Annotated in this window: 116 protein-coding genes and 1 pseudogene (1 of these 117 cut by a window edge); 58 read left to right on the top strand and 59 right to left on the bottom strand. The window is 71.2% G+C overall.

Annotated elements, in window-relative coordinates:
• The 3 genes from ACZ4TR_RS19895 to ACZ4TR_RS19885 form a co-directional block, all read right to left on the bottom strand.
• Positions 1-671: the 5' end (the start) of a phosphodiester glycosidase family protein gene (locus ACZ4TR_RS19895; protein ID WP_465288419.1), read on the bottom strand. 829 nt of this gene lie to the left of the window's left edge; 671 of the gene's 1,500 nt are visible here — the first part of the coding sequence; the start codon lies at positions 669-671; the stop codon falls past the left edge of the window.
• 58 nt (positions 672-729) lie between these two features.
• Positions 730-2,712, bottom strand: coding sequence for an APC family permease (locus tag ACZ4TR_RS19890; protein ID WP_465288418.1), 1,983 nt, complete (start codon positions 2,710-2,712; stop codon positions 730-732).
• Positions 2,713-3,027: 315 nt separating this feature from the next.
• Positions 3,028-3,825, bottom strand: a complete 798-nt coding sequence (locus ACZ4TR_RS19885; RefSeq protein WP_465288417.1) for a MerR family transcriptional regulator — start codon at positions 3,823-3,825, stop codon at positions 3,028-3,030.
• 108 nt (positions 3,826-3,933) lie between these two features.
• Here ACZ4TR_RS19885 and ACZ4TR_RS19880 point away from each other — a divergent pair, with 108 nt between their 5' ends.
• Positions 3,934-4,323: an STAS domain-containing protein gene (locus ACZ4TR_RS19880; RefSeq protein WP_364521687.1), complete on the top strand. Its 390-nt coding sequence runs from the start codon at positions 3,934-3,936 to the stop codon at positions 4,321-4,323.
• A gap of 45 nt (positions 4,324-4,368) precedes the next feature.
• On the opposite strand, the gene ACZ4TR_RS19875 is transcribed toward ACZ4TR_RS19880, so the two are convergent.
• The 3 genes from ACZ4TR_RS19875 to ACZ4TR_RS19865 form a co-directional block, all read right to left on the bottom strand.
• Positions 4,369-4,806 (bottom strand): Hsp20/alpha crystallin family protein, encoded by a 438-nt coding sequence (locus tag ACZ4TR_RS19875; protein ID WP_465288416.1) that lies wholly within the window; start codon positions 4,804-4,806, stop codon positions 4,369-4,371.
• 98 nt (positions 4,807-4,904) lie between these two features.
• On the bottom strand, positions 4,905-5,696 hold the full coding sequence (locus ACZ4TR_RS19870; RefSeq protein WP_465288415.1) for a GAF and ANTAR domain-containing protein: 792 nt from the start codon (positions 5,694-5,696) through the stop codon (positions 4,905-4,907).
• Positions 5,686-6,075 carry an STAS domain-containing protein gene (locus ACZ4TR_RS19865; protein ID WP_465288414.1) on the bottom strand — a complete coding sequence of 130 codons (390 nt, stop codon included), beginning with the start codon at positions 6,073-6,075 and terminating at the stop codon, positions 5,686-5,688. Before ACZ4TR_RS19865 ends, ACZ4TR_RS19870 begins: the two co-directional genes overlap by 11 nt.
• A gap of 166 nt (positions 6,076-6,241) precedes the next feature.
• Here ACZ4TR_RS19865 and ACZ4TR_RS19860 point away from each other — a divergent pair, with 166 nt between their 5' ends.
• Positions 6,242-7,012, top strand: a complete 771-nt coding sequence (locus ACZ4TR_RS19860; protein WP_465288413.1) for a methyltransferase — start codon at positions 6,242-6,244, stop codon at positions 7,010-7,012.
• On the opposite strand, the gene ACZ4TR_RS19855 is transcribed toward ACZ4TR_RS19860, so the two are convergent.
• On the bottom strand, positions 6,988-7,575 hold the full coding sequence (locus ACZ4TR_RS19855) for a TetR/AcrR family transcriptional regulator (RefSeq protein WP_465288412.1): 588 nt from the start codon (positions 7,573-7,575) through the stop codon (positions 6,988-6,990). The two genes, ACZ4TR_RS19860 and ACZ4TR_RS19855, sit on opposite strands and share 25 nt — an antisense overlap.
• Before the next feature lie 109 nt (positions 7,576-7,684).
• Between ACZ4TR_RS19855 and ACZ4TR_RS19850 the strand changes: the two genes are divergently transcribed.
• Positions 7,685-8,578 carry an SDR family oxidoreductase gene (locus ACZ4TR_RS19850; RefSeq protein ID WP_465288411.1) on the top strand — a complete coding sequence of 298 codons (894 nt, stop codon included), beginning with the start codon at positions 7,685-7,687 and terminating at the stop codon, positions 8,576-8,578.
• A gap of 183 nt (positions 8,579-8,761) precedes the next feature.
• Here ACZ4TR_RS19850 and ACZ4TR_RS19845 read toward each other — a convergent pair whose 3' ends face one another.
• From ACZ4TR_RS19845 to ACZ4TR_RS19835, 3 genes are all read right to left on the bottom strand, one after another.
• Positions 8,762-10,429, bottom strand: a complete 1,668-nt coding sequence (locus tag ACZ4TR_RS19845; protein WP_465288410.1) for an alpha/beta fold hydrolase — start codon at positions 10,427-10,429, stop codon at positions 8,762-8,764.
• A gap of 111 nt (positions 10,430-10,540) precedes the next feature.
• Positions 10,541-10,699: a hypothetical protein gene (locus ACZ4TR_RS19840; protein ID WP_465288409.1), complete on the bottom strand. Its 159-nt coding sequence runs from the start codon at positions 10,697-10,699 to the stop codon at positions 10,541-10,543.
• 39 nt (positions 10,700-10,738) lie between these two features.
• Positions 10,739-11,863, bottom strand: coding sequence for a serine hydrolase domain-containing protein (locus ACZ4TR_RS19835; protein ID WP_465288408.1), 1,125 nt, complete (start codon positions 11,861-11,863; stop codon positions 10,739-10,741).
• Between the two features lie 172 nt (positions 11,864-12,035).
• On the opposite strand from ACZ4TR_RS19835, the gene ACZ4TR_RS19830 reads away from it, so the two are divergent.
• Entirely contained in the window at positions 12,036-12,995 is a 960-nt protein-coding gene (locus tag ACZ4TR_RS19830; protein ID WP_465288407.1) for a zinc-binding dehydrogenase, read from the top strand.
• Positions 12,996-13,003: 8 nt separating this feature from the next.
• Here ACZ4TR_RS19830 and ACZ4TR_RS19825 read toward each other — a convergent pair whose 3' ends face one another.
• The 6 genes from ACZ4TR_RS19825 to ACZ4TR_RS19800 all read right to left on the bottom strand — a co-directional run bounded on the left by ACZ4TR_RS19825 (position 13,004) and on the right by ACZ4TR_RS19800 (position 17,255).
• A complete protein-coding gene (locus ACZ4TR_RS19825) occupies positions 13,004-13,432 on the bottom strand; it encodes a cupin domain-containing protein (RefSeq protein ID WP_465288406.1) in 429 nt (142 codons plus the stop codon).
• Between the two features lie 69 nt (positions 13,433-13,501).
• Positions 13,502-14,434, bottom strand: a complete 933-nt coding sequence (locus ACZ4TR_RS19820; RefSeq protein ID WP_465288405.1) for a PDR/VanB family oxidoreductase — start codon at positions 14,432-14,434, stop codon at positions 13,502-13,504.
• Positions 14,431-14,595 (bottom strand): hypothetical protein, encoded by a 165-nt coding sequence (locus tag ACZ4TR_RS19815; protein ID WP_465288404.1) that lies wholly within the window; start codon positions 14,593-14,595, stop codon positions 14,431-14,433. The genes ACZ4TR_RS19820 and ACZ4TR_RS19815 overlap by 4 nt, the downstream gene beginning before the upstream one ends.
• Positions 14,592-15,623, bottom strand: coding sequence for a Rieske 2Fe-2S domain-containing protein (locus ACZ4TR_RS19810; protein ID WP_465288403.1), 1,032 nt, complete (start codon positions 15,621-15,623; stop codon positions 14,592-14,594). Before ACZ4TR_RS19810 ends, ACZ4TR_RS19815 begins: the two co-directional genes overlap by 4 nt.
• Positions 15,624-15,706: 83 nt before the next feature.
• Entirely contained in the window at positions 15,707-16,465 is a 759-nt protein-coding gene (locus ACZ4TR_RS19805; protein ID WP_364521671.1) for an IclR family transcriptional regulator, read from the bottom strand.
• A gap of 124 nt (positions 16,466-16,589) precedes the next feature.
• Positions 16,590-17,255: a DUF4097 family beta strand repeat-containing protein gene (locus ACZ4TR_RS19800; RefSeq protein ID WP_465288402.1), complete on the bottom strand. Its 666-nt coding sequence runs from the start codon at positions 17,253-17,255 to the stop codon at positions 16,590-16,592.
• Between the two features lie 461 nt (positions 17,256-17,716).
• On the opposite strand from ACZ4TR_RS19800, the gene ACZ4TR_RS19795 reads away from it, so the two are divergent.
• Positions 17,717-18,271 (top strand): hypothetical protein, encoded by a 555-nt coding sequence (locus ACZ4TR_RS19795; RefSeq protein ID WP_465288401.1) that lies wholly within the window; start codon positions 17,717-17,719, stop codon positions 18,269-18,271.
• Positions 18,272-18,491: 220 nt separating this feature from the next.
• Complete coding sequence (locus ACZ4TR_RS19790) at positions 18,492-19,538, top strand: DUF2235 domain-containing protein (protein ID WP_465288400.1); 1,047 nt, start codon at positions 18,492-18,494, stop codon at positions 19,536-19,538.
• Between the two features lie 10 nt (positions 19,539-19,548).
• Here the strand turns inward: ACZ4TR_RS19790 and ACZ4TR_RS19785 are convergent, their stop codons facing one another.
• Positions 19,549-20,418 carry a LysR family transcriptional regulator gene (locus ACZ4TR_RS19785; RefSeq protein ID WP_465288399.1) on the bottom strand — a complete coding sequence of 290 codons (870 nt, stop codon included), beginning with the start codon at positions 20,416-20,418 and terminating at the stop codon, positions 19,549-19,551.
• Between the two features lie 101 nt (positions 20,419-20,519).
• Here ACZ4TR_RS19785 and ACZ4TR_RS19780 point away from each other — a divergent pair, with 101 nt between their 5' ends.
• On the top strand, positions 20,520-21,152 hold the full coding sequence (locus ACZ4TR_RS19780; RefSeq protein WP_465288398.1) for a dihydrofolate reductase family protein: 633 nt from the start codon (positions 20,520-20,522) through the stop codon (positions 21,150-21,152).
• 33 nt (positions 21,153-21,185) lie between these two features.
• Here ACZ4TR_RS19780 and ACZ4TR_RS19775 read toward each other — a convergent pair whose 3' ends face one another.
• A complete protein-coding gene (locus ACZ4TR_RS19775; protein WP_465288397.1) occupies positions 21,186-22,004 on the bottom strand; it encodes an alpha/beta fold hydrolase in 819 nt (272 codons plus the stop codon).
• Between the two features lie 100 nt (positions 22,005-22,104).
• Here ACZ4TR_RS19775 and ACZ4TR_RS19770 point away from each other — a divergent pair, with 100 nt between their 5' ends.
• Positions 22,105-22,485, top strand: a complete 381-nt coding sequence (locus ACZ4TR_RS19770; protein WP_465288396.1) for a winged helix-turn-helix transcriptional regulator — start codon at positions 22,105-22,107, stop codon at positions 22,483-22,485.
• Positions 22,486-22,521: 36 nt separating this feature from the next.
• Here the strand turns inward: ACZ4TR_RS19770 and ACZ4TR_RS19765 are convergent, their stop codons facing one another.
• Positions 22,522-23,760: a cytochrome P450 family protein gene (locus tag ACZ4TR_RS19765; RefSeq protein ID WP_465288395.1), complete on the bottom strand. Its 1,239-nt coding sequence runs from the start codon at positions 23,758-23,760 to the stop codon at positions 22,522-22,524.
• Positions 23,761-23,897: 137 nt separating this feature from the next.
• Positions 23,898-25,007 (bottom strand): FAD-dependent oxidoreductase, encoded by a 1,110-nt coding sequence (locus ACZ4TR_RS19760; protein WP_465288394.1) that lies wholly within the window; start codon positions 25,005-25,007, stop codon positions 23,898-23,900.
• A gap of 68 nt (positions 25,008-25,075) precedes the next feature.
• Here ACZ4TR_RS19760 and ACZ4TR_RS19755 point away from each other — a divergent pair, with 68 nt between their 5' ends.
• The 10 genes and pseudogenes from ACZ4TR_RS19755 (at position 25,076) to ACZ4TR_RS19710 (ending at position 32,636) form a co-directional block, all read left to right on the top strand.
• On the top strand, positions 25,076-25,756 hold the full coding sequence (locus tag ACZ4TR_RS19755; protein ID WP_465288393.1) for a TetR/AcrR family transcriptional regulator: 681 nt from the start codon (positions 25,076-25,078) through the stop codon (positions 25,754-25,756).
• A 168-nt stretch (positions 25,757-25,924) separates the two neighbouring features.
• The gene (locus ACZ4TR_RS19750; protein ID WP_465288392.1) at positions 25,925-26,575 is read left to right on the top strand and encodes a hypothetical protein; all 651 of its coding nucleotides are present in this window, start codon (positions 25,925-25,927) and stop codon (positions 26,573-26,575) included.
• Positions 26,576-26,727: 152 nt separating this feature from the next.
• A complete protein-coding gene (locus ACZ4TR_RS19745; protein ID WP_465288391.1) occupies positions 26,728-27,147 on the top strand; it encodes a hypothetical protein in 420 nt (139 codons plus the stop codon).
• A 117-nt stretch (positions 27,148-27,264) separates the two neighbouring features.
• The gene (locus ACZ4TR_RS19740; RefSeq protein WP_364521721.1) at positions 27,265-27,594 is read left to right on the top strand and encodes a YciI family protein; all 330 of its coding nucleotides are present in this window, start codon (positions 27,265-27,267) and stop codon (positions 27,592-27,594) included.
• A gap of 2 nt (positions 27,595-27,596) precedes the next feature.
• Positions 27,597-28,832: an RNA polymerase sigma factor gene (locus ACZ4TR_RS19735; RefSeq protein ID WP_465288952.1), complete on the top strand. Its 1,236-nt coding sequence runs from the start codon at positions 27,597-27,599 to the stop codon at positions 28,830-28,832.
• Between the two features lie 64 nt (positions 28,833-28,896).
• A pseudogene (locus ACZ4TR_RS19730) lies at positions 28,897-29,039 on the top strand (RNA polymerase sigma factor); the annotation flags it as partial.
• Positions 29,040-29,425: 386 nt separating this feature from the next.
• Positions 29,426-30,868, top strand: a complete 1,443-nt coding sequence (locus ACZ4TR_RS19725; RefSeq protein ID WP_465288390.1) for an MFS transporter — start codon at positions 29,426-29,428, stop codon at positions 30,866-30,868.
• A gap of 168 nt (positions 30,869-31,036) precedes the next feature.
• Positions 31,037-31,513, top strand: a complete 477-nt coding sequence (locus tag ACZ4TR_RS19720) for a TspO/MBR family protein (protein WP_465288389.1) — start codon at positions 31,037-31,039, stop codon at positions 31,511-31,513.
• Between the two features lie 215 nt (positions 31,514-31,728).
• Entirely contained in the window at positions 31,729-32,232 is a 504-nt protein-coding gene (locus ACZ4TR_RS19715; RefSeq protein WP_465288388.1) for a Rossmann-fold NAD(P)-binding domain-containing protein, read from the top strand.
• Positions 32,229-32,636, top strand: coding sequence for a 2'-5' RNA ligase family protein (locus ACZ4TR_RS19710; protein ID WP_465288387.1), 408 nt, complete (start codon positions 32,229-32,231; stop codon positions 32,634-32,636). Before ACZ4TR_RS19715 ends, ACZ4TR_RS19710 begins: the two co-directional genes overlap by 4 nt.
• A gap of 34 nt (positions 32,637-32,670) precedes the next feature.
• Here the strand turns inward: ACZ4TR_RS19710 and ACZ4TR_RS19705 are convergent, their stop codons facing one another.
• Positions 32,671-33,111 (bottom strand): SRPBCC family protein, encoded by a 441-nt coding sequence (locus tag ACZ4TR_RS19705; RefSeq protein ID WP_364521654.1) that lies wholly within the window; start codon positions 33,109-33,111, stop codon positions 32,671-32,673.
• 194 nt (positions 33,112-33,305) lie between these two features.
• Between ACZ4TR_RS19705 and ACZ4TR_RS19700 the strand changes: the two genes are divergently transcribed.
• A complete protein-coding gene (locus ACZ4TR_RS19700) occupies positions 33,306-33,746 on the top strand; it encodes an SRPBCC family protein (protein ID WP_465288385.1) in 441 nt (146 codons plus the stop codon).
• 201 nt (positions 33,747-33,947) lie between these two features.
• Here the strand turns inward: ACZ4TR_RS19700 and ACZ4TR_RS19695 are convergent, their stop codons facing one another.
• From ACZ4TR_RS19695 to ACZ4TR_RS19685, 3 genes are all read right to left on the bottom strand, one after another.
• Positions 33,948-34,262, bottom strand: coding sequence for a hypothetical protein (locus ACZ4TR_RS19695; RefSeq protein ID WP_465288384.1), 315 nt, complete (start codon positions 34,260-34,262; stop codon positions 33,948-33,950).
• 276 nt (positions 34,263-34,538) lie between these two features.
• Positions 34,539-35,219, bottom strand: a complete 681-nt coding sequence (locus ACZ4TR_RS19690) for a DUF6766 family protein (RefSeq protein WP_465288383.1) — start codon at positions 35,217-35,219, stop codon at positions 34,539-34,541.
• Between the two features lie 82 nt (positions 35,220-35,301).
• Positions 35,302-35,688, bottom strand: a complete 387-nt coding sequence (locus tag ACZ4TR_RS19685; protein ID WP_465288382.1) for a hypothetical protein — start codon at positions 35,686-35,688, stop codon at positions 35,302-35,304.
• 501 nt (positions 35,689-36,189) lie between these two features.
• On the opposite strand from ACZ4TR_RS19685, the gene ACZ4TR_RS19680 reads away from it, so the two are divergent.
• Positions 36,190-36,549, top strand: a complete 360-nt coding sequence (locus tag ACZ4TR_RS19680) for a hypothetical protein (protein WP_465288381.1) — start codon at positions 36,190-36,192, stop codon at positions 36,547-36,549.
• Positions 36,550-36,700: 151 nt separating this feature from the next.
• Here ACZ4TR_RS19680 and ACZ4TR_RS19675 read toward each other — a convergent pair whose 3' ends face one another.
• The gene (locus ACZ4TR_RS19675) at positions 36,701-37,099 is read right to left on the bottom strand and encodes a ChaB family protein (protein WP_465288379.1); all 399 of its coding nucleotides are present in this window, start codon (positions 37,097-37,099) and stop codon (positions 36,701-36,703) included.
• A gap of 116 nt (positions 37,100-37,215) precedes the next feature.
• On the opposite strand from ACZ4TR_RS19675, the gene ACZ4TR_RS19670 reads away from it, so the two are divergent.
• The 4 genes from ACZ4TR_RS19670 (at position 37,216) to ACZ4TR_RS19655 (ending at position 39,625) form a co-directional block, all read left to right on the top strand.
• The gene (locus ACZ4TR_RS19670; RefSeq protein ID WP_364521647.1) at positions 37,216-37,440 is read left to right on the top strand and encodes a hypothetical protein; all 225 of its coding nucleotides are present in this window, start codon (positions 37,216-37,218) and stop codon (positions 37,438-37,440) included.
• A 168-nt stretch (positions 37,441-37,608) separates the two neighbouring features.
• Positions 37,609-38,415: an MBL fold metallo-hydrolase gene (locus ACZ4TR_RS19665; protein WP_465288378.1), complete on the top strand. Its 807-nt coding sequence runs from the start codon at positions 37,609-37,611 to the stop codon at positions 38,413-38,415.
• A gap of 14 nt (positions 38,416-38,429) precedes the next feature.
• On the top strand, positions 38,430-38,876 hold the full coding sequence (locus ACZ4TR_RS19660) for a DUF2243 domain-containing protein (RefSeq protein ID WP_465288377.1): 447 nt from the start codon (positions 38,430-38,432) through the stop codon (positions 38,874-38,876).
• Positions 38,840-39,625 (top strand): cytochrome c oxidase assembly protein, encoded by a 786-nt coding sequence (locus ACZ4TR_RS19655; RefSeq protein ID WP_465288376.1) that lies wholly within the window; start codon positions 38,840-38,842, stop codon positions 39,623-39,625. Before ACZ4TR_RS19660 ends, ACZ4TR_RS19655 begins: the two co-directional genes overlap by 37 nt.
• A 102-nt stretch (positions 39,626-39,727) precedes the next feature.
• Here the strand turns inward: ACZ4TR_RS19655 and ACZ4TR_RS19650 are convergent, their stop codons facing one another.
• Complete coding sequence (locus ACZ4TR_RS19650; RefSeq protein WP_465288375.1) at positions 39,728-40,192, bottom strand: DUF4383 domain-containing protein; 465 nt, start codon at positions 40,190-40,192, stop codon at positions 39,728-39,730.
• Between the two features lie 178 nt (positions 40,193-40,370).
• On the opposite strand from ACZ4TR_RS19650, the gene ACZ4TR_RS19645 reads away from it, so the two are divergent.
• Positions 40,371-40,616 carry a hypothetical protein gene (locus tag ACZ4TR_RS19645; RefSeq protein ID WP_465288374.1) on the top strand — a complete coding sequence of 82 codons (246 nt, stop codon included), beginning with the start codon at positions 40,371-40,373 and terminating at the stop codon, positions 40,614-40,616.
• Between the two features lie 58 nt (positions 40,617-40,674).
• Here the strand turns inward: ACZ4TR_RS19645 and ACZ4TR_RS19640 are convergent, their stop codons facing one another.
• From ACZ4TR_RS19640 to ACZ4TR_RS19630, 3 genes are all read right to left on the bottom strand, one after another.
• Positions 40,675-40,944, bottom strand: a complete 270-nt coding sequence (locus tag ACZ4TR_RS19640; RefSeq protein ID WP_465288373.1) for a hypothetical protein — start codon at positions 40,942-40,944, stop codon at positions 40,675-40,677.
• A 97-nt stretch (positions 40,945-41,041) separates the two neighbouring features.
• Positions 41,042-41,221 carry a CsbD family protein gene (locus ACZ4TR_RS19635; RefSeq protein WP_465288372.1) on the bottom strand — a complete coding sequence of 60 codons (180 nt, stop codon included), beginning with the start codon at positions 41,219-41,221 and terminating at the stop codon, positions 41,042-41,044.
• A gap of 206 nt (positions 41,222-41,427) precedes the next feature.
• Entirely contained in the window at positions 41,428-41,688 is a 261-nt protein-coding gene (locus ACZ4TR_RS19630; protein WP_465288371.1) for a hypothetical protein, read from the bottom strand.
• Positions 41,689-41,853: 165 nt separating this feature from the next.
• Here ACZ4TR_RS19630 and ACZ4TR_RS19625 point away from each other — a divergent pair, with 165 nt between their 5' ends.
• Together ACZ4TR_RS19625 and ACZ4TR_RS19620 are read left to right on the top strand one after the other, a co-directional pair.
• Entirely contained in the window at positions 41,854-42,576 is a 723-nt protein-coding gene (locus ACZ4TR_RS19625; RefSeq protein ID WP_465288370.1) for a GAF and ANTAR domain-containing protein, read from the top strand.
• Positions 42,573-44,027: a PP2C family protein-serine/threonine phosphatase gene (locus tag ACZ4TR_RS19620; protein ID WP_465288368.1), complete on the top strand. Its 1,455-nt coding sequence runs from the start codon at positions 42,573-42,575 to the stop codon at positions 44,025-44,027. Before ACZ4TR_RS19625 ends, ACZ4TR_RS19620 begins: the two co-directional genes overlap by 4 nt.
• Before the next feature lie 95 nt (positions 44,028-44,122).
• On the opposite strand, the gene ACZ4TR_RS19615 is transcribed toward ACZ4TR_RS19620, so the two are convergent.
• The 4 genes from ACZ4TR_RS19615 to ACZ4TR_RS19600 form a co-directional block, all read right to left on the bottom strand.
• Entirely contained in the window at positions 44,123-44,920 is a 798-nt protein-coding gene (locus ACZ4TR_RS19615; RefSeq protein ID WP_465288367.1) for a GAF and ANTAR domain-containing protein, read from the bottom strand.
• A 302-nt stretch (positions 44,921-45,222) separates the two neighbouring features.
• Positions 45,223-46,230, bottom strand: a complete 1,008-nt coding sequence (gene dmpG, locus ACZ4TR_RS19610) for a 4-hydroxy-2-oxovalerate aldolase (protein ID WP_465288366.1) — start codon at positions 46,228-46,230, stop codon at positions 45,223-45,225.
• On the bottom strand, positions 46,227-47,168 hold the full coding sequence (locus ACZ4TR_RS19605) for an acetaldehyde dehydrogenase (acetylating) (RefSeq protein WP_465288365.1): 942 nt from the start codon (positions 47,166-47,168) through the stop codon (positions 46,227-46,229). The genes dmpG and ACZ4TR_RS19605 overlap by 4 nt, the downstream gene beginning before the upstream one ends.
• Positions 47,165-47,962 carry a 2-keto-4-pentenoate hydratase gene (locus ACZ4TR_RS19600; RefSeq protein WP_465288364.1) on the bottom strand — a complete coding sequence of 266 codons (798 nt, stop codon included), beginning with the start codon at positions 47,960-47,962 and terminating at the stop codon, positions 47,165-47,167. The genes ACZ4TR_RS19605 and ACZ4TR_RS19600 overlap by 4 nt, the downstream gene beginning before the upstream one ends.
• Before the next feature lie 74 nt (positions 47,963-48,036).
• Here ACZ4TR_RS19600 and ACZ4TR_RS19595 point away from each other — a divergent pair, with 74 nt between their 5' ends.
• Complete coding sequence (locus ACZ4TR_RS19595) at positions 48,037-48,792, top strand: IclR family transcriptional regulator (protein ID WP_465288363.1); 756 nt, start codon at positions 48,037-48,039, stop codon at positions 48,790-48,792.
• A 3-nt stretch (positions 48,793-48,795) separates the two neighbouring features.
• Here ACZ4TR_RS19595 and ACZ4TR_RS19590 read toward each other — a convergent pair whose 3' ends face one another.
• From ACZ4TR_RS19590 to ACZ4TR_RS19580, 3 genes are all read right to left on the bottom strand, one after another.
• Positions 48,796-49,638 carry an alpha/beta fold hydrolase gene (locus ACZ4TR_RS19590; protein WP_465288362.1) on the bottom strand — a complete coding sequence of 281 codons (843 nt, stop codon included), beginning with the start codon at positions 49,636-49,638 and terminating at the stop codon, positions 48,796-48,798.
• Positions 49,639-49,785: 147 nt separating this feature from the next.
• Positions 49,786-51,558, bottom strand: a complete 1,773-nt coding sequence (gene ctaD, locus ACZ4TR_RS19585) for an aa3-type cytochrome oxidase subunit I (RefSeq protein WP_465288360.1) — start codon at positions 51,556-51,558, stop codon at positions 49,786-49,788.
• Between the two features lie 93 nt (positions 51,559-51,651).
• Positions 51,652-52,077, bottom strand: a complete 426-nt coding sequence (locus ACZ4TR_RS19580; RefSeq protein WP_465288359.1) for an ATP-binding protein — start codon at positions 52,075-52,077, stop codon at positions 51,652-51,654.
• Positions 52,078-52,282: 205 nt separating this feature from the next.
• Here ACZ4TR_RS19580 and ACZ4TR_RS19575 point away from each other — a divergent pair, with 205 nt between their 5' ends.
• Genes ACZ4TR_RS19575 through ACZ4TR_RS19565 form a run of 3 tightly spaced genes read left to right on the top strand, consistent with a single transcriptional unit; the run spans position 52,283 to position 54,104 of the window.
• Positions 52,283-53,071, top strand: coding sequence for a hypothetical protein (locus ACZ4TR_RS19575; RefSeq protein WP_465288358.1), 789 nt, complete (start codon positions 52,283-52,285; stop codon positions 53,069-53,071).
• On the top strand, positions 53,071-53,499 hold the full coding sequence (locus ACZ4TR_RS19570; RefSeq protein WP_364521635.1) for a phage holin family protein: 429 nt from the start codon (positions 53,071-53,073) through the stop codon (positions 53,497-53,499). Before ACZ4TR_RS19575 ends, ACZ4TR_RS19570 begins: the two co-directional genes overlap by 1 nt.
• Entirely contained in the window at positions 53,496-54,104 is a 609-nt protein-coding gene (locus tag ACZ4TR_RS19565; protein WP_465288357.1) for a DUF3618 domain-containing protein, read from the top strand. The genes ACZ4TR_RS19570 and ACZ4TR_RS19565 overlap by 4 nt, the downstream gene beginning before the upstream one ends.
• A gap of 67 nt (positions 54,105-54,171) precedes the next feature.
• Here ACZ4TR_RS19565 and ACZ4TR_RS19560 read toward each other — a convergent pair whose 3' ends face one another.
• From ACZ4TR_RS19560 to ACZ4TR_RS19550, 3 genes are all read right to left on the bottom strand, one after another.
• Positions 54,172-55,347: a zinc-dependent alcohol dehydrogenase gene (locus ACZ4TR_RS19560; protein WP_465288356.1), complete on the bottom strand. Its 1,176-nt coding sequence runs from the start codon at positions 55,345-55,347 to the stop codon at positions 54,172-54,174.
• The gene (locus ACZ4TR_RS19555) at positions 55,344-55,781 is read right to left on the bottom strand and encodes a hypothetical protein (protein WP_465288355.1); all 438 of its coding nucleotides are present in this window, start codon (positions 55,779-55,781) and stop codon (positions 55,344-55,346) included. The genes ACZ4TR_RS19560 and ACZ4TR_RS19555 overlap by 4 nt, the downstream gene beginning before the upstream one ends.
• Positions 55,782-55,960: 179 nt before the next feature.
• Entirely contained in the window at positions 55,961-56,818 is an 858-nt protein-coding gene (locus ACZ4TR_RS19550) for a manganese catalase (protein WP_465288354.1), read from the bottom strand.
• Between the two features lie 215 nt (positions 56,819-57,033).
• Here ACZ4TR_RS19550 and ACZ4TR_RS19545 point away from each other — a divergent pair, with 215 nt between their 5' ends.
• Together ACZ4TR_RS19545 and ACZ4TR_RS19540 are read left to right on the top strand one after the other, a co-directional pair.
• Positions 57,034-57,825: an SDR family oxidoreductase gene (locus tag ACZ4TR_RS19545; RefSeq protein WP_465288951.1), complete on the top strand. Its 792-nt coding sequence runs from the start codon at positions 57,034-57,036 to the stop codon at positions 57,823-57,825.
• An 11-nt stretch (positions 57,826-57,836) separates the two neighbouring features.
• The gene (locus tag ACZ4TR_RS19540; protein ID WP_465288353.1) at positions 57,837-58,286 is read left to right on the top strand and encodes an OsmC family protein; all 450 of its coding nucleotides are present in this window, start codon (positions 57,837-57,839) and stop codon (positions 58,284-58,286) included.
• Between the two features lie 6 nt (positions 58,287-58,292).
• On the opposite strand, the gene ACZ4TR_RS19535 is transcribed toward ACZ4TR_RS19540, so the two are convergent.
• On the bottom strand, positions 58,293-58,610 hold the full coding sequence (locus ACZ4TR_RS19535; RefSeq protein WP_465288352.1) for a hypothetical protein: 318 nt from the start codon (positions 58,608-58,610) through the stop codon (positions 58,293-58,295).
• A 125-nt stretch (positions 58,611-58,735) separates the two neighbouring features.
• The gene (locus ACZ4TR_RS19530; RefSeq protein WP_465288351.1) at positions 58,736-58,978 is read right to left on the bottom strand and encodes an acyl carrier protein; all 243 of its coding nucleotides are present in this window, start codon (positions 58,976-58,978) and stop codon (positions 58,736-58,738) included.
• 283 nt (positions 58,979-59,261) lie between these two features.
• On the opposite strand from ACZ4TR_RS19530, the gene ACZ4TR_RS19525 reads away from it, so the two are divergent.
• Positions 59,262-59,621, top strand: coding sequence for a hypothetical protein (locus ACZ4TR_RS19525; RefSeq protein WP_465288350.1), 360 nt, complete (start codon positions 59,262-59,264; stop codon positions 59,619-59,621).
• Between the two features lie 151 nt (positions 59,622-59,772).
• On the opposite strand, the gene ACZ4TR_RS19520 is transcribed toward ACZ4TR_RS19525, so the two are convergent.
• Positions 59,773-60,153: a hypothetical protein gene (locus tag ACZ4TR_RS19520; RefSeq protein WP_465288349.1), complete on the bottom strand. Its 381-nt coding sequence runs from the start codon at positions 60,151-60,153 to the stop codon at positions 59,773-59,775.
• A gap of 114 nt (positions 60,154-60,267) precedes the next feature.
• Between ACZ4TR_RS19520 and ACZ4TR_RS19515 the strand changes: the two genes are divergently transcribed.
• Positions 60,268-61,917, top strand: a complete 1,650-nt coding sequence (locus tag ACZ4TR_RS19515) for a RecQ family ATP-dependent DNA helicase (RefSeq protein WP_465288348.1) — start codon at positions 60,268-60,270, stop codon at positions 61,915-61,917.
• A gap of 28 nt (positions 61,918-61,945) precedes the next feature.
• On the opposite strand, the gene ACZ4TR_RS19510 is transcribed toward ACZ4TR_RS19515, so the two are convergent.
• The 6 genes from ACZ4TR_RS19510 to ACZ4TR_RS19485 are packed head-to-tail and all read right to left on the bottom strand — an operon-like array spanning position 61,946 to position 70,713.
• Positions 61,946-63,532, bottom strand: coding sequence for a gamma-glutamyltransferase (locus tag ACZ4TR_RS19510; protein WP_465288347.1), 1,587 nt, complete (start codon positions 63,530-63,532; stop codon positions 61,946-61,948).
• On the bottom strand, positions 63,532-64,875 hold the full coding sequence (locus ACZ4TR_RS19505; protein ID WP_465288346.1) for an MFS transporter: 1,344 nt from the start codon (positions 64,873-64,875) through the stop codon (positions 63,532-63,534). The genes ACZ4TR_RS19510 and ACZ4TR_RS19505 overlap by 1 nt, the downstream gene beginning before the upstream one ends.
• A gap of 18 nt (positions 64,876-64,893) precedes the next feature.
• On the bottom strand, positions 64,894-65,991 hold the full coding sequence (locus tag ACZ4TR_RS19500) for an NAD(P)/FAD-dependent oxidoreductase (protein ID WP_465288345.1): 1,098 nt from the start codon (positions 65,989-65,991) through the stop codon (positions 64,894-64,896).
• Positions 65,988-67,019, bottom strand: coding sequence for a Gfo/Idh/MocA family protein (locus ACZ4TR_RS19495; RefSeq protein WP_465288344.1), 1,032 nt, complete (start codon positions 67,017-67,019; stop codon positions 65,988-65,990). The genes ACZ4TR_RS19500 and ACZ4TR_RS19495 overlap by 4 nt, the downstream gene beginning before the upstream one ends.
• Complete coding sequence (locus ACZ4TR_RS19490) at positions 67,016-68,671, bottom strand: hydantoinase B/oxoprolinase family protein (protein ID WP_465288343.1); 1,656 nt, start codon at positions 68,669-68,671, stop codon at positions 67,016-67,018. Before ACZ4TR_RS19490 ends, ACZ4TR_RS19495 begins: the two co-directional genes overlap by 4 nt.
• Positions 68,668-70,713, bottom strand: coding sequence for a hydantoinase/oxoprolinase family protein (locus ACZ4TR_RS19485; protein ID WP_465288342.1), 2,046 nt, complete (start codon positions 70,711-70,713; stop codon positions 68,668-68,670). The genes ACZ4TR_RS19490 and ACZ4TR_RS19485 overlap by 4 nt, the downstream gene beginning before the upstream one ends.
• Positions 70,714-70,837: 124 nt before the next feature.
• Between ACZ4TR_RS19485 and ACZ4TR_RS19480 the strand changes: the two genes are divergently transcribed.
• Complete coding sequence (locus tag ACZ4TR_RS19480; protein ID WP_465288340.1) at positions 70,838-71,899, top strand: LacI family DNA-binding transcriptional regulator; 1,062 nt, start codon at positions 70,838-70,840, stop codon at positions 71,897-71,899.
• A gap of 154 nt (positions 71,900-72,053) precedes the next feature.
• On the top strand, positions 72,054-75,038 hold the full coding sequence (locus ACZ4TR_RS19475) for a 3-keto-alpha-glucoside-1,2-lyase-like domain-containing protein (protein ID WP_465288339.1): 2,985 nt from the start codon (positions 72,054-72,056) through the stop codon (positions 75,036-75,038).
• On the opposite strand, the gene ACZ4TR_RS19470 is transcribed toward ACZ4TR_RS19475, so the two are convergent.
• The 4 genes from ACZ4TR_RS19470 to ACZ4TR_RS19455 are packed head-to-tail and all read right to left on the bottom strand — an operon-like array spanning position 75,031 to position 79,704.
• Positions 75,031-76,752, bottom strand: a complete 1,722-nt coding sequence (locus tag ACZ4TR_RS19470) for an amylo-alpha-1,6-glucosidase (RefSeq protein ID WP_465288338.1) — start codon at positions 76,750-76,752, stop codon at positions 75,031-75,033. The genes ACZ4TR_RS19475 and ACZ4TR_RS19470 overlap by 8 nt on opposite strands.
• 13 nt (positions 76,753-76,765) lie before the next feature.
• Positions 76,766-77,578, bottom strand: coding sequence for a carbohydrate ABC transporter permease (locus ACZ4TR_RS19465; protein WP_465288337.1), 813 nt, complete (start codon positions 77,576-77,578; stop codon positions 76,766-76,768).
• The gene (locus ACZ4TR_RS19460) at positions 77,575-78,468 is read right to left on the bottom strand and encodes a carbohydrate ABC transporter permease (protein WP_465288336.1); all 894 of its coding nucleotides are present in this window, start codon (positions 78,466-78,468) and stop codon (positions 77,575-77,577) included. The genes ACZ4TR_RS19465 and ACZ4TR_RS19460 overlap by 4 nt, the downstream gene beginning before the upstream one ends.
• A gap of 6 nt (positions 78,469-78,474) precedes the next feature.
• The gene (locus tag ACZ4TR_RS19455) at positions 78,475-79,704 is read right to left on the bottom strand and encodes a sugar ABC transporter substrate-binding protein (protein ID WP_465288335.1); all 1,230 of its coding nucleotides are present in this window, start codon (positions 79,702-79,704) and stop codon (positions 78,475-78,477) included.
• 157 nt (positions 79,705-79,861) lie between these two features.
• Between ACZ4TR_RS19455 and ACZ4TR_RS19450 the strand changes: the two genes are divergently transcribed.
• From ACZ4TR_RS19450 to ACZ4TR_RS19425, 6 genes are all read left to right on the top strand, one after another.
• On the top strand, positions 79,862-80,869 hold the full coding sequence (locus tag ACZ4TR_RS19450; RefSeq protein WP_364512294.1) for a LacI family DNA-binding transcriptional regulator: 1,008 nt from the start codon (positions 79,862-79,864) through the stop codon (positions 80,867-80,869).
• Positions 80,870-81,101: 232 nt separating this feature from the next.
• Positions 81,102-82,937 carry an RICIN domain-containing protein gene (locus ACZ4TR_RS19445; RefSeq protein ID WP_465288334.1) on the top strand — a complete coding sequence of 612 codons (1,836 nt, stop codon included), beginning with the start codon at positions 81,102-81,104 and terminating at the stop codon, positions 82,935-82,937.
• Positions 82,938-83,059: 122 nt separating this feature from the next.
• Positions 83,060-83,521, top strand: coding sequence for a hypothetical protein (locus ACZ4TR_RS19440; RefSeq protein ID WP_465288333.1), 462 nt, complete (start codon positions 83,060-83,062; stop codon positions 83,519-83,521).
• A gap of 161 nt (positions 83,522-83,682) precedes the next feature.
• Entirely contained in the window at positions 83,683-84,831 is a 1,149-nt protein-coding gene (locus tag ACZ4TR_RS19435) for a M48 family metalloprotease (RefSeq protein WP_465288332.1), read from the top strand.
• Between the two features lie 122 nt (positions 84,832-84,953).
• Entirely contained in the window at positions 84,954-85,991 is a 1,038-nt protein-coding gene (locus ACZ4TR_RS19430) for an alpha/beta hydrolase (protein ID WP_465288331.1), read from the top strand.
• 128 nt (positions 85,992-86,119) lie between these two features.
• The gene (locus ACZ4TR_RS19425; RefSeq protein WP_465288330.1) at positions 86,120-87,367 is read left to right on the top strand and encodes an MFS transporter; all 1,248 of its coding nucleotides are present in this window, start codon (positions 86,120-86,122) and stop codon (positions 87,365-87,367) included.
• A gap of 140 nt (positions 87,368-87,507) precedes the next feature.
• Here the strand turns inward: ACZ4TR_RS19425 and ACZ4TR_RS19420 are convergent, their stop codons facing one another.
• Positions 87,508-88,407, bottom strand: coding sequence for an NADP-dependent oxidoreductase (locus ACZ4TR_RS19420; RefSeq protein WP_465288329.1), 900 nt, complete (start codon positions 88,405-88,407; stop codon positions 87,508-87,510).
• A 35-nt stretch (positions 88,408-88,442) separates the two neighbouring features.
• Positions 88,443-89,309, bottom strand: a complete 867-nt coding sequence (locus ACZ4TR_RS19415) for an NmrA/HSCARG family protein (protein WP_465288328.1) — start codon at positions 89,307-89,309, stop codon at positions 88,443-88,445.
• Positions 89,310-89,447: 138 nt separating this feature from the next.
• Between ACZ4TR_RS19415 and ACZ4TR_RS19410 the strand changes: the two genes are divergently transcribed.
• The 5 genes from ACZ4TR_RS19410 to ACZ4TR_RS19390 all read left to right on the top strand — a co-directional run bounded on the left by ACZ4TR_RS19410 (position 89,448) and on the right by ACZ4TR_RS19390 (position 94,921).
• Entirely contained in the window at positions 89,448-90,233 is a 786-nt protein-coding gene (locus ACZ4TR_RS19410; RefSeq protein ID WP_465288327.1) for a helix-turn-helix domain-containing protein, read from the top strand.
• A gap of 76 nt (positions 90,234-90,309) precedes the next feature.
• The gene (locus tag ACZ4TR_RS19405) at positions 90,310-91,896 is read left to right on the top strand and encodes an AMP-binding protein (RefSeq protein ID WP_465288326.1); all 1,587 of its coding nucleotides are present in this window, start codon (positions 90,310-90,312) and stop codon (positions 91,894-91,896) included.
• A gap of 196 nt (positions 91,897-92,092) precedes the next feature.
• Complete coding sequence (locus ACZ4TR_RS19400) at positions 92,093-92,851, top strand: amidohydrolase family protein (RefSeq protein WP_465288325.1); 759 nt, start codon at positions 92,093-92,095, stop codon at positions 92,849-92,851.
• Complete coding sequence (locus tag ACZ4TR_RS19395) at positions 92,851-93,669, top strand: SDR family oxidoreductase (RefSeq protein WP_465288324.1); 819 nt, start codon at positions 92,851-92,853, stop codon at positions 93,667-93,669. Before ACZ4TR_RS19400 ends, ACZ4TR_RS19395 begins: the two co-directional genes overlap by 1 nt.
• A gap of 97 nt (positions 93,670-93,766) precedes the next feature.
• On the top strand, positions 93,767-94,921 hold the full coding sequence (locus tag ACZ4TR_RS19390; RefSeq protein WP_465288323.1) for a fumarylacetoacetate hydrolase family protein: 1,155 nt from the start codon (positions 93,767-93,769) through the stop codon (positions 94,919-94,921).
• A gap of 49 nt (positions 94,922-94,970) precedes the next feature.
• On the opposite strand, the gene ACZ4TR_RS19385 is transcribed toward ACZ4TR_RS19390, so the two are convergent.
• Entirely contained in the window at positions 94,971-95,468 is a 498-nt protein-coding gene (locus ACZ4TR_RS19385) for a hypothetical protein (protein WP_465288322.1), read from the bottom strand.
• A 119-nt stretch (positions 95,469-95,587) separates the two neighbouring features.
• On the opposite strand from ACZ4TR_RS19385, the gene ACZ4TR_RS19380 reads away from it, so the two are divergent.
• Positions 95,588-96,046 carry a hypothetical protein gene (locus tag ACZ4TR_RS19380; RefSeq protein ID WP_465288321.1) on the top strand — a complete coding sequence of 153 codons (459 nt, stop codon included), beginning with the start codon at positions 95,588-95,590 and terminating at the stop codon, positions 96,044-96,046.
• A gap of 52 nt (positions 96,047-96,098) precedes the next feature.
• Here ACZ4TR_RS19380 and ACZ4TR_RS19375 read toward each other — a convergent pair whose 3' ends face one another.
• Together ACZ4TR_RS19375 and ACZ4TR_RS19370 are read right to left on the bottom strand one after the other, a co-directional pair.
• Positions 96,099-96,761 (bottom strand): alpha/beta hydrolase, encoded by a 663-nt coding sequence (locus ACZ4TR_RS19375; RefSeq protein ID WP_465288320.1) that lies wholly within the window; start codon positions 96,759-96,761, stop codon positions 96,099-96,101.
• Positions 96,758-97,615, bottom strand: a complete 858-nt coding sequence (locus ACZ4TR_RS19370; RefSeq protein WP_465288319.1) for an NAD-dependent epimerase/dehydratase family protein — start codon at positions 97,613-97,615, stop codon at positions 96,758-96,760. Before ACZ4TR_RS19370 ends, ACZ4TR_RS19375 begins: the two co-directional genes overlap by 4 nt.
• Positions 97,616-97,760: 145 nt before the next feature.
• Between ACZ4TR_RS19370 and ACZ4TR_RS19365 the strand changes: the two genes are divergently transcribed.
• The 9 genes from ACZ4TR_RS19365 to ACZ4TR_RS19325 all read left to right on the top strand — a co-directional run bounded on the left by ACZ4TR_RS19365 (position 97,761) and on the right by ACZ4TR_RS19325 (position 107,075).
• Positions 97,761-98,624 carry a LysR family transcriptional regulator gene (locus ACZ4TR_RS19365; protein ID WP_465288318.1) on the top strand — a complete coding sequence of 288 codons (864 nt, stop codon included), beginning with the start codon at positions 97,761-97,763 and terminating at the stop codon, positions 98,622-98,624.
• An 87-nt stretch (positions 98,625-98,711) separates the two neighbouring features.
• Positions 98,712-99,497 carry a tyrosine-type recombinase/integrase gene (locus ACZ4TR_RS19360; protein ID WP_465288317.1) on the top strand — a complete coding sequence of 262 codons (786 nt, stop codon included), beginning with the start codon at positions 98,712-98,714 and terminating at the stop codon, positions 99,495-99,497.
• A gap of 57 nt (positions 99,498-99,554) precedes the next feature.
• On the top strand, positions 99,555-100,193 hold the full coding sequence (locus tag ACZ4TR_RS19355; RefSeq protein ID WP_465288316.1) for a DUF2637 domain-containing protein: 639 nt from the start codon (positions 99,555-99,557) through the stop codon (positions 100,191-100,193).
• 636 nt (positions 100,194-100,829) lie between these two features.
• On the top strand, positions 100,830-103,037 hold the full coding sequence (locus tag ACZ4TR_RS19350) for a glycoside hydrolase domain-containing protein (RefSeq protein ID WP_465288315.1): 2,208 nt from the start codon (positions 100,830-100,832) through the stop codon (positions 103,035-103,037).
• Positions 103,038-103,065: 28 nt separating this feature from the next.
• Positions 103,066-103,722, top strand: coding sequence for a M15 family peptidase (locus ACZ4TR_RS19345; protein ID WP_465288314.1), 657 nt, complete (start codon positions 103,066-103,068; stop codon positions 103,720-103,722).
• Positions 103,723-103,827: 105 nt separating this feature from the next.
• Positions 103,828-104,115, top strand: a complete 288-nt coding sequence (locus ACZ4TR_RS19340; protein ID WP_465288313.1) for a hypothetical protein — start codon at positions 103,828-103,830, stop codon at positions 104,113-104,115.
• A 792-nt stretch (positions 104,116-104,907) separates the two neighbouring features.
• Positions 104,908-105,204, top strand: a complete 297-nt coding sequence (locus ACZ4TR_RS19335) for a hypothetical protein (protein WP_465288312.1) — start codon at positions 104,908-104,910, stop codon at positions 105,202-105,204.
• 10 nt (positions 105,205-105,214) lie between these two features.
• Positions 105,215-105,688, top strand: coding sequence for a site-specific integrase (locus tag ACZ4TR_RS19330; RefSeq protein ID WP_465288311.1), 474 nt, complete (start codon positions 105,215-105,217; stop codon positions 105,686-105,688).
• A 622-nt stretch (positions 105,689-106,310) separates the two neighbouring features.
• On the top strand, positions 106,311-107,075 hold the full coding sequence (locus ACZ4TR_RS19325; protein ID WP_465288310.1) for a DUF2637 domain-containing protein: 765 nt from the start codon (positions 106,311-106,313) through the stop codon (positions 107,073-107,075).
• Positions 107,076-107,167: 92 nt separating this feature from the next.
• On the opposite strand, the gene ACZ4TR_RS19320 is transcribed toward ACZ4TR_RS19325, so the two are convergent.
• Positions 107,168-108,115: an RNA-binding protein gene (locus ACZ4TR_RS19320; protein ID WP_465288309.1), complete on the bottom strand. Its 948-nt coding sequence runs from the start codon at positions 108,113-108,115 to the stop codon at positions 107,168-107,170.
• A 383-nt stretch (positions 108,116-108,498) separates the two neighbouring features.
• Positions 108,499-109,489 (bottom strand): hypothetical protein (locus ACZ4TR_RS19315; protein WP_465288308.1); only part of this gene is annotated, 991 nt, incomplete at its 5' end.

The following is a 109,489-nucleotide window of genomic DNA, read 5'->3' as shown; positions in this document are numbered from 1 at the left end:
TGCAGCAGCCCTTGGTAGACGCCGATGCCGGCCGGTTCGCCGGGGATGCCGTCGCGCGGGTCGATGACGAAGAAACCGCCGTTGGTCCCGACGAGCGCCCCCGCGGCGGCCGACAGCGCCGACGTCGTGCGCCGCCCCGCCACCGACTCGCCGTGCGACGCGACGACGTCGCCGCGGAACCGCCGCGGATCGACCGTGGCGACGCGGACGCGCTGCGGGCCCTGCGCTTCGGGTCCGTCCTGGCCGGTCCATTCGACGGCGTTGGTGAAGCCGTTCGCCGTCATGGCACTCGCGGTCGCGGCGGCCTGCGCGCGGTCGGTGAAGGAGCCGACCCGCACCCGCCAGCCGAGGGCGCCGCGCGGAGTGCCGGTGAAGGCGGGCCAGTCGACCCGCTCGGCCCGGGCCGCGAAACCCTTGCCCCGCAAGGAGGTCACGAGCGAGCCGGCGTGCTCACGGCTGCCGAGCGCGGTCGGCGGCGCATCCGGATCGGGGCTCGACCCGCCGGGCACGAGCGCGGTGACGGTCCAGGTGTTGTGCCCGGTGCCCTCGCCGGTGACGGTGGTGGAGACGGTCAGGCCGGGCGCGAGAAGCTCACCTGCGGAAGCGGGTGAGCCGAGCGCCAGCGTGAGCGCGGCGGACAGGGCCAGGGCGAGCGGCGCCGGAGTCTTCACGCGAAGCAACGTACCCAGCCGGGGTGGCCGGCGCACGGGTTCGGGATGAACTCCCGGCTCAGCCGCCCACGTGGATGCCCGGCCGGCGGGCCGGGTCCTTCTCCGCGGTGCGGATGATCTCGCGGACCACCGGGGCCGTGTCGCCGCGGCCCAGGATCAGGTAGCGGAACAGGTGCCCGAGCGGATTGCCTTCGGACCACTCGAAGTGGCACTGCGGCCGGACGCCCGTCACGTCGCGCAACGCCAGCAGGATCGCCGCGATCGCGTTCGGCGCCGCGGGGCTGTCCGCGCGGAGGATCCGGTACCCGTCGATGTCCACGCCGCGCACCTCGAGCACGTTGGCGAACTCCGACGGGTCGACCACGTCGATCTCGAGGAAGAGGACGTCGGCCGCGCCGGGGACCGGGTTCATCGAGCGCTGTTCGGCTTCCTTCGCCGAGTACTCGGCTTCGTCGCCGCCCTGGCGCTTGTTCGCGATGATGTGCAGCTTGCCGTCGTGCGCCAGCGAATCGGTGATGAACCGGCGCGCTTCCTCGTCGAACTCGATGCGCTCGGCGCGCAGCTCCGTCGTCCGCGAAACCCGCGAAACCAGGGAGACGACGATGATCCCGAGGATGAACAGGGCCGAGATGGCGATGCCGTCCGGCTTCTCGATGACGTTCTCGATGAGCGCGTACAGCAACACCAGCGTCAGGACGCCGAACCCGATCGCCGCGCCGCGCTGCCGCCGCCGGACCGCCGAGATGCTCACCGCGACGGCGCCCGAGACCATCATCGCGAGGATCCCGGTCGCGTAGGCCCCGGCCTGCGCGTTGACGTCGGCGCCGAACGCGACCGTGATCAGGATGCTGATCACCGTGTAGACGATCACCACCGGCCGCACCGCGCGGCCCCACTCCGGCGCCATGCCGTAGGAGGGCAGGTACCGCGGGACGATGTTGATCAGGCCGGCCATCGCCGACGCACCGGCGAACCACAGGATCAGGACGCTGCTGATGTCGTAGGCGGTGCCGAAGATCTCGCCGAGCTCGTGGTGGGCGAGGTAGGCCATGGCCCGGCCGTTGGCCTCGCCGCCTTCCTTGAACGCGTCCGCCGGGATCAGCACCGTCGTGATGAAGCTCGTCGCGATCAGGAACACGGACATGATCAGCGCGGCGACGGTCAGCAGCTTGCGCGTGTTGCGGACCCGCGACTCCATCCGCTCTTCGGCGGTCTTCCCCTTCGCCGCAACGAGCGGCATCATGCTGACCCCGGTCTCGAAGCCCGAAAGGCCCAGCACCAGCAGCGGGAACGCGACCACGGCCGGCCCGATGACGCCGGTGAACCCGCCGCCGCCCGCGGTCAGCGCGTCGGTCCAGCGGGAGAGGTCCGCGGAGTCGCCGAGGAGGTCCACCACGCCGACGACCGTGACCACGGCGTTGAGCACCAGGAAGACCGCGACGAGCGGGATGGCGACGCCGACCGCTTCGCTGAAGCCCAGCAGGAACACCCCGCCGAGGATCAGCAGCAGCACGACGGTGATGAGCACGGCGTGGCCGTGCAGGAAGCCCGGCAGGTACGGGTTCTCCAGCATGTGGACGGTGGCGTCCGCCGAGGACAGCGTGATCGTGATGATCCACGACGTCGCGACGAACCCCAGCAGGGTGAGGACGAAGAGCTTCCCGCGCCAGAACGGCAGCAGGTCCTCCAGCATCGCCACCGAGCCTTGGCCGTGCGGGCTTTCGCGGGCGACGCGGCGGTACATCGGCAGCATGCCGAGCAGGGTCAGCGCGACGATCAGCAGCGTCGCCAGCGGCGAGAGCGCCCCGGCGGCGAGCGCGGCGATCCCGGGCAGGTAGGAGAGGGTGGAGAAGTAGTCGACGCCGGTCAGGCACATGACCTTCCACCAGGCCTGCGGCGTGCCGTGGTCCTCGCCGCCCTGCCGCCCGACGGGCGCGACCCGGTGCTCCAGCAGCCAGCGCGCCACCCCGGAGGCCGGCGGCTTCGGCGGCACCGGGCTGTCGACGCTCGCCGGCACGGTCACCTCGGGTGAAACACCCATTGTCGTCCCCTCGTCCCTGGACACAGCGGGTCTCAGGATGCCGGACGCCGTCGGGAGGTGGCGGCGCAGGTGGCCGGTCGCGGGCGGGGTCGGCGAGCTGATCGGACAAAAGGGATTCCGTGGCGCTGCCGGGCACGGCTTCGCTTCGGTTGACGGTGTGGCGGCCTTGCTTGCGGGAGTCCGCGAACTCGCCGGACAAAGGGATCCATGGCGCCGCCGGGCACGGTTCCCGCGCCGTTCGGCAGCGCTGCGAGCCTGCTTGCGGAGTCGGCGACCCGCCGGACAAAGGAATCCGGGCCGCCGGCTCGATCCTCCTCAGTCCGCGCCGGTCAGCAGTGCGACCGCCTCGCCGAGCGAGGCCGGGCGGGCGGCGCGCGGCGTCCGGCGGGGCCAGCCGGGGCCGGCGAGGACCAGCCGGGGTACGCGCAGCCGGCGCGGGGGAGCCGCCGGGTGGGTGCTCCACAGGACGACCGCCGCCGGGTGCGTGCGGGCGATGGCGTCGCGCAGCGCCGTGTCCGGAATGGACCCGCCCAGGAACAGGGCCGCGCGGCTGTGTTCGGCCAGCGCCGCGCGCAGCGCCTCCAGCGGCAGGGTGTGCCGGTCCCCGTCGGCGCACGCCAGCAGTACCGGCGGGGCGGCGCTGCCCGGCGCCGGGCAGCGGTGCAGGGCCGCGGCGATCGCCCACGAAAGCCCGTGCACCAGGTCGACGCAGCGGTCGCCGTCCAGGGCGCCCAGCGCGGGCCGGCAGAGGCGCTCCCACGTGCCGACGACGTCGTGGTCGACGAGGTGCGCCTCCAGGAGCGCGGTCGCCGTGTCGATCTTCAGGTCGCGGATCGCCCTCAGCAGTGTCGCGACATCCGTGCCGCCGCCGGGGTGGAACGCGCGCGCCGCCGCGGTTTCCGTGCCGAGCCCCTGCTCGATCAGGTGCTTCATGCGGAGCAGGGCGTCGACGTCGGCCCGTCCGTAGCGGCGGTGGCTGCCGGTCTGCGGCGCCGACAGCGGGAGGCCGTAGCGGCGGTGCCATGCGCGCAGCGTCGACGGCGGCAGCCCGAGCATCCGGGCGACCGCTCCCGCCGTCCAGGTGACGGCGGGAGCGGTGACCGGCTGGTTCATTCCTCCATGATGGACCCGCGCGACACGCGCCGCTTGGCTCTTGAGCCGCAAATCGATGACAAAACGATGCGGGGCATTTAAGGTCGGGCACCGGCGGAAGGAGACACGGTGACCGGCGAGCTGACGGTGCGGGTGCGCGCGGTGCCCGAAGCGGTCGTCGTCGCGGCCGCCGGCGACCTGGACCTGGGGACGGCGCCGGTGCTGCGCGCGCGGGCGCGGGCGGTGCTGGCCGACCGGCCGGAGGCGCTCATCGTCGACCTGGACGACGTCGGTTTCTGCGGCTCCGCAGGCCTGCAGGTGCTGGCGGAGCTCGCCGCGCAGACGGCCGACGGCGGCGTACCACTCGCGGTGGTCGCGGGCCGCTACCCGGTGGTGCGCGTGGTGCGCCTCAGCCGGCTGGACGAAGCCCTCGCCCTGCACGCCTCGATGGACGACGCCCGCGCGTGGATCCGGCGGCAGCCGGACGCTGAGCCGCCGCGACCCGCCACGGCGGACTGAACGACGAAAATGGGCGGGCCGGAGCCGGCCCGCCCACCGAAGGCCTCAGGCCTTGATCTGCTTGCGGTCGGACTCGTCGCCGGCGATCTCGATGCGGCGCGGCTTGGCCTTCTCCGCGACCGGGATGCGCAGGGTGAGCACGCCGGCCTCGTAGTCGGCCACGATGTGGTCGGCGTCGAGGGTGTCGCCGAGGAACAGCTGGCGGGAGAACACGCCGAGCGGGCGTTCGGAGACCTGCATCTGGACGTCGTCACCGCCGGGGAAGGGCCGTCGTTCGGCCTTGACGGTCAGGACGTTGCGCTCGATGTCGAGCTCGATGGCGTCCTTGGGGACGCCGGGCAGGTCGAAGCAGACGACGAACTCGTTGCCGGCGCGGTAGGCGTCCATCGGCATCGCGGCCGGCTTGGACCAGGTGCCGGGGGTGCCGAAGACCTGCTGGGCGACGCGGTCCAGCTCGCGGAACGGGTCGGTGCGCATCAACATCGTTCTCCTCCTGTTCGCGTTCGGGGTCGTCAACACGCACTACGTTTGTAGCATGTCGTCGAAACGATGACAAGAGGTAAGTCGTCGATGTGATGACGTCAGCGGGCGGGCAGGTCGATCTCGGCGTGCCGCTCGGCGAGGGTCCTCGCCAGTTCGGACAGCTTGACGTTCAGGTCCTGGGAGGTGCGCCGGAGAACGTCGAACGCCTCGTCCGCCGAGACGCCGCGGCGGGCCATGATGATGCCCTTGGCCTGCCCGATCACGTCCCGGCCGTCGATCGCCCGGCGCAGGTGCGCCGACTGCAGCTCACCGCGTGTCACGGCGTCGGTCGCGGCGACGGCCAGCGACGCGTGGGTGGCCAGCAGCAGCAACACGTCACGGTCGGCTTCGTCCAGCCCGCCGGCCGCGCGCGAGTAGACGTTGAGCGCGCCGACGGACCGGCCGGTCGGCGCGCCGGGGATGAGCGCGGTGGAGAGGACGGCGCCCACGCCGAGCCCGACGGCGGCCGGCGCCCACTGCGGCCAGCGGGGCTCGTGGGCGAGGTCCGGCGCGATCGCCACGGCCGGCCCGGCCGGCACGGCGGCCTCCACGCACGGCCCCTCCCGGAACCGGTACTGCAGCAGGTCCAGCTCGACGGCAACCTCGTCGGTCTCCGCGGGCGTGTGGAACTGCCCGTCGGTGCCGATCAGCGTGAAGCTGGCCACGTCGGCGGCGGGCACCATGAGCGTGGTGGCCTCGAGCACGCGCTCCAGGACGTCTTCGACGGTGGGGGCGGTGAGCAGCCGGCTCGTCAGCCGGGCGAACTCCCCGGCCAGCGGACCGGCGGCGGGCCGGTCTTCGCCGGCGACGAACGTCTCCTTGGCGCGCTGCCACTCCTGCTCATCGGACATGGTGTTCCTCCACCTCGGCGAGCGTGCGGTACAGCGGCAGCTCGGCTTCGAGCCCCAGTGCCTCGACCGGACGCAGCACCGCACGTCCGCCGGCGACGACGGCCACCGGGATCCCCGCCGCGCGGGCCGCGGCCACCGCGTCCAGCACCACGCCCAGCCCCCGCGCCGAGCAGAACGCGAGGTGCGTCAAGTCGATGACCAGCGCGCGCGGCGCGAGGTCGAGCTCTTCCCCGAGCAAGTCCGCCAGGCGGCCGGTCACCGACAGGTCGAGCTCGCCGGTGACCGCCACGACCGTGCGGTCGGCCGTCGTCGTGATCGCGATCCGAGGCGGCGCTTCCAGCAGGAAGGTGAGGCCCGGACGGGTGATGGTGTCGTGCATGCGTCCTCACCTCGGTGAGGCGGGCGAGCCCGCCGTCCCGGCCGGCGCGCGGCGCGCTCGGCGGATGGGTGCCAGGGGGCGGCTGCTCTGCTCAACCGCAGCGACGCCGACAGTACTCCGCGCGCCACCCCGGAGTCACCAGGGCCGCGGCGGTACCTTGACCCGCGTGGGTGACGACACGTGGTCCGCGCTGGCCGGTCGGTTCGCCGATGACGCCTACGCGTCGGTGAAGGGGCGGGTGCGCACCTCCGTGCTGCACCGGCAGCTGCTGGAGCACCTCCCGCCGCCCCCGGCCACCGTGCTCGACGTCGGCGGTGGCGCGGGCCACCAGTCCTTCCCGCTGGCGCGGGCCGGTTACGACGTCACCTTGCTGGACTCGTCGCCCGCGATGCTCGGCAAGGCGCGCGAACGGCTGTCGCCCGAGATCCAGGAGCGCGTGACGCTCGTCGAAGCCGGCGGCGAGCACGCCGAGGAAGCCGTCGGCGGACAGCGCTTCGACGCCGTTCTCTGCCACGGCGTCCTCGGTTACCTCGAGCGGCCGGAGCCGGTGCTCGACCAGCTGTGCCGGTGCGCCGCCGCCGGGGGCGTGGTGTCGATCATGGCGGGCAACGCCCACGCGATGGCGGTGCGTCCGGCGCTGGAACAGCGCTGGGAGGATGCCCTGGCGGCGTTCGACGCCCGCGCCGAGATCGGCGTGCTGGGCGTGCCGACCCGGGCCGACACGGTGGAGGAGCTCGGCGGCCTGCTCCGGGGACGCGGGGTGGAACCCGTGCGGTGGTACGGGGTCTGGCTGTTCGTCGACTGGCTCGGGTTCGGGGGCACCGAGGTGGATCCGGCCGACGCGGAACGCGTGGCGGCCGTCGAGTTCGAAGCCGGCCGGCGAGATCCCTACCGCCGGCTCAGCCGCGTGTTTCACCTCGTGGGGCGCAAGGCCTGACGCGCCGTCGCGGCCAGCGTCAGCAGTTCGTCCAGCACCTCGGCCGCGAGGTCGGCCAGTGACCGTTCTTCGCGCAGCCACCGGGTGAACGCGATCCCGAACACGGTGGCCCCCGACTCCGCCGCGAGGGTGGCCGCGGGTTCGTCGACGCCGCGGGCGCGCAGGGCTTCGGCGACCGTCGAGGCCAAGGTCGTCAGCTTGTGGCGCTCCCGTTCCTGCAACGCGGGGTTCCGGTCGATGACGGACTGCCGGGTGCGGGAGTGCGCGCGGCGCTCGTCCGGGAAGAAGGTCGCCGCCGACCGCAGCGCCGAAGCGACGACCTCGAGCGGCGACGCGTCCGCCTGCGCGGCCGCGATGCCGTCCAGGAACGCCTGGACCAGCAGTTCCTGGCCCTGGAAGAGCACCTCGCGCTTGTCGCTGAAGTGCCGGAAGAAGGTGCGCTCGGTCAGGCCGACGGACTGCGCGATCTCCGCGGCCGTCGTCTCGTCGTAGCCGCGGGTGGCGAACAGTTCGAGCGCGGCCTTCTGCAGCCGTTCAGCGGTCCCCGGTTCCCAGCGCGCCATGGTCCCGAGTCTAGTGATGGCAGTGGCTGACATAAAGGCGTAGGGTGCGTATGTCAGCGAATGACGTCTGTCACTGACATAGTGCGTTGAAATCGAAGGAGTTCACGTCATGCGCGTTTTCGTCACCGGAGCCTCGGGCTGGATCGGCACCGCCGTCGTCGGCGAGCTGCTCGCCGCGGGCCACGAGGTCACCGGGCTGGCCAGGTCGGCCGCGTCCGCCGCGAAGCTCGAGGCGAAGGGCGTCGAGGTCCGGCGGGGCGACCTCGACGACCTCGACGGCATCCGCGCCGGCGCCGAGGCGGCCGAAGCGGTCATCCACCTGGCGAACAAGCACGACTTCGCCGACCAGGCCGCGTCGAACGCGGCCGAGCGGGCCGCCGTCTCGACGATCGGCGACGCGCTCGCGGGCAGCGGCCGCCCGTTCCTGCTGGCGTCAGGGGTCGCGGGGCTGGTGCAGGGCAGGCCGGCCACCGAAGCCGACGCGTCCCCGTTCCACGGCCCGGACTCACCGCGCGGCGGCGCCGAGAACCTCGCGCTCGAGTACGCCGGCCACGGCGTGCACCCGGTGAGCCTGCGGTTCTCGCCGACCGTGCACGGCACGGGCGACCACGGGTTCATCGCGCACCTCTCGGCGATCGCCCGGGAGAAGGGTGTGGCCGGCTACCCCGGCGACGGCACGAACCGCTGGGCGGCGGTGCACGTGACGGACGCCGCGCGCATGGTCGTCCTCGGCCTGGAGAAGGCGCCGGCGGGCAGCCGCCTGCACGCGGTCGCCGAGGAAGGCGTGCCGACGAAGGAGATCGCGGAGGCGATCGGCCGCGCGTTCGACCTGCCGGTGGCGTCGATCCCGGCGGGCGACGTCGCGGCCCACTTCGGCTGGATCGGCGGCTTCTTCGCGATGGACCTGGCGGCGACGAGCACCGCCACGCAGGAGCTGCTGGGGTGGACGCCGACCGGGCGCACGCTGATCGAGGACCTCGACACGGGCGCGTACTCGGGCTAGCGCCGTCCCCGCGGCGCGGTTCGAGCGCCCCAATGTGGCGTTGGGTGCGTGGGGCGCACCGAACGCCACATTGGGTGCGTGGGGCGCACCGAACGCCACATTGGGTGCGTGGGGCGCACCGAACGCCACATTGGGTGCGTGGGACGCACCGAACGCCACATTGGGACAGTGCGCGGCGGTCGGCTAGTACCCGCGGTTGACCGCGCTGATCTCGTCCTGGAGTCGTTCCCGGGTGGGGGACAGCGCGTCCCGCGGGGCCGGCTCCTCCGCCGGCCGCCCGGCCGGGTCGCCCGCCGGGCCCGGTACCGGGAAGACCTCCTTCTCCCCGGGCAGCGGGACCCCCGGGCAGATGGTGGCGGCGGGCCGGGCGGCGCCGAGGAAGTAGCCGCTCACCAGACCGTCCACACAGGAATTGCCGCTGACCGCGTACTGGCCGTGGAACGGCGAATCCGCCACCGAAACCATCGGGAGCCCGGCCGCCCGCGCCGCCGCCTCGGCCTGTTCGTAGCCGGTCTGCGGGTCGAACTCGCCCTGGACGACCAGCACGTTCTTCGCCGCGTCCGCCGGGAGCCTCGGCAGCGCGTGGCGGGGCGGGTCGGACCAGAAGCCGCACGCCTCGCTGAGCCCGTACGCCCAGCCGAACAGCGGGTACTGCGGGCCCTGGAGGTCGCTGAGCAGCTTGTACCAGGTCGCCGCGCGCGTCGGCTGGTCGCCGCACGCCACGGCCAGGCGGGTGCCGCCCACGTCCGCGTAGTCGGGCTCGGGCGGCGCCACGTCGGCCGCCGTCAGCCGGTCCGCCGGACGGCCGAACACCGAGCGCGCCACGCGGTCGAGGTCCGCCGACGGTGCCGGGGCCTTGCCGTCGAGGGCGGCCAGCCCCTTGGTGAGGATCAGCGCGCCGATCAGCCACTGCTTCTTGCTGCCGTTGCCGACGAAGACGTGGTCGAAGACGTCCGGCGACAAGCCCTGGTCACGGAAGTAGGCGCGGGCCCGCTCCCAGTTCTTCTTGACTTCGGCGGCGGACTTGCCCAGCTGGTCCGGGAACCGCCGGGCCAGCCACGGCGCGTAGACGCGGTCGAACTGCCGCTGGTCGATCTTCGGAAACGCCTCGAACGCGGCCTGGAGCCGGCCTTCGAAGTTGACGCTGGAGTCGAGGACCATCCGCCCGGCGTGCCCGGGGAACAGCGACGCGTACTTCGCGCCGAGCCAGGTGCCGTAGGAGTAGCCGAGGTAGTTCAGCTTTTCGTCGCCCAGCAGCGCGCGGATCAGGTCCATGTCGTGCGCGGTCTGCCAGGTGGTGACGAAGGGCGCGAGCGCGTCGCTCTGGCAGGCCTCGGCCACCGCCCGCGGTATCCGCTGGTGCCGGTCGATGCTGGTGGCCGACCGGTCGCGCGCGTCGAGGTCGTCCTCGGCCGGGAGCCGCCCGATCGGCACCCGGCAGACGAACCCGTCGTCGTCGCCGCCCTCCTGGCCGGTGCCGCGCGGGTCCATGCCGACGAAGTCGAAGTGCTCGTTCACCGCCGGTTCCAGGCCGGCTAGCGCACCGGCGAGCGAGGTGCCCTGGCCACCGGGCCCGCCCGGGTTCACCAGGATCGCGCCCCGCCGCTCGCCGGTCGCGGCGGCGCGGCTGATCGAGACCTTCAGGTCCTTCCCGGCGGCCGGCGCGGACCAGTCCCGCGGGACGGTGATCCGCGCGCACTGGCCCTTTTTCGCCTTGAAAGGGCACGCGCCCCACTCGACCTTCTGGGTCAGGTAGGGCGCGAGCGGATCGGGCGTGGTCGCGGCGGCGGGCGCGACGGCCCCCACCAGGACAGCGACCGCCACCGCCAACCCCGTTCGCGACGTCCGCACCGCAGCTTCCTTCCTCGGTCCCCGGCAATTCGGGAACACCCAAGCACAGCGGGACGGGCGAGGGCAGCCCGGAGACCACCGTTCGCGCCGGGAATTCCCTCGATCCGGTGATCAGCCCGGCGGTTCGGCCTCCCCGGCGTCCTCGTCGACGTCCTGGTGCTCGGGCTCCTCGCGGTCGACCTCGGGGATGTCGACGTCGAGGTCGATCTCCGGGGTCCCGGGCGGGCGGGGTGCGTCGGGGGTGATGGGGCCGTGCTCGGCTTCGGTCATGGGGAGTGGTTACCCGGAGGCCGCCATCTCAAGCGGACGTCACTCGCAGAACGCGGTGTCCACAGTGGAGAGGACGGCGACCGCGGCCTTCTCGCCGTCGCCGAACGTGCCCGGCAGCGCGGTCACCGCCAGGCCGACCGAACGGCCGTCTTCCGTGGCGCCACCGCGGGTTTCGTAGCCGTCGATGTCGCCGCCGTGGCCCCAGTAGGCGCCGCCGCAGCTCAGCGGGACGCGGAAGAGGCCGAGGCCGTACTGCCACCCCGGGAACAGCGGCGCGTCGACGGTCTTGCGCATCTCGGCCAGCTGCGCGGCCGGCAGCAGCTGGCCGCCGAGCAGGGCCCGCGACAGCTTCGCCAGGTCGCTCGGCGTCGAGATCAGCTGGCCGGCCGCCCCGCCCCACGACGGATCCATCTCGGTCGCGTCGACGACCTTCGTGCCCGTGCTGTTCGCGAGCGCGTAGCCGTGCGGGTGCGGCCCCTGGATGGTCTCGTCGCCCGGCTGCGGCCAGTACGTGTCGCGCAAGCCCGCCTTCGCGATCACCCGCTTCGTGATCTGCTCCTGCACCGGACGCCCGGTCACGTGCTCGATCAGCAGGCCGGCCAGCAGGTAGTTGGTGTTGCTGTACTCCCACTTGGTGCCGGGCGCGAACTTCGCCGGGTGGGCCAGCGCCGCGGCGAGCAGGTCGTGCGGCTGGAAGAACTTGTGCCGGACGTCTTCGAAGTTCTCCACGCCGAGGTACTCGGTGTAGTTCGGCAGCCCGCTGGTGTGCTGCAGCAGCTGCCGGACGGTGATGGCGTTCCCGTCGATGCCCTCCCCGCGCACCAGCCCGGGCAGGTACCGCTCGATCGGCGCGTCCAGCTCGACCCGGCCCTCGGCCACGAGCTGGAGGACGACGACCGCGGTGAAGGTCTTCGTGTTGCTGCCCGCCCGGACCCGGCCGTCGCGCGGGACCGGGACGCGGCGGTCGAGCCGCGCGGACCCGGCGACCAGCGACGTGCCGGTGCCGTCCCGGCCCACCCAGGCCAGTGCCGCCGGGAACTTCTCCTGGCTCACCAGCGCGTCGAGGCTCGCCTGCACGGGCGGCTTCGGGCCGGTGGCCGCCGCCGTCGTGGTCAAGCCGCCCAGCAGCCCCGCCACCGTCAAGATCACTGCACCCTTGCGCATCGGTTCTCCTCCATGTCCGGTTCGATACCGGAAATGCTGCTCGAACCCGGCGCGAAGATCAGTAGCGCGGGCTACCGGATCACGGGTAGCGCTGGCGCTACCGTGTGCCCGTTCTCGGGGGTACCGCGGGAAATGCGTTGCCGGAAGGGAGTTCCCGTGCCACGGTGCCGCCGTGACTACGACGATGCGCGCGGCGGTCTGTGCCGGAGCGGGTGGCCCGGAGGTCCTGGAGGTCCGTGACCTGCCGGTCCCGGCGGTGCGGGAAGGCTGGAGCCTGGTCCGGGTGAAGGGCGCCGGCCTGAACCGGTCGGAGCTGCGGACCCGGCAGGGCCATTCTCCGGACGTCCGGTTCCCGCGGGTGCTCGGCATCGAATGCGTGGGCGTGGTGGCCGGGTCCACCGATCCGGCGCTGCCGGAGGGGACGACCGTCGCGGCGGTGATGGGCGAGATGGGGCGCGAGTTCGACGGCGGCTACGCGGAGTACGCGCTGCTGCCGAATGCGCTGCTGATGCCCATCACCACCACGTTGTCCTGGGAGGTCCTGGCGGCGCTGCCCGAGACGTACCTGACGGCCCAGGGCGCGCTGGACGCGCTGGCCATCGCATCGGGAACGCGGCTGCTGATCCGCGGCGGGACGTCGTCGGTCGGGCTGGCGGCGGCGTCGATCGCGGCCGGCCACGGCCTCGAGATCGCGTCGACGACCCGGCGCCCGGACAAGGCCGGTGCGGTGACCGCGGCGGGCGTCTCCCACGTGGTGATCGACGACGGCGGACCGCTGGATCTGCCGTGGGAGCCCGACTTCGTCCTGGACCTCGTCGGCGCGCGCACGGCGGTGGACTCGCTCGGGCTGGTCCGCCGCGGTGGCACGGTGTGCGTGGCGGGCTCGTTGAGCGGGTGGTCGATCGCGGACTTCCAGCCGGTGGCGATGATCCCGTCCGGCACGCGGCTGACGGCCTTCCACAGCAAGGACATGACGGGCCGCGCGGACGTGCTGCAGCGGATCGTCGGCGAGGTCGAGGCGGGGGTGCACCGGCCCCACATCGACCGGGTCTTCGGGCTGGACGAGATCGTGGCCGCGCACCGGTACATGGAGGACGACCTGGCCGGCGGGAAGCTGGTGGTGCTGTGCTAGCAGCGAAGTCAGTCCCGGGGCACCTCGACCGGCGCCCACAGGCTCGGCAGGTTGACGACGATCCCCTCCTGGCTGCTGCGCGCGATGATCACCACGGCCTCTTCGTCCGTCGGGTTCTCCTCGCGGTGCGGGACGTACGGCGGCACGAAGATGTAGTCCCCGGGTCCCGCTTCGATGCGCACCTCCTCGTCGCCGTCGGCGAAGACGAACACCGGGTGGCCCGACTTGACGTAGATCGCGGTCTCCGCCTCGCCGTGGTGGTGGTCGCCCGAGTTCGTCACCGGCGCGACGTGCGTCTCGCCCATCCAGACCTTCGACGAGCCCACCGTCTTCCCGGAGATCGCCTCCAGGCGCTTCATCCCGCTCGTCTGGTTCGTGTCGCCGGTCAGGTCCGCGCCGCGGATGTGCCGCAGCGGCTGGTGCCAGAGGTCGGTCATCGGAGTGGTCCCTTCGTCACCCCGCCATCTTCCCCGCCCCGCGCCCGGTGCGCCCGTCCGGAGCGGTGATCAGAGGTCGAGCACGAGCCGCGGTGAGCACGAACGCGACACGCAGATCATCATCACCTCGTTCTCCCGCCGTTCCGCCGCGGTCAGCACCGAGTCGCGGTGGTCCGGGGTGCCGCCCAGGACGCCGGTTTCGCAGGTGCCGCACGTGCCTTCCTGGCACGAGGACAGCACCGGGACCCCCGACTCCTCCACCACCTCCAGGATCGAGCGGTCCGCCGGGACGGCCAGGACGCGGCCCGAGCCGGCGAGTTCGACCTCGAACGCGGTGCGCGGGCCGTCGTCCTCGACCGGAGCGAACCGCTCGACGCGCAGGGCGCCTTCGGGCCAGCCGGCGCAGTGCTCTTCCACCGCCGCCAGCAGCGGATCCGGGCCGCAGCAGTACACCGCGGTGTCCGGCCGCGGCTCGGCCAGCAGCGCGGGCAGGTCGAGCAGCCCGTGTTCGTCCTGCGGACGGATCGTCACCCGGTCTCCGTGGCGGGCCAGTTCGGCGGTGAAGGCCATCGAGGACCGCGTCCGGCCGCCGTAGAGGAGCTGCCACTCGCGGCCCGTTCCGGCGACCGCGTCGAGCATCGGCAGGATCGGCGTGATGCCGATGCCGCCGGCGACGAACAGGTAGCGTTTCGCGTCGACGAGCGCGAAGTGGTTGCGCGGCCCGTCGACCTGGATCCGTTGCCCGGCACCGAGTTCGTCGTGCACGTACGCCGACCCACCCCGGCCGGCGGGCTCGCGCAGGACCGCGACCTGGTACGCCGAAGTGTCGCCGGGCCGGCCGCACAGCGAGTACTGCCGGACGACGTCGCCGGGCAGCCGCAGATCGACGTGCGCCCCCGGTTCCCAGGACGGCAGCGGCTGCCCGTCCGGTGCCCGGAGTGTCAGCCGCACGACGCCGTCGGCGAGCTTTTCCTTGTCCGCCACCACCAGCTCGAGTGTCATGCTCCGTGCCCTTCGGGATGGGCCAGCAGCCAGTCCCACAGCGCCACCGGGTCGTCGAACTCGCGCTCGGCCCCGCAGTGGCAGACCGCGCGCAGCCGGTCGGTGCCCAGTACCCAGTGGATCCGGTGGACGCGGTCGCCGGTGAGCATCGGCCGCGTCACGACGTGACCAGCCGTTGCAGCAGCCGGCGCGCCGCGAGGCCGCCGGTGTCGATGTTGACCGACAGCTCCTGGTAGCCCTCCGGTTCCGCGGCGATCACCCGCTCCAGGACGTCGAGCGCTTCGACGTCCTGGAGGACGACCGTGCGGTTGTTCTCCGCGAGGAACGCCGAAACGCCGTCGTCGTCGAGGGCGAAGTCCCGGGCCACCGCCCAGAAGTCGTGCGTCGAGTTTTCGGTCTCGGGAGTGATCGCGTAGACGACCTCGACGTGGAAGGCGTCCGGGTCGCTGCCGTCCGGGTTCGGCACCGAGCCGACCGGCGCGATGCGGCTGTGCAGCTTGTAGAGGCACGGCGGCGTGTACTCGATGTCCTGCCAGCGGGTGATCCGGCCCTGCAGCCCGGTGGACTTGGCGTAGAAGGGCGGGCACGCCGCGTCGGCCATGTGCCGGGACACGTAGACGATCCCGGCCTCGTCGTCGACCTCCGTCGTGATCGGCGTTTCGGCGACCTCCGGCGTGCCGATGTAGCCGCCGTGCAGGTAGGTCTCGTGCGAAAGGTCCAGCAGGTTGTCGACCAGCAGCGAGTACCGCGCCTTCAGCGGCTCCATCCCGGCGACCGTCGTGTAGCCGGGGGAGTCGAGGTAGGGCGCGCGCGGGATCTTCGTGACGTCCGCCTTCTCCGGGTCGCCGATGAACACCCAGACGAAGGAGTCCTGTTCCACCAGGGGGTAGCTCCGCAGCCGGGCGGTGCGCGGCACCCGGTTCTGGCCGGGCACGGACACGCACTTGCCGTCGACGCCGTAGGTGAAGCCGTGGTAGCCGCAGACGACCTGGTCGTCGACGAGCCGGGACGGGGCCTGCGACAGCGGGAACCGGCGGTGCACGCAGCGGTCGGCCATCGCGGTGACGCCGCCGTCGCGGGTCCGCCAGAACAGGATCGGCTCCCCGCAGATGGTGCGGCTGAACAGGTCCTGGCCGATCTCGGAGCCGTACGCGGCGACGTACCACTGGTCGCGGGGAATGGCGCTCATCGGTTTCGTCCTCTCGTGGCGGGGCACACAGCGTGCGGGAACGCCCCGGCGCCCGCGAAGGGCGTTTCCATAAGATGGAAAGTTCAGCCGAGCGCGCGCGAGATCGCGCGGGCGCTGGTCATGACCAGCGGGGCCAGCGCGTGCGGCGACGCGCTGCCGTACCGCACGACGAGCGACACGGCGGCGACGACCTGGCCGCGCGCGTCGTGGATCGGCGCCCCGACCGAGAGGCTGTCGAGGGTCACCTGGCGTTCGCTGGTGGAGAAGCCGTGGGTGCGCACGTCGGCGAGCATGTGCCGCAGCCGGTCCGGATCGGTGACGGTCTCCGGGGTGTACCGCTCGATCGGGTTGCGGAGGACGTCCTCCTGCACCTCGGCGGGCGCGTGGGCGAGCAGGACGAGCCCGACTCCGGTCGCGGTGAGCGCGAACCGCCCGCCGACGCGCGTCAGCACGGGCACGGCCCCGGTTCCGGCGATCCGCTCGATGTAGACGACTTCGGTGCCTTCGCGGACGGCGAGCTGCACGTTTTCGCGGGTGATCTGGGAGAGGTCCTCGAGGAACGGCAGGGCCCGCTCGCGCAGCCCCAGCCCCCGCGGCGCGAGCGACCCGAGCTCCCACAGCCGCAGCCCGACGCGGTAGACGCCGGATTCGTCGCGTTCGAGCGCACCCCACTCGCAGAACTCCCGCAGGAGCCGGTGCGCGGTGGCGGTGGGCATCCCGGCCCGGCGCGCGATCTCGCCGAGCCGCAAGGCGGGCCGGTCCGGGGTGAAGGCGCCCAGCACCCGCAGCGCCCGTCCGAGCACGGGCCCGGTGGCGCCCGGAGCACGACCTCGACGCGGCACGGCCACCGAGCATAGTGGACGGAGCCGGCGGTGCCCGGTGAGCTGAAGGGGCCCTTCCTCGCCTGCGATGCCAGGCCCCTTCAGCTCGTCACCTGCCCCCGATGTCCCTTTCGTCACCGGCCGGTCAGAGGCTGTGGGCGACGATGTCGCCCTGGCTGGTGGTGGCGCGGATCGAGAGTTCGGCGGTGCCGCTGTTCTTCAGGGTGTTGTCGATGCGGCCGTAGGTCGTGCCGGCGTCCAGGGAAGCCGAGACGCCGGCGGCCGCGCCGACCGTGATGCTGCCGGCCTGGGTGGTCAGCGTGACCAGCCCCGCGGCGGCTTCGCCGATGCGGATGTCGCCGCGGGCGGTGCTGATCTCGGCCGGACCGCCGAGGCGGCCGATCTCGACGTCGCCGTCGGTGGCGGTGAGGTGGACGCTCGCGGCTTCGGCGAGCTTGATGTGGCGGTACGCGCCGGTGAAGGTGACCTCGCCGAGGCGGCCGGTGCCGTCGAGTTCGGCGCCGGCGGTGGTGGCCTCGACGCGGGACCCGGTGGGCAGCCCGACGGTGACCTCGATCGAGCCCGACGGGCCGAAGTACTGGTTCCGGCCCTGCGGGGTGTGGACCCGCAGGACGCCGTCGGTGTAGCTGACGGTGGTCTGCCCGGCGGCCTTGACGTCGCGGTTCTTGCCGGGGTCGGCGGGGCGGACGTCGACGGTGGTGTCGGCGCGGTCGGTTGCGACGAGCCGGACGCGGCCGGCGGCGAAGTCGAGGGTGGCGGTGATCGCGGCGGGGGTGGCGAAGGTCTGCATCGTGTTCTCCTGTGGTCGGTGCCCCCGGTGGTGGGGACGGGAACCACTGTCGCCGGGCGGGCTGACACCCGGCGGCCACCGCGCTGACACGGCGGCTGACACGGCCCGGGGTGACGCCGGAATCACGGGTGATCGCTTTCCGGCATTCGGGGGTGGCACCGGTCGTGCATTCGGTTCAACCGGCGTATGAGAACATTTCTTCGGGTCTGTCACAGTAGTTCTGAATGGACAGTCCTTTGTCCATGGTCCGGACGCCACCGAGCACGATAAACGTGCTACCGTAAGGAAAATACCGCTCGCGCGTCGCGGCGCGCAAACGAGCCGGCGCCGGATCGGTTACGGCGGGAACCGATCTCGATCAGTTGAGATTGCCCACTCCGGGTTTTTCGGTTCTTCGCGTTTCCCGGAGCCATTTCGGTGGATCCCTGGAGCGTCCCGTTCCTCCTCTGAAGGAGTTCACCATGAGAGTCCGGAAGACCGGCATCGCGGCGGTCGTCGCGATCCTCGTGACCGCGATGGTCGCCCTCTTCACCAGCCCGGCCTCCGCCGCCCCGGCGCCGGCGGCTCCGGCGATCCCGGCGCTGTCCACCCCGATCACCGGCACGTTCACCGATGCGGCCGGTGGCACCGGCACGGCGGCCGGCACCTTCACCCCGACGGGCTTCGTCGCGGACGGCACCACCCTGCTGGCCAACGGCGTCGCCGACGTGACGCTGACGGACTCCGCGGGCCAGGCGGCCGGCACGGAGTCCCGTGCGGTGACCGTGCCGGTCGGCGTCGCGGCGGCGTCCTGCGAAATCCTCGACCTGGTGCTCGGGCCGCTCGATCTCGACCTGCTCGGCCTGGTCGTGCACCTCGACCGCGTCCACTTGAACATCACGGCCGAGTCCGGCCCCGGCAACCTGCTCGGCAACCTGCTGTGCGCGATCGCCGGCCTGCTCGACCCGGGCCCGCTGACCGATCTGCAGGCGCTGGTCGACCTGCTGAACCAGATCCTCGCGCTGCTCCGCGGCTGACGCGCGCCTCCGCGATGACGGGCCGGCTCACCTCCGGGTGGGCCGGCCCGTCGCCGTCGGCCTCACCGGCCGGGCACGGAAGCCGTGCCCGGGAGGCCAGTCCGGTTCGAGTGACCGGCGGGCGATCACCGGAAACCCTCCGACCCGGAACGGCGCTGCCCGGCGTAACGGGCGACCGTCCGGATGCGACTCACGCGTGTCCGGCGGGCCGGGAGGCGGAATGAAGAAACGACTGGTGATCTGCTGCGACGGGACCTGGAACTCCCTCAAGCAGCCGGCTCGGACGAACGTCGCGCGGGTGTGGGACGCCGTGCCCGGCGAGGGCGCGGACGGCGTGCGCCAGCCGACCTGCTACCTCAAGGGGGTCGGCGCCGGCCTGCCGCTGGTGGGGCACCTCGCCGGCGGAGCGTTCGGCTGGGGCCTGTCGGCCGCCGTGCGGGACGCCTACCGGTTCCTCGTCGAGAACTACGTGCCCGGGGACGAACTGTTCTTCTTCGGGTTCAGCCGCGGCGCCTACACCGCGCGCAGCACGGTGGGTTTCCTCCGCAACTGCGGCGTCCTGCGCCCCGAGCACGCCGGCCTGATCGACGAGGCCTACCGGCTCTACCGGGACCGTGACGCGGCGACCGGCCCGGACAGTCCCGCGGCCGTCCGGTTCCGCGCAGAGCACGCCCACGAGGACGTGACGCCCGTGCGGTTCATCGGGGTCTGGGACACGGTCGGCGCGCTGGGCATCCCGCTGAGCGGCGGCCGGTTGCTGCACCGGATCAACCGGCGCTGGCAGTTCCACGACATGACGCTGAGCTCGACCGTGCAGTCGGCCTTCCAGGCGCTGGCCATCGACGAACACCGCAAGTCCTACGTCCCGGCCGTGTGGCAGCCCTCGGCCAAACCCGCGGAGCGGAACCAGGAACGGGAGCAGGTCTGGTTCACCGGGGCGCATTCCGACGTCGGGGGCGGGTACCGGGAGCGCGACCTGGCGGACATCGCCCTGCGCTGGCTGGCGGAGCGGGCCGGCCGGTGCGGCCTGGACTTCGACCCGGGCGCGTTCGGCGACCCGGCCGGCGCGAACCCGGAAGGGAAACTGCACAACTCCCTCAGCGTGTTCTTCCGGTTGTTCGGTTCGGCGGACCGGCCGATCGGCCGGGCGGACGCGCCGTCGGAGTCGCTGGCGTCCAGCGCGCACGACCGGCACACGGCGATGGCGTACTCGCCCGCGAACCTCGTGACCTACCTCGAAGGCAGCCCCAAGATCACCACGGTTTGACCGAATCTCGTCATACGGCCGCCGCGGCTTCGGTCAGCGCGGCGAGGAGAGCCGTGGTGGCGGGCGGATCGGGCGGTTCGCCGTAGGTCGCCGCGTAGATGTGCTGGTGCGATCCGGGCAGTTCGCTCGCCTCGATGCCGTCGGCGCGGTGGGCGCGCAGGGCCAGCCCGGGGCTGGTCGTCACGCCCAGCCCGGCGACGACCAGCGCCTGCATCACGACCATGTCGTCGGAGGTGTAACCGATCCGGGGTTCGAAACCCTGCTCGGCGCACAGCGACAGCAGGTGGCCCCGGCACCGGTCGCAGCCGGCGATCCAGGTGGCGTCGCGCAGGGCCGGCAGCGTCTGCCCGGGGCTGGTGGACAGCAGGTACAGCGGATCGTCGAGCAGGTGGTGCAGGCGGACGTCCGGCGGTTCGGGCTCGGTGTCGTCGTAGCGGAAGATGATCGCGACGTCGATCTTGCCGGTGCGCAGCAGTTCCAGCGCTTCCGGTGGTTCCGTGTCGGTCAGGCCGATCCGCAGGCCGGGGTGCCGGGCCGTCAGCGCGGCCACCGCCCGCGGGATGAGCGAGCCGATCACGGACGAGAAGCTGGCCACGCGCACCCGTCCGGCGCTCAGCCCGACGTGGGCGGACAGCTCGGCGTCGGCGGCGTCGATCCGCCCGAGGATCTCGGCCGCCCGGGACGCCAGCAGCTGCCCGGCCGGCGTGAGCCGGATCCCGCGCCCGGCCCGCTGCAGCAGCTGCGCGCCGGTCTCGGCTTCGAGCCGGGCGAGGTGGTGGCTGACGGTCGGCTGCGTGTAGTGCAGCTCCTTCGCCGCCGCGGTGACCGAGCCCAACCGCGCGAGCGCGTCGATGACCCGCAGTCGGGTGACGTCCAGCATGCATCGACCCTATCTATGGATCGGCATCACCATCGGCATTGGACGGAGGAGCCGATCCATTGCAGGCTCAGGGGCACACGATCTCTTGAGGAGCACAAACCATGACACTCGTCCGCGTCCACAACTTCTCCGTCTCCCTCGACGGCTTCGGCACCGGTGAGGGCCAGACCGCCGAGGCCCACTTCGGGCACGCGGGGGACCGGCTGCACGAGTGGATGTTCACCACGGGGTGGTGGCAGGCCGGCGGCAGCGGCGGCGTCGACGACGCCTTCGTCCGGCAGCACGACCCGGGGATCGGCGCCGAGATCATGGGCGCCGGGAAGTTCGGGCACCCCGGATGGCACGAGGACCCGGAGTGGCAGGGGGCGTGGGGCCCGAACCCGCCGTTCCACACGCCGGTGTTCGTGCTGACCCACCACGTGCGCCCGCCGATCGAGATGGAGGGCGGCACGACGTTCCACTTCCTCGACGCGTCCCCGGCCGAGGCACTCGACGTCGCCCGCGAAGCCGCGCAGGGCAAGGACATCCGCCTCGGCGGCGGCGCCACGACGATCCGCGAATTCCTCGAGGCGGGGCTCGTCGACCACCTGCACGTCGTGATCGTCCCGATCCTGCTCGGCCGGGGCGTGCGCCTGTGGGACGGGCTGGAGGGCCTGGAGAAGGACTTCCAGGTCGAGGCGACGTCGTCACCGAGCGGCGTCACGCACGTGACCTTCACCCGCACGGCCGGCTGAGCGGAAGCCGGCACACCGCGACCGCGAACCTGATCAGCTGCCGGACTTCAGCAACGGCACCAAGGCGTGCGGGCGGTCCAGCGGGATGATGTGACCGCAGTCGTCGAGGACGTGGGATTCGAGGACGTCGGTCACCGGGCGCAGCTGGCGCGCGAGGGCGTCGCCCACCGGGTGGGCGCCGACCGCCGTGGTGGGCACCGTGAGCCGGGCGGCCGCCACCGCCTCCGAGATCTGCCGCGCGCTCTCGGGCATCGCGCGGTAGTGGGCGAACGCGGCCCGCAGCGCGTCACGGCCGGTGTAGGCGGCGACGAAGTGCTCCCGGAGCTCGGCGGGCACGCCCCGGCGGGTGCCGGCGTCGAGGAACCAGCCGATGTAGGTGTCCTCGTGCCCGGTCAGGACCGTCTCGGCGAGGCCGGGGACCGCGTGGAACCCGAACCACCACGGCGGCCCGCCGGCGAGGAAGTCCTCCGCGCCGGGGAGGCGGCCGAGCAGGGACTCCATCAGGACGAGCCGGCGGACCCGCTCGGGCCGGCGCAGGGCGAGCAGGAAGGCGGGCGGGGTACCCGCGTCGATACCGGCGACCGTCGCGACCGGTTCGCCGAGGGCGTCGAGGAGGGCTTCGGCGTCCTCGGCGAGGGTGGCGGCGTCGTAACCGCCGTCGGCGCGGGTGGTCGCGCCGAGGCCGCGCAGGTCCGGGGCGATGACGCGGTGGTGCGGGGTCAGGTGCGGGAGGACCGCGGTCCAGACGCGCCAGGTGTGCGGGAAGCCGTGCAGCAGCAGGAGGGCGGGTCCGCGACCGCCGATGGCGACGTTGACGTCGATGCCGTTCGCGGTGATCCGGTGTTCGCGCACGTGGGTTCTCCTGTGTGGTTACCATTGGTTAGTGGCTAACGGTAGGTAACGACCGTGGACCGGCCAAGACGGCACTTTCCCGACAGGTGGTGAGCTCCAGGTGACCCCCTCGCCCCCGGGCACGCGCGGCGACCTCTTCGACCCGGCGTGCCCGACCCGCCGGCTGCTGGACCGGATCGGCACGAAGTGGACGTCGATGGTGGTCAAGGTGCTGGCCGACGCCGGCCCGGACGAGGTCCGGTTCGCGGAGCTGCAGCGGCGGATGCCGGGGGTGTCGCAGAAGATGTTGTCGGTGACGCTGCAGAGCCTCACCCGCGACGGCCTGGTGGCGCGCCGGGTCGAGCCGACGGTGCCGCCGAAGGTCCACTACCGCCTCACCGACCTGGGGCGCTCGCTCGAGGTGCCGCTGGCCGCCCTGCGTTGCTGGGCGGAGGAGCACATGCCGGCGATCGACCGGGCCCGCGACGCAAGCCGCGACTGACTCCGGCGTGACCACCGGCCCGCGCCGGGCGTCAGGTCACGGCTTTCCCGTGCCGAGCAACGCCGGGATCGCGGTGTGGCCGTTGGACAGGAACGACGGGACGGTGGCCAGCTCCGCCGGGTCCACGGCCAGCCGGAGCTCCGGGAACCGGGCGAACAGCGCGGGCAGGGCGATGGCGGCTTCGAGGCGGGCCAGCGGAGCGCCCAGGCAGAAGTGCACGCCGTGCCCGAAGGCCAGGTGCTGCTTGTCCTCGCGGGACAGGTCGAACTCGTCCGCCGTGTCGCCGTGCTCGGCCGGATCCCGGCCCGCCGCCGCGTAGGCCGCGAGGATCGCTTCGCCCTTGCCGATGATCGTGCCGTCGTCCAGGGCGATGTCCTCGACCGCGTACCGCAACGGCAGGTACGGCACCGGTGCCTGCCAGCGCAGTGTTTCCTCGATGACCTCGGCCCAGGTGTGCTCCCCGCGCCGGACCGCGGCCAGCTGCCCGGGATGGGTCAGCAGCGCGGTGACCGCGTGGTCGAGCAGGTTGACGGTGGTTTCGTGGCCCGCCGTGAGCATGAGGATGAGCGTGTCGACGAGCTCGTCCGCGTCGAGCCGGGTGGCGTCCTCGGCCCGCGCGGTGATCAGGGCGCTGGTGAGGTCGTCGGCGGGGTGCGCGGTCTTGTCGGCGACCAGGCCGCGCATGAGCTCGTACAGCCCGAGCGAGTTCGCCTGCGCCTGTTCGGCGGTGACGGTCGTGTCGAAGATGGTGTCCACGGCCGAGCGCATCGCGTCCCGGCGGCCGGGCGGCACGCCGAAGAGCCGGCAGATCACTTCGACCGGCAACGGGTAGGCGAACTCCTCGCGCAGGTCGACCGGCTCCCCGTGCGCGCCCGAGTGCTCGAGCCGGTCGAGCAGCTCCGTCGTGAGCTGCTCGATGTCCGGCCGCATGGCGTCCACCTGACGCGGGGTGAAGGCCTTGGACACCAGCGCCCGCAGCCGCCGGTGGTCGGCGCCGTAGGTGGTGAACATGTTGCGCACCGAAACCCAGATCAGCAGGGGCCAGTCTTCGCCGATCCGCCCTTCGCGCAAGGCGGTCCAGTGCGCGCGGGGATCCTTCGACACGCGGGGGTCGGTGAGGAGCTTGCGCAGGGTGGCCGCGTCCGCGACCGCCCACGCGGGGACGCCGCCGGGCAGTTCCACGAGCCCGGCCGGGCCTTCGGCGCGCAGGAGCCGGCCCTCTCCGTGCACGTCCTGGCCGGTGACGTCGAGCCGCAAGACGTTGCCGCCGGTCATCTGGCCCCCTTCCGCGATCGGTCGGACGGCCCACGCCGAACCGTAGGCCGTCCTTCCGGTTTTACCAGCGGACCGGCGGATTCCGGCACGGTGGCGGCCGAATCGGCGTCGCGAATAGGGGTGACCCCAGCCGGCTGTCAGCCGGGTCGGAAGAACGCGAGCAATCGCTGCGCGGCGTCCGGCGACATCAGCAGTTCCTGCATCTTCGCGGACATCCGGGCGGCGGCACCGGTGCGTTCGAACATTTCGCTTTCGTACTCCTCGACGGCGGCGGCGAAGTCGTCCGGGTGCGCGGCCAGCGCGAGGCCGAGCAGGGCGCCGTCGAGCAGCGCCATGTTCGCGCCCTCGCCCACCGGCGGCATCAGGTGCGCGGCGTCGCCGACCAGGGTGACGTCCGGCTTCGACGGCCAGGTCAGCCCGATCGGCAGCGTGGCGAGCGATCGCGGCACGACCACGTCGTCGCAGGCCGCGATCAGCGCGGTGAACCGCGGGTCCCAGCCGTCGAGCAGCTCGATCAGCCGCGCGCGGGCGGCGGCCGGGTCGTCGAACGGGATCCCGCTGGTGGCGAACCAGTCTTCGCCGGTGTGGTAGAAGCTGAGGCCGATGCGGACGCGGCCGTCGCCGTTGCGTTGCGCCGAAAGGGATTTCCCGTCGCCGAGCACCCAGTAGTTGCCGCGCCCGACCATCGCCGCCAGGTCGGGGTGCGTGCGGTCGATGTCGGGGATGCCGACCTCGACGACGTTCTGGCCGAGGTGCTCCGGGCGGGCGTCGGTGAGCAGCGCGCGGACTCGGGACTGCGCGCCGTCCGCACCGACCAGCAGGTCGTACGGCGCGCTGCGGCCGTCGGCGAAGTGCACCAGGCCGTCGCCGGCGGAGGCGAACGCGTGCCCCCAGCGCACCACGTCTCCGGGCAGGGAGTCCAGCAGCAGGGCGCGCAGATCGGCGCGGTCGACCTCGGGGCGCAGTAGCGGGGCGTCGTCCGGCGTGTCCTCCTGGAGCAGCAGGGTGCCGTCGGGCTCCAGGAGCCGCATGTCCTGGCCTTCACCACGGGCGATCGCGAAGAACTTATCGAGCAGGCCGGCTTCGCGCAGCGCCCGCTGCCCGGAGTGGATGTCGAGCATGCCGCCCTGGCCGCGCGCGCCGCGTGCCGGTTCGCGTTCGTACACGACGGCGTCGATGCCCTTCACGTGCAGCACCCGGGCGAGGGCGAGGCCGCCCAGCCCGGCTCCCACGATGGCGATCGTCATGGTTCCCCCTTCGATACGGTGTATTGCACAATACAGTGTATCGAAGGATGCGTTGTACTGTCACCGGCATGGTGGTGTGGGAACGGCCGGAGCCGCCGGAACGACCGGTGCCGGCCCCGCTGAGCCGGGAGCGGATCGTCCGGGCGGCGCTCGGGCTGGCCGACGCGCACGGCCTGGAAGCCGTGTCGCTGCGCAAGGTCGCCGCCGCGCTGGACGTCGGGCCGATGCGGCTGTACGGCTACATCGGCACCAAGGAAGAGCTGCTCGACCTCATGGTCGACGCGGTGTACGCCGAGATCCGGCCGGCCGGCGACGGCTGGCGGGAGGTGCTGACCTCGGTCGCCGAGCTGACCCGGCGCGCCGTGCACCGGCACGAATGGATGGCCGACCTGATCGGCGGCCGGCCCCAGCTCGGGCCGAACGCGCTGGCCAGGGGCGAAGCCGTGCTGGCCGCGCTGGGCGGCGTCGACGTGGACATCGTCATGCCGGTGGTCACCGCGGTCGACGCGTACGTGATCGGCACGGTGCGCCGGGAGACCGCCGAGCGGCGCGCCGAACGAGCCTCCGGGATGAACCAGCGGCAGTGGCAGGCCGCCTACGGGCCCTACCTCGAGCGCATGTTCGCGACCGGCCGGTTCCCCGCGCTGGAGACGGTCGTCCGCGACGCGGCCCACCTGGACGCCGACGAGACCTTCCGGACCGGCCTCGGCTTCCTCCTCGACGGCATCGGCGCCGGCCTCCCGGACTGAGCCGTCCTTCGCGCACCGTCCACTGAGGACGGCGCTGGGCCGGGAGGGTCCTCGGGTGCCCAGAACGCTCGAAGCGCGGGAAAGGTTGCCGTACCGCTCGCGCGGAACGTTCCGCCCTCCCCGGGCCTCCGGACGGTCCTGGATTCGTCCCCGAACCTCGAGGTCACCGTGGTCGCGCAGCAGGGCCGCTGGCTGTCCGGCGACACCGTCGCACTCGACGTGACGGTGAGCAACATCGGGGACGCCGTCGCCTTCGGGACGTTCGGCACCGCCTACACGGAGTCCGGGACGCCGCTGTGGACCGACCGGGGTCAGTGGGGTGACCTCGCGGACGGCGGGACCGGCGCGCCCGTCGCGCAGGGGGAGACCCGGACCTTCCCCCTGACCGGGCAGCTGGGCACGTTCTCCGGCGACCCGGTCGTGCACGTCGAGGTGTACACCGGGCAGGACGTCGACTACAGCGACAACATCCAGCGGGTCACGCTGCCGATGGCGCGGGGCACCGAGCGGGTCGCGGGCGTGCTGTACGGGGACGCGAACGGCGACGGCAAGCCGTCCGCGGGCGAGGCCCTGGCCGGCGCCGAGGCGCACTTCATCGGCGTCGGGACGACGTCGGACCTGGTCTCCGTCACCGACGCGACGGGCCACTTCTCCTTCGACACCAGGCCGCTGACCGGTCTCTACCTCGGCTGCGCCTGGACGGCCGCGGGGCCTGCACGGCGCTCGAAGTGCGGGCCGTCCGGCCGCTGTCCGACGTGCTGCACGAGACCATCACGCTGGACAAGACGACCTACGCCGCTGGGGAGACCGGCAAGGTGACGGTCACGCTCTCCAACTCCGGCACCCGGCCGGTCTCTACCTCGGCTGCGACGCGGGCGGGTTCGGCTCGGAGCCGGCGGTGACGGACGACCAGTGGGGCGCGTTCGACTACCGGCGGCACGAGGGCACCCCTGGCCGCGGGGCAGCGGATCGTGCTCACGGCGCAGGGCAAGGTGCCCGACCGGGCCGCCTACACCGGTACGACCGGGCTCGACTGCACCGCCGGTGACGGCCACACCGGTGGTGCCCCGTACGTCTCGGTCACCGCCAAGGTGCCCGGCATGCGGGCCGACTCCCACGGACAGGTCTGGCTCGACAAGAACGGCAGCAGCACGCCGGACGCCGGCGAAGGCCTGGCGAACCGGAACCTGGTGCTGCTCGAGGCCGGCACCATCCGCGCCTGCGCCCGGACCGATGCCACCGGCTACGCGACCTTCGAGGACATGCCGGTCGGCACCTACCAGCCGCGGGTGCTCGGCCCGTGGAAGCCGGCTCCGTTCGAGGGCGACCTCGGTGTCTTCGCGCCGCCCTACGGCGGCGGCGAGTGGCACGTGCGGTTCGTCGCCACCTGATTCGTGGGCGTTCCGGACGGTGCCGAACCGTCCGGAACGCCCACCGGGGCGGGCGAGCGGCGGGTGCCGGGCAGTGGCATCCTGACCGCGGTCCCGACTCCAGAGGAGATGTTCCGGATGCAGTTCCTGCTTTCCGTGGTCCACGACCGGCCGAGCCTCGCCGACCCGGACGAGGAAGCGGCGATCGACGAGTTCAACGACCGGCTCAAGGCCGGCGGCAACTGGGTCTTCGCCGGCGGGCTCGGAACACCCGACAACGCCACCGTCATCGACAACCGGGGCAAGCAGGCGGTGATCACCGACGGTCCGTTCCTGGAGTCGAAGGAGTACCTCGCCGGGTTCTGGATCATCGAAGCACCCTCGTTCGACGTCGCGGTCAAGCTCGCGACCGAGGGTTCGGCGGCCTGCAACCGGAAGGTCGAGGTCCGGCCGGTCCTGGGCGAATGAGCGTGATCGACGTCCGCGAGGCCGTCACCCGCGCCCACCGCGAAGAGTGGGCCCGCGTGGTCGCCGCCCTGGCCCGGCGCTTCGGCGATCTCGACATCGCCGAGGAAGCGGCCGCCGAGGCGTTCGCGACCGCCGTCGAGCGGTGGCCGGCCGACGGCGTGCCGCCCAACCCCGGCGCCTGGCTGACCACGACCGCCCAGCGCAAGGCCATCGACCGGCTCCGGCGCGAGAGCAAGCGCGACGACAAGCACAAGGAAGCCGGGCTGGCGTACGACGACAGCCCGCCCGAGCCGCTCGGCGCCGTCGACGACGACCGGCTCCGGCTGATCTTCACCTGCTGCCACCCGGCGCTGGCGATGGACGCCCGCCTGGCGCTGACGCTGCGGATGGTCGGCGGCCTGACCATGCCCGAGATCGCCCGCGCCTTCCTGGTGGCCGAAAGCACCATGGGGCAGCGGATCACCCGCGCGAAAGCCAAGATCAAGGCGGCGCGCATCCCCTATCGCGTGCCGTCCGCCGAGGATCTCCCGGAACGCGTCTCGGGCGTGCTCGCCGTGTTGTTCCTCGTGTTCAACGAGGGTTACCTGGCGACCGGCCCCGACACCGACCCGGTGCGGCACGACCTGACCGCCGAGGCGATCCGGCTCACCCGCGTGATCCGTGCCCTCCTGCCGGACGACGGCGAGGTGGCCGGGCTACTGGCGCTGATGCTGCTCACCGAGGCCCGCCGCCCGGCCCGGCTCTCGGCCGCCGGTGAGCTGGTTCCCCTGGCCGAGCAGAACCGCCAGGCGTGGGACGCGACGCTGATCGCCGAGGGCCACCGGCTGGTGCGCGAGCGGCTCGCCGCGGCCGCCGCCGGGGTCGCTCCGGGCCGCTACCAGATCCTCGCGGCGATCAACGCCGTGCACACCTCCGCCGGCGACATCGGCGACACCGACTGGTCGCAGGTCCTCGCCCTCTACGACCAGCTCGTCGGCATCGACCCCTCCCCGACGATCGCCCTCAACCGGGCGATCGCGGTCGCCGAGCTCGACGGCCCGGAGGTGGCACTGTCCGCCGTGGACCGGCTCGAGGACACTTTGGCCGGGTACCACGCTTTTCACGCGACCCGCGCCGAGTTGCTGCGGCGGGCGGGCCAGGACGATCAGGCTCGGATGGCTTACGGCCGGGCCATCGAGCTGGCTGGGAACACCGCTGAGACTGCGTATCTGACCCGTCGTCGCGACCAGCTGGGGTAGCTCGGACTCACGCTCGCGGGTGGTCGGCCCGGTGTCGGAATCGGGGTACGCCTTGGCCAGTTGCTTTCACGCCTCCTCCCGTGCTGTGTTGTTGCGCCGGGTGGGCGGAGCGGGCAGGCTCGGGTGGCTTACGGCCGGGCCATCGAGTTGGCTGGGAACACCGCTGAGACTGCGTATCTGACCCGTCGTCGCGACCAGCTGGGGTAGCGCGGTTTCGCGCGCGGCCGGCCGGCCGTCGCGATCAGCTGAAACAGGCCGCAATTGCGCCGGAATCCGCGCGCCGCCGGCCCGCGGGTGCCGGAAATGTCGGCTACAGCCAGCTCATCGGCGAGTGCAGCGCGTACAACTTGCGCAACTTCGAAGGTGCAGTGCCCGACGTCCTTCGGAACGATGAACACCTGCCCTGCTCGAGATCGACGTCTCCGGGCCGCCATTGGCTCGCCGGTGTCGTCGTGAGTGTGTCAGACGAACGCACACCTGACGTTCCGAAAATTCTTTCGAATGCGGTGTCGGATCGAGTCAGGGGTGTTCGTAGTACGGATGAGAGGTCGCCCAGAAGGGGCGCCCCGACAGAGCCGAGAAGGACGTTCCTCATGACAACCGTGAAGGAGCCGGGCGCGGTCGCCACAAGCCGCTCCAGCCGCCTGATGTGGGCGATCCTGGGGGTGGTGCTGCTTGCCGACGCCCTCGACGTGATCGATGCAACAGTCACGAACATCGCCGCTCCGACCATCGCCGCCGAGCTCGGCGGCGGGGAGAGCCTGATCAAGTGGTTGGGCCCGGCGTACATGCTCGCCATGGGTGTCCTGCTCGTCGTCGGCGGGCGGCTGGGTGACAAGTTCGGCCAGCGCAAGCTCTTCCTGCTCGGCGTGGCCGGGTTCACCCTCGCGTCGGCGGTCGCCGGGTTCGCGCCCGACCCCGCTCTGCTCATCGTCGCCCGGGTCGCGCAGGGAGCGTTCGGCGCCCTGCTGATTCCGCAGGGCATGGCGATCATGACGAAGAATTTCGACCGGGAGATGCTCGGCAAAGCGTTCGGCCTGTTCGGCCCGGTGCTCGGTATTTCCAGTGTGGCCGGTCCGGTTCTGGCCGGATTCATCATCAGCGCCGACATTTTCGGCCTGACCTGGCGCCCGATTTTCCTCCTGAACCTCGTGCTCGGCATCATCGGGCTGATCGTGGCCGCCAAGGTCCTGCCGCGTGACGACGACGGCGACCGGTCCACCGTCGTCGACGGCTGGGGCTCCGGCCTGCTCGCGGTGACGATGCTCGGGCTGCTGTACGGCCTGATCGAGGGCTCGACCAACGGCTGGGGCGCGATCGCCATCGTCTCGATCGTCGTCGGCGTCCTGTTCTTCGTCGCTTTCGCCTACCGCCAGCGCACGGCGGCCGACCCGCTCATCATGCCGTCGCTCATGAAGAACCGGGGTTTCACCTCCGGCATGCTCGTCGGCCTGGTCGCGTTCGCCGCCGGCACCGGCCTGATCTTCGTGCTGTCGCTGTTCCTGCAGGAAGGTCTGCACGCCAGTGCGCGGACCACGTCGCTCGGCCTGGTGCCGCTCACCCTGGGGCTCATCGCCGCCGGGTTCGCGGCCATGGGCGGACTGGTCGCCAAGCTGGGTCGCCGGCTCGTCTTCATCGGCCTGACCGTCGCCGTCGTCGGGTGTGGCTGGGTCCTGGCCCTCGTCGCGGCCTACGGCACGGACGTCAGCCTGTGGGCGCTGGCCCCGGCGCTGCTCGTCATCGGGGTCGGCATCGGCTTCAGCTTCGCCACGATCCCCACGGTCGCCCTCGGCGACGCGAAGCCGGAAGAAGCCGGCAGCGCCAGCGGTTCGCTCAGCTCGATCCAGCAGCTCGCTTCGGCGATCGGCTCGGCTGTGGTCACGTCGATCTTCTTCCAGGCCGCCGCCGGCTCGGGGATGGCCCACGCGATGACCGTGACCCTGATCGTCGTGCTGGCCGTGACCGCGCTCAGCATCCCGATCGTCGCTCTGATGCCCCGCAAGGCGCCGGCTGGACCGCCGCCGCCCCCGGAGTGAGTCACTTTTCCGGGAAGTGACGAAATGGCCGGCCGACGTGGTGCCCCGCACCCCCTCGGCCGGCCATCTTCGTTGCCGGGCCACAGCGCTGAAGCTGCGCCCCGCACGCGGCGAAGTTACGCTCGGCCCACCTGTGGATCGTATTCGCATCGAAAGGTGGGCTCCGGCATGACGACCGTGCACCGCTCCGCCCCGGCTCCGGTCGTCCTGGCCGGGTTCCTCGCCGCGGTGGCCGCCGTCGCCGTGGTCGGCAGCCTCGCCGCCACACGGTCGCGCGATGTCTACACCGCGCTGAACCAGCCGTCGTGGGCCCCGCCGTCCTGGTTGTTCGGTCCGGTGTGGACGGTCCTCTACGGCTTGCTCGCCGTGTCCGGCTGGCTGTACTGGCGCGCCGGCGGAACCCGGCGGGAGTTCGCCTGGTACGCCGCCGGGCTGGTGCTCAACGCGGCGTGGACACCGCTGTTCTTCGCCGCCGGTGCCTACACCGTGGCGCTGATCGAGATCGTGCTCCTCGACGCCGCCATCGTCGCCACCCTGCTCGTCTTCCGCCGCCGCTCGCCGGTCGCCGCCGCCCTCCAGGTGCCCTACCTGGCCTGGACCTCGTTCGCGACGGCGCTCAACGCCGCGATCGTGGTGCTGAACTGACGTGAAGCCGTCGACGCTGGTGGACACCCTGCTCGACCGCTCCGTCGTCGCCGGCTACTCACGCCTCGGCTACGCGCTGCGGCGGCTGAGCTGGCCGGACGACGACCCCGCCCCCGACGCCCTGCACGGCCGCGTCGCGCTCGTGACGGGGGCGAGTTCCGGCCTCGGCGAGGCCACGGCGACCGGACTGGCCCGCCTGGGAGCCGGCCACGCACGTGCTCGGGCCGCTCCTGCTGACCGAGCTGCTGCGGCCCGCCCTGCGCCTTCCCGGCGGTGCGCGCGTCCTCCTGATGTCCTCCGGCGGGATGTACACGCAGTCTCTCGCCGTCGCCGATCCCGAGTACCGGCAAGGAACTTATCGCGGCGCCACCGCGTACGCGCGCACCAAACGCATGCAGGTCGAGCTCACGCCGCCGCTGGCCGAGCGCTGGCGGGCCGACGGAATCGCCGTGCACAGCCTGCACCCCGGCTGGGCCGACACCCCGGGGCTCGCCGGTTCGCTCCCGGCCTTCCGCCGGCTCGTCGGCCCGGCTCTGCGGTCTCCGGCGGAGGGCGCCGACACCGCGGTGTGGCTGGCCGCGACCCGGCCCGCGCCGCCGGCGGGGCGGTTCTGGCACGACCGGCGGCAGCGGCCCGCGCACCTGCTGCCCGGCACCCGCCCGGCGCCCGGGGAGCCCGGACGCCTGCTGCGGTACTGCCTGGACGCGATCGACCGGTGACCGCCCACCTGACGATCTTCCACGCCCTCCCGGGCGAGTTCGCCGGCTCGGTGCTCGCCGATTGCTCCGACGTCGCCGTGGCACGACGGCGTTCTCCCTGGCGGTGGCCGGGGGTTCGCTCTCTCGGCCGCGGGGTCGCGCTCGCGGTCTCCGCGCCGGAACTACCGGACCTGCACGCGACGCTCCGCGACCGCTGGCGGCCGTGGCTGACGCCGCAGGACCGGCAGCCCCCGCGGCCGCACGTCACCATCCAGAACAAGGTCGATGCCCAGGTCGCGGCGGCCACGATGCGGGCGGTGCGGGGGAACTTCGGCCCGGCGACGGCGCGGGCCACGGGCATCGCGGTCCGGCGTTACCTCGGCGGGCCGTGGCAACTGGTCTCCGTCTGCCGGTTCCGGGACTGAACCCCGGCCGCCGCGGGCGACCGGGGTTCGCGCGTCAGCGGGCTTCGATGACCGTCTTGAACTCGGCGGCGGCGCGCTCGACCTTCTTCTGCGGATCGGCCAGCAGCGAAGCGACCGCTTCGCCGAGCTTTCCGGCCGGCGGCGAGTAGTCCAGGGAGATCTCGACGCCGGTGCGGCCGTTGCCCTGGTCGTCGAAGCGGACGACGCCGGAGTTCTTCACGTCGGGATCGGCATCGTCCACCGTGGTCCACGCGATCTTGTGCGGCGGCGCGTCGTCGACGATGCGGGCTTCCCACTCCACCGACGTCCCGGCCGGCCCGTCGACCTTCCAGCGGGTGCGGGTGGCGTCACCGTCCACGGCCTCGACCGACTTGACGTCGGAAAAGACCTGCGGCAGCCGGGTCAGCGGCCGCCACCAGTCATAACACGCCTGGGCGGGGGCTTCGACCTCGATGTAGTGCGCTACTGCAGCCATTTTCGGCCTCCTCGGCAAAAGTTCGGCTGTCCCGGGCGACTCCCGGCCAGTTCGGGCTTACCCGGCACGGCCGGGGCGGCAAACAGCACCGACGGGTGATCAGCGCAACGGTTATGCAACGGTTCGGATGGCAGAAGTCCGGGTATCCGTCGAGGAAACGCAGTGTCCGACCGTCACGGAAAGAAGGTCCGCTCGTGGTCGAAGTCACCCGCACGTTCACCGTCGCCGCCGCGCCGCACGAAGTCGTGGACTACCTGAAGGACTTCGGCAACGCGACCGAGTGGGATCCCGGCACCCGCTCGTGCGACCGGCTGGGGGCCGGGCCGATCGGGGTGGGCGCCCGCTGGCGCAACGTCTCGAAGATCGGCGGGGTGGAGACCGAGCTGACCTACGAGCTCACCCGCCTGGAACCGGGACGCGTCGTGTTCAGCGGCCGCAACGACACCGCCACCACGACCGACGACATCGGCGTCACCGCGGCGGGCAGTGGCAGCACCCTCACCTACCACGCCACGATCGAGTTCCAGGGCGCCGCGAAACTGGGTGCGCCGATCGCGAAGGTCGTGTTCGAAAAGGTCGGCGCCGACACCGAAGAAAGCCTCACCCGGGTCTTCGGCGCGGTGGGAACCCAGTGATCCGCCGCGCGCGGTGATCACCGAGGCGCGCGGGGCAGCAGGAGCACGGCCCAGACCACCTTGCCGCCGGAGTGCGTCCGGGACCAGCCGGCCGCGTGCGCGAGGTGGGCGACGAGCCGCAGCCCGCTGCGCGGTTCCGGCGTCCGCGGGCCCGGCCGGGCAGTGAGACGGGCCGGGTGTCGTCGTCGGCGACCGCGACGGTCAGCCGGCCCTGCCGCAGTTCGAGGCGCAGGCGCGCCGGTGACGAACCGCGTCGCCGCCGGGACGCTCCGCGGCGAGGACGGCAACCATAGTTCGGGGCGGCGGCTCGCCGAAGTTGTCCAGCGCGGCGAGCACGGTGGGCTCGACCGCGACGAAGTGCCGCATCAGGCCGGGCCACGACAGCGTTCCGTGCGCCGCCCCGGGAACCACCACCAGCCGCATCGGCGACCACTGCGTGACGCGCAGCCACACGGTGATGAACACGTTGGCGAGGTAGTCGCTGGTGATTTCGAGCTGATCGAGGTCGACGATCACCGCGCGAGGCTGATCGGCCGCGCACTTGAGCAGTGCGTCGCGCAGGACCGGGTAGGTGCGGATGTCCAGCACACCCGCCGGGCGGACGATCGTCGCCTCTGATCGCTCGAGCCCGGATCGCGCCCAGAACGACAGAGATTACGCCGTAAGAAGCGACACCAATAGCGTTAATCGCCAGGTCCACCCGATTCGGTGAATGTGGAGAAAGAATCACGAGTAACGTTACGAGATCACCAGCGACTTACGGCAGCGAGGCGTTCGTGCTTGCGCTTTCTTTCAGCCCGATTCGTCCGTGACGCCGTGTTCCGCGCCGACCGGTTTGGACTCCGGGGAGCCGCGCTGGCGCAGGTAGACGCTGAACACCGCCATCGAACCGATGGCGAGGAACTCGGACTGCCAGTTCTGGAGCGTCCGGTTCCAGAAGTCGGCCGACACGAGGTACCCGCCCCAGGAGACCGGGTCGCCGAAGTCGCTCAGCTGCTCCGCGTTGTACGCGCTCACCCCGGCCACGGACTGGGCGAGCCAGGAAAGCAGGAAGATCCCGGCCATGACCAGGCCGAGGGAGCGGGCGAACACGGCGGTCCGCCAGCCGCCCGCTTTCGCCCACCGCGGTGAGCCGCTGTGCACGTGGCGCCCGAGCAGCTGGTCCTGGTCGCTTTCCGGCCCGACTCCGGCGAGGGGCTTGGACTCGGGGGAGCCGCGCTGCACCAGCCAGACGGTGGCGAAGACGTAGAGGAAGAACTGCAGGTATTCGGACTGCCAGTTCTCGGCGACGTCGACGGCGAACGACGACGAAGTGAGGTAGTCGAGCAGCCCGATCGGCTGGGTGCCGTGGGCGAGTTGCCGGTCGTTGAAGTCGGCGAGGCCGGACCAGGTCTGACCGGCGAGGCTGACCAGGAACAGGCCGCCGAAGGCGAGGGAGAGGCCGTTGTCGCGGGCGAAGGTCCGGATGCTCATCGGCCCAGCGCCCCGATCAGGATGAAGTACGCCAGCCCGGCGAGGACCAGGACCAGGTAGGCGGCGAAGACCGGCCGGGCCTTCATCGTCCACCGACCGTGCAGTCGTAGACCTGCTCGTTGCGGGGATGGCAGCCGGCGCCGGTGACGCGCCAGCCGTCGGGGAAGTCGTGCAGGAACAGGGTGTCGGCCGTGGAGCGGGCCTGGGCTTCGTCGCCCCAGGCCGAGACGGACACGACGGGCGCGTGGGGCAGCTCGGCGAGCACCTGCCCGCACCCGGCGGGGCCGAGGGCGTCACGGGCCCGCGGAGCGAGCAAGGCGCAGGTTTCGGTGTCCGAACCCGCCGCGGCAGCGGTGACGAAGTGCCGAGCGGCCGCTTCGGCGTCCGGTGCGTCGGCGGCGCCGCAGGCGGCCGTCGAAACCAGCAACGCGACGGTGGCCAGGCCACCGATGATCTTGCGCACGCTCACGGCTACCCACTTTCGCGACGCTCACACCTCTCGGCATCACCCGGTCGCCGACGGCACGGAGAGGGCCGCCGGGGCCGGTTCGGGTTCTTGCCGGGATCGAGGTGGCGAGGGCGAGTGCCGGGCGCGGCTGGTTCGAGTTCTTGTCGGGGCTGAGGTGGCGAGGGCGAGTGCCGGGCGCGGCCGGTTCGAGTTCTTCCCGAACCGAACCGGCGAGGGCGAGTGCCGGGCGCGGCCGGCTCGTGTTCTTGCCGGGACCGAGCCGGCGAGGCCGAGCGCCCCGCGCGCTGACCACTGCCGAGGCGAGTCCGGGTTCGTGGCCGATGCCCGCACCGCCGTCGGCGAGCACGTACCGGCCCGGCGGCCGGGTTCGCCGCACTCGGCCGTGCGGGCCGTCGCCGCCGGCACCTCCGCGGGTGAATCCCTTGCCCGGCAAGGCGTTTCCCGGGCCGGTCGCCGGGTACACCGTCGCCGGATCACCCCCGATCGGCCGAGGAGGCCGTCATGCCGCTGCTCACCCGCATCCTCGGTGGGGCCACCACGGCCTACAGCCTCGCGATCATCGCGGCACCACGCCTGCTCGCGAAACCGTGCGGGCTGACCACCGCGACCGGCGAGGTCTCACCGGGTGTCCGCCCGCTGATCGGCGGGATCGGCGCCCGCGACGTCGTCATCGGCGTCGCGATGATGGCCGCTCCGCCCGGCCGGCCCCTGCGGCTGGCCGTCGCGGGACGGGTGGCCGCCGACCTCTCCGACGCGCTGATCTTCGGGCTTTCCCTGCCGGACCGCGCGGCGCGCCGGAAGGTCGCCGCCTTCGCGACGGGCTGGGCGGCCCTGTGCGCGGTGTCCGCGTTGGCCCGGTGAACGTCGACTTGCCACCCGGGCCGGGGCAGCGGAGGAGTTCGGCCGGTCGGGTGGTTCGCGCGCGGCAGCTCCCGGACTCGGCCCGCGGGCGACCTGACCACGGCGAGCGGATCGCCGAGCTGCCCCGTCTCCTCGAGCCGGCGGTGTCGGGCTACTTCCGGGCTCGCGCGGTTTCGCGGCGGCTCGCCTTTTCCAGCGCGTCAACCAATTCTTCCTTCGACATCCGCGACCGCCCGGGGATGCCGAGCTGCTTGGCCCGCTCGTAGAGGTGCGTCTTGCCGGCGCGGGCGTCGACACCCCCGCGGGTCGGCCGCTCACGCCGGCCGGCGCCGCCGGCCGCCTGGTCGTCGGACGGGCCACGTCGCGGCTTCGGTTCCCAGTGGTCGCCTACCTTCTCGAACGAGTGCTTCACCGCCGCGTACGCGGTCTGCTGCGCCCGTCGCCCCGGCCCGTAGGTCTCGAGCGCGGAGTCGTGCGCCGCGACCCAGGTGTCCTGGGCCTTGCGCGGGGAACGCAGCAGCGTGCCGGGCAGGTCGTCGCGTCCGGGCATCGCCGCTCCTTTCTTCGGTGGCACTGGACGGCTTCCCCGCCACGCGCCCGCGAAACCCGGTGTAGGGGCGCACCCGGCGGGTACCCGGCTGGGCACCCCCAACGAGAGGAGTCGTCGTGTCGACCACCGAAACCGGCCAGACGACCGGAACGCGGGACAAGGACTACAACCTCATCTGGTTTACGGAAGCGTGCCTGAGCAACGCGCTGCGCATGGAGACCTACGCGCAGGACGCCGAGCGAGACGGCGACACCGAGCTGGCGGAGTTCTTCCGCCGGGCGCAAGGAGAAAGCCAGAAGGGCGCCGAGCAGGGCAAGCAGCTGCTCAAGCAGCGCCTCTGAACCACGGCCGGATCGCCGCGGCGGGGACGCAGTGAACGACCCTTTCACCTCATCTGACGAGGTGAAAGGGTCGTTCACGGCATCGCCGGACCCCGCTCGCCCCGAGGAGGCGGTTACCCCGCTCACGCCGGGGTAGCCGCCCTGCTCCGGCGCGAAAGGAGCACACCGATGTCTCCGCTCGACCCGCCCTCGGGGGACTCGCTGACCTTCGTCGGCACGGCCACCACGCTGCTCCGGCTGGGGCCGTTCACCTTGCTCACCGACCCGAACTTCCTGCACCGCGGGCAATGGTCGTACTTCGGCCAAGGCCTGTTCTCCCGCCGGCGGACGGAACCCGCGCTGCAGCCGCGGGATCTCCCGCCCTTGACGGCGGTGGTGTTGTCGCACCTGCACGGCGACCACTTCGACCGCGTCGCGTCCCGGGAACTTCCCCGGGACGTGCCGATCCTGACCACCGGGCACGCGGCCGCCCGGCTGCAACGCCGCGGGTTCCACGCGCCGCTCCCGCTGCCCACGTGGCACTCCGAGTCGTTCTCCGACGGCGACGCCCGGCTGACCGTGACCTCGGTGCCCGCCCGGCACGGCCCCGGCGTCCTCGACCGCGTCCTGCCGCCGGTCATGGGCAGCGTGCTGGAGTACCGGGCCACCCTCGAAGCGGACCCGCTGCGGATCTACCTCAGCGGCGACACCGTCCTCCACGACGAGCTGGGGACGATCCGCGACCGGTTCCCCGACCTCGACCTGGCCGTGGTGCACCTGGGCGGCACGCGCGCTTTCGGCGTGCTGGTCACGCTGGACCACCGCGGCGGCGTCGACCTGCTGAACCTGCTGGAGCCGCGGCGAGCCGTGCCGGTGCACTTCGACGACTACGGCCTCTTCCGGTCGCCGGTGTCGAACTTCCTGCAGGAGGTCCGGATCCGGAAACCGCGCACCGAAGTGCACCTGCTGCAGCGCGGCGAGGTGCTGGCCCTGTGAGCCACGAAGTCCCCGTGAGCCGCGAAGTCCGCCGCGCCCGGTCCGGCTGGGCCGGCGCCGCGATCGGCGTCGGGGTCGCGGCGTTCGTCGACGAGACGGTGTTCCACCAGCTGCTGCACTGGCACCACTTCTACGACCGCTCGACGACGGACGCCGGCCTGGTCTCCGACGGGCTGTTCCACGCCTTCGGCTGGGTCGCGCTCGTCCTGGGCTTCGTGGTGGTGGCCGACCTGCGCCGCGGCGACCGGCTTTCCGGCCGGGCCACGGCCGGCGGGATCCTCGCCGGCGGCGGGGCGTTCCAGCTCTACGACGGCACGATCCAGCACAAGCTGCTGGGCCTGCACCAGATCCGCTACGACGTCGACCTCGCGCCGTACGACTGGACGTGGAACGTCGTCGCGGTCGTCCTGCTGGCCGCGGGGGCGTGGTTGCTCCGCTCCGCGCAGTCCAGGACGGCCTGACGGTGCTGCACCACACCGCCCCGGTCGTCCTGATCGCCGTCGTCGCTTACGAAACGGGCGCCGCGCGGCTTCGTCGGCGCGGGGACCGCTGGCCGGTGGCGCGCGACCTGGCGTTCGCGGCGGGTGGGGTCGTGGTCCTGGGTGCGGGCGGGGTGCCGGGGTTCGCCGGGCACATGGTGCAGCACGTGCTGCTGGGCATGATCGCGCCCGTGTTGCTGGTGCTGAGCCGGCCGGTGACGGTGCTGCTGCGTGCCGCACCGACGCGGGCGCGACGCCGGCTCAAGCGGGTGCTGACGTCACGGTTCGCCGCCGTCCTGGTGTTCCCGCCCGTGGCGGCCCTCCTGGAGGCGAGCGGCTTGTGGGTGCTCTACCGGACCGGGCTCTACGCCGCGACGGAACGGAATCCCTGGCTGCACGGGGTGGTGCAGCTGCACGTGTTCCTGGTCGGCGTGCTGTTCGCGGCTTCGCTGTGCCAGCTGGATCCGGTGCGGCACCGGTACGGGGCGGCCCTGCGGGCCGCGGCGCTCGTGGCCGCCGCGGCGGCGCACGCCGTGCTGGCCAAGACGCTGTACCTGGCGCCGCCACCCGGTGTCGCGCTCGCGGACGCCGATGCGCGGATCGCCGCGGAAGTCATGTACTACGGGGGCGATCTGGCCGAGCTGGCGCTGGCCGCGGTGATCGCCGCGCAGTGGTACGCCCGGCGCGGGCGCGAGCTGCGCAGGACGGGCGCCGTCGCGGGATCGCCCTGATGGTGGTGCTCAACCCGTTGCCGGGCAACGGCTTCGGGATGCGGACGCCGGGACGAGCACCTTGCCCGGCCCGGCGTCCGCGTTCCGTTCGGGGAACCGGGATCACGCGGTGGTCCGCGGCCCCCGGGCGCCCCGCGCGGTCCGGCCGGTGAGCAGGCCGAGCGCGATCATGCCGATCCCGAGGCCGAGGTGGAGCCAGTTGTCGGCGCCGTTGACCGGGACGAAGTTGGCGTCGCTGCCGTGGTTGATCAGCAGCCCGTAGAGCCACAGCACCAGGTAGACGACGCCGCCGGCGACCAGGTACAGGAACGCGCCGCGCGGGGTGCGGGCCGCGGCGAGGCCGACGACGCCGAAGAGCAGGTGGACGATGTTGTGCAGCACGGACACCATGAACACACCGAGCAGCATGGCCATGGAGTCGTGCCCGGCGAAGCTCAGCTGGTCGTAGTTCGTGGTGATCCCGGGGACGAACCCGAGGACGCCGACGAGCAGGAAAACGACCGCGACGACGGTCGCGGCGAGCTGACCGGCGGTGCGGCCGGTGCGGGTGGGGGTACCTGTCGACATGGCTTTCCTTCCGGGGGTGGTCTGGCTTCGCGCCGGACATACCCGGCAACCGGCGTGCTAATCCCGCCCTCGCCGGCCGGCGGGCAACGGTTTCACCACGGACGCCGGTACCCCTGACGGCGACGGTTCTCCACGGCCGCGCCGGGTACCCGGCTCGCTCGACGAACCGGAGGAAGCGATGCTGAAAGTGACCGTCGACGACCTGCGCGAGCTGCTCGCGTCGCCGATACCCGACCCGGTGCTGGTGCTGACCGGTGGCCGGATCCGCGTCGAACCCGCCGACGCGGAGACCGCCGGAGCCAGTGACGTGATCACCCGCGACGAGCTGCGGCACCGGCTGGCCGACGCGGCGGAGGTCACCGACCGCGACCTCGAACTGATCGCGGCGACCCTCACCACGGCGGTCGTCCAGCGCGGCGGCTGACCGGCCGGGTGGTCCCGGACGGCTCTACGCGGCCGCGGGCGGCGTGGCCCGGCAGGGATCAGCGCGGCTCGTCCTCGACGTGCAGCGCCCCCTGCTCGGGCCCGGCGGACGGGGCCGTACCGGCGTCGACGGCCACCTCGTCGGGCTCGGTGTCGACCGGCGGGCCGTCGCCGCCGACCGGTTCGAGCTGGATCGGACGCTGCGCCGCCGAGCCGGCCTCCGGGTCTTCCCGTTCCCAGGCGGGGGACTCGAGGCCATCCGGTGCGCGGTCGCCGTCCAGTTCGAGCTGTTCCTGCTGTTCCGAGCGGACGGCATCCTGTTCGGACATCTTCGTTTCCTTCCGATCGTGCGCGGTCGGGAATCGCCCGCACGGCTACCCGCGATCTCGGGGGAAGACCGTCCTCGACCTCACCTGAGCGGCGGTCCTACCCCGTCGGTTCCTGGTCCCGGTCTTCGGCGGATTCCCCGGGCGCGGCCGCTTCGCGTGCCGCGTCCTGCTCGCGCTTTCCCTCGGCGACCCAACGCTCGTTCCCGGTCGCCTGCCCGGCGATCTCCTCCGCCTTGCCCGCGAGTCCGGCGGCCCCGTCCCCGATCCGGTCGCTCATCGACGCTCACCTCCGCGCGGTGGATTCCCCCGGCCGGCGCGGCGAAACGGCTCCGGTTCGGCGCGGCCATCACGGTGCGCGCGAGCTCGCGGGGTCGGAGACCTGCGGGCGGTCCGGGACCGCCCGGCCCGATCCGGCGGACGTCGCCCGCGCGGGGACCGACCACAGCATCGACCCGGCACCGGAGCCGGGCGGACCGGACGGGCTCAGTCCCAGCGGGCGTCGGGGTCGGCCCGGCCGTCCGCGGCGTCGTTCACCACCGCGATGATCCGGCGGGCCTCGCCTTCCTGGCCCTCGGCGGTCCCGGTGACGTCGAGGTCGTCGCGGGCCTGGTCACGCCGGCACGCGTGCCAGACCTGGAGGATGCCGACCGCCTCGTTCGCCTCCGCCCGCAGCCGTACGCGCTCCAGCAAGCGGCGCGCGGCGTCCTCCCGCGCCGGCTCGGAACGGGACGCGGAAGAGGTCATGGGGTCCACGGTCCTCGCTTCCGGGGAGGAAAGCGAGCGGGCAGCCTGTTCCGCCTGGTCCGGGCCGGCGATCGCGGGCCGCCGCACCTCGCCCAGATCGGCCGGTTGGGTACCCGGCGTCCGGGTAACCCCGGTCGGCGGAGGGGCCGGTGGAGGTGGTGCCGCGTGAATCCCGAACTGCCGCTGACCGACGAGCTGGCGGCCGTGTTCGCCCGGATGGCCGGCCTGCTGCTGTCGGCCGAGACGGTCGATTCGACGCTGCGGCTGGTGACCAAACTGGCCAAGGAGACCTTCCCGGGCACCGCCGGCGCGGGCTTGAGCATGGTCGATCCGCACGGGGCGCGGGTCACGACCGCTCCCACGGACGAAGTCGTCGAGCAGGCCGACCGGATCCAGTACGAGACCGGAACCGGCCCCTGCCTGCTGGCGTGGACCGACCGCACCGTGGTGCGGGTGGACGACCTCGCCCGGGACACCCGCTGGCCGCACTGGGCGCGCCGGGCGCACGACCTGGGGCTGCGGGCGTCGCTGAGCGCACCGCTGGTCGCCGGGGACGCCGGGCTGGGCGCGCTGAAGGTCTACGGCGACCGGCCGCGTGCCTACGGCTCGCGGGAGGAGTCGCTGCTGGGCATGTTCGCGACGCAGGCCGCGGTGCTGGTGGCGAACGCGAAGTCCCACGCCGACGCGAACCGTGCGAGCACCCGGCTCGCGGCGTCGGTGCGGGGCCGGGACACCGTGAACATCGCCAAGGGAATCCTGATGGCGCAAGGTCACGTCGACGAGCAGTCGGCCTTCCTGCAGCTGGCCCAGAGCGCGCGGGAGAGCCGCCAGTCCCTGGTCAAGACCGCCGAAGACGTGGCCCGGACGACCCTGAGGCGCCGGCGGTGAGCGAGCGGGACGCCGGGCACCAGCAGCGCGCGGCCGCCTCCGCGTTCGCCCGGGCCGAACTGACCGCGGAAGAGCTGTGGCTCCGCTACTTCGAGCTGGGTGGCAGCCTCGGACTGCTCGACGTCGAGGCTTACCTGCACGGCGCGCTCCAGTTGCCGCGGCTGGACCGCGACATCGTGGCGCACGTGGTGAACGAGCGCCTCGACGAGCTGACCTGGCACCGGCGCGCGTCCTACAGCCGCACGATCCGCGAGGTGGTGCCGCGCGGCGCCCCGCTGACCGCGCTGACGACGCTGCTGGAGGGCGTGGAGCTGGCGCCGCCGGAGCGGTTGCCGGCACTGGTCGCGGACGCGGGCGAGGCGCTCGGGATCCGGCTGACCGTCTACCTCGCCGACTACGAGCAGCGGTCCCTGCGGCCGGTGCCCGGCGCCCGCACCGGGGCCACCGCCCTGGACATCGACACGACGCTGGCCGGGCGGGCGTACCGGCGCCTGGAGATCCTCCCGGCGGAGACCGAGCCGCCCCGGCTGTGGCTGCCGCTGCTGGACGGCGTCGAGCGGCTCGGCGTGCTGGCGGCCGAGGTCGCCTCGGTGACCGACCTGTACGACCCCGGCCTGCGCACGCAGTGCCGGTGGGCGGCCTCGCTGATCGGCCACCTCGTCGTGGCGATGACGAACTACGGCGACGGCCTCGACGTCGTGCGCCGCCGACTGTCGCGCACGGTCGCCGGCGAACTGATCTGGTCGCTCCTGCCGCCGTTGACCGCCGGGGTCGACGGGTTCGTGGTCAGCGGCGTCGTCGAACCGCGGCACGCCGTGGCCGGGGACGCGTTCGACTACGCGCTGTCCGAGGACACCGCCCGGTTGCTCATCGTCGACGCGGTGGGACACGACCTGCGCAGCGGCCTGCTCGCCGCCACGACCGTCGCGGCGTACCGGGCCGTCCGGCACACGGGCGGCGGGCTCTACGAGCAGGCGCGCCTGATCGACGAGACGCTCGGCCGCACCTTCGGTGACACCGCCTACGTGACCGCCGTCCTGGCGGAGGTGGACCTGCGGAGCGGGCGCTTGCGCTACGTCAACGCCGGGCACCCGCAACCGTGGATCATGCGGGCCGGGCGGGTGGTCAAGCCGCTCACCGGTGGCCGGCGGCTGCCGCTCGGGCTCGGGCCCGGACGCGAGTTCGTCCTCGGGGAGGAACGGCTGCAACCCGGGGACTGGCTGGTGCTGCACTCCGACGGCATCACGGAAGCCCGGAACGCCGCGGGCGAGTTCTTCGGCGACGACCGGCTGGCGGACTTCCTCGAGCGGGAAGCCGCGGCCGGCTACCCGCCGCCGGAGACGGTCCGCCGGCTCATCCAGGCGGTGTCGGCCCACCAGGACGGCCGGTTCCAGGACGACGCCACCGTGTTGCTCGCGCAGTGGACCGATCCGCGCCGGGTGCTGCCCTGAGCCGGCGTCACGTCCGTGCTCGAAGATCCACCCGGCGCGTGCCGTCGGTCACACTCCCCTCCGGTGTCCACATCGGACTGACGATGGTGCCCGGCTCAGTCGGCGGGCAGGTCGATCTCCTCGTGGCGGGCGGCGAGGGTGTGGGCGAGGTCCGCCAGCTTGACGTTGAGGTCCTGCGACGTGTGGCGGAGCAGGTCGAACGCCTCGTCCGCGGAGACGCCCCGGCGAGCCATGATGATGCCTTTGGCCTGCCCGATCACGTCCCGGCTCTCGATGGCCTTCCGCAGGTGCGTGGCCTGCAGCTGGCTGTGGGTCACGGCGTCGGTGGTGGCGAGGGCCAGTGACGCGTGGGTGGCCAGCAGCAGGAGCGCGTCGCGGTCGGCGTGGTCCAGACCGTGTGGTGACCGCGAATAGACGTTGAGGGCACCGGCCGAGCGGCCGGTCGGCGCACCGGTGATCAACGCCGTGGAGACCACGGAGCCGATGCCGAGGGCCGCGGCGGCCGGCGCCCACCGCGGCCAGCGCCGCTCGGTGGCGAGGTCCGACGCGGCCGCCAGGGCGGGCCCGGCCTCGTCGGCGGCCTCGACGCACGGTCCCTCGTGGAACCGGTACTGCAGCCGGTCCAGTTCGCTCGCCACGTCGTCGGTCTCGACCGGGGTGTGCAGCGCGCCGTCGGCGGCGATCAGCGTGAAGCTGGCCAGATCGGCGGCCGGGACCAGGACGGTCGCGGCCTCCAGCACTTGCCGCAGCACGTCTTCGATCGTGCTCGCGGTGAGGAGGGTGGCGGTCAGTTCGGCGAACTGCCGGGCCAGCGGGCCGGTGCGAGGCCCGTCCCGGGTGGTTTCCGCGACGAAGGCCGCTTTGTCGTGCTGCCATTCCTGGTCGTCGGTCATGCCCATCTCCCGATCGCTGGTGTGCGGGGAAGACGGCTGTGTGTTCAACCATCGCGCGGGCGGAACTCTACCGCCGGGGCACCAGGGCCTTGACGACGGCTTCCTGCCGGCGCGGCCGGGTGCGCCGGCAGGAAGCCGTGGGCCAGAGGTGAGCCGTGCCCGAGCCGTGGGACGCGCCGGCGTGACCCGGGCACCCTCCACTTTGGATGATCGCGCCGTTCGGCGCCGGACGTAACCAAGGCCACAGTGAAGCGCTTGCCCGGCACCGTGGACAACCTCGGACGCAAGACACCGGCGGCGCTTCACCGCGCGGCAGCGAGGTCCAGTGCGATGTCGGTGATCATGTCCTCCTGGCCGCCGACCATGCCCCGCCGGCCGACCTCCACGAGGATCGTCCGGGTGTCCAAGCCGTAGCGCACCGCGGCCGCCTCGGCGTGGCGGAGGAAGCTCGAGTACACGCCCGCGTAGCCGAGGCTGAGAGTCTCGCGGTCGACGCGCACCTCGCGGTCCTGCAGCGGGCGCACCAGGTCGTCGGCGGCGTCCATGAGCGGGAACAGCTCGCAGCCGTGGTCCCAGCCCATCAGGTCGGCCACCGCGATGAACGCCTCCAACGGGCAGTTGCCCGCGCCGGCGCCCTGCCCGGCCAGGGACGCGTCGACCCGGACCACGCCGTTTTCGACCGCGACGACGCTGTTGGCGACGCCGAGCGCGAGGTTGTGGTGGGCGTGGATGCCGATCTGCGTCTCCGGTTCGAGGACGTCCCGGTAGGCGCGGACGCGGTCGCGGACACCGTCCATGGTGAGGCGGCCGCCGGAGTCGGTGACGTAGACGCACGCGGCGCCGTAGGACTCCATGAGCTTGGCCTGCTTCGCGAGCTCGTCCGGCTCGGCCATGTGCGACATCATCAGGAACCCGGCGACGTCCATGCCGAGTTCGCGGGCGGCGCCGATGTGCTGCGCGGAGATGTCGGCCTCGGTGCAGTGCGTGGCGATCCGGACCGAGCGGACGCCGAGGCGGTGCGCCTCCCGCAGGTCGCGCAGGGTGCCGATGCCGGGCAGCAGCAAGGTGGTCGGGACGGCACGGCGGGTGACGTCGCAGACCGCTTCGATCCACTCCCAGTCGGTGTGCGCGCCGACGCCGTAGTTGATGCTGGAGCCGGACAGCCCGTCCCCGTGGGCGATCTCGATCGCGGCCACGCCGGCCGCGTCCAGCGCCCCGGCGATCGCCCGCGCCTGCTCGACGCTGTAGCGGTGCCGGATGGCGTGCATGCCGTCCCGCAGGGTGACGTCCTGGATGTACAGCTCGGTCATCGGAGGGCCTCCTGGTGCGCGGCCATGCGTTCGGCGGTCCGCAGCGCGGCCGAGGTCATGATGTCGAGGTTGCCGGCGTAGGCGGGCAGGTAGTGCGCGGCGCCCTCGACCTCGAGGAACACCGAAACCTTGACCGCGTCGGAGGGTGCTTCGCGCGGGACCAGCCGGTGCAGCGGGTCGTCGGTGGTGACCGTCTCGAACTGGACCTTCTGCTTCAGCCGGTAACCCGGGACGTAGGCCTGCACCCGTCCGACCATCTCCTCGATGGACGCGGTGACGGCTTCGGTGTCCACACCGGACACGAGGCAGTGCACGGTGTCGCGCATGATCAGCGGCGGCTCGGCGGGATTGAGGACGATGATGGCCTTGCCCCGCGCAGCTCCGCCGACCTTTTCGATCGCCGACGCGGTGGTCTCGGTGAACTCGTCGATGTTGGCCCGCGTGCCCGGGCCCGCCGAGCGCGACGAGATCGACGCGATGATCTCGCCGTAGTGCACCGGCGTCGCCGCGGCGACCGCGGCCACGATCGGGATGGTGGCCTGGCCGCCGCAGGTGACCATGTTGACGTTGGGAGCGCCGAGGTGCTCGCCGAGGTTGACCGGCGGCACGACGTAGGGCCCGAGGGCGGCGGGCGTGAGGTCGATGACGGTGCGGCCGAGGGCGCGCAGGACCTCGTCGTGGTGGCGGTGCGCGCCCGCCGAGGTGGCGTCGAAGACGTAGCGGACGTCGGCGAATTCGTCCAGCCGCACGAGACCGTCGACGCCCTCGTGCGTGGTGGCGACCTTGAGCCGGCGAGCCCGGGCGAGCCCGTCGGATTCGGGGTCGATGCCGGCCATGGCGGCGACGTCGAGGTGGTCCGACAGCCGCAGGACCTTGATCATCAGGTCGGTGCCGATGTTGCCCGGGCCGATGATCGCCACTTTCGGTCGATCGGTCATGAGCCGGCTCCTTCCGGGGCGAAGCTGATCGTGACGGAGCCGAGGCCGGAGATCCGGGCGGTGAAGACGTCGCCGGGCGTGACGGTGACCATGGGGCCCAGCGCACCGGTGAGGACGATGTCGCCGGCCCGCAGCGGTTCGCCCCGCCGGGCGAGGGCCGAGGCGAGCCAGGCCGCGGCGTTGAGCGGGTCGCCGAGGCAGTCCCGGCCGCTGCCCGCCGAGACGAGCTCGCCGTCGCGGTGCAGCTGCATCTCGACTTCGGCGGGTTCGAGGTCGTCGAGGGACACGCGGGTGTCACCGAGGACGAACAGGCCGGACGAGGCGTTGTCGGCGACCGTGTCGACGATGGTGATGTCCCAGCCGGCGATCCGGCTGTCGACGATCTCGAGGGCCGGGGCGAGGAACGCCGTGGCCGCGCGCACGTCGGCGATCGTGCAGTCCGGACCGGGCAGGTCGGCGCCGAGGATCAGCGCGATTTCCGCTTCCACCTTGGGCTGCAGCAGCCGGCCCGCGGGAACCGTGCCCTCGTTGTCGAGGGCCATGTCGGCGAACAACGCCCCGAAGTCGGGCTGGTCCACGCCCAGCTGGCGCTGCACGGCCGGCGAGGTCAGGCCGATCTTGCGCCCGACCAGGCGCTGCCCGGCCGCGAGGACGCGCTCGACGGTGAGCCGCTGCACCTCGTAGGCCGCGTCGATGTCACCGTCGGCGAAGAGGTCGCGGATCGGCGGACACGGCGTGGCGGTCTCGGCCGCGGCCGCGAGCACGTCCGCGGCCTTGGGGACAGCCTCGTTCATCGGGTACCTCCGGAAGCGGGAATGAGATGTGCCAGGTATAGGCGGAGCGCACGCGGTATGCCAAAGTTCGTTCCGTGACACGGAACAGCGAGGCCGGCAACATGCTCGACAAAGCCGCCGCGGTGCTGGACGTCTTCCGTCCGCAGGGTGGGGAGTTCCGCCTGACGGAACTGGCCGTCGCGGCGGGCTTGACCAAGACCACGGCGTTCCGCCTCGTCGGCGACCTGGTCCGCCTCGGGCTGCTGGAACGCGATGGCGAGCGGTACCGGCTGGGCGGCACGCTGTTCGAGCTGGGCTCGCTCGTGCCCCGCCGGCACGACCTCCGCGAGACGGCCTTGCCGTTCCTGCAGGACCTGTTCGAAGGCACCCGCCAGACCGTCCACTTCGGCATCCGCGACGACCGCGACGTCGTGTACCTCGAACGCATCCACGGTCACGACGCCGTCCCCCTGCCCTCCCGGATCGGCGGCCGGCTGCCCCTGACCTGCACGGCGATCGGTAAGGCGCTGCTCGCGTTCTCCGAGCCCGAGCTGGCGGACGCGATCCTCGCGGATCCGCTGCCGCAGCTGACGGCCTTCTCGATCACCGACCCCGTCCGGCTGCGGACGGCGCTGGAGCAGATACAGGTGTCCGGCCTCGCTTACGAGGAACAGGAGGCGGTACTCGGGGTGAGCTGCATCGCGGCCCCGGTGTTCTCCGGCGCGGTCGCCGTCGCGGCCCTGTCGGTGGCGGTCCCGCGCGAACAGTTCCGGCCGGCCCACCTCGCCCCGGCGGTGCGGACGGCCGCGCTGGGCCTGTCCCGCACGCTGCGCCGCTCCGGGGAGCCGTGACCGTCACGCCGTGGCGGGCCAGCTCAAGACGTCGGGGGCGCCCGGACCACCGTCGACCCCCGGGGCGCCACGGCCCGATCCGATCGGCCGCGGGGTGCACGGCACCGGGGACTTCGCCGCCCACGCGGCGAGCCGGGGTCCCAGCGCGAGGTACACGTCCGGGGCGAAGGCCATGCCCGTGTGGCTGCCGCGCACCTCGACGTGCTCGGCGTAGGGGTCCAGGCACAGCCGGGTGGGCGCGATCCGGTCCTCGGGCGAGTGCACGGCGATGGCCGGTACGCGCAGCGGAGCCGTCAGCGCGCGCATGTTGTCGGTGAAGCACGGGCCGGAGAGGCAGTCCCGGTCGAGGAGCCCCGGCAGGCCCGCCGCCGAGAGCCGGGCGAGCGCCCGGGCGATCCGGATGACGTTCGGGTGGGCGCCGAGCGGGTCGAGCACGGGGCTGGCCAGCATCACCAGCCCGTGGACGAGGTCCGGCCGGCGGACGGCGAGCAGCCGGGAGAGCGCGCCGCCCCAGCTCTGCCCGAACAGCAGCACCGGGGCGCCGGTCGCGTCGGCGAGCTGCTCGGCTCGCCGCTCCAGGCGGTCGACCAGGACCCGGGTGCAGCCCACGGAGTGGCCGATGCGGGCACTGGCCGGCCGGTAGCCGCGGTGGTGCAGCCAGGACGCGGTCAGCGCGAGGCTGTAGTCGCCGAGGCCGAAACCGGGGGTCAGCAGCACCCCGAGGCCGCGGCCCTCGTGGGGGTCGGCGGGCTGCCACACGGTGTGCCGGAGAAGCCGGGGGATGCCCAAGAGAGCGGCGAGCACCGATTCGCGCGGTCCGGGGCGGACGGTTTCGACAGCGGACACGACCGGCCTCCCAACTCCGGCCGGGCGCGGCCGGGCATACCGGAGAGTTCCCCGAAACCGGCGCCGAAACCTCCGACGTTCGGCGATCTTCCGGCGTCCGGGGTGGTCAGCGCGGTGCCGGACCGCCCGCGGTGAGGCGGACGGGCGTCACCGGCCCCGAGGATCTTCGGTCTCGCCCTGCTCGTCGGGCTGCGTGGCGCCCGCGGCGACCTCGAACGGGGATGCGGCGTCCTTCGGGTGCCCCTTCGTGATGTGCGCTTCGGCGCGCATCCGCTCGATCATGTGCGGGTAGTGCAGCTCGAACGCGGGCCGTTCGGAACGGATCCGCGGCAGCTCGAGGAAGTTGTGCCGCGGCGGCGGGCTGGTCGTCGCCCATTCGAGGGAGTTGCCGAAGCCCCACGGGTCGTCGGCGTCGACCGGCTCGCCGTAGCGGTAGGTCTTCACGACGTTCCAGATGAACGGCAGCACCGACAGGCCGAGCAGGAACGCGCCGATCGTGGACACCGTGTGCATGCCGGTGAAGCCGTCGCTGGAGAGGTAGTCGGCGTAGCGGCGCGGCATGCCCGCGTCGCCGAGCCAGTGCTGGACGAGGAACGTCGTGTGGAAGCCGAGGAACGTCGTCCAGAAGTGCCACTTCGCCAGTCCCTCGTCGAGCACCCGGCCGGTGATCTTGGGGAACCAGAAGTAGATCCCGGCGAAGGTGGCGAACACGATCGTGCCGAACAGCACGTAGTGGAAGTGGGCGACGACGAAGTAGCTGTCGTGGACGTGGAAGTCCAGCGGCGGCGACGCGAGGATGATGCCGGTGAGGCCGCCGAGCAGGAACGTGACCAGGAACCCGATGGACCACAGCATCGGCGACTCGAACGTGACCGAGCCCTTCCACATGGTGCCGATCCAGTTGAAGAACTTGATCCCGGTGGGTACCGCGATGAGGAAGGTCATGAAGGAGAAGAACGGCAGCAGCACGGCGCCGGTGGCGAACATGTGGTGTGCCCACACCGCGACGGACAGCGCGGTGATCGCGATGGTCGCGAACACCATCGTCTTGTAGCCGAAGAGGGGTTTTCGGCTGAACACGGGAATGATTTCGGTGACGATCCCGAAGTAGGGCAGGGCGACCACGTAGACCTCGGGGTGGCCGAAGAACCAGAACAGGTGCTGCCAGAGGATCGCCCCGCCGTTTTCGGGGTCGAAGACGTGCGCGCCGAGGTGCCGGTCGGCCATCAGCCCGAACAGCGCGGCGGTGAGGATCGGGAAGGCGAGCAGGATCAGCACCGAGGTGAACAGGATGTTCCAGGTGAAGATCGGCATCCGCCACATGAGCATCCCGGGGCAGCGCAGGCACACCACGGTCGTGACCATGTTGACCGCGCCGAGGATGGTGCCGAGGCCGGTGACGATCAGGCCGGCGATCCAGAGGTCCCCGCCGACGCCGGGGGAATGGATGGCGTTGGACAGCGGTGTGTACGCCGTCCAGCCGAAGTCGGGCGGGCCACCCGGGGTGAGGTAGCCGGAGAGGACGACGAGGCCGCCGAAGAGGTAGAGCCAGTAGGAGAAGGCGTTGAGCCGGGGGAACGCGACGTCCGGTGAGCCGATCTGCAGGGGCAGGACGAAGTTGGCGAAGCCGAAGAGGTTCGGCGTGGCGTAGAGCAGCAGCATGATCGTGCCGTGCATGGTGAACAGCTGGTTGTACTGCTCGGGGGACAGGAACTGCATGCCGGGCCGGGCCAGCTCCCCGCGCATCAGCAGCGCGGTCAGGCCGCCGATGAGGAAGAACCCGAACGACGTCGTCAGGTACAGCACACCGATCGTCTTGTGGTCGGTGGTGCGCAGCGTTTTCAGGATCGCCGAGCCGCGCGGGGCGCGCCACGCCGGGCGATGGGGGATGGGAACGGGCCGGGCCGCCGTGTCGGTCATCGGACATGCACCTCGTCGCCGCCGTCGGGAAAGCAGGTCGGCGCGCAGATACCCCGGCCGGCGCCGCATACACGTCCGCCGAACCGCTGGCGGCTACGGTGCCTCTTGCGCTTCGCGCGCCGTGCAGGGAAGGCGGCCCCAGACGAGCTTGCCGTCGTCGTGGTGGCGCACTCCCCAGCCGGCGCACAACCGGTCCACGATCAGCAGCCCGCGGCCGCCTCCCCGGTCGGGGGCCCGCCGCCGCGGGTTTCCGGTGCCGGCGTCGATGACGGCCACGGTGACGTCGCAGGGCCGGTGCCGGTAGCGGATCCGTAGCTGCCGGGGGCCGCCGCCGTGCCGGTAGGCGTTGTCCAGCAGTTCCGCGACGACCATCAAGGTGTCGATCCGGTCGGGTTCGGCGAGCGTGCCGAGCTTCGTTTCGGCCCACCAGCGAGCTGTCGACAGCTCGGTGGGGTCCGTCCCCGTCATGTCCAGGACCGCCCAGGAACCCGGGTCCTCGTCCGCCCAGTCGAACGCCACCGTGCACTACCTCCGGAAACCGGCGTCTCTTCGCTCGAAGGGAACCGCATACCCGCTCCTCGCGCCTGTTACGCACGGGCCGTGGATGCAACTTCGGGCCGATCCGTGCGCGGTTTATCCCGGAACCTCCCGGGTAGCCCGCCGCCCTACGCAGCCGATGAGCGCACCGGGCACCGGAAAGTGTCTCCAGCGCAAGGAGGACGAGATGACCCAGGGACCCGGCGGCCAGTCACCGCCGTCGAAGCCGCAAGCAGCCAAGGACGAAGCCCGCGAGGTCGCGACGACCGCCGCCGACCGGGGTGGCGAAGTCGCGCACACCGCCGCGGACGAAGCGAAACACGTGGCCGCGCACGCCCAGCGGGAAGCACGCGACCTGCTCCGCGAAGGCCGGGAGCAGCTGGAGACGCAGGCCAGGGACGGCCAGCGCAAGGCGGCGCAGAGCCTCCACCAGCTGGCCGGAGAGCTCGACCGGATGGCCGGGCAGACCGACTCTCCCGGCGTGGCCGCCGACGTCGCGCGCCAGGTGTCCGACCGGACGCGCACGGTCGCGGACTGGCTCGAGCACCGTGAACCCGGCGACCTGCTCGACGAGGTGCGGCGCTTCGCCCGCCGCCGTCCCGGCACGTTCCTCGTGGGCGCGGCCGTGGCCGGGGCGCTGGTCGGCCGGCTGACGCGAGGCGTCGTCGCCCAGCAGAAGGAAGATTCCGGTGGCTCGGCGGACGGCCAGGCGACCCCGCCGCCTTCGCACGCCGGTCCGGCCGCGACCCCCGCGCTGCCCCAGCCGGGCGGGTACCCCGCGCCGCAGCCCGGCTCCCCCGCGTCCGGGCCGGGAGCCCCCGGTGCGGCCCCGGGTGGGTACAACGGGCCGCAGCCGGGCGCACCCGCCGTCCCCGGCGCGGCTCCGGCCGCTCCCGGCGGCTACAACGCACCTCAGCCGCCGGACGCGCTCCCGCAGCCGAGCCCGCGCTTCTCCGCTCCCGGGCAGGTGCCGTGATGACGCAGGCACCCGGGCCCGCTTCGCGGGCGGACGAACCCGTCGACGTCGCCGGCACCTCGGTCGGCGAGCTGCTGACCAACGTGATGAACGACGTTTCCACGCTCGTGCGGCAGGAAGTCGAGCTGGCGAAAGCCGAAGTCAAGACCGAAGCGGCCAAAGCCGCGAAGGGCGCCGGCATGTTCGGCGGCGCCGGGTTCGCCGGCTACATGGTCGTGCTGTTCCTCTCGCTGGCCCTGTGGCAGGGCCTGGCGAACGTGATGGACGAGGGCTGGGCCGCCCTGATCGTCGCGGCGGTGTGGGTGGTCGCCGGCGCGGTGCTCTACGCGACGGGCCGCGCCGCGTTCCGCCGGATCAACCCGAAACCCGAGCGAACCGTCGAGACCCTGCAGCAGGTGCCCGACGCACTGAAAGGTGGACGACCATGACCGAACCCGACCGGATCCGCCGGGAAATCGAAGGTACCCAGCGGAATCTGAGCACGGACGTGAACGCGCTGACCGAGAAGGTGAGCCCCGGCCGCATCGTCGAACGCCGCGTCGGCCGGGTCCGCACGGCGCTCGGCGGCGCCCGCGACCGGGTGATGGGAACCGCCGCCGACCACGCGTCGGCGGCAGGGGACAAGGCGGGGTCCGTCGCCTCGACGGCGAGCGACAAGGTGAGCTCCGCGGCCGACGCGGTCGGTGACGCCCCGGCGTCGATCCGCCGGGGGACGCAGGGCAACCCGCTGGCGGCCGGCCTGATCGCGTTCGGCGCCGGCTGGCTGGTGTCGTCCCTGATCCCGGCGAGCGACCCGGAACGCCGGCTGGCCGGCCAGGCGACGGACCTGGCCCGCGAGCACGTGGCACCGGCGGCCAAGCACGTGGCGGAGGAAGTCAAGGAGAACCTGCGGGAGCCGGTGCAGCAGGCCGCGGAGTCGGTGCGGTCCGAGGCGGCGGAAAGCGCGTCGACGGTCAAGGACGAAGCCCGGTCGGCGACCGGCGACGTCACCGACCGCGCCCAGGAGGCCCAGCAGAACGTGCGCTCGTCCTGAGCCACGGGCTCGGCGCGCTCTCCTTCACGGAGTGCGCGCCGAGCCCGCTTTCGTGGTGGCGGCGACGTCAGCGACCGGGGTGGAGCACAGCCCGCAGGCAGTCGTCCTTCTTGTGCTTGAACAGGTCGTAGGCGCGCGGGCCGTCCGCCAGCGGCATGCGGTGGGTGGCCAGGTGGGCGGTGGACAGCTCACCGCGGGCCATCCGGTCGAGCAGCATCGGGACGTAGCGCTGGCCGTGCTGCTGTGACCCGCGCACGGTGAGGCCCTTGTTGACGATCGCGCCGAGCGGGAACTTGTCGACGACACCGGCGAACACACCGAGCACGAAGACGGTCCCGCCCTTGCGGCAGGAGTAGATGGCTTCCCGGACCGCGTCCGGCCGGTCGGTCTCCAGCCGCACCTGCTGCTTGACCCGGTCGTACAGGTGGTGCGCACCGGCGCTGTGGGCTTCCATGCCGACGGCTTCGATGCAGACGTCCGGGCCGCGGCCGCCGGTGCGCTCCCGCAGTTCGGCGCCGACGTCGGTGCTCGAGTAGTCGATCGTCTCCGAGCCGATGTGCTGCTCGGTCATCCGCAGCCGGTACGGGTAGCGGTCGATCGAGAACACCCGCTCGGCACCCAGCAGCATCGCCGCCTTGGCCGCCATCTGCCCGACCGCCCCGCAGCCCCACACCGCCACGGTGTCCCCGGGCTGGACACCGCCCAGGTCGGCACCCATCCAGCCCGTCGGCACCGAGTCCGAAGCGAACAACGCGCTGTCGTCATCGAGCCCTTCGGGTACCGGGAACGCGCCGTAGTCGGCGAAGGGGACCCGGACGTATTCGGCGTGGCTGCCCCGGAACCCGCCCATCGCGTGGGAGTAGCCGAAGATGCCGCCGGGCTCGTAACCGAACAGGGCCGAGCCGATGCCCGGGTTGGTGTTGCTGTTGTCGCACAACGCCCACAAGTCGTGCGCGCAGTACCAGCACCGGCCGCAGCCGATGAACGAGCAGACGACGACCCGGTCGCCCACCTTGTGCTTGCGCACCTCCGACCCGACCTCGACGACCTCGCCGAGGAACTCGTGGCCGAGCACGTCCCCGGCCTCCATGGCCGGGATGTAGCCGCCGATGAGGTGCAGGTCCGAGCCGCAGGTGGTGGTCGCGGTGACCTTCAGGACCACGTCCTGCTCGTTGCGGATCTCCGGGTCGGAGACCTCTTCGACCGAAAGCTTGTTCACGCCCTGCCAGCACAGTGCCTTCACAGCCGTCCCTCCCCGCCGGCGCGCCGGGTGGCCAGGCGGACGAGCATCCCGCCCGGGGTCGGTTTCCCGGTGGTCGGCGCGTCCGGGCGGATCACTTCGCCCGTTTCCAGCACCGACTTGATGTCCCGCAGGGCGCTGCGCACCGGTTGCCGGGGGTCGCGGCCGGCCAGCCGCGCCGCGGCGTTCGCCGCCGGCCGGCGTGGCTTCGCGGCCAGTTCGGTGCCCCGGCCGCCGGGTGCCGGCCGCAGGCGGGTCTCGGCGTCGCCGTCGAGTGCCCCGAACGCCTCCTTGAGCCGCGGGTCGTTTTCGACCTGCTCCGGGGGCAGGTTGACGGTCACGCCGAGCCATCGGTCCGGCGGCGCGGTCCGCCGCCGGGCCGCGGCCGTGCTCACCGCGATCCCCGCGACGGCGAGTGCTCCGAACGACCATTTCATGCCGGGTCCTCGATTCTGCCGGGTGCCTCGTGTCCCGGCCGGCCTTCCCGCTATTCCCGGGAACACACGGCGGATCGGCGACAGCGTCCGCGAGGTGGGCCGACATCGAGACGGAGCTTTCGCCGTGAAAGTGTTCCGGAGGGCGAACCTCCGGAACACTTTCGCGAAGCCGGCGATGGTCACTTCTTCACGGTCTTGGCTTTCGCTTTCGCGGTGCCCTTGGCGTCCTGCAGCGGTGCGTAGGTGCCGTAGAGCGCCGGGTCCGGCTTCGGCGCGGTGCCCGGCCCGCCGAGCGGCTTCGGGTCCATCAGGTACTCGATGCCGGCGTCGGTGGTCCAGCTGGTGCCCTTGGCGCCGTCGGGGCCGTCGGAGAGGTGCCAGATGGTGTGGTTGTGGGTCTGGTCTTCTTCGTCGAGCAGGGCGTTGGGGGCGATGTCGTCTTCGAGCCCGTCGGCCTTCAGTTCTTCGATCGCGGCGAGCCATTGCTTCTGGTGGACGGTGTCGCGGGCGAGGTTGAACTTGAGCATGGCTTTGACGCCGGGGTCGTCGGTCATGTTGTAGAGGCGGGCGGTCTGCAGGCGGCCTTGGGCTTCGGCGGCGGCGTTGGCGCGGAAGTCGGCGAGCAGGTTGCCGGAGGCGACGATGTACTTGCCGTTCCAGGGGTAGCCGTTGGAGTCGGCGGGCAGGGCGCCGCCGCCGGCGACGATGGCCTGCTGGGGGTCCATGCCGCCGATGACGGCGGCCATGACGGGGTCTTTGACGGCTTCGGCGGTCATGGTGGCGGGGGCGCCTTCGAGGAGGCGGGCGACCATGGTGGCGAGCATTTCGACGTGGCCGATTTCTTCGGTGGCGGTGTCCATGATGAGGTCTTTGTACTTGCCTTCGATGCGGCAGTTCCAGCCTTGGAACAGGTACTGCATCGTCACGGTCATCTCGCCGTAGGCGCCGCCGATGAGCTCTTGGAGCTTGTGGGCGTAGACGGGGTCGGGCTTTTCGGGCTTGGCTTCGAACTGCAGCAGTTTCGTGTGACGGAACACGGTGATCCCTCCGTCGTCGGATCGGGGCACGCCGGGACCGGCGGTCGCCGCCTGCATTCCCGGTTAGCGGACGGTTAACCGTGCGAGTGAACGCGGTCTCGGCTCGTGTGAAACGGAGTCGCGGGGGTACCAGGAACCGTCGTGTCCCGTCGCCCGAGGAGGACTCCGTGTCCCAGCCCGCCCAGCAGCAGAGCCCGCCCGGATCGACGGCGGAGATGACCCCGCGGCCCGACCACGGGGAGCACACCTACCGCGGTTCCGGCAAGCTGACCGGGAAGGCCGCCCTCATCACCGGTGCGGACAGCGGGATCGGCCGCGCGGTGGCGATCGCGTACGCGCGGGAGGGCGCCGACGTCCTGATCTCCTACCTGAACGAGCACGACGACGCGGAAGAGACGCGGCGCTGGGTGGAGGAGGCGGGGCGCAAGGCCGTCGTCGTGCCCGGTGACGTCGCCGATCCGGCGCACTGCCGGGCCCTGGTCGCCCGGGCGGTGGAGGAGTTCGGCCGGCTCGACGTCCTGGTGAACAACGCCGCTTTCCAGATGACGCACGAAACGCTGGAAGAGATCCCGGACGAGGAGTGGGACCACACGCTCGCGACCAACCTCAGCGCGTTCTTCCACCTCGCCAAAGCCGCCGTGCCGCACTTGAAGGCCGGGGCGTCGATCATCGGCAGTTCGTCGGTGAATTCCGACAACCCTAGTCCGCAGCTGATGCCCTACGACGTCACGAAGGCGGGCGTCGCCAACATGTGCGCCGCGCTCGCCCAGCTGCTCGGCCCGAAGGGGATCCGCGTCAACAGCGTGGCGCCGGGGCCGATCTGGACGCCGCTGATCCCGTCGACGATGCCGGCGGAGCAGGTGAAGTCGTTCGGGCAGCAGGTGCCGCTGGGCCGTGCGGGCCAGCCGGCGGAGCTGGCGCCGGTGTACGTGCTGCTCGCCTCCGACGACGGCAGCTACGTGTCCGGCGCGCGCGTCGCGGTGACCGGTGGCAAGCCGATCCTCTGAGCGGAGACGTGATGGCCGACGAGATCTACTCGACGGAGGCGACCTCCAGCCGGGGAAGCGTCCGGGTCGACGGCCGGGGCGACCTGGCGTACGCCGTCGGCGAGCCGGGCGACGGCACCGCCGATCCGCTGAACCCGGAGCGCCTCTACGCCGCGGCCCTGGCCACCTGCCTGCACCAGTCGCTGACGATCGCCGCGACGTCGTTGGCGGTGGAGGCCGCCGAAAGCGTCGTGACCGCCAAGGTCACCTTGGCCGCCCGCCACGACGGCGGCTACGAACTGCGCGCGACCGTCGAGGTGTACCTGCCCGGTGCGAGCACCGACTCGCTCTACGACGCCGTCACCCGCGAAGCGCTGCGGCTGTGCCCGCTCGTCGGCGGCAAGGTCGCGGTGACCTTCGACCGTGAGCGTGGGTTGGCGCTCCAGCACCACAGCGGTCCCGCCGATCCGGGGCAGAACTGACCGCTGTCACCGGGGCTGCGGCACGGCGTCGGGCACGCCCAAGCGCCGGCGCAGCTCCGGGACGAACGCGGGATCCGTGCGGGCGAGCGTCTCCAGGTCGTTTTCGTCCGGCAGGGCGAGACCACCGCGCAGCATGCGGTCGATGAGCACGCCGGCCGCCGCGAGCACCAGGTCGGCGTCGTCGACCGGGGGCAGGCCCGCGGCCGGGGTCAGCAAGAGGTCGAACGTGCCGGCGGGACCGCCGCGGCAGCAGTACCGCACCCGGTAGCGGGCGTCGTCGACGAGCCGCACCTGCCAGACCGTGCACGCAGTGCTGAGGGGCATGTCCTCCATTACCCGGCCGGCCGCCGGACAAACAGCGGCCGGGAACGCATTGTGTCGCGAAGCGACGAAAGCCGGAGCCGGGTCCCGTCGTCCCGCCCGGCCGGCGGGACGACGAGACCACCGATTCACGACACCGCCGGGCCGGACTCCGAACTGCCGGACAGCTCCTTCAGGAATTCGTGGCACTGCTTGGCTCGCGCGGAGTCCTCCTCCATCACTTTGCGGAAGAAGTCGGCGATGTCCTGCCGCCCCGCGTTGTCGGCGTCGCGCACGTACTGGCCGTAGTCGTGGCCCGCCTTCAGGGCGTGGTACTGCACCGACACGAGGTCGAAGGTGACGTCGTCGAATCCGGTTTCCCCGGTGGCCATGGGTATCTCCCATCTTCGTGGTGCTGGCTGAGCGCGGCCGGTGGGCCGCTCCGCCTCGGAGTACCCGGCACCTGCCGATCGATACATGGCATCGAAGCTTCTTGTGCCGATCCGGGAGAACCCGATCGGACCAACGATTGCGCGGTCAGCGGATCGCGGTCATCACACGATGGTGTCCCCCGGTGGAACAATGTGCGGAAACGCCAGTAGTTTTCGCTTCGCGCGACGCGGACCATTCGCTCCCGCTCAGTCCAACGCAATTGTTCATTCGAGGAGTTCACGCATGCTGAAGAAGATCGGTTTCGTCGCGACGGCCATGGCGGCCGGCGCTTTCCTGGCCGGTGGCGTCGCCGCCGCCGACACCCCGGGCGGCTACGAGCACCACCACGGCGCGTACGACTCCAACGGCCAGCTCGGCCTGCTCAACCTGAACAACACCGACGCGCTGCACAACGTCAACGCCACGGTCGGGTTCTGCGACAACAACGTCAACGTGCTCGGCGTCCAGGTGCCGGTCCGCGACGTCGCGAACGGCATCGGCGTGCCGGTCCTGTCGCCGGGCGAGCACGAGGCCAGCGGCGAGTCCCCGTACAACTGCGCCGCCAGTGGCGTGGCCGACGGCGGCACGAGCCAGGGCAACTGAGGTTCCCGCGCCGAGGCCGCCCGCTGATGCGGGCGAAAGCCGGCTGAGGCGCGGCACCGACGCGGGGTGGGACCGGCCACGAGAACGACGAGTGCGCCGGTCCCACCCGGTATCGCGGCGAAACAGCCGGGAACGTGGCGCCGCCCTGGGCTCACTCGGGCGGCAGGGGTTCCCGGATCTCCTCCGGCATCGAGCCGCCGGCGACGTCGGCGGAGATGCCGAGCTCTTCCTCGTAATCCCTCGCGCCGAGGTCGCCCTCGTGCACCGCGGGCGTCACGGCGTCGACGTCGGGCCGCTCCTCGGCCAGCCGGTCGCCGAGCGGGCGGTCGTGGGCCTGCTCCCACGGCGTCATGCCGTACTTCGTGACACCGGTCCAGTGCTCGGGCGGGTCCATGGCCTCTTCGAGAGGATCCTGGCGAAGGCGGTCCTCGTCGAGGTCTTCGGCGCTGTTCAGCGCCGCCGGATCGGTCTCCACCGCGTCCGGCGCGCCGGTGTCCTGGGGTGGGTCGTAGGGCTGGTGCGGTTCGGTCACCGCGGCACCTCCTTCGCTCGGACCCGGAGGCTGCCCCGATCGCGCCCGGCGAAACCTCCGGCAGCACCGGCCACGCTCTCGTTTCCGGCCGCGAAGTACGGGTACTTGCGGCGGATGGCAGGAAGACGCGACGAACTCCAGCGGATCGCGGCCGAGAACTTCGGCTGGTCCCGGCTGACCCGTGAGCAGCTGGAAGCGATGGAGCAGGTGATGGCCGGGCACGATGTGCTCGCCGTGCTGCCCACCGGGGCCGGCAAGTCGGCGATCTACCAGGTGCCCGCGCTGCTCCTGGACGGTCCGACGCTGGTCGTGTCGCCGCTGATCGCCCTGCAGAACGACCAGATCGAGGGCATCGAGGACAGCCGTGCCCCGGAAGCCGTGGCGCTGAACTCCGCCCAGCGCGCCGCCGAGCGCGAGCACGCTTGGGAGGCGTTGCGCCGCGGTACCGCCGAATACCTGTTCCTGTCCCCGGAACAGCTCGCCTCCGACGAAGTCCTCGACGCCGTCGCCGAGCTGGGGGTGTCGTTGTTCGTGGTGGACGAGGCGCACTGCGTTTCGGCGTGGGGGCACGACTTCCGGCCGGACTACCTGCGGCTGGCGCCGGTGGTCGAGCGGCTCGGGCACCCGCGGGTGATCGCCCTGACCGCGACCGCGGCGCTGCCCGTGCGCACCGACATCGTGCGGCGGCTGGGACTGCGCGACCACCGGGAGGTGCTCGCCAGCTTCGACCGCCCCAACCTGCGCCTCGGCGTCGACCCGCTGCCGAACGACGACGACCGGCACCAGGCCGTCCTCACGCGGACGCGGGCGCTGACCGCGGATCCGGCCACCCGGCCGGGGCTGGTCTACGTCACCAGCCGGAAGGACGCCGAAACCTACGCCGGGGAGCTCGACGCGGCCGGCGTCCGCGTGGCGGCCTACCACGCCGGGATGAAGGCGGCCGACCGCGAGCGGGTGCACGAACAGTTCCTGCGCGGCGAGCTCGACGCGGTCGTGGCCACCTCGGCGTTCGGGATGGGGATCGACAAGGCCGACCTGCGGTTCGTGCTGCACGCGTCGGCGCCGGAGTCGCTCGACACCTACTACCAGCAGATCGGCCGCGCCGGCCGAGACGGCGAACCGGCCGAAATCACGCTGTACCACCGGCCTCGGGACCTGGGCAGGCAGAAGTTCCTCACCGCGGCGAAAGCACCGGAGCAGGCGCTGGCGGAGGTGGCCACCACCCTCGCCGGGCACGACGCGCCCGTGAAGCCGGCCGAGCTCGGCAAGGAGGTGGACGTCTCGGCGGCCCAGCGCACCCGGGCGGTCAACCTGCTGGAGCAGACCGGCTCGGTCGGCGTCACCGACGACGGCCGCCTCGAATACCGGGATGCCGCCGCGGACCCCGGACAGGCCGTCGAGCGGGGTGTCGAGGCCGCCGAAACCCACCAGCGCCTGATCCGGTCCCGCATCGAGATGATGCGCGGCTACGCCGAGACGACGGGGTGCCGCCGGCAGTACCTGCTCGGCTACTTCGGAGAGCAGCTCGACCGGCCCTGCGGCAACTGCGACACGTGCGCCGCCGGTACCGCCGAGGCTCAACCGTCCGGCAGCGGCGCCTTTCCCGCCAACAGCACGGTCGAGCACGCGGAGTGGGGCCGCGGCACGGTGATGTCCGCGGACGACGACAAGGTGACCGTCGTGTTCGACGACCACGGCTACAAGACGCTGTCGGCGCCCGCGGTCCGCGAACAGAGCCTCCTCAAAACCGTCGCGGGGGATTGAGCGGAGCCTGACGACCTGTTCCGCGGCTTCAGTAACCTTCCGCCGCGCCGTTGCGGCGGGGGTCCGCGCACGAGCGCAGCAGAACGCCGGAGAGCGTGATCCCTTCGAAGTTGCCGGTCAGGGAGTGCCACGGGCCCAGGTCGCGCAGCCACCGGCCGCGCCCGGCGCACCGGCGGCGGAACTCCGTGGCGACGCCGGGGTCGAAACCGTGCTCGAGCGTCACGCCCGGCAGCCAGCCGGACGCGGGTTCGTGCGGCCGGACCCCGAACCTCGGCGCCGCCACCGAGTCCTCGATGGACAGGCCGAAGTCGAGCAGGTTCACCAGGTTCTGCAGCACGCACGCGACCAGCGACACCGACGGCGACCCGGACGCGATGACCGGTACGCCGTCCCGCAGCACCAGGTTCGGCGCCAGGTAGACCGCGGCGCGCTCACCCGGCCACGGCATCGCCCGCTGGAAGAACGATCCGCCGCCGGAAAGCTGGAAGCCCTCGGCGAACAGGCCGTTGACCCACGGCGAGGCCATGTGCGAGTGCGTCACCGAGGCGACGTTGCGCTGCGCGTCGACCACGGTGACGTGGATCGTGCCGGGCACCGGCACCGGCACGGACGGGGGAGCGGCGCCGAGCCGGGTCATCCGCCGCGCCGCGTACTCCTTGGACAGCAGCGTCTCGACGTCGGTGGCCGCGGTGCGCGGCGGGGCGTAGTACACCTCGTCGTGCACGTCCGTCAGCAGCTCCAGGGTCTCCACCGACGAGTGCGCCGGACCCCACGAACGCAGGTCCGACAGCTCCAGCAGGTTCATCGCTTCGATGAGCTGGCACCCGCCGTCGTCGGGCGGCACGGACGTGACGATCTCGGCGTCCCGGTAGGTGCCCCGCAGCGGGGTGTGCCAGCGGGCCTCGTAGGCGGCGAAGTCGTCGGGCGTGATCACGCCGCCGCCGCGCCGGCATTCGGCGCCGAACGCCCGCGCGAAGTCGCCGAGGTAGTAGTCCAGGTCCTCGTCCCGCAACCGTTCCAGCGTGCGCGCGACGCGTTCCTGACGCAGTGTCCCTCCGGGCGCCACGAGAGTTCCCTCGGGCAGGAACGCCTCCCGCCCCTGCTCGTGACAGCCCAGTTCCGCCCGGTGCGCGTACATCTCGCCGAACAGGTAGGGATTGACCTCGAAGCCGTCCCGCGCCAGCTCGATGCCGTCGCGCAGCAACCTCGCGCGGGGCAACCGGCCGAACCGTGCGTGCGCGGCCCGGAAGGCCGGCCACCAGCCGGGCACGGGCACGCCCCGGCCGGTGGTCAGGTCGGCGCCGGTGAACCCGGGCAGCGGCGCCAGCGGCGCGGCCACGTTGCCGTTGAGGTAGTCCACCTCGCCGGTTTCGCCGTTGTAGTACAGCATTCCCAGCCCGCCGGTCAGGGCCGTCATGTGCGGTTCGGCCACCAGCTGGGTCGCGGCCGCGGCGAGGGCGGCGTCACCGGCCGTGCCGCCCTCGCGCAGGACGTCGAGGCCGGCCCGCACCGCCAGCGGGTGCGAGGTCACGACCATGCCGTGGCGGGCCTCGACCGGCTCCTTCGGGCCGTAGGCCGCCCGGCGGGCGAGTTCGGCGGCCGTCTGCCGGTCCATCAGGCCTCCGTCAGCGAGCTGCGCCGCCGCTCGTCGACCGCGTGCGGCATGGCGAACAGGGCCACCAGGATCGAGACGACGCAGATCACCGTCATGTACCAGCCGAAGGCCGCGTTGCTGCCGGTCAGGCCGAACAGCCACACCGCGATCAGGCCGGCCGTCGAACCCAGCGCGGTCGTGCCGATGTTGTAGTTGAGCGCCGACGCGCTCGCCCGCACCTCGGCCGGGAAGCTCATCACGTACGCGGTGGTCAGCGGCGCGCCGACGAAGTTGTTGATGAAGGTGAACGCGACCACCGCGACCACCGCCAGCCAGAGCGAACCCGAGCCGATGGCCAGGAACGTCGGCACCGTCAGCACGACGAACAGGCCGTAGCCGACGACCAGCGGGATCCGTGCCCCGTGCTTGTCGGCGAGCTTGCCGCCCCAGATCGCCGGGAGCGGCCCGATCGCGTAGGTGAGCAGGGACGCCAGCAGCGCGTTGTTCTCGGCGAACCCGGCCTTGACCATCGCGGTGACGAAGTAGGCTTGGATGACGAACGACCCGACCCGCTGGCCGGCGCCCAGGCCGATGGCGCGCAGCATCGCGCCCCAGTGCTCGCGCACCGCCGTGCGGAACGGCGTCTGCTTGACCTTGCTGCGTTCGGCCAGCTCCGCCATTTCCTTGAACTGCGGCGTTTCCTCGACGTGACGGCGGATGTAGATGCCGATCAGCGCCATCGGGATCGCCAGCAGGAACGGGATCCGCCAGCCCCACGCGTTGAACGCCGGGGCCGGCATCGCCGAGATCACCAGGTAGGCCACCAGGGTCGCGAGCAGCGGACCGACCGAAGTGGACGCCACGCTCAGCCCGGCCAGGTAGTTGCGCCGGTTGCCGCGCTCGTGCTCGAAGATGAAGTTGGCGGCCGTGGTGTACTCGACGCTGGCCCCGATGCCCTGCAGGATCCGGCACAGCAGCAGGATGATCGGGGCCGCGATGCCGATCGCCGCGTAGTTCGGCAGCAGGCCGATGCCCGCCGTGCCGACGCTCATGACGGCGATCGTCAGCAGCAGCACGAACCGGCGGCCTTTGAGGTCGGCCAGCGGGCCCAGCACGATCGCGGCCAGCGGCCGCAGCGCGTAGGACAGCACCACCCCGGCGTAGGTCGACAGCAGGGCCGCGCTCGAGTCACCCGCGGGGAAGAACTGGCGGGAGATGATGACCGCCAGCGTGCCGTAGAGGCCGAAGTCGTAGTACTCGACGACGTTGCCGAGCATGGCGGACAGGAGGACCCTGCGCCGCGAGCGCAGGTCGGATCCGGGCGGCCCGGCGGCCGTGCTCTCCCGGGTGTCGTGGTCGGTCAACGGGATCTCCTCGCGAAGTCAGGGCCGGAAGCGGTCCGGCCGGAAGGACGCCAGCAGGGGGTGGGGTTCGCCGGTGCGGATCTCGCCGGCCAGCAGTTCACCGGCGATCAGGCCGAGCGTGGCGCCGGAGTGGGTGAAGGCGACGAAGCAGCCCGGCACCGCGGACAGCTCACCGAGCACCGGCTCGCCGTCGCCCGGAACCGGCTTGCGGCCGAGCTTCCAGGACGCGGCGGTCAGGGTGACCCCGCCGGCGAGCAGGGCGGTCGCCTCGGCGGTCAGCTCCTTGACCACCGACTCGTCGACCGTGCAGGTGCCGTCGGCCGCCTCGGTGATGCGGTCCTCGTACCAGTGGTGGTCGAGGGCGAAGGTGTTCCCCGGGTTGGGGCGCAGGGCGACGCGCGGGGTGTTCATGACGGTGCGCACCGCGGTGTCGGCCGGCTCGGTCAGCACGAGCATCGACAGCGGCGAAGCGTCCGGAATGGACACTCCCAGCCCGGCGACCACCGACGGGGTGGCCGCGCCGCAGGCGACGACGACGGCGTCCGCGTCGAACCGCTGCCCGCTGCCGGTGGTCACCCCCGTGACGGCTCCGCCGCCGGTCGTGACGCTCGAGGGGCCGGCGCCGGTGACGATCTCCCCGCCCAGCGCGGTGAACTCGGCGGCCAGGTGCTCGATCAGGTGCGGCAGGGAAACCCAGCCCTCGCCGGGGTTGTACACAGCGGACCCGGGGACCGCGGCCGGGTCGAGGCCGGGGATCTCTGCGGGTGAGACCAGTTTGGAGTCGTACGCGTGCGCGAGTTCGGCGCGGTGCCGGTCTTCCATCGCGCCGCGGTCGGCGCTCCAGTGGAGGCCGCCGTCGAAGCGGAGCCAGTCGCGGGTGGGGTCGGCGGCGAAGAGCGTGCGGTACCGGTCGATGCCGGCCATCCGCAGCGCGTGGTAGGCGGCCGAGCGGGACCCGGCCGAGTTGAGCCACGAGAGCGAGCGCCCGGATGCGCCGTCGGCCAGCTCGCCTTCGGTCACCAGCACCACCGTCACGCCGTCGCGCTGCAGGTGCGTGGCCGTGGAGACGCCGAGAACGCCCCCGCCCACCACCACGACGTGCTTGCCTGCGGTCATCGGGAAAGATCCCCCTTCCGGGCGTGCGCCCGCTCGATGATGCGAAGGACGTCCACCGCGTCCCGTGGGTCGACCGGGAGCTCGCCGCCGTTCTCGATGGCGGCGGCGAGCAGGCGGTAGAACCGGCCGTAGTCCCCGGGTTCCGGCTCGACGGCCCGGGTGTCGCCGGGCACGCCGAGCGTGCCCCAGTTCTCCCGGGGCTCGTGGCCGAAGCCGTCGTCGCCGGGCCGGGCACCGTCCTTGAGCGCCGGCTCCTGCGGGTCCAGGCCCCACTTGGTGTAGCCGGCCTTCTCACCGAGGACGTGGAACCGCGGCCCGGGCAACGCCGCGAGACTGGACATGAAGAGCCGGGACCGGGTGCCGTTCTCGTGGGCCAGCACGAGGAACGTGTCGTCGTCGCCCTCTCCCGCGCCGCGGCGGAGGACGTCGGCGTGCACCTGCGCGACCGGCCCGAACAGGCGGCACGCCTGGTCGACGAGGTGGGTGCCGAGGTCGAACAGGATCCCGCCACCGTCGGCGACGCCCGTGGCCGCCTTCCAGTCCCGCGGTCCCTGCGGCTTCCACCACTCGAAGCGGGACTCGAAGGTGTGCACGCGGCCCAGTTCGCCGTCGTCGATCAGCCGGCGCAGGGTCCGGAAGTCGCCGTCCCAGCGCCGGTTCTGGAACACGGTGAGCACCCGGCCCACCCGGTGCGCGTGCTCGATCAGGGCCTCGCCCTGCGCGCTGGTGACCGCGAACGGCTTGTCCACCACGACGTGGAGTCCGTGGTCGAGGGCGGCCGCCGCGAGATCGGCGTGGGTCGCGGGTGGAGTGCCGAGGACGACGAGGTCGACGTCGGCGGCCCGGGCGAACAGTTCGTCCGCTCCGGAAAGCACTGTCGCGTGTGGATACTCGGCCGCGGCCTGCGCGGCACGGTCGGCGTTGCCCGTCACGACGAAGTCGAGCGAGTAGGCGTCGTCGGCGGCGAGGAACGGGGCGTGGAAGATCCGCCCGGACACCCCGAAGCCGAGCACGGCGGTCCGGATCACGCTTCCACCCCGTACACCGTCCGGGCCCGCTCGGCGGAGATCCGGCCTTCGGCGACGTCCCGGCGCACCTCGTCCGGGTCGCGCTCGGCGGGCGGCCCGTAGCCGCCCGCGCCCGCGGTCCGGATCGAGACGCGGTCGCCGGGCTGCAGGCGCGTGTAGCCGTGCTCGACCGGTTGCGCCCCTTCGGACAGCTCCACTGCGGCGCTCTCGCCCGGCTCGCCGCCGAACAGGCCCCACGGCCGGGACCGCTGCCGCGAGGTGTCGAGCCAGAAGTGGACGTCGGCCTCCTCGACCCGGACCGTGCGCCGGATGCCCATTCCGCCGCGGGTGCGGCCGTCGCCGCCGGAGCCGTCGACGAGCGCGTACTCCTCGACCACCAGCGGGTACTCGGTTTCCAGGGCTTCCACCGGCAGGTTGCTGGTGTTGGTCATGTGCACCTGGACGCCGTCCATGCCGTCCTTGGTCAGGCGCGCGCCGCAGCCGCCGCCGATCGTCTCCAGGTAGACGAAGTAGCGGCCGGTCCGGCTGTCCACCCCGGAGAAGTGCACGCCGGTGTTGGCGCCGTTGCTCGCGGCGGTGACGGTCTCCGGCACCGCGTTGGCGAGGGCGCCGTGGATCAGGTCGACCACTCGCTGGCAGGTTTCGCTGCGGCCGTTGACCGCGGCGGGTTCCACGCAGTTGAGCACCGAGCCCCGGGGCGCGTTGATCGTGACCGGCCGGTGCAGGCCCGCGTTGGGGATGATGCCGGGGTCCACCACCGTCTTGAGCGAGTAGTAGACCGCCGCGTACAGCGCGGTCCACACCACGTTGACGCTGGCCCGGACCTGCGGCGGGGCGGTGAAGTCGAACGTCACCTCGTCGCCGCGCACGGTCACGGTGACGCCGAGGTCGAGTTCGTCGTCCAGCTCGGGGCAGTCGAAGCGGTCGGTGAAGGGGTAGGTCCCGTCGGGCACCTTCGCGATCGCCGCGCGGGTGCGCCGCTCGGTGTAGTCCAGCAGCGCCTCGCCGGCCGCGACGAGCGTGTCACGGCCGTACCGCTCCGCCAGTTCGGTGAAGCGGGCGACCGCGAGCCGGTTCGCGGCGATCTGCGCCCGCAGGTCGGCCCGCCGCTCGTGCGGCACCTGGCAGTTGAGCAGGATCAGCTCGAACAGGTCGGTCTGCAGCTCACCGCCGCGCATCAGCCGGACCGGCGGGATGCGCAGGCCCTCCTGGAAGATGTGGGCGTGCCCGCGGTCGCCGAAGTCGGCGTGGTGGGCCAGGTTCGCCACCCACGCGGTGATCTCGCCCTCGAAGAACACCGGGGACACCAGCACGATGTCGGGCAGGTGCGAACCACCGCCGGTGAACGGGTCGTTGCCGATGAACGTGTCCCCGTCGGCGATCGTGCCGGCCGGGTACCGGCGGGTGATTTCGTCGACGACGCCCATCAGCGAGCCCAGGTGCAGGGGCGAGCCGCCCTCGTCCTGGGCGAGCATCCGGCCGCGCGCGTCGAACAGGGACGCGGTGCAGTCGCGGCGTTCCTTGATGTTGGTGGAGTAGGCGGCGCGCACCAGCGTCTCGCTCATCTCCTCGACGATGGACGACAGCGCGGAGCCGATCACTTCCACCAGCACGGGGTCCTGCATGGTCTTCCTTTCCGTCGCGGGGGTCATCGGCCCACCGTCACGACGAGGTTGCGCAGTTCGTCGACGACGGCGACGTCGCCGGGCAGCAGCAGGGTCGTGGTGTCCATCTGCTCGACCGCGGCCGGGCCTTCGACGCGGTGCCCGGGGTTCAGGCGCGAGCGGTCGTAGACGGGACAGGGCGTGAAACCCCCGCTTTCGGGCAGGTAGACCTCGCGGGTGGCGCGGACCGCGGCGCTCGCGTCGGCGTCCCCGAGCGGGGCGCGGTGCAGCTCGGCGCGGGACACCTCGCCGACGGCCCGCACCCGGAAGGTGACGACCTGCACCGCGTCTTCGGCGGCCGAGTAGCCGTACAGCCGTTCGTGCTCGGCGGCGAACCGCTTGGTCAGCTGCGTGACCGTGTCCGCGGTGATGACGCCGTCGGGCACCGGCACAGCCAGCTCGTGGTTCTGGCCCGTGTAGCGCATTTCCACGAACCGCTCGACGCGGCGGCGCTCCGGCGGCACGTTCTCTTCGGCGAGCCACGTCGTCGCGGAGGTTTCCAGCTCCGCGAACACCCCCGCGACGCCCGGCTCTTCCGGAGCCATGATGCGGGTGCGCAGGAAGTCCGCGCGGATGTCGGTCATCAGCAGCCCGGCCGCGCACTGCGCGCCCGGGGTCTCGGGCACCAGCACGGTGCGCATGCCCAGCTCGCGGGCCAGCCGCACGGCGTGCAGCGGGCCGGCCCCGCCGAAGGGCACCAGGGTGTAGTCGCGCGGGTCGTAGCCGCGCTGCACGGAGATGACCCGGATCGCGCGGGCCATGTTGGCGGTGATGACCCGCACGATGCCCTGCGCGGCGTCGAGGACGTCCATGCCGAGCGGGCCGGCCACCGTGGCGACGGCGGTGTGCGCGGCGTTCGCGTCGATCTTCATCTGCCCGTCCAGCAGGTACTCCGGGTTGAGCACGCGCAGCACGACGTTGGCGTCGGTGACGGTCGGTTCGGTGCCGCGGCCGTAGCAGGCCGGGCCCGGATCGGCGCCGGCGCTGCCCGGCCCGACCTTGAGCGCGCCGCCCGCGTCGATCCAGGCGATCGAGCCGCCGCCGGCGCCCACGGTGTGGATGTCCAGCATCGGTGCGCGCACCGGCCGCCCGTCGATCTCGGTCCCGGTGGACTCCTTGGGCACGCCGTCCTGCACGAGCGAAACGTCGGAAGACGTGCCGCCGACGTCGAAGGTGATGATGTCGGGGAAGCCGGCGGCGCGGGCGATCCCGGCCGCGCCGACCACCCCGGTGCTGGGTCCGGAAAGGACCATCCGGGACGGCGTCCGTTCGGCCGTCTCGAACGGGATGACGCCGCCGTTGGACTGGGTGACGTGCGGGGTCACCCGCAGGCCCAGCTCGGCCAGGCGGGTCCGCAGCCGGACGAGGTAGCGGGCGACCACCGGCCCGAGGTAGGCGTTGACGACCACAGTGGACAGTCGCTCGTACTCGCGGAACTCCGGCAGCACCGCGGAGGAGACCGAGACGTGCACGCCCGGCAGCTCCTCGGCGAGGATCCGCTCGGCGGTCCGCTCGTGCCCGGGATCGACGAAGCTGTACAGGAAACAGACCGCGACCGCCTCGACCCGCTGCTCGCGCAGCTGCCGGGCGAGGGCGCGGACCTGCTCCGGGTCGAGGGCACGCTCGACGCGGCCGTCGTGGTGGACCCGCTCGCCGGCTTCGAGGCGCAGGTCACGCGGCACCAGCGGCGCGGGCTTGTCCGCCTGCAGGTCGTAGAGGGAAGGACGGCGGCCGCGCCCGAGCTCCAGCAGGTCGCGGAACCCGGCGGTGGTCAGCAGGCCGGTGCGGGCCCCCCGCCCGGTGAGCAGTGCGTTGGTGCCGACGGTGGTGCCGTGGGCGAAGTAGGTCACCTCGCCCAGGTCGCGGCCGCCGATCTCGTCGAGCAGCTGCGAAACCCCCGTCACGATCGCCCGGCCGGGGTCGTCCGGGGTGCTGGACACCTTGCGTACGTGCAGGCGCCCGGTGTGCTCGTCGAGAGCGCAGACGTCGGTGAACGTGCCACCGGTGTCGACGCCGATCCGAAGTGTCATGTGCTCAGCCTCGCGGGAGTGAGAACCTTCTCATTGGCTACTGAGTGAGAACCTTCTCAGTCGGTGGTAGCCTCAGTCAAGGGATTCGTCCCGAACGGTTTTCGCCGATGGGGGAGGCGCGCAGGTGACGACGCACGAGGCTTCGCTGATCGAGGTCGCCCGGCTGGCGGAGGTGTCGACGGCGACGGCGGGGCGCGCGCTCGGCGGGTACGGGAAGGTCAGCGAGCGGACGCGGGAACGCGTGCTGGCGGCGGCGGCCGAGCTCGGGTACCGCCCGAACAGCCTCGCCCGCAGCATGGTGACCGGCAGCACGCACACGATCGGCGTCGTGGTGACCGACGTGGCGAACCCGTTCTTCGCCACCGCGTTGCGCGGCATCACCGACGTGACGTCGCCGGCCGGGTTCGAAGTGCTGCTGGCCAACACCGGCGGCGAGCTGGCGGCCGAGCAGCGGGCCGTCACCGTCATGTCGGAGAAGCGGGTGGACGGCATGATCGTCGCGGCCGCCCGGCCCGGCGAGGCGGCGCACCTCAAGCACGCGATGGGCGCCGGGGTCCCGATCGTCCTGATCGACCGGCAGGTCAGCGGCGTGCCGGACGCCGACAGCATCACCGTGGACAACGACCGCGCCGCGGCGGAGGCCGTGGAGCACCTGCTGGAGCTGGGGCACCGCCGGATCGGCGTGATCACCGAGGCGGGCGACCAGCTGGCGCGGGTGCGGTCGGGCACCCGGCGGCGCGGCCTGTTCCCCAGCGCCGTGCGCCTGCGCGGGTACGTGACCGCGCTGGGCGCGGCGGGCCTGCCGGTGGACGAAACCCTGGTGGCGTCGGCCCGGTACGACCGCGAGTCCGCCTACGACGCGATGAACCGCCTGCTCGACCTGCCCGAGCCCCCGTCGGCCGTGCTGTGCACCGACAACGTCCTGGCCTCCGGCGCCTACCGGGCCGCGCAGGACCGCGGACTGCGCATGCCGGCGGAGGTGTCCCTGATCGGTTTCGACGACGAGCCGTGGACGACGCTGGTGCGCCCGGAGCTGACGGTCGTCGAACAACCCACCTACGACCTGGGCGCTCGCGCGGGGCAGCACCTGCTGGACCGCATCACCGCCGGCGACACCCCGCGCCGCCCGCAGCACATCCAGCTGAGCGCGAAGCTCGTGGCGCGCAGCTCGACCGTGCCGCGGTAGGGGAGAGGCCGGAGTTCTCCCGTGTCCGACTTACGCCGCTAGACGGCGTAATTTCGCTCAAACGCGACATACTTTCGTTGACTTAATGCAAAAGTCGTCCTTACGCTCACCGGGCGTCAGGTACAGAGCCTGGCTCTTCCCCCGAGGAGCAACGATGCTTCTGGCTGTCCGCGAACGATGCCGCCGGGCGCTTCTGGTGGTAACAGTCCTGTTCACAGCCCTTTCGGCGGTCGTCGTCACACCCGCTCACGCCGCCGTGCCCCCTCAAGAGCCAGGCGTGACCCTTCGGGTGTTCGACATGCAGACCGAGCTGAGCAAGCTGTGCACCATCAAGCCCGGGTTGACCCCCAACGTCGACAAGCTGATGCCGACGATCAACTGGACCAGCACCGCGGACTTCGGTGTCGACGACTTCCTGGTGTCGGAGGTGACCGGCAACATCTCCATCGCGACCGCCGGCACCCACCAGTTCCGGCTGACCAGCGATGACGGCTCCCGGCTGCGCATCGACGGCCAGGTGGTGATCACCAACGACGGCTTGCACGGGGCCACCGCGGTGACCGGCTCGATCCCGCTGACCACCGGGTACCACGCGCTGCGGATCGAGCACTTCGACAACGCCGGTGACCAGCAGATCACGCTCGAATGGCAGCCTCCCGGCTCGTCGGCCTTCGCGGTGGTGCCCAACTCGGTGCTCAGCACCGACGCCGGGGTGGTCCGGGTGACCTCGCCGGGCAAGAAGGAGTGCGAAAGCACCGCCGACTCCCCGGGCGACGGCCTGCCGCTGACCGGCGTCCACCCCGGCTTCACGCTGACGAACCTGCGCCCCGACGGCTTCCAGCCGCAGGTGACCGGGATGGACTGGCTGCCGGACGGCCGCCTCGCCATCACGACCTGGGGTGGTTCGGACAAGACCGCCGGGGAGGTCCAGCTGATCAGCAACGCCACCGGCACCACGGACCCGTCCCGGGTCCGGACGCAGCGGATCGCCAGTGGCCTGAAGGAACCGATGGGCGTCAAGTACGTCGACGGCAAGCTGTACGTGTCGGAGAAGACGCGGCTCGTCGAACTGAACGACACCAACGGCGACGGCGTGACCGACGTCTACCGGACGGTGGCGACCTGGCCGTTCGGCGGCAACTTCCACGAGTTCGCGTTCGGCCTGCTGTACAAGGACGGGTTCTTCTACGTCAACCTGTCGGTGGCGATCGACCTCGGCGGGGCGACCACCAATCCGCAGCCCGCACCGGGCCGAGGTGTCACCATCAAGGTCGACAAGAACACCGGCGCCGTCTCGACCATCGCCGGCGGCCTGCGCACCCCGCACGGCATCGGCTGGGGACCGGAAGGCGACGTCTTCGTCACCGACAACCAGGGCGGCTGGCTGCCCGCGAACAAGCTCGTGCGCATCAAGCAGAACCGGTTCTTCAACCACTACACGAACCCGGCGGGCCCGTTCGACGCGCAGCCGGTGACCGCGCCGGTGGTGTGGTTGCCGCACAACGAAATCGCCAACTCGCCCAGCAACCCGGTCCAGCTGACCCAGGGCACCTTCGCCGGCCAGCTGGTCTACGGTGACGTGACCTACGGTGGCCTGCAACGGGTCTACCTGGAGAAGGTCAACGGCGAGTACCAGGGCGCGGTCTTCCGCATGACCCAGGGCCTCGAGTCCGGGGTCAGCCGGATCAGCCTCGGCCCGGACGGCGCCATCTACACCGGCGGCATCGACGGAGGCGGCAACTGGGGGCAGCCGGGCAAGCTCGCCTACGGCCTGCAGAAGCTGACTCCCAACGGCGCCAACACCTTCGACATGCTCGCCATGCGGGCGGTCCCGGGCGGCTTCGAAGTCGAATACACGCAGCCGCTGTCCGCCGCGACGGCACAGGACCTGAGCACCAAGTACCAGGTCTCGCAATGGCGTTACGCGCCGACGGCCGCGTACGGCGGGCCCAAGGTCGACGAGCAGACCCTCACCGTGACCGGCGCGACGGTGTCCGCCGACCGCAAGAAGGTCACCTTGCAGATCTCCGGCCTGCTGGCCGGGCGGGTCGTCCACGTCCGGTCGCCTCGGCCGTTCGCGTCCGAATCCGGCACGCCGTTGTGGAGCACGGAAGCGTGGTACACCCTCAACTCGACGGTGGGTGGTCCGCCCGCCGGCCTGACCTACGAAGCGGAGCGCGCGACGCTGAGCGGCGGCGCGGGCGTCAACACCGACCACACGGGCTACGAAGCCACCGGATTCGTCGACGGGTACTGGACCCAGGGCGCCGCCACGACGTTCGCGGTGAACGTGCCCACGGCCGGGAACTACAACGTCGGCCTGCGGTACGCGAACGGCCCGAATCCCAGTGCCGGGACGAAGTCCGTGAGCGTCTACGTCAACGGCACGAAGGTCCGGCAGACCCGGCTGGCCAGTACGACGACGTGGGACAGCTGGGCGCGCCAGCCGGAAGTGCTGCCGCTGACGGCGGGGGCGAACTCGATCTCCTACCGGTTCGACAGCGGCGACGCCGGCAACGTCAACCTCGACAACATCACCGTCACCGCGGCCACCCGGATCCCGTTGTTCACCGGAACCGACCTGAACGCCTGGGAGCTCCGCTCCGGCGGAGCGGCGCCGTGGCCGGTCGCCGGCGGCTCGATGGAGTCCCTCGGCGGAGACATCCGGACCCGGCAGAAGTTCGGTGACTTCAAGCTGCACGTCGAGTGGTACGAGCCGAACTACCCGTCGACCGTGACCGGGCAGGCGCGCGGCAACAGCGGCGTGTACCTGCAGGACCGCTACGAGGTCCAGGTGCTCGACTCCTTCGGTGACACGACCCTCGCCAACGACGAGGCCGGCGCGATCTACACGCAGAAAGCACCGGACGTGAACGCCGCGACAGCGCCGCTGACGTGGCAGACCTACGACGTCACGTTCCGCGCGGCACGCTTCGACAGTGCCGGGACGAAAACCGACAACGCCAGGGTGACGGTCGTCTGGAACGGCGTGACCGTCCACAACGACGTCGCCATCACCGGCTCGACCGGAGCCGGCGACCCGGAAGGCCCCGCCCTCGGCGCGATCCGGCTGCAGGACCACGGTGATGCCGGGGAGAACGTGCGGTTCCGCACCATCTGGATAGAACCGATCAGCTGACGACCGTCCGGCGGGGCTCGTTCACCGAGCCCCGCCGGCGTTCGGCGTCCTCGGCGAGAAGCAGGTAGGCGCCCGCCGTCCAGGTGTACGCGCGGTCGCGCAGTCCTTCGCCGGTCAAGGCGTCGAAGTTCTCGGCGAAGCCCGACTTCTCGCAGGTCGTGCGGAACCGGGCGCTCACCTGCTCGGCGAGGTCCCGGGCGCCGCCACGGCGGAGACCGTCCTCGATCAGGACCGTGGCCGGCGCCCAGACCGGGCCTCGCCAGTATCCGTCCGCTTCGTAGTACGGCGAGGTGGGCAGTTCCGTGGCCGGCCCCACCGCGGTCAGGTGCCGGGCGATGCCGTCGCACAGCCGCTCGAAGACCTCGGGCGGCAGGTGCTCGCCCAGCACGACCGGCATCAGCTCGAGCAGGCTGGATCCGCTGCGGAGCGTTCCGCTGACCACCCCGCGGCTGACGAACCGGGTGCCGTCCCACAGCCGGTCCAGCATCGCCGCCAGCAGGCCGTCGGCCTGCTCGTCCCACGACTGCGCCGGCTCGCCGACTTCGGCGGCGAGCCGGGCCAGCTCCTTCAGCTGCAGAACCAGGAACGCGGCGAGATCGGCCGACTGGACGAGGCGTTCTTCGCGGAACACCGTGGCGTTGTCCCAGCCGCTGTCGTTGCCGTGTTCGTAGTAGGGCAACGCGTGCCCGGGGGGCCGCCGGTGGTCGAGCCAGAACCGCGTCCACGCCGAGAGCTGCCGGTACGTCTTTTCAGCCTCGGGTACCTCGCCGCCGAAGCGGTCCCGCAGCCGGCTCAGGGCCCACCCGTGGATGGGCGGCTTGACGAAGTTGCGCAGCGTCTCCGAGTGGGTGATGGAGTCCGGCAGGGCCCCCTGCTCGTCCTGGTGGTCGAACACCACCTGGAACTGGTCCCAGGCGAGCTCGGGGGCGCCGGAGGCCAGCGCGAGCGCGGTGAAGCAGTGGTCCCAGCTCCACACCTTGTCCATCCAGTGCTTCGACATCAGCACCGCCGGCCGGGTGATGAACCCGGCGGGCCGGACCGTGGCCGACCAGATCACGTAGCAGGCCAGCTCGGCGGCCGGGGTCCGCTCGCCGCGCCACGGCGCCACGGCGTCGGCGAACCGGGCGAAGTCGTCCGCCGAGGCGGTGACCGCTTCGGCAAGGCCCGGCTCGGCCGGGTGCGGCGGCGAAGTGGTGATCTCCTCGATCACCAGCTCCCACGGATCCCCGTCTTCGCCGGCGGCGACCAGCCGTTCGGCCGTCCCGAGCGCCTGCTCGCCCGACCGGCGCTCCTGTCCGGAAAGGACGGTGACGCGGAACCGGTGCCCGGTCTCGTAGGAGGTGAACACGGCACCGCCGGCCGGATCGGGATAGAGGTACGTGCCGGTGAAGGGCGTCAACGTCGGCTCGGTCGCGCTGATCCGCACTCCCAGCCCGGTTCCCGCGAGGTGCAGGGTGCCCGGCGACCCGAACGCCGCGGTGATCCGCCCGGCACCGGCGTTCCAGGTGAGCTTCGCCGGCTTCGCGGTGATCGAAGCGGAGACGCGGGCACCGTCGGCGACGGGCACGATCGACAGCACCGCGTGCATCCCGTTGCGGTGGGACACCAGGTGGACGTCGTCGCTGTAGGTCGCGAGGCCCACGACGGGCGAGAGGCCGAACCAGGCGCCGAACCGGCTGAAGGGGATCTCCCGCACCGAAAACTCGGGGGCCACAGTGGACTTCCTTTCAGTCTTTGACGGCGCCGGTGGTGATGCCCGCGGCGACGAAGCGCTGCGCGACCACGAGGAGCACGGTCGCGGGGATCGACGCGACCACGGCCGTGGCCATGATCGAGTTCCACTCCTGGTTGTTGTTGCCGATGTAGCGGTAGATGCCGAGGGTGAGCGGCTGCAGCCGGCCACCGGCGTCCAACGTGGCCGCGAAGACGAAGTCCGACCAGGCCCACAGGAACGAGAACAGCGCCGCGGTGACCAGCCCGTTGCGGCTGGCCGGCAGGACGACGGAGGCGAACGTCCGCCAGGGCCCGGCGCCGTCGATCCGGGCCGCCTGCAGCAGTTCGTCCGGGACGGCCGCCATGAACGAGGTGAGGATCAGCACCGCGAACGGCACGGCGATGGTCGAGTCGGCGAAGATGAGGCCCCAGACCGAGTTGGTGATGCCGAGGCCGACGTAGATGCCGTAGAACCCCAGCGCCATGATGATGCCGGGGATCATCTGCGCGACGAGCAGGACGAACGCGAGCGGGCCGCGGCCGCGGGGCCGGAGCTTGGCCAGCGAGTACGCCGCGGGCGCGGCCAGCACCAGGGTGAGCACCACCGTGCCCAGCGCGATGAGCAGGCTCGTGCCGAAGTACGGCAGTTGCTCGCGCAGGACCCGCTCGTACCCCTCGGTGGTCGGGGACGCCGGGAACAGGCCGGGTGGCGACTTGCGCATGTCGCGCGCGGGCGTCAGCGAGACGGTGATCATCCAGTAGACCGGGAACAGCATCAGCGCGGTCAGCACCAAGCCGACCGCGGTCCGCCAGGCGGGGCGCTTCATGCCGGCTCCTGCCTGCGCTGCAACCGGATGTACAGCAACCCGGCGGCCAGCGCGAGGAGGATGAGCACGTTGCCCACGGCGGCGCTGGGCCCGAACCGGGGGAGCAGGCTGCCGAACCCGAGTTCGTAGGACCAGGTGGCCAGGGTGCTCGACGAGCCGCTCGGCCCGCCCTTGGTCATGATCCAGATGAGGTCGAACACCTTCAGCGTGTAGACGAGGCCGAGCAGCAGGGTGATGGCGGAAACCGGGCGCAGCAGGGGGAAGGTGATGTGGCGGAAGGCCTGCCAGCCGGTCGCCCCGTCCAGCGCCGCCGCCTCGTAGACGTCGCGGGGGATGTTCTGCAGCCCGCTGTAGAGCACGACGAGGTTGAACGGGATCCCGATCCAGATGTTGGCCGCGATGACCGACACGAGTGACCAGGACGGCGAGGTCAGCCAGTGGACCGGGCCGATCCCGACCAGCTCCAGCCCGGCGTTCACCAGGCCGGACTCACTGTTGAGCAACCAGGCCCACGTCGACGCCGACACGATGAGCGGCAAGAGCCAGGGCACCAGGAACAGGGCCCGCAGGGTCGCCGACAACCGGAACCCGCGGGCGAAGAACACCGCCATCGCCAAGCCGATCACGTACTGGAACGCCAGCGACGCCACCGTGAAGACCAGGGTGTTCACCAACGCGGTCCGGAACAGCGGGTCGCCGAACACCGTGGCGTAGTTGGCGAACCCGACCAGCGGCGCTCCACCGTGGACGAACGTGCGGACCGTGTAGCCGCGGATGCTCAGGTCGACGTTGGTGAGCAGCGGGTAGGCGTAGCACACCACCAGGTAGGCCACCAGCGGCACGAGGAACGCCCAGCCGACGACCTGGCGGCGCACCTCTCGCGAGCGCATCGGCACCTACTTCGCCGCGGCCTGCGCGTCCGCGAGCGCGGCTTGCGGTGTCTTGGCCCCGGTCAGCGCGGCCTGGACCGCGCCCCACAGGGGCTGCGAGATCCGCGGGTAGCGCGTGCCGAGGTCGTCCCCGGTGCGGCCCTTGGCCTTGTTCACCGCCTCCACCCAGACACCCAGCTCCGGCGTCTGCGCGACCTGTTGCCGCTGCACGGAGGGCACGGCCGAGACGTAGGTCAGGGCGGTGTCGGTCGCGAGCACCTTGTCCGGGTTGGTCAGGCACGCGACGATCCGCGCGGCCTTGGTCTCCTTGTCCTTGTCGTCCTGGGCCGTGACGGTGACGAACTCGCCGCCGGTGGGCGCCGGCGCCGTTCCCCCGGCCCGGGCGGGAATCGGGATGACGCCGTACTCGAAGCCGGCCTTCTTCGCGTTCTTCAGCTGCCAGGTGCCGTTTTCCGCGAACGCGTACTCGCCGGTGGCGAACTCCTGCCAGCTCGTGGTCTGGGTGTTGTTCACCACCGAGTTGGGGGCGTATCCCTTGTCCAGCCACGACTTCCACGCCTCGAGCGCGGCGGTGGCGGCTGGGGTGCCCAAGTCGGTCAGCGCCGCTCCGGCGCCCCAGAACCACGGCAGGAACTGGAACGTGCCCTCCTCGGTGCCGATCGCGGAGAACGTGATCCCCTTCTTGCCGGTCGCCTTCACCTTGGCCAGCGCGGCGTCGAGGGAGGCCCAGTCCTTGATCGCGGCCGGGTCGACGCCGGCCGCGGTGAGCACGGCCTTGTTGTAGTAGAGCGCGAGCGTGTTCGCCCCGATCGGCACGCCGTAGGTGTGGCCGCCGATCTGCCCGGCGCCCAGGAGGTTCGGGGACGCCTGGCCGGCGTCCAGCCCGACGTCCTGGTTCGCCTTCAGCACCCCGCCTTCGGCGAGCGTGCTCACCACCGGGTTGTCCAGCACCAGCACGTTGGGGGCGGTGCGCTGCTGGGCGGCGAGCAGGACCTTGTTGGTCAGGTCGGTCGTGTCGTAGGACTGGCGCTGGACCTGCACGCCCGCTTCCGTGCCGCACTTGCCGATCACCTGCGCCCACTCCGAGCTCGCGTCGAACTGCGGGTACGGATCCCACAGGGAGAACGGGCCGGATTCGCCGGAACCGCCGCCGTCGGACGACGGCGAGCACGCGGTCAGGGACGCGGCCAAGCCGAGCGCGGCCAGGGCGGCGGGGAGACGTCGGGAGCGGTGCATGGTGGTCCCTTCCTGCGGCTGCGGTGACGACTACATCGAACCGGTTCGATGCCAGAAGGCGACGTCAACGTAGCCTTCACGTCCTGGCCGCGCAAGTACGCGTTACGATCGTCGACGGATCGGTCGAACCGGTTCTCTGCGGAACGGAGAGGTGCGGATGAACATCGGGGAGATCGCCCGGCGCGCCGGGGTGTCGCGCAGCACGGTGTCCTACGCGCTCAGCGGGAAACGGCCGGTCTCCGCCGCGACCGTGCGGCGGATCAACGACGTGATCGCCGAGCTCGGCTACCGGCCCAACGCCAGCGCCCGCGCCCTCGCCGAAGGCCGCACCCGCACGTTCGGCCTGGTGATCCCGCCGGCGAGCGCCCGGCTGACCGACGCCCAGCTGGGCTTCGTGGCCAGCGTGGTCGAGGCGGCGGCGGTGCACGACCACGACGTGCTGCTCTCGCCGGGCGGGGGAGACCACAGCCGGTCCTTCGACCGGATCGTCACCGGCCGCCGGGTCGACGGGGTCATCCTGATGGAGATCCTCCTGGAAGACCCGCGGGTCGAGCGGCTCGGCCAGGCCGGCCTGCCGTTCGTCACCATCGGGCACACCGAGCACCCCGGCGCGTTGTGGTGGGTCGACGTCGACTACGCGGGGCTGATCAGCCGGTGCGTCCACCACCTGGCCGACCTCGGGCACCGGGACATCGTTCTGGTCAACCGCTCCGACGAGCTCGTCGCCGCGGGCTACGGCCCCGCCCTGCGGGCAGCCGCCGGATTCCGCGAGGCGGCCGGGGAACGCGGCCTCACCGCGCACCACGTGTGCTGCGCCGACGAGCCCGCCGCCGGCCTGACGTGCTTCGAGCGCATCCGGGCCGACTGGCCCGAGGTGACCGCCGTGGTGACCATCAACGAGGCCGCGCTGCCCGGGGTGCAGCGGGCACTGCTGCGGGCGGGCCTGGACGTGCCGCGGGACTTCTCGGTCACCGGCGTGCTCGCCGACCGGCTGGCGGAGGACTTCCACCCGCCGCTCACGGCGGCGGACGTGCCGGCCGGGGAAATGGCCCGGCTCGCCGTCGCGCTGCTGCTGGAGCAGATCGGGGACGCGTCGGCCACGCCGCGGCACGCTCTGCTCGAGCCCGCGATCTCCCTGCGGTCGAGCACCGGCGCGCGCCGGTAGCGCGGAACCGGTTCGACAAACTCTCTCTTGATTGACGGGCTCTTCTGCGCGTACTCTCGTCGTCGCATCGAACCGGTTCGAATTCCTTCCCGCCCGGTCCGTCCGGAGTGTCGATGGTTCAACGGCGAACATCCGCACCGCCGCCCAAGGCGGCCGCTCCACCTTTCCCCGCGTCGCCGCCGGTCGCCTCTCCGCTCGAGTCCGGGACGTCCCCACGTCCAAGGAGTCGCAAGTGGACACTGTCCGCACGCCCCGGCGACCGCGTCGCCGCCTCCTCACCCTCCTCACCGGAGGTGCCCTCGTCGCCGCCTCCCTGACCACGGTCACCACCCCGGCCCGCGCCGCCGACGAAGCCATCAGCGTCGACTTCTCCGTCGCGGGTGGCGCGCCGACCTACCGGGCTTCGGGCTGGATCTACGGGATGACCGAAGACGCGTCGGGGCCCGCCGACCACTTCTACCGCGACGTGCGGTTCCGCTCCATGCGCGCCGGGGGCGCGCAGCTCGACAGCCCGGGTGGCTGGGTGTCGGGCCGGTACGACCGCCGGTGGAACGCGACTCGCGCCCAGTTGCTGCGCACCCGGTCGCTCGGCGGCCAGTTCGTCCTGCTCGTCCACGACCTCTGGGGTGCCGACGGGTACCCGATCTCCCGTTTCCCCGGAGACAACGGCAACTGGAGCGACTACGACAGCTTCCTCACGCGGCTGATCGACGACGTGCGGGCGACGGGCGCCCCCGTCCAGTGGGACCTCTGGAACGAGCCGAACCTCGGGATCTTCTGGAACCGGCCGCAGGCGCAGTACTTCGAGCTGTGGCGCCGCACGTACCAGCGTGTCCGGGCGGCTTTCCCGGACCAGCTGATCGTCGGACCCAGCTTCGCCGGGGTCCCGTCGACCACGAACACCTGGTGGAACCAGTACCTCGACTTCGTGCGCGCGAACAACGTCGTCCCCGACGTCGTCAGCTGGCACTCCCTGCCCGGGGATCCCGTGGCCAACGTCGCGGCGGCGAACGCCACGCTCGACCCGCGCGGCATCCCGCACCTGAGGCCGTACCAGATCAACGAATACGGCGCCTCGAACGAACAGAACCCGGGCGACGGCTCCTGGTACATCGCGCGCCTGGAGCGGGCCGGTGCCGACGGCCTGCGCGCGAACTGGGCGAGCACCGGGAACCTGCACAACGACCTCGCCAACCTGCTCGTCCGCGATCCGGCCGGCCGGCACCTGCCGAAGGGCGAATGGTGGGTCTACCGCTTCTACGGGTCCCAGACCGGCCGGATCGTCTCCACGACACCGAGCCCGGCCTACGACGCGTTCGCCACGAAAGCCAGTGGCGCAGCGAAAATCCTGGTGGGCGGCGGTGGCACGACCGGTAACGTCCACGTGACGCTGAACCGGCTGGACACCACGAGCGGCGTCGTCCAGGACAACCGGGTGCGGGTGCTCGTCCAGCGCATTCCCTACCACGGCGGGGGCGCGGTCCAGGGACCGGTCACGGTGCAGAACACGGTGGTGAGCCTGTCCGGCAACGCGGCGACGGTCACCGTGCCGCACACCGCGATCGACGACGCCTTCACGATCACGCTGCTGCCGCCCTCGGACGCCGGCTTCCAGTCCGTCGCGGTCGCCCAGCATTCCCAGCAGTGCCTGGACAACACCAACCTGGCCACGGCCGACGGCAACGGGCAGCAGCAATACCCCTGCGAGGGCGGCGACCAGCAGCTCTGGAACTTCCGCCCGGTTTCCGGCGCGGCCGGCACGTTCACGGTGGTCAACCAGCAGACCGGCAAGTGCCTGGACGTCAGTGGCAGCTCCACCGCGGACGGCGCGGCCGTGCAGCAGTGGACCTGCCTCGGCGGAGCCGCGAACCAGCAGTTCACGCTGCGCAAGGTGACCTACGCCGGCAACGACGCCCACGACTACCAGCTGGTCGCCCGCCACAGCGGGAAATGTGTCGACGTGAACGCTGTCTCGACCGCGCCGGGTGCGGTGGTCCACCAGTGGACCTGCAAGCCGGCCACGCAGAGCAGCCCGCTCAACCAGACCTGGCGGCTCTGGGGCCGCTGACGCAGGCGGTTCCCGAGGTCCTCATACCCCGGTATGAGGACCTCGGGAACCCGCTCGTACCGCGGTCCGAAATCTGCGGTTTCAGCAGGTGAGTGCGCCATGATCCGGATTAGCGTCGCGGTATGGAAACGCGAACCCTGAACGGGAATCCCCCTGGCACGCTGGTCGCCGCCTTCTTCGGCTACCTCGTCTCCACCGTTTCGGCGCTCGTCGGCGCCGGGCTTCTGCTCGGTTACCGGGACGAGCTCGCCGACGCGGTGCGCACGGGCATGAACAACGGCGGAGCGCGCCTGACCGAAGAGCAGATCCAGCGTTCGGCGACCGTCGCGCAGGCCGTCGGCATCGGCGTGCTCGTCGTCCTCGCCCTGCTCTACCTGCTGCTGAGCTTCAAACTGAAGGCCGGCCGGAACTGGGCGAGGATCGTTCTCACGATCGTCACGCTGCTGCAGGTCGCTTCCCTCCTGGCGACCTCGGGAACCCCCGTCAACTACGTCAGCACGGCGATTTCGGTGCTGGCGCTGGTGCTGTCCTACCTGCCGCCTTCGAACGCCTATGTCGCGCAGGTGAAGCACAACCGGGTCTGAGTCTCCCCTAGTACTTTCGGCCGATGTCCGCACGGCGAAAACCCTCCGAAAGGCGTGGGCCATTTCGGGGGTCTTGACCCGGCGCCGGTTTCACCGCCAATGATCGCCCTACTGTGGCGGTGCTTCGTGATCTTGAACCGGAACCGAAGAGGGGAACCACCTTGCCCAACCGGACCAGATTCCTCGGCAAAACACTCGCGGCGGCGGGCACCGCGGCGGCGCTCGCGCTCGCCACGGCCATGCCCGCGGCCGCGGACACGCCCTCCACCGTCGAGCAGGACGTCGCGCAGCTGTACCAGGACGTCGTCGATCTCTACAACGGCCTGCCCGCGGACGCGCTGCGCGGCGTCGATCGGCTCATCGAGTCGCCGATCCCGCGGTTCGGCCCGCAGAGCCAGGCCGCCCAGGGCCCGATCCCGGGCTGCACCGACGGTTCACTGCTGACGTACGCGGACAAGCTCGCGTCCCAGCTGACCCCGCTCGAGAACCAGGCGTTCAACGCGCTGTCGGGGCTCAGCCAGCTCTACGTCCAGGGCGTCGCGTCCGACAAGACCCCGCAGGTCTTCGGCACCGACGGCCAGTACACCTCGCGGGCCACTGCCACGATCGACAAGCTGCGCGGCTTCTGGGACATCGAGAGCTGGAACATCCAGCTCGTCGCCTGGAAGGGCACCGACCTCGGCAGCCAGGCGAAGATGGCGCAGACCTTCAGCCTCGGCCTCGCACCGGCGAAGGTGAAGGCCGCGGCGGCGCTCGCCACCAAGGTGCTTTACGAAGTGCCGGCACTGCAGGGCGGCCGCCACCCGTTGCTGACGCTGAACGCGTTCTCGGCCCCGGCCGGCAGCCTCGGCGGCAAGCGCGTGGCCCTGGGCGACGGCCTGCTCGACACGGTCAACGTCCTCGGCTTCGACGAGGTCTCGGTGGAGTCGGTGGTCGGCCACGAGTACGGCCACCAGGTCGACTTCGCCCACGACAACTACCCGCCCAACGAGTCGTCCGAAATGGGCCCCGACGCTTACGGCGGCTACTTCGTCGCGCACGCCAAGGGTTTCGCGTGGAACGCCCGCACCCAGCAGGAGGTCACCTACCTGGACGCCTCCATCGGCGACTGCTACCACAGCCACGGAACCCCCGACCAGCGCAAGGCGGCGGGCGCATGGGGCGAGAAGCAGGCGACGAGCCAGGGCAACCCGAACCGGATCGTCCCGTCCGCCACGATGATCGACAAGTTCCAGAAGGTGTACCCGAAGCTGATGCCGCCGGCCGCCGACCAGCCGGCCGCGGCTGCGATGGCCGCCGCTCACGGCTGAGCCTCGGACCCCCGTCAGCGGGCCGTCTCCCGAAGCGAGGGAGGCGGCCCGCTTTCCGAGCGTTCCTTCCGTTCGGTGTACACCGGCGGAGTCATCACCCCACTCTGGTCACCTTCGCGTGGTTGGTGTTCCTCCAGGGCGGTCCCGGCGCGCCGTGCCCGGCACCGGACGCCGTGGGCAGCTGGTTGACCACCGCGCTCGAGGGCCACCGCGTCCTGCTGCTCGACCAACGCGGAGGCGGGCGCAGCACTCCTGTCACCGCGCGGACCGCGGCGGGCCGCAGTCCCGCGGAGCTCGCCGCGTACCTGCGCCACTTTCGCGCGGACAGCGTCGTCGCGGACGCCGAGATCCTGCGTGGGAAGCTGGCCGGCGGCGGCCGGTGGTCGATCCTGGGGCAGAGCTACGCCGAGCTGGTGCGGAAGAACGCCGCGTACTACGCGGAATACCCCGGGGACGTCCACGAAATCCGGCGCCTGGCAGCCCACCTCGAAGAGCACGACGTCCGGCTGCCCGGCGGCGACCGGCTGACCAGCCGCCGGTTGCGCCTGCTCGGCCGCAACCTCGGGATGAGCCACGGGTTCGAGCGCGTCCACAACATCGTCCGTCAAGCGTGGGACGGGGACGAGATTTCCGACACTTTGCGCCAGGCTTTCGTGGCCGAGACCGGCTTCGTCGACAGGCAGCTGTACGCCCTCCAGGAGTTCATTTACGCGGGTCCTGGACGGCCTACGGGCTGGGCCGCGCACCGCGCGCTCGCGAGGTTCGCGGAATTCGAGGCCGGCGCGGTCCCGTTGCTCCTGATCGGCGAGATGATCCACCCGTGGATGTTCGAGGAGTTCAGCGAACTCGCCCCTTTCGCGGAGGTGGCCGACTTGCTTGCCGGAACGACGGATTTCCCCGCTCTCTACGACCTCGATCGGTTGACCGCCAACGAGGTGCCTCTGGTCGCGCTGGTGTACGCCGGCGATCTCTACAGCCCGGTGGAATTGCAGTTGTGCACGACAGAAAAGGTGCGAAACACGCAGGTGCTGGTGACTGACGAATTCCACCACAACGGTCTGATGAGAAACGCCACCCTGCTGGAGCGCTTGCTGGCGATGGTGAAGGACGAGCCGCGCAACGGTGACCACGTCCGGCCGAAAGAGATCCCAGGAGCTTGAATGCCGAGCGACAGCCTTATCGTTACGTTGAGACCCTGTTGCAGGACGCCCTTACGGCCTGAATTCGGTGCCGACCCCCTCATCGAACCGATCGAGGTGCTGACCATGCCGACGAAAGCGCGAGGCAAGTGACCGACCACGACTCAAGGCGTTCGCCGACTCCCGGCCCTCTGCGCAATGCCGGGTTCCGGTGGTTCTTCCTGGGGCGCGTCGTCTCGCTCGCGGGCAGCTCCATGGCACCGGTCGCGCTCGCCTTCGCGGTGCTGGACGCGACGCACAGCGCGGGCGCGCTGGGCCTGATCCTGGCGGCGCGCAGCGTTCCGATGCTGCTCTTCCTGCTTGTCGGCGGCGTCGTCGCGGACCGGTTTTCCCGCCGAACGGTCTTGCTGGTGTCGAACTTCGGCGCGGCGTTGTCGCAGGGCCTCGCCGCCACCTTTTTCATCTCCGGGAACTTCCACCTTGCCGCCATCGTCGCCCTGGAGTTCGTGAACGGCACGCTGACGGCGTTCACCTCGCCCGCCCTGCGGGGAATCGTCCCCCAGCTGGTCGACGCCGACCAGCGGCAGCGGGCCAATTCGTTGCTGGGGTCGTCGAAGAACCTGATCTCGATCGTCGGGCCGTCGCTGGCGGGCGGGATCGTGATCGCCTTCGGCGGGGGCTGGGCGATGTGCATCGACGCCGTCAGCTACCTGATCGCGGCGTTCTGCCTGGCCAAGGTGTGCCTGCCGGAGCGGGTCACGAAGGGTTCGCCGGCGTTTTTCCGCGAGCTTCGCGACGGCTGGGTCGCATTCCGCTCGATGACTTGGGTCTGCGTCGTCGTGCTGGCTTTCGCCGCCACCAACTGTATCTACGTCGGCGTCTGGAGCGTGCTCGGGCCGACGATAGCCAGCACGTCCGTCGGCGCCGTGTTCTGGGGAACCGTGCTCAGCGCGCGGGCCGCGGGCATGCTGGCGGCGACCGCCGCGATGTACCGGGTCAAACGAGCGCGGTCCCTGGTGGTGGGCCTGCTGTGCTTCGCCACGGGCGCGCTTCCCATGATCGTGCTCGGCCTGCACGGCAGTGCCGCGTTGCTGATCGGTGTTGCCTTCGTCGCGGGTGTCGGACTCGGCGTCATGGCGATCACGTGGGAGACCTCGTTGCAGGATCACGTGCCGAACAAGATGCTTTCGAGGATCGCCGCGTACGACGACCTCGTTTCGTACGCGGCGATCCCCGTCGGCCAGCTCAGCGTCGCCCCCCTCGCCGGCGCGTTCGGCGAAACGCAAGCCATGGTGGTGGGCGGCATACTGTTCGGCCTCATCGCCACAGTGCCGATCTTTTCCAAAGCGGTCCGGCACCCGCAGGGGCCGGTACCGGCATTCGCGGAAACCTCCTGACAACGGCCCGCCGGCCGGCCCCGACCGACAAGCCGCTTCCTCGCACTCATGGATGCGCGCAACCAGCAGATCGTCGGCGGCGAAGCACGGCGCGCTTACGGCGGCGGCGTGCGAGCCTCGCCGGCCGGCCGGGCGCTGAGCTACGGCCGCAGAAGGAGCTTCCCGCCGGCGTGACCGCTCGCGCTCAGCTCCTGCGCCTTCGCGGCGTCCTCCAGCGGAAGGTTCTGCGCGATGCGCACCGTGAGCTTGCCGTCGGCGGCGAGGCGGGCGTACTCGCCGATTCGGGAACCGAACGGGGCGCCGGGGCCGGAGAAGGTGACGCCCAGCTCGGCGGCCTTCGGATCGGCGATGGTGATGAGCCGGTCGGTGCCGCCGAGCAGGTCGATCGACACCGCCAGGTCGCCTGCGCCCGCGGCGTCGTACACGGCGTCGATGCCCTGCGGTGCGGCCTCGCGGACCCGGTCGGCGAGGCCGGCGCCGTAGGCGACCGGGAGCGCGCCCAGCGAGCGCAGGTAGTCGTGGTTGCCGGGGGAGGCGGTGCCGATGACCGTGGCGCCGCGGGCGACCGCGAGCTGAACACCGACGGCGCCGGACACACCCGCGGCTCCGTGCAGCAGGAGCGTGTCGCCTTCCCCGACGCCGAGGGCGTCGAGCACGCGGATCGAGGTCTCGACGGCGACGGGCAGCGCCGCGGCGAGGTCCCAGTCGAGGTCTGCGGGCTTCGGGCCGAAGTCGACGGCCAGCGCGTGCTCGGCGTACGCGCCGGTGACGGTCCAGCCCAGGACCTCGTCACCCACCGCGACGCCGGTCACGCCTTCGCCGACCTCGTCGACGACGCCGGCCGCCTCCACGCCGGGGGTCACCGGGAACGGCGGCGTCACCTGCGGCCGCCACCCGTTGCGGATCTTGGAGTCGAGCGGGTTGACCCCTGCCGCCACGACCTTCAGCCGCACCTGGCCGGGTCCGGCGTGCGGCTCGTCGACCTCTTCGAGGCGGAGGACTTCCGGGCCGCCGAACTCGGTGTAGGTGATCGCCTTCATGTACTGCTCCAGTGCTCGTCGCGGTAGGTGAAAGATCAACTCGTGGGCGCGGTCCAGCCGGTGGATCGGATCCACCCGGCCAGGTCGAGGGTGGCCGGCTCGATCGCCCGCACCACCGCGAGATCCGACGGGTGTTCCGCCGCCTTCGCGAACTGGCGGAACACCGCCCTGTCGAGGTCGTTGGGAAGCACGCTCAACGGGAGGGCCTCGTACCGCGCCGGGAGCCCGGCGCGCGCGCCGAACGCCGCGGCGATCCGAGGACCCGTCAGCTCGTCGGCGACGAGCTCGACGGCTCCGCCGGGTGCCTCCGCGGTGCCGAGCAGGAGCGCGGCGGCGACCCGGCCGACGTCCCTGACCGAGATCATCTTCAGGGCGGCGTCCTCCGGCAGCGGCAGCCTCAGCACGATCTCTCCGTGTTCCAGGCTCGGTGCCATCTCCTCCATGAAGGGGGCCGGGCGGACCATCGCGGCCCGGAGGCCGGACTTCCTCAGGTGCTCCTCGATCGCGTGCTTCGAGTCGTGGTTCGGCACCCCCCGCTCCCGGTCCGCGCCGAAGACCGAGTTGAACACCACGTGCGGGACGCGTGCCGCGACCGCCGCGTCGACGAGCGCGGTGCCGATGCGGATCTCCGTCTCGACCTCTTCGAGGGTGTTCGCCTCCGGGGTCATGAAGGAGAACGCCTCGACCGCCGTCAGTGCGGCGGCCAGCGACGCCGGATCGTCGGTCTGGACGGCCGCCAGCTCGACGCCGCGGGCGGCCAGCGCCTGAGCCCGGTCGGATTGCGGGTTGCGGACCAGGGCCCGCACCGTGGCCTTGCGGTCCAGCAGCGCGTCGACCACCGCCCCGCCCTGTCGCCCCGTCGCGCCGAAGACCGCGATCGTGCCGGTCGTCCGGGTGCTCATCGCTGCCGGCCTTCACTGGCGGCCTCGACCTTGATCTGTTGTGCCATGTCTCCACGATGCGTCTGCGGCGCCAGGCTTACCACCGGTATCGCGCCAGGTTCTCCCGATAACCCGCCAGTGTCGGGTAACCTCGATCGCGTGTCCGACCCCAGCGGCGAGCCGAGCTTCTGCACCGACGATGCGCCGTTGTCGGCACCACTGGCCCATGGCGCCACCGTGGCCGCGCACTTCCACGACCACGGCCAGCTCCGCTACGCCGCGCGTGGGGCCCTGGTCACAGCGACCCAGGTGGGCACCTGGGTGGCGCCGGCCAGCCGGATCATGTGGGTGCCGCCCTTCGCGGTGCACAGCAGCAAGGCGTACGGCGAGACGGAGATCCAGGTGCTGTCGCTGCCCGTGACGCTGACCGGACAGCTGCCGGCCGAGCCGACGGTCTTCGTGGCCAGCGCGTTGCTGCGCGAGGCCTATCTGGCGCTGATGAGCGAGGGCGAGCCGCTGGAGAGCCCCCGTGCGCGGCTGCTGATCGACGTCGTACTCGCCGAGCTCGCCCGCGCCGCACCGGAGCCGCTGCGCCTCCCGGAGCCGAGCGACCGGCGTCTCAAGGCGGTCACCGACCTGCTCCACGTGGACCCGGCAAGCCCGGCGACCCTGGCCGAGCTGGGCCACCGCACCGGCGCCAGCGAACGCACCCTGAGCCGGCTGTTCGGCAGCGAGCTGTCGATGAGCTTCCACCAGTGGCGCACCCTGCTGCGCATCCAACGGGCGCTGATCGAGCTCGGCGACGGCGCCTCGGTCACCGCCACGGCGATCCGGCTGGGCTGGTCGAACCCCAGCAGCTTCATCGACGCCTTCACCGAGCTGGTCGGTCAGACCCCCGGGGGCTATCGCTCGTCGGCTCGGTCCGCCCGCGGCTCCCCTGGGTGAGAGGTTGGCGGGGTAGCCGTAGTTCCTGGCGGAACATCGGTGGCAGCCCCATGGTGCGGGATCCCACGCTGGACGGGTGACTTCCTCCGCCACCACCCAGAGCTCCTCGCCGGCGTCGGCGGCCTCGGCCGGTGCGACGCTGAGCGACCTCATCGTCCGGTCGCTGACGCGGCACAGCTCGTCGGAGGCGTTCGTCGCGGGCGACCGGCGACTGACCTACGCCCAGGTGCGCGACCTGGTCTCGCAGTACATGGGTGCGCTCGGCCGGCGCGGCGTCGGCCTGGGGGTGGGCGTCACCATGCTCAGCCAGAACACGCCCGAGTCCTGGATCGTGCAGGCTGCGACGTACCTCCTCGGAGGGCGCTTCACGGGACTCCAGGCCCTGGCCTCGGTGCAGGACCACATCGTGGTCTGCGAGGACGCGGAGGCAGCCGTGCTCGTGGTGTCGGCGTCTCTCGAGGAGCACGGCCGGCAGGTCCTGGACCAGGTTGACTCGGTGCGCCATCTGCTGGTGGTGCCGACCGGCGGGGGCCTGCCCGAGGGCGAGTCCTACGCCGCACGAGCGCTCGATGCCGGGCCGGCCACCGAGTCCGACATCGCGTGGCTGCAGTACACCGGCGGCACGACCGGTCGGCCCAAGGGCGTGATGCTGCCGCACCGGGCGATGGTGCAGACGGCGCTCTCGCACCTGGTGGACTTCGAGCAGCCGCACCTGCCGCGCTACCTGGCCGCGGCGCCGCTCACCCACGCCTCCGTGCTCAGCGTCGTCCCGACCCTGCTGGGCGGTGGGACGGTCGTCGTCGAGCAGGGCTTCGAGCCCGGCCGCTTCCTCGACGTGATCGAGGCGGAGCGCATCAACTGCCTCATCGGGATACCGACGATGATCTACGCGCTGCTCGACCACGCCCGGCCGGAGACCAGGGACCTGTCGAGCCTCGAGGTGATCTGGTACGCCACCGGGCCGATGTCGCCGGTGCGACTGGCCGAGGCGCGCGAGCGCATCGGGCCGGTCTTCTCCCAGCTCTACGGCCAGACCGAGTCGACCGGCATCGGGACCGTGCTGCCCAAGGCCGCTCACGAGACCGCCGACCTCGAGCGGCTCAGGTCCTGCGGCCGGCCGGTTCTCGGCAACCGCATCCGGCTGGTCGACGACGGCGGCCACGACGTGCCCGTGGGCGAGGTCGGCGAGATCGTCATGCGCAACCGCGGCGTCATGCTCGGCTACCGGAACCTGCCCGAACAGACCGCCGAGGCACTCAAGGACGGCTGGCTCCACACCGGCGACCTCGCTCGCCAGGATGACGAGGGCCTGCTCTACATCGTGGACCGCAAGAAGGACATGATCATCTCCGGCGGCTTCAACATCTACGCCAGCGAGGTCGAGGCGGCCCTGACCGGCCATCCGTCGGTGAGCTCGGCCGCGGTCATCGGCGTACCCGACGAGCGGTGGGGTGAGGTCGTCACCGCGTTCGTGGTGGCCCGCTCGGGGCAGGAGATCGACGGGCCCGCGCTCCGGGCCTTCGTCAAGCAGGTCAAGGGTTCGATGTACGCGCCCAAGGAGGTCGTGGTCGTCGACTCGCTGCCCCAGACGGCTGTCGGGAAGGTCGACAAGAAGTCACTGCGGGCTCCCTATTGGCGCGACTCGGCGCGCAACGTCCACTGACCCATCAGAGCCATCAGAGCCATCAGAGCCATCAGGCCTGCGGCATCGAGGAAAGGCGCTCTCGACGTTGAGCACAGACACGACCCCCCGCCTGATCGACTTCCACTCCCACTGGGGCACCGAACGAGGGTGGCGAGGCAGTCCGTATGAGACCGCGGCGGACCGCGAAGCATTGCGGGGCTACTTCAAGTGGGGCATGAGCTTCGTCAGCGACGAGGAGCAGGCCGAGCAGTTCCGTACGGCGAACGCCCGGGTGATGCTGGACTTCGCCTTCACCTACACGTTGGAGGTCGGCGCCGTCCGGGAGCAGCACGACTACGCCTTCGACTTCGCGCGCCGGCACCCCGACGTCGTCCTCGGCCACTGGATCGGCATCGATCCCACGCAGCCGGCCCACGTCAAGGAGCTGGAACGCTGCCTCGGCGACGGACCCGGGCTGATCGGACTGGCGGTGCACCCGTTCACACCGGCCGGCACGCCGGACGAGCCGGGCTGGGAGGCCTGCCTGAACCTGTGCCGCGAGGCCGGCCGTCCCGTCCTGGTGCACGTCGGGATGTCGGCGACCGGCGCCGGCACCCGCGGCGGCATGGGCATCACCCTGGAGGGCAGCCACCCGCGGTACGTCGATCGGGTGGCCGCGCGCCACCCGGACCTCAACGTGATCGCGGGCCGGGTGGCCTGGCCCTGGCAGTCGGAGATGATCGCGACGGCCCTGCACAAGGGGAACGTCTGGATGGAGCTCCACGGTTGGTCCCCGCGCTACTTCCCCGACGAGCTCAAGCGCGAGATCGGGAAGCGGCTGCGCAAGCGGGTCTTCTTCGGCGCCGACTACCCGATGCTCAGCCACGAGCGGCTGGTCGCCGAGTGGCGCGAGCTGGGCTATCCCGCTGACGTCCTCGACGACGTCTTCACGGGCAATGCCGAGGCCTTCCTCGCCGAGATCGGGGTGGCGTGATGGACCTGGGACTGACCGGCAAGGTCGCCATCGTCGGTGGCGGTAGCGACGGGCTCGGCTTCGCGATCGCCGAGCGCCTCCTGGCCGAGGGCGCCCACGTCGCCTTCTTCGCACGGCGCGCGGACAAGGTCGCCGCAGCGGAGAGGCAGCTCGCCGAGAGGTTCGGCGAGGAGCGGGTCCTCGGCCTGGCCGCCGACTGCTCGAGCGCCGCGGACCTGGAGAGCGTGACCGCCTCGACGCTGGAACGGTTCGGGGACGCCGTCCACGTGCTGGTGACCAACGACGGCGGACCGCCGATCCGGCGGATCTCCGAGCTCACCGACGAGGTCTGGCTGCAGGCCTTCGAACGGCACTTCTTCTACGTCGTCAGGTCCGTGCGGGCCACGCTGCCGCACATGACGGCCGAGGGCGGCAGCATCCTCAACGTCGTGTCGGCGGTCGCCCGGCGTCCCGCGGTCGGCATGGCCGCGCCGACGACGGTGTGGTCGGCGGTGATCGGCTACGCGCAGACCCTCGCACTCGAGGTCGGTGCGCAGAACATCAGCGTCAACACGCTGCTGGCCGGCTACTTCGACACGTCGCTGCTCGCCAAGACCATCGAGCGTCAGCCCGAGCTGTCCAAGGAGCGGCTGGGGAGCACGGCGCCGCTGGGACGCGTCGGCGCACCCCGGGAGTTCGCGGACCTCGTCGCCACGCTGGTCTCACCGGGCTCGAGGTTCGTGACCGGCACGGTGACCCCGGTCGACGGAGGCGCCAGCGTCGGGTTGGGCGCCAGTTTCGACTCCGCGGCTCCCGCGCCGGAGGGGGCCCGGTCGTGAGGTGGCCATCGGAGAAGACGTGGGCGGCCGCGTCAAGGGTCTCCGAAGGCCGGAGCCCGTCGTCCTCGGCCCGATCAACCCAGGCAAGGAGTACGTAGTGATTCACCACCTGCTGTTCTTCTGGTTCCGGAAGGACTCGCCGCAAGCGGAGGTGGAGGAGGTCCTGGAGGGTATCCGGAGTTTCGCCACCATCCCCGCCGTCAAGGACTTCTCGATCAGCGAGAATCGAGCTTTTCCGGAGTCGTCCGACCCGTTCACCCATGCTGCCATCCTTACGTTTGACGATTTGCAAGGCAGGAACGATTATCTCGCCGACGACCTGCACCAGTCCGTTCGGCACAAGGCGATGTCCGTGCTCGGTGAGTTGAAGACCATCAGCGTCGACACTGGCCGAGCAGCAGAACCTGCCACGCAAGACGAGCCAATCGAATCGCCGCGTGGCGCCTCAGCACAGCGGGACCTGGGCCGGGAGTCCCCGAGCATCGAGGACCTCGCAGCGCAACTTCACGATGCGGAGCTGACCCGCTGCACCATCCCACCGTTGTCGGAGCAAGTCCCGGGGCTCAGTGTCGCGGACTCCTACCGGATCCAGCAGCTGAATGTCTCTCGCCGCCTGCGGGATGGCGGTGTCATTGTCGGTCACAAGGTCGGCCTGACCTCCGTGGCCATGCAGGAACAACTCGGCGTCGACGAACCCGACTACGGGGTCCTTTTCGCCGACATGCTCGTAGACGACGGCCAACCGATCCCGGTATCCGGTCTGATCCAGCCGCGGGTCGAGGCGGAAGTGGCTTTCATCATGGCACGCGAACTGCGCGGACCAGGCGTTACGGAAGCTGACGCGCTCGAAGCGATCGTGGGCGCGCTTCCGGTGATCGAGGTGATCGACAGCCGCATCAGCGCGTGGAAGATCGGCTTGACCGACACGATCGCCGACAACGCATCTTGCGCGAAGGTTGTTCGCGGTGAAGTCGTGACGCCGATCGCGGAAATTGATCTCCGCACCATCGGAATGATCCTCACCGTCAACGGCGAGGTCGTATCAACGGCAGCCGGAGCTGCCGTGCTGGGGAACCCGATTCGCGGGCTGGTCTGGCTTGCCAACAAGCTGGCCGAGTTCGGAGTTTCATTGCAGCCGGGTGATCTCGTGCTTTCCGGCGCGCTCCACGCGTCCATTTCGGTGACCGAAGGAATGTCGGTTCACGCTGAGTTCGCGAACATCGGCGGGATCACAGCCGAATTCACTTCCTGACGGTGACCGGGACGCGCCACCATCATCGGCGACCGCTGGGACGGGCCCGCTAGGGCCCGCAGCCGCCGGCCAGTCCGGCGCCGCCGCCACGTCGGCGAGCAGGTCGGGCTGCCGGGGGCGACCGGCGGACCGGGGGCCGAGCAGGTCGTGGACGAACCCCAGGACGCCCGAGGCGCAAAGGGGGCATAGCGCGCAGTCGCTGCCGCCCCAGGGCTTCGGGCTGGGGCGCACCTGCTTCGGCGGCGGTCTCGACCAGGCGCCCGGCGAACTCCCGCTTGTGCCGCTCGACCGCCGCCGAGGCCTCGGGCAGCGTCCCGGCCGACTCGACGGCGGCGTTGCGCAGCGGGCAGCCGCGCACGACCTTCGCCGAGGGCGAGCCGGCCGGGCGTTCGGCGAACAACCGCAGGAGACGCTCCCGCGCGCCGAGGTCACGGCGCCCCAGAACGGTCTCGCCGACGATCGCCCCGTCGGACTCGATGCGCTGCAAATAGGTGCCGACCAGCGCTTCCTTGCTGGGGAAGTGCTGGAAGAGGGTCCGCGTCGACACGTGCGCCACGTCGGCCGCACCGCGCCGACGCCCGGCGCAACTTCGACGCCCTGGTCGCCGTCGTCCAGTACGGGCGCGGGCTCGACCACGCGGACCCGTGGGCGGCGCTGTCGGATTGGTTGAGAAGGTTCGTCACGCACCTGGCCACCAAGCATGTGCTCACCACGGTCCTCCCCCGCGAGTCCCCGGCGTACCTGCCCAGCCGGGAAGCGATCTACGGCGTCGCCGACCCGCTGTTCGAGCTGGCGCGGCGAACCGGGGTGGTGCGTGCCGACGTCATGCGCCTGGTGTTCGCGGTGACCGCCGGGATCTACGTCGACGACGCGCAGCGCGAGGCGCCATCGGGATCGTGCTCGACGGGATCCGCCCCGCGGCAAGCTGACGCCGGCGGTCAGCCGGCGACCGAGGCACCGCCGAGGGCAGCCGTGACGCTGCGAAGCGTGAAGCACTTTCTGTTCTTCTCACCGACGGCGACCAGCCAAGCGGCCGCCGACGCGTTCCTCGGCCGCCTCGTGGAACTCCAGCCGTGGGCCATCACGACACACGGCGCCGGTCCGCCGGCCCCCTCGGCCTCGTAGAACCAGCCTCGCAGCAACGTTCCTTCGGCATCGAATCCGATGTCGTGACGCGTCATTCCTCCTCGAAAACCCGCTGGCGGATCTGCTTGCCGACAAAGCCGGCTGCGTCGTCGATCTCCCGGCCGCGGACGTCGTGGCCCAGCCCGGGATACACGTGGACCTCGGCGGTGGCGTGGCGAGCGAGCCACCGTTCGGTGCGCACGAGCGCGCCGGGCGGGATGACCCGGTCTTCCCGCCCGCGTCCCCAGTAGACGGGCGGACGGGTGACGCTCAGCGCCTCGTCGCCGGGCTGCTCGTCCCGCGCCACGAACCCGGCCAGGTTCACGCAGTAGGCGAACCGGTGCGGCGCCAACCGCATGAGCTGGTGGGCCATGGCGCCGCCCTGGGAAAAGCCGAGCAGCCCGATCGACGGCGCCTCGATGGTCTCCAGCCACGAGAGCACGTCCAGCGCCGCCGCGTTCGCCACCGCCGGCCGCGGATCACCGATCGGGTTGCCGGCGCTGGGAAACCACGCATACCCACCGGCTTCCGGGATCCGCGCCCGCACCGAGGCGACCACGACCTCGTCCGGCAAGTGCGGCGTGATCAGCCGGTGCAGATGCGTCTCGTCGTAGCTCCAGCCGTGCAGCATCACCAGCAGCGGCCGTGACCGGCGGGCACGCTCCTCTTCGGACCACAGCACCGCCCCGCGGTCCATTCCCGGTTCCCGGTTCATTCTGCGGCGAGCTCGTTCAGCGGGTCGGTGTGCACGGGCGTCCAGCCCAGCTCCCGCTGCGCTTTGGCCGAGGTGAGCTGCTGGTCGAGGGCGAAGGCGTCGGCGATCGGACCCATCTGCTCGCGCGCCTGCTCGAGGGTGAGGGAGACGGTCTTCCCGTCGAGCCCGGCGGCGCGGGCGCACGCCTCGGCGACCTCCTTGGCGGTCGGGTTGACCCCGCCCACACCGAGGTACACCGAGCCCGCCGGGGCCGACAGCGCCGCCGCGTAGAGCCGGGCGAGGTCGTCGAGGTGGATCAGTGCCCAGTGGTTGCCGCCGTCGCCGATGTACGGGATCGCCCCGCTTTCCTTGCCGGGCTGGACGAAGAAGATGTCGATCAGGCGGTTGTCGCCGCCGTGGAGCAGGCCGGGCTGCACGATGACGGGCCGCCCGCCCTCGGCCGCCCGGGCCAGCACCGCGTCCTCGACGGCCCGGCGCCACGCCACGACGGCCGGCGGGTTCCACGCGGCCGTCTCGTCCTGCACACCGTCGGTGTCGCCGTAGACCCAGCTGCCACCGGTGTGCACGTAGGTGCCGCCGCCGACGCCGTCCTGCATCGCGGTAGCGGCCGCCAGGTCCTCCTCACCGGTCGTGGCCTGCGCGAGGTGGATCACGGCCTCCGCCCGCGAGGCCGCGTGGTTGAGCACGCCGAGGTCGGTCAGGCCACCGCGGACGGCCGTCGCCCCGGCGGCGACCACGGCCGCCTCGGCACGCTCGCTGCGCGCGAGCGCCTCGACGGTGTGCCCGAGCCGCACCAGCTCGCCGATCGTCGCCCGGCCGATGTAACCCGAACCGCCCGTGAGGAAAATCTTCATCGCTGTCCCTTCAACCGGAATCCGTTCCTCCTCCACGGTGGCCCGGGCACCCGCTGTGCGTCCAAGACCCGTTTCGTGCGCTGTGATGCCCTGACGGCATCAACGACCTGCGATGATGGGTGACGAGAGCGGGAGGTGCGCCGACGTGGACTTCGACTTGCGGAAGCTGCGGTACTTCGTCGCGGTGGCCGAAGAGCTGCACTTCGGGCGGGCCGCCGCGCAGCTGCACATCGCCCAGCCGGCGTTGTCGCGCCAGATTCGCGCCCTCGAGGACGAGCTGAAGACGCTCCTGTTCGTCCGCGACCGCCGGACCACGGTCCTCACCGCGGCCGGTGAACAGCTCCTGGCCGACGCCCGGGACCTGCTGGCGGCGGCCGAAGCCGTGCACCGGAGGGTCACGGCCGCAGCAGAGGCGAAGGCAGTGCTCACGATCGGGTTCATGCCGGGCATCGTGGTCACCCCGGCGGTGCGGGTGCTGGCCCGGCAGCGGCCGGACGTCGGCGTCCGGTTGCTGCGCACGAGCTGGCACGACCAGGTGGAGGTCGTCCACGACGGCCGCGTGGACGTCAGCATCGTCCGGCTGCCGATCGACCAGCGCGGGCTGACCGTGCGGCCGCTGTTCACCGAACCCCGCGTCGTGATGGTGCCCGCCGGGCACCGCCTGGCCGGGAAGGAGTCCGTGTCGGTCACCGAAATCGCCGACGAGCACCTGCTGCAGGACCCCGACGCCGTCCCGGAGTGGCGGGACATCGCGCTCGAACTGCGCAAGCCGGACCGCCCCGAGGTCCCGCGCATCCACAGTGTCGAAGAGAAACTGGAACTGGTGGCCGCCGGGGCGGGGATCAGCGTCATCCCGTTGTCGACGGCGACGTTCTACACCCGCCCGGACGTCATCGGCATCCCGGTCGAGGACATCGGCCCGAACCAGGTTTGCCTGGCTTGGCTCACGACGCGCCGGTCACCCCTGGTCGACGCCTTCCTCGACGCCGCGGCAAGCCTGGTGCCCTAGTCCTGCAAGCACGCCAGTCGGCTTCCGCGAACGCACCCCTCAACGCGGCGATGTCCGGCACCGCACCGCGTCGTCGAGATGACTTCGGTGACCGATGGCGCGGTGTACCGGCGGTGTTCGTGCCGGGACGAGAACAAGAAGTCGCTCGGTGATGCGTGTCCGAAGCTGGCGAACAAGCGGCATGGGCGGTGGTACTTCCGGATCGAGCTGCCGGAGGACGCGCAGGGCAACCGCCGGCCGCGGCGCCGCGGCGGCTACGAGAGCGCGACCGAGGCCGAGAAAGGCTTGCAGCGGGTCCGAGACCTGCTGGGGATCGCCGAAGTGGGCGGCGCGACCGGCTACGCGTGGGGCACCTGGATGCGATGTTCGAGGCGATCGTGGAGCGCAACGAGCAGATCGCCGAGTACCGGGCCGGCGGCGACCCGCGCAAGATCCGACGCGGTGAAGTGGCAGCGACCGGTCGGGCCGACGTCGCTGCACCGCATCAAGGAAACACTGCGGGCGATCCTGCGCCCAGCCCGATGGCAGTCCGCTGCATCCAGCGGACGTGGCGGACGAGTTTGCCCGGCTGATCAAGCTCGCCGGCTTACCCCGATCACCCTCCACGGCCTCCGCCACGGCGCCGCGACGCTGGCTCTCGGGGCTGATGTGGACATGAAGGTGATCCAGCACATGCTCCGGCACTCGTCGATCAAGATGACGATGGATCTCTACACGAACGTCGCCGAAGAGGTCGCCGCTGATGCGGCGCGGAAGCTGGCCGGGGCGATCCCGCGAAAGGTTTTGCACTCGGATTGCGCTCTCGGGCTCCCCTCGGGCTCGCAAATGTTGGTCCGTGTCGCCTGGTCGAAGGTCCTCGTCGGCGCTTCTTGACCGGTCGGTCGAGTACGTCCGGAAGGCTGCCGGGCCCGCGAGCAAGACGGAGCGGTTATGACGCGGCTCGGGGGCTGGCTTGCTCAAGACCTTGCTCTGTCTGTCCAGTGCGCCTGTACCGGGCTGGTCGCGCTAGGTGCGGCGTATGCCTCGTATCGCCACGGACGTGAGTTCGCGCTTCGCTTCGGCGCGGACACGGTGACGGCGTCGATCTGGCCGCTGTTGGTCGACGGCCTGCTGACAATCGCGACGGTCGAGCTGTGGAAGACCCACCGCGGCGGCGGCGTCGGTAGGTCGAGTCGGTGGGTGGCGTGGCTGGCGTTCGTGTTCGGCATCTGCCTGTCGTTGGTGGCGAACATCTGCTCGGCGCCGGTCGTGAGCGTGTTGCAGGTGACGGTGGCGGCGTGTCCGCCGCTGGTTTTGCTGCTGGCGGTCGAGCTGTTGAACGGCGCGTTGAAGCGGCGTTCTCGCGAGACTGCTAGCGCTCGTAGCGAGACGTGCGGGCTGTGCCTCGACACGGAGGCGGACGACGAGACCTGGAAGTCGGTTCAGCCGGCGATGGTCTCGCGGCCGAGCGAGGAGGACTCCGAGCGGACGGCTGAGCAGCGGATGTGGGAGTACTACGTCGGCGAGCGGGCCCGCGGCCGCACACCGACAGGCGCCGAGCTGGATCGAGTGGTCGGAACGCACAACTAGGGCCGTCGGATTCTCCGGAAGTGGAGGACCGAGCAAGATCGGCAGTTTGACGGCATCGGACGTTCTGCGGCGATAGGCGTCGCAGAACGTCCGCGAAAGCGGTCGTCTACTCCGGTCCGCCGTTCCTCGGGGCAGTCAACGGGTTTCTGTTTCGCCGGGAGGCCAACCGGACGACCCTCCCGCCGACGGTGCGGGAAGAGCCGGGCCAATCCGATACGGCGGCGGTGGGCACCGGCGAGTGTCGAGAGCGGTTGTGTTCGGACTGGCCGACGTAGCGCAGGCGGAGGCGGTAGAAGAAACCGCGTGTCCGACGGCCCGGACGACATCGAAGGCGGAGGCCTATGCCGGTGCTTGCCTGTGGGCCACGCGGAGGAAAGCTCCGGTGGACTTGCGAGTTTTCGCCGAAAACAGACATATTGGCACATAGCAGTCATTGTGCCAATAGAGGCGTTGTGATGACACTCGGGTGATTCAGCCGAATGCATCTACCCGGCATGCCTAGTTGACCATAGATTGACAAGTGCGGGTGCGACGGGAGGCGCGCCCTTCTGGTGCGGTCCCCGCTAGGCGCATCCCGGCGATTCACATCGATGCTGATCGCCGGTTTCTTGCGCGCCCAAAAGTCGAGGAACAACCATGGTCGACGAAGCCGTAATCAGGGCTCAGCAGTTCGTGAACTCGTACACCGTGTCGGGCATCCCACGTGTTGAAGAAAACGGGAAAACAAGCTGGTCGGTGATGTACGCCCTCACTAGAATCCTCCAGTACGAACTCGGAATAACTACGCTCTCCGACAACTTCGGGCCGACGACGATATCTACCCTTCAGGCCAAGTACCCGGTCATCAACGCGGCCACCAACCACATCAACCTCTATCGGGTGATTCAATCCGGCCTGTACTGCAAAGGTTACGACGGCGGCGAAATCGACGGAACCTACAACTCCCGGGTTTCCGCTGCGGTCCTCAAGGCGAAGCAGAACATGGGTGTAGCCGCCGTCTACTCCGTCGACGGCGTAACCCCCAAAGTCCTTAAGGCGTTGCTCAACATGGATGCCTACGTCGTCACATCCGGCGGCAGCGAGCAAACCAGGTCGGCGCAGCAGTGGCTGAATTCCAAATACATCAACCGAAGAGACTTTTCCATCATACCCTGCGACGGGAACTTCTCTCGTGACGTGCAGAAAGCACTCGTGTACGCGATCCAGTACGAACTGGGGATGTCCGACGACGTTGCCACCGGAGCGCTCGGCCCGATGACCGAGAACGGTCTCCGCGGCCACGTGCTCGCCGTCGGCTCGACCGGTACATGGGTCAATCTGTTCAGTTCTGCCATGATCTTCAACAAGCGCCCGAACGTAGCGTTCTCGTCGACATTCACGTCGGAGATCTCAGTCGCGGTATCGGCGTTCCAAAGCTTCGTCAGACTGCCGGCGACGGGCAACGGTGACTTCCCGACCTGGGCCTCGTTGCTCGTCTCGCATGGTGACACCAGCCGCCGCGGGACCGCCTGCGACACCGTGACCCGGATTACCGACGAGAAGGCCCTCGCGTTGTTCAACGCCGGCTACCGGACAGTGGGCCGCTACCTCTCCAACGTTCCCGGGTCGACGCTGGACAAGGCGATCCACGAGGGGGAGCTCGCGCTGATGGCCCGGTACGGGCTCTCCGCCTTCCCGATATACCAGACCTACGGCGGCGAGGCCTCGTACTTCAACCGCTCCCAGGGGGTCGCGGACGCCCTGGCCGCTCTCGAACGAGCACGACACTTCGGTTTCCAGGGCGGCACACGGATCTACTTCGGCGTCGACTTCGATGCACTCGACTTCCAGATCACGGAAAACGTCCTTCCGCACTTCACCGGAATCCGGGATACCTTCGCGAGATATGGCGCCGTATACGGCTACACCATCGGCGTCTACGGCCCGCGGAATGTCTGCAGCAGGGTAGGGGCGGCAGGGTTGAGCTCCGCGAGCTTCGTATCGGACATGTCGAGCGGATACTCGGGAAACCTGGGCTACACGATGCCGGCTGACTGGGCCTTCGACCAGTTCGTCACGGTCACCGCGGGGACAGGCGACGGGGCAGTGGAGATCGACAGTGACATCGCGTCCGGTCGAGACGCGGGGCAAAACAGGTACGACCCTGGGGGGTCGGACGTCGAACTGGACGTCTCGTTCGACAGGACCATGCGAAACGCGCTGCTTGCTGACGTCCAAGCCTATTTCGAAGGTCTTGGCGTGCCCGAGTCCGGGGGCTCTGGCGCCCAGGCTTTCACGGTGTGGACGACAACACAGTCGCTGGACCAGGTCCTCAACATCGACTGGCTCGCGACACGCCTGGCCCGGCAGTTCGGGATCCGCAAGGCGATGATCCAGTGCCCCTTGCTCTGGGAGCTTCGCGCGCTCCGCACCGACGACGCGGTCGCCGACGACCTCGTCATCGACCACTACTCCGGCACCGGCCTCAGCTCGAGCACGGACAGCAGTACCGGACCGGGCCAGATCTTCGCAGCGACCGCGATCAGAGCGCAGAACTTCTGCATCGGTCGCAATCTGATCTCGGGCACGTTCCTGGATCCGGCGAACGAGGCCGATCTCTGGCAGGTGTGGCAGCAGCTTCACAACGACGACGTATTCAACGTGAGCACGATTCCACTTGTCCTCATGCACGCGGCAAGTCTCATCAGCGTCCCGCTGCCGGGGCTGCACACCTCCGAGGAGGACACACGGCAGATCATGGCTCGCTACAACGGCACCGCACCGAGCGCCCAAGGCTACGGGACGGTCATGCTCGGCCTGTACCGGATCTATGAGAAGTACTACGCGCCGCAGCGCGCCCTCTGAACCTTCCCGAAGCCAACTCGAGGACGAAATGAATCCATCAGCGAGACAGCTGCGCCGTCGCCTGGTCGTCGGCGCGGCCATCGCGACCGTGTCGACGGCCGGCTGGGCGCCCATCGCAGCCGCGGCTACCTCTGCACCGGCGCCACCAGGCAAGCCGCGCGCCACGGCAGATCCCACCGAGCTCAGCACCAACGGTTGGCCCATCGAACCGGCGGCCGACTCAGGCGGCGCGATCTGGACCAGGCCCGTACCCGGAACGGCTGTCGAGTTCGCCGTGCGCCTCGGCAGCGTGGCAGCCATCCTGATCCACGTCGTCCGGCGCTACCACTACGAGATCGACAACCTGATTCCCGGTGAGGTGGTCGGTCACCACCAGGTCGCTTCAATCCCCGCTGGGCCCGAAAGCAACTACTTCTCGGGAACGGCGGTAGCTATCCGGCCCGGATGGTTCCCGCCCGCCGCGGCCGACGGCCACACCCCTCGCCAGAAACTGCTCATCGCCGACATCGTGTCCGAACTCTCCGGCGTTGTCCGCTGGGGCGGTACCTTCCACCGCGCGTGGGAATCGCATTTCCAGATCGACGTGGCTCCCGACGACCCACGGCTCGACGCCGTCGCATCCTGGATCAACAAGTGGCGGGACCATCCCGACCAAGGCGCTGGTGCACTGGCGAAGGGAAGCTGACCGCGGCCCGCGAGAGAGCCGTCCGACGCCGGTTCGGCCATCGGTAGGCTATCGATCGTGCGAGACGACGGCGCCCGGAGCGTAGGTGTGGCGAGAGCAGTGGTCATGACGTCGGGGCTCGTCCTGATCGCTGTGGGAGTCGTCGCTTCGGGCGCGCTTCTTCTTTTCTTCGCACTGGCCCACGGCGGTCGCGACTGGGCTGGTTCCGAGACGACGTTCACGATGTTCATCTTGGGTTCGGGGTGGACAGTGCTTGCCGGCGGGTTCGCGGTGTGGGTGTCCCGGCGGACGCGTAGCCGTACGATCTGGCTCGCCGGATTGCCCTGCATCGCACTCGGTGCGATTCCTGCCGCCATCGTGGCGGTGGACCTGCTCTTTCTCCTCCCGCACTGATCTCCGAGGTCGCGGCCTCCACGAGGTCGCCCGCCTAGTAGGTGAGGTCGCCTTCGAACGAACTGCCCATCAACCTGCCAGTGCTGGCAAGGTCTTCGGCATCCGACCAGAGCGAAAAGTTGGCATGAGGTTGCCGGGCCTTTCGTCGGGGCCCGCCGACAGTCGCAGCGGTGTGCAGCTGGCCATCAACCCACTGGAGAAACTCGCGTGGCGAGGCACCGAAGGGAGCAGGGGGTGGACACCGAGCCACGGCCGGCGCCGAGCTGGTCGGCGATCTCGGCGGTGATGGTGGCCCGTCGGGCCGAGGCTCATTCCTGCTCTGTCGGGCTGGTCCGCTGAGGAGTCCGGTCCTGGTCACCTGCCGGGCTCGGATTGCGGTCAGCCAGATCCTCCGGCAACTGCCGGCCGCTGGAGTGCGCCAATGTCGCCTGCACCGTCGAGAACCTCGGCGCGCTGCGCCGCGAGCACGACCAGATCATCGACGAACTCGCTGTCCGCCCCGGCCTGCCCCCGGCGCTGACACAGCGTCTGAGTTCGCTGTCGGAGGAGACGGAGAACTGGGCTGCATCGATGTCGGCGATCGCGGCTTGCCGTGCGCCCGGGACGGCCGACGGCATCGGGCGCGTTGTGGCGGCTTCCGGTCCCGTGCGGCCGCGAAGCAGACGCGGGCTTATCCGCTCGGGGCCGATGTGATTCCGGGGCGGAGCGTGGTGACGGTGGGGCAATGGTTGGACATCTGGCTGGAGATGCGCCAGACCCTGAGCTTCACCACGTCGCCTGTACACCCAGCACGTGAACGACTACCTGAAGCCCTACCTGGGGAGTACGCCGCTGCGGTCGCTGACGGTGGCGCGGGTGCAGGCGATGTTCGTGGCATTGGCCGGGGCGAACGCGACCCGGGAGCGGCCGCCGTCGCCGGCCACGTTCGTGCGGATCCGCGGGACGCTGCATGCGGCGTTGAAGGGTGCGATCCGGGTGGGGTTGATCGAACGGAACCCAGCGCACCTGGTGGAGCTGCCGGCGGGCCCGGCGGCCCCGTGCGGTGGTGTGGACCGACGCGCGGGTGGCGCATTGGCGGGCGACCGGTGAGCGTCCGCCGGTGGCGGTGTGGACGGCCCGGCAGACGGCCGAGTTCCTCGAGCACGCGCGCGGTCACCCGGTGTACGTGCTGTATCTGGCGGTCGCGTGCTCGGATTGCGGCGCGGCGAAGCGACCGGCCTGCGCTGGCGATCTCGACCTCGACGCTGCGGTGGTGCAGGTATCGCACCAAGTCCAGGACCGCGGTGGCCGCACGGTGGTGTGTCCGCCGAAGACCGAAACGAGCGTCCGCACCTTGGCGCCGGATCATGGCTTGGTGGCGGCGCTGCGGGCGCTTCGAGCAGGGCGGCGGCAGGAGGAGGGCGGGGAGCCGGTCGGGTTTCTGTTCACCAACCGGCATGGCGGGCCGTGGAGTCCGGGGTATGTGACGCACACGTTCACCCGGTTGGTTGCCAAGACGGGGTTGCCGCCGATCCGGTTGCACGACCTGCGGCACGGCGCGGCGAGCCTGTCCCTGGCGGCGGGAACGACTTGAAGGTGGTGCAGGCGGTGCTCGGGCATTCCAGCATCGTGCTCACCGCGGACACCTACACCAGTGTCCTGCCTTGCCTGGCTCATCAGGCCGCCGAGGCAACGGCGGCTTTGGTGCTGGCGGCGGCTCGCGATGCGGCGGGCTTAGTTGCGCAGTCGGGGGAGCGGGAAACGACGCGGGCGAGGCAAGGGACGCCATGCCCGCAACAAGAAGGCCAAGAACAACGGCCGGCAAGCGCGGTCTCATTCGGCCCCGCGCCGGTCCCACCCATGATCAAAGCCCACCGGCAAGATCCTCGTGATCAAGGATACTTGCAGGTGGGCTTCGATTCAGTGGGGTGCGCCATCAGGGACTCGAACCCCGAACCCGCTGGTTAAGAGTCCCCACCCCGACATGTCAGACGGTGTCGCGTAATGCCGGACAAGATCGTCTTGCTTGGTCGCCGAGTGGCGGCAGTGTCGGGGTGTGTCGTGGTTTGTCGTCGCGTCCGTGCGCTCTCGGGCTCCCCTCGGGCTCGCAACTGCCGGGCCGTGCCGCCTGGTCCAAGCTCCTCGTCAGCACTACTTGATCGGTCCGGCGGGCGCGTTCGGGAAGCTGCCGAACCCGGGAGCAAGGCTGAGCGGATATGAGGCGGCTCAGTGGCTGGCTTGCTCAAGACCTTGCCCTGTCCATTCAGTGCGCCTGTACCGGACTGGTCGCCCTCGGCGCGGCGTACGCCTCGTATCGCCACGGACGTGAGTTCGCACTCCGCTTCGGCGCGGACGCGGTGACGGCGTCGATCTGGCCGCTCTTGGTCGACGGTCTGCTGACGATCGCGACGGTCGAGCTGTGGAAGACCCACCGCGGTGGCAGCGAGTCGGGCCGGTGGGTGGCGTGGCTGGCGTCCGTGTTCGGCATCTGTCTGTCGTTGGTCGCGAACATTGGCTCGGCGCGGGTCTTGAGCCTGTTGCAGGTGACGGTGGCGGCTTGTCCACCGCTGGTGTTGCTGTTGGCGGTCGAGTTGTTGAACGGGGCGTTGAAGCGGCGGTCTCGCGAGACCGGCTCCGAGACCGCCAGTGCTCAGTGCGAGACGGCTGGGCAGTCTCTCGAGTCGGAGACGGACAACGAGACCATGAAGCCGGAGCAGCACGTTATGGTCTCGCCGCGAAGCGCAGAGAACTCCGAGCGGACGGCCGAGCAACGGATGTGGGAGTACTTCGTCGGCGAGCGGGCTCGCGGCCGCACGCCGACGGGCGCTGATTTGGATAGGGCGGCCGGAACGCACAACTACGGCCGACGGATCCTCCGCAAGTGGCGGGCTGAGGATCGCCAGCACACTCGGAGGTTGCAGCCGCCTTCGCCTCCTTCCGGTCAGCCGGAGGAGGTAGAAGCTGCTCTGCTCGTCCGCTGACGTCCGCCCATGCCGATGACAAGACGTACGGGTGTTGTGTGCCGCGGGGTCGCGATCAGAGCCGGGTGCGCCACCGGCTCGTCCACCGCAGTTCAGACCGGCCAACGAGCGCGGACGATTCCGTCGTCGTCCGGCTGCACGGCCACGAGCAGCGGGTTGTGGTCGTCGGTGGTGTACGGCAGGAGCATCGCCGCTCGGGCGCCTGCCAACGCCTCGGTCAGGCCGGCCCGGTCATCGCCGTCGGCGTGGACGCTGTGGATGCGGCCGTCCACGTGCTCCACGACAACCCAGCCGGCGAAGTCCGGCGGCATCGTGCGCAGCACTGCCGGAACATCGGTCGACAGATCCGGCCACACGGACAGGAGAGCGCGCGGACCGAGGTCGGGCACCGCGGCATCGGCCGTGATGCGATGCCAACGGGAGCCGTTGCCGACGACCTGCTCCTCCAACAGCACCGCGCCGTGCCGTTCCGCGAGTGCCGCCGCCTCGGCCCAGAACGCCGCGTCCGCCGGACGCGACTCATACGGCCCGTCGCCATCCGGGTCGTAGGGCGAGCCCTCCAGCGGCTCGACGAACAAACCACTCGCGGCGGTCAGCGCGACCGCACGTCCGCACGGTTGCGCGCTTCCGATGTACATGTACTGGTCATAGCCGACATGGACGAAGAACCGATCCCCCGATTCAAGCCGGCACCACGCACCGCTGCCACGCAACATGGCGCGCACCAGCTCACGCCCGACCTCCAGAGTGATCCGCGCGCCGTCGTGATAGCCGGTGAGATCGGGCGGAAACAGCCCGTGCAGCCCATGGCCGTCGATGAGCGGCTCAACACCGAAGTGGACGACTCCGCTGACCGCGGGATCACGGATCGTCAGCTGAGTCACGCCGGTATCCTCGGCGAACGCCGTCACCGCGGCGAGGTAGGCGGCCTCCACCGGACCGTGGTCGCTCGACACGTCCTCGGACCCGCGATACGCGCCCCGGTCGTCGCGATCGGCGGGATCGTACTTGGTGATCCGGTAGACATGCGATGCGGTCATGACCGGCTGGGTCGCCCTTCGGAAGCGTGGTTGATCGGTTCGAGCACGCTAGCCGAGCCAGCACGTCGACAACCACCAGATAACCGCGAACGTCCTGTCATGCCGCTGGTCGAGCGCCGTAGACGTCGCTACTGCCGATGTGCGCACGTTGGGTGCAGCTGCGATCTGCGTCGTGAGCCTGCAAACTGAAGTCTAAATGTCGTGTCTGCTCGTATTATTTCCAGAAGGAACGACTGGGCATGTCGCTTGAGCCGTCGAATCGCGCACTGACGCCGCAAGATCGGCGCTTGAGTGGCAGCGACATTGACGTGATGAACCTGCCATCGCTGTCATCACGGACGTCACTCCGCATTGTCCGCCCCAAGTACGGGTGCTCAATCAACTCACTGATCCGACGATGGCGGAGAAGCAACCACTTCATCACGGTAGTTGTCGTAGGTGTCGAGCAATCGTCGCTCCCAGGTGGCGAACCTCGTGTCAAGATCGGCCCGGCCGGCGCGCGCGACCGCGTAGGCCATAACTTCGCGCGGCAGCGCCAATGACGTTGGCTCTGGCTTGTCCTCGATGTACGCCAGCTCCGCCGCCACGGCTGGTACCAGTTCGGGACGAGCCTCGTCAGCGAGTTGGAGCAAACGTACACCCCGAAGTATTCGGTCGTCCGCTGGGAGGTGCGCGCTATACCACTTGTGTAGCGTGGCAAGCATCTCTGCGCGTAGCTTCGCTGCGACGGCGCCAGGGGAAGACAGTACGATGAGGAGGCCGGACAACACTCCCTTATTAGAGCTCGGTCGATCCCGCAGCCACGCGAACGCCGCCGGCACGATCTCACGCGCCAAGTCGGCGAACTCGGGAATGCGTCCCAGCGTGGTCAGCAGCACCTTCCACGCGTACTCGTTCTTCTCCGGCCGATTCTGCAGCCGCGCGAACATCGCCGAAACGATCTCACGCGCCAAGTCGGCATGACCGGGGACCCGTCCCAGTGTGGTCACCAGCGCACCCCACGCGGACTCGTTGTTCTCCGGCCGATCCCGCAGCCATGCGAACGCCGCCGAAACGATCTCACGCGCCAAGTCGGCAAGACCGGGGACCCGCCCCAACATGGACAGCAGCGCACTCCAGGCGGACTCGTTGTTCTCCGGGCGATCCCGCAGCCATGCGAACGCCGCCGGCACGATCTCACGCGCCAAGTCGGCAAGACCGGGGACCCGCCCCAACATGGACAGCAGCGCACCCCACGCGGCCTCGTTGTTCTCCGGCCGATCCCGCAGCCATGCGAACGCCGCCGGCACGATCTCACGCGCCAAGTCGGCAAGACCGGGGACCCGCCCCAACATGGACAGCAGCGCACCCCACGCGGCCTCGTTGTTCTCCGAC

This window comes from Amycolatopsis sp. NPDC028719 (genome assembly GCF_055565395.1).
Note: the sequence above shows the minus strand (reverse complement) of the source record. Positions and strands in the feature narration are given on the sequence as shown.

Excerpts from the sequence above, each read along its gene's own strand:
- ACZ4TR_RS19605 (WP_465288365.1), bottom strand. The coding sequence starts at position 47,168 with ATGACCGATCGACCGAAAGTGGCGATCATCGGCCCGGGCAACATCGGC.
- ACZ4TR_RS19855 (WP_465288412.1), bottom strand. The coding sequence starts at position 7,575 with ATGGCGCGCTGGGAACCGGGGACCGCTGAACGGCTGCAGAAGGCCGCG.
- ACZ4TR_RS19870 (WP_465288415.1), bottom strand. The coding sequence starts at position 5,696 with ATGTCCGATGAGCAGGAGTGGCAGCGCGCCAAGGAGACGTTCGTCGCC.
- ACZ4TR_RS19800 (WP_465288402.1), bottom strand. The coding sequence starts at position 17,255 with ATGCAGACCTTCGCCACCCCCGCCGCGATCACCGCCACCCTCGACTTC.
- ACZ4TR_RS19420 (WP_465288329.1), bottom strand. The coding sequence starts at position 88,407 with ATGAAGGCGATCACCTACACCGAGTTCGGCGGCCCGGAAGTCCTCCGC.
- ACZ4TR_RS19415 (WP_465288328.1), bottom strand. The coding sequence starts at position 89,309 with ATGAGCACCCGGACGACCGGCACGATCGCGGTCTTCGGCGCGACGGGG.
- ACZ4TR_RS19850 (WP_465288411.1), top strand. The coding sequence starts at position 7,685 with ATGCGCGTTTTCGTCACCGGAGCCTCGGGCTGGATCGGCACCGCCGTC.
- ctaD (WP_465288360.1), bottom strand. The coding sequence starts at position 51,558 with ATGACCGACACGGCGGCCCGGCCCGTTCCCATCCCCCATCGCCCGGCG.
- ACZ4TR_RS19375 (WP_465288320.1), bottom strand. The coding sequence starts at position 96,761 with ATGAACCGGGAACCGGGAATGGACCGCGGGGCGGTGCTGTGGTCCGAA.
- ACZ4TR_RS19665 (WP_465288378.1), top strand. The coding sequence starts at position 37,609 with ATGTCTCCGCTCGACCCGCCCTCGGGGGACTCGCTGACCTTCGTCGGC.
- ACZ4TR_RS19325 (WP_465288310.1), top strand. The coding sequence starts at position 106,311 with ATGAGGCGGCTCAGTGGCTGGCTTGCTCAAGACCTTGCCCTGTCCATT.
- ACZ4TR_RS19525 (WP_465288350.1), top strand. The coding sequence starts at position 59,262 with ATGCTGAAGAAGATCGGTTTCGTCGCGACGGCCATGGCGGCCGGCGCT.
- ACZ4TR_RS19440 (WP_465288333.1), top strand. The coding sequence starts at position 83,060 with ATGGAAACGCGAACCCTGAACGGGAATCCCCCTGGCACGCTGGTCGCC.
- ACZ4TR_RS19865 (WP_465288414.1), bottom strand. The coding sequence starts at position 6,075 with ATGCACGACACCATCACCCGTCCGGGCCTCACCTTCCTGCTGGAAGCG.
- ACZ4TR_RS19450 (WP_364512294.1), top strand. The coding sequence starts at position 79,862 with ATGAACATCGGGGAGATCGCCCGGCGCGCCGGGGTGTCGCGCAGCACG.
- ACZ4TR_RS19640 (WP_465288373.1), bottom strand. The coding sequence starts at position 40,944 with ATGTCCGAACAGGATGCCGTCCGCTCGGAACAGCAGGAACAGCTCGAA.
- ACZ4TR_RS19540 (WP_465288353.1), top strand. The coding sequence starts at position 57,837 with ATGGCCGACGAGATCTACTCGACGGAGGCGACCTCCAGCCGGGGAAGC.
- ACZ4TR_RS19875 (WP_465288416.1), bottom strand. The coding sequence starts at position 4,806 with ATGTTGATGCGCACCGACCCGTTCCGCGAGCTGGACCGCGTCGCCCAG.
- ACZ4TR_RS19675 (WP_465288379.1), bottom strand. The coding sequence starts at position 37,099 with ATGCCCGGACGCGACGACCTGCCCGGCACGCTGCTGCGTTCCCCGCGC.
- ACZ4TR_RS19680 (WP_465288381.1), top strand. The coding sequence starts at position 36,190 with ATGCCGCTGCTCACCCGCATCCTCGGTGGGGCCACCACGGCCTACAGC.
- ACZ4TR_RS19780 (WP_465288398.1), top strand. The coding sequence starts at position 20,520 with ATGACACTCGTCCGCGTCCACAACTTCTCCGTCTCCCTCGACGGCTTC.
- dmpG (WP_465288366.1), bottom strand. The coding sequence starts at position 46,230 with ATGACCGAGCTGTACATCCAGGACGTCACCCTGCGGGACGGCATGCAC.
- ACZ4TR_RS19765 (WP_465288395.1), bottom strand. The coding sequence starts at position 23,760 with ATGACCGGCGGCAACGTCTTGCGGCTCGACGTCACCGGCCAGGACGTG.
- ACZ4TR_RS19690 (WP_465288383.1), bottom strand. The coding sequence starts at position 35,219 with ATGAGCATCCGGACCTTCGCCCGCGACAACGGCCTCTCCCTCGCCTTC.
- ACZ4TR_RS19810 (WP_465288403.1), bottom strand. The coding sequence starts at position 15,623 with ATGAGCGCCATTCCCCGCGACCAGTGGTACGTCGCCGCGTACGGCTCC.
- ACZ4TR_RS19340 (WP_465288313.1), top strand. The coding sequence starts at position 103,828 with ATGACGTCGGGGCTCGTCCTGATCGCTGTGGGAGTCGTCGCTTCGGGC.
- ACZ4TR_RS19885 (WP_465288417.1), bottom strand. The coding sequence starts at position 3,825 with ATGAACCAGCCGGTCACCGCTCCCGCCGTCACCTGGACGGCGGGAGCG.
- ACZ4TR_RS19600 (WP_465288364.1), bottom strand. The coding sequence starts at position 47,962 with ATGAACGAGGCTGTCCCCAAGGCCGCGGACGTGCTCGCGGCCGCGGCC.
- ACZ4TR_RS19545 (WP_465288951.1), top strand. The coding sequence starts at position 57,034 with ATGACCCCGCGGCCCGACCACGGGGAGCACACCTACCGCGGTTCCGGC.
- ACZ4TR_RS19705 (WP_364521654.1), bottom strand. The coding sequence starts at position 33,111 with ATGGCTGCAGTAGCGCACTACATCGAGGTCGAAGCCCCCGCCCAGGCG.
- ACZ4TR_RS19455 (WP_465288335.1), bottom strand. The coding sequence starts at position 79,704 with ATGCACCGCTCCCGACGTCTCCCCGCCGCCCTGGCCGCGCTCGGCTTG.
- ACZ4TR_RS19835 (WP_465288408.1), bottom strand. The coding sequence starts at position 11,863 with ATGCGCAAGGGTGCAGTGATCTTGACGGTGGCGGGGCTGCTGGGCGGC.
- ACZ4TR_RS19355 (WP_465288316.1), top strand. The coding sequence starts at position 99,555 with ATGACGCGGCTCGGGGGCTGGCTTGCTCAAGACCTTGCTCTGTCTGTC.
- ACZ4TR_RS19740 (WP_364521721.1), top strand. The coding sequence starts at position 27,265 with ATGCAGTTCCTGCTTTCCGTGGTCCACGACCGGCCGAGCCTCGCCGAC.
- ACZ4TR_RS19820 (WP_465288405.1), bottom strand. The coding sequence starts at position 14,434 with ATGACACTCGAGCTGGTGGTGGCGGACAAGGAAAAGCTCGCCGACGGC.
- ACZ4TR_RS19635 (WP_465288372.1), bottom strand. The coding sequence starts at position 41,221 with ATGAGCGACCGGATCGGGGACGGGGCCGCCGGACTCGCGGGCAAGGCG.
- ACZ4TR_RS19650 (WP_465288375.1), bottom strand. The coding sequence starts at position 40,192 with ATGTCGACAGGTACCCCCACCCGCACCGGCCGCACCGCCGGTCAGCTC.
- ACZ4TR_RS19530 (WP_465288351.1), bottom strand. The coding sequence starts at position 58,978 with ATGGCCACCGGGGAAACCGGATTCGACGACGTCACCTTCGACCTCGTG.
- ACZ4TR_RS19345 (WP_465288314.1), top strand. The coding sequence starts at position 103,066 with ATGAATCCATCAGCGAGACAGCTGCGCCGTCGCCTGGTCGTCGGCGCG.
- ACZ4TR_RS19630 (WP_465288371.1), bottom strand. The coding sequence starts at position 41,688 with ATGACCTCTTCCGCGTCCCGTTCCGAGCCGGCGCGGGAGGACGCCGCG.
- ACZ4TR_RS19825 (WP_465288406.1), bottom strand. The coding sequence starts at position 13,432 with ATGACCGACCTCTGGCACCAGCCGCTGCGGCACATCCGCGGCGCGGAC.
- ACZ4TR_RS19500 (WP_465288345.1), bottom strand. The coding sequence starts at position 65,991 with ATGACCGCAGGCAAGCACGTCGTGGTGGTGGGCGGGGGCGTTCTCGGC.
- ACZ4TR_RS19535 (WP_465288352.1), bottom strand. The coding sequence starts at position 58,610 with ATGCCCCTCAGCACTGCGTGCACGGTCTGGCAGGTGCGGCTCGTCGAC.
- ACZ4TR_RS19760 (WP_465288394.1), bottom strand. The coding sequence starts at position 25,007 with ATGACGATCGCCATCGTGGGAGCCGGGCTGGGCGGCCTCGCCCTCGCC.
- ACZ4TR_RS19510 (WP_465288347.1), bottom strand. The coding sequence starts at position 63,532 with ATGGACCGGCAGACGGCCGCCGAACTCGCCCGCCGGGCGGCCTACGGC.
- ACZ4TR_RS19720 (WP_465288389.1), top strand. The coding sequence starts at position 31,037 with ATGACGACCGTGCACCGCTCCGCCCCGGCTCCGGTCGTCCTGGCCGGG.
- ACZ4TR_RS19755 (WP_465288393.1), top strand. The coding sequence starts at position 25,076 with ATGGTGGTGTGGGAACGGCCGGAGCCGCCGGAACGACCGGTGCCGGCC.
- ACZ4TR_RS19575 (WP_465288358.1), top strand. The coding sequence starts at position 52,283 with ATGACCCAGGGACCCGGCGGCCAGTCACCGCCGTCGAAGCCGCAAGCA.
- ACZ4TR_RS19370 (WP_465288319.1), bottom strand. The coding sequence starts at position 97,615 with ATGAAGATTTTCCTCACGGGCGGTTCGGGTTACATCGGCCGGGCGACG.
- ACZ4TR_RS19645 (WP_465288374.1), top strand. The coding sequence starts at position 40,371 with ATGCTGAAAGTGACCGTCGACGACCTGCGCGAGCTGCTCGCGTCGCCG.
- ACZ4TR_RS19485 (WP_465288342.1), bottom strand. The coding sequence starts at position 70,713 with ATGACACTTCGGATCGGCGTCGACACCGGTGGCACGTTCACCGACGTC.
- ACZ4TR_RS19475 (WP_465288339.1), top strand. The coding sequence starts at position 72,054 with ATGCTTCTGGCTGTCCGCGAACGATGCCGCCGGGCGCTTCTGGTGGTA.
- ACZ4TR_RS19490 (WP_465288343.1), bottom strand. The coding sequence starts at position 68,671 with ATGACCCCCGCGACGGAAAGGAAGACCATGCAGGACCCCGTGCTGGTG.
- ACZ4TR_RS19840 (WP_465288409.1), bottom strand. The coding sequence starts at position 10,699 with ATGACCGAAGCCGAGCACGGCCCCATCACCCCCGACGCACCCCGCCCG.
- ACZ4TR_RS19570 (WP_364521635.1), top strand. The coding sequence starts at position 53,071 with ATGACGCAGGCACCCGGGCCCGCTTCGCGGGCGGACGAACCCGTCGAC.
- ACZ4TR_RS19460 (WP_465288336.1), bottom strand. The coding sequence starts at position 78,468 with ATGCGCTCGCGAGAGGTGCGCCGCCAGGTCGTCGGCTGGGCGTTCCTC.
- ACZ4TR_RS19890 (WP_465288418.1), bottom strand. The coding sequence starts at position 2,712 with ATGGGTGTTTCACCCGAGGTGACCGTGCCGGCGAGCGTCGACAGCCCG.
- ACZ4TR_RS19725 (WP_465288390.1), top strand. The coding sequence starts at position 29,426 with ATGACAACCGTGAAGGAGCCGGGCGCGGTCGCCACAAGCCGCTCCAGC.
- ACZ4TR_RS19790 (WP_465288400.1), top strand. The coding sequence starts at position 18,492 with ATGAAGAAACGACTGGTGATCTGCTGCGACGGGACCTGGAACTCCCTC.
- ACZ4TR_RS19400 (WP_465288325.1), top strand. The coding sequence starts at position 92,093 with ATGAGCTTCGTCAGCGACGAGGAGCAGGCCGAGCAGTTCCGTACGGCG.
- ACZ4TR_RS19350 (WP_465288315.1), top strand. The coding sequence starts at position 100,830 with ATGGTCGACGAAGCCGTAATCAGGGCTCAGCAGTTCGTGAACTCGTAC.
- ACZ4TR_RS19515 (WP_465288348.1), top strand. The coding sequence starts at position 60,268 with ATGGCAGGAAGACGCGACGAACTCCAGCGGATCGCGGCCGAGAACTTC.
- ACZ4TR_RS19320 (WP_465288309.1), bottom strand. The coding sequence starts at position 108,115 with ATGACCGCATCGCATGTCTACCGGATCACCAAGTACGATCCCGCCGAT.
- ACZ4TR_RS19565 (WP_465288357.1), top strand. The coding sequence starts at position 53,496 with ATGACCGAACCCGACCGGATCCGCCGGGAAATCGAAGGTACCCAGCGG.
- ACZ4TR_RS19395 (WP_465288324.1), top strand. The coding sequence starts at position 92,851 with ATGGACCTGGGACTGACCGGCAAGGTCGCCATCGTCGGTGGCGGTAGC.
- ACZ4TR_RS19795 (WP_465288401.1), top strand. The coding sequence starts at position 17,717 with ATGAGAGTCCGGAAGACCGGCATCGCGGCGGTCGTCGCGATCCTCGTG.
- ACZ4TR_RS19785 (WP_465288399.1), bottom strand. The coding sequence starts at position 20,418 with ATGCTGGACGTCACCCGACTGCGGGTCATCGACGCGCTCGCGCGGTTG.
- ACZ4TR_RS19615 (WP_465288367.1), bottom strand. The coding sequence starts at position 44,920 with ATGACCGACGACCAGGAATGGCAGCACGACAAAGCGGCCTTCGTCGCG.
- ACZ4TR_RS19465 (WP_465288337.1), bottom strand. The coding sequence starts at position 77,578 with ATGAAGCGCCCCGCCTGGCGGACCGCGGTCGGCTTGGTGCTGACCGCG.
- ACZ4TR_RS19555 (WP_465288355.1), bottom strand. The coding sequence starts at position 55,781 with ATGAAATGGTCGTTCGGAGCACTCGCCGTCGCGGGGATCGCGGTGAGC.